This is a genomic window from Streptomyces sp. NPDC048483 (assembly GCF_040651455.1).
In the GTDB taxonomy this organism is placed as follows: Bacteria; Actinomycetota; Actinomycetes; order Streptomycetales; family Streptomycetaceae; genus Streptomyces.
The window spans coordinates 1-114,074 of the sequence record NZ_JBEZJZ010000007.1; the positions used below are offsets into that span (position 1 = coordinate 1).

The 114,074-nt window shown below is 69.0% G+C and carries 96 protein-coding genes, 20 pseudogenes and 1 riboswitch (1 of these 117 running past the window's edge); of the genes and pseudogenes, 62 read left to right on the plus strand and 54 right to left on the minus strand.

What is annotated here, in order from left to right; translation table 11 throughout:
* From AB0D04_RS05500 to bla, 12 genes and pseudogenes are all read right to left on the minus strand, one after another.
* Nucleotides 1-1,066: pseudogene (locus AB0D04_RS05500) on the minus strand (hypothetical protein); the annotation flags it as partial.
* Entirely contained in the window at nt 1,047-3,026 is a 1,980-nt protein-coding gene (locus AB0D04_RS05505) for an Hsp70 family protein (RefSeq protein WP_362699671.1), read from the minus strand. The gene AB0D04_RS05505 and the pseudogene AB0D04_RS05500, both read right to left, overlap by 20 nt.
* A gap of 16 nt (nt 3,027-3,042) precedes the next feature.
* On the minus strand, nt 3,043-3,444 hold the full coding sequence (locus AB0D04_RS05510; RefSeq protein ID WP_362699673.1) for a hypothetical protein: 402 nt from the start codon (nt 3,442-3,444) through the stop codon (nt 3,043-3,045).
* Between the two features lie 307 nt (nt 3,445-3,751).
* Entirely contained in the window at nt 3,752-3,994 is a 243-nt protein-coding gene (locus AB0D04_RS05515) for a hypothetical protein (RefSeq protein ID WP_362699675.1), read from the minus strand.
* A 102-nt stretch (nt 3,995-4,096) separates the two neighbouring features.
* Complete coding sequence (locus tag AB0D04_RS05520) at nt 4,097-4,717, minus strand: hypothetical protein (RefSeq protein WP_362699677.1); 621 nt, start codon at nt 4,715-4,717, stop codon at nt 4,097-4,099.
* 176 nt (nt 4,718-4,893) lie between these two features.
* The gene (locus AB0D04_RS05525) at nt 4,894-5,784 is read right to left on the minus strand and encodes a leishmanolysin-related zinc metalloendopeptidase (RefSeq protein WP_362699678.1); all 891 of its coding nucleotides are present in this window, start codon (nt 5,782-5,784) and stop codon (nt 4,894-4,896) included.
* 202 nt (nt 5,785-5,986) lie between these two features.
* The gene (locus AB0D04_RS05530) at nt 5,987-6,769 is read right to left on the minus strand and encodes a hypothetical protein (protein WP_362699680.1); all 783 of its coding nucleotides are present in this window, start codon (nt 6,767-6,769) and stop codon (nt 5,987-5,989) included.
* Between the two features lie 465 nt (nt 6,770-7,234).
* Entirely contained in the window at nt 7,235-7,597 is a 363-nt protein-coding gene (locus AB0D04_RS05535) for a hypothetical protein (protein ID WP_362699681.1), read from the minus strand.
* Between the two features lie 725 nt (nt 7,598-8,322).
* Nucleotides 8,323-8,607, minus strand: coding sequence for a hypothetical protein (locus tag AB0D04_RS05540; RefSeq protein ID WP_362699683.1), 285 nt, complete (start codon nt 8,605-8,607; stop codon nt 8,323-8,325).
* Nucleotides 8,608-9,307: 700 nt separating this feature from the next.
* Nucleotides 9,308-9,928 carry a PadR family transcriptional regulator gene (locus AB0D04_RS05545; RefSeq protein ID WP_362699685.1) on the minus strand — a complete coding sequence of 207 codons (621 nt, stop codon included), beginning with the start codon at nt 9,926-9,928 and terminating at the stop codon, nt 9,308-9,310.
* Between the two features lie 283 nt (nt 9,929-10,211).
* A pseudogene (locus AB0D04_RS05550) lies at nt 10,212-10,610 on the minus strand (serine hydrolase); the annotation flags it as partial.
* 191 nt (nt 10,611-10,801) lie between these two features.
* The gene (gene bla / locus AB0D04_RS05555) at nt 10,802-11,746 is read right to left on the minus strand and encodes a class A beta-lactamase (RefSeq protein ID WP_362699687.1); all 945 of its coding nucleotides are present in this window, start codon (nt 11,744-11,746) and stop codon (nt 10,802-10,804) included.
* A 139-nt stretch (nt 11,747-11,885) separates the two neighbouring features.
* On the opposite strand from bla, the gene AB0D04_RS05560 reads away from it, so the two are divergent.
* A complete protein-coding gene (locus AB0D04_RS05560; RefSeq protein ID WP_362699689.1) occupies nt 11,886-12,896 on the plus strand; it encodes a LysR family transcriptional regulator in 1,011 nt (336 codons plus the stop codon).
* A complete protein-coding gene (locus AB0D04_RS05565; protein ID WP_362699691.1) occupies nt 12,893-13,828 on the plus strand; it encodes a serine hydrolase in 936 nt (311 codons plus the stop codon). The genes AB0D04_RS05560 and AB0D04_RS05565 overlap by 4 nt, the downstream gene beginning before the upstream one ends.
* A gap of 55 nt (nt 13,829-13,883) precedes the next feature.
* On the opposite strand, the pseudogene AB0D04_RS05570 reads toward AB0D04_RS05565, so the two are convergent.
* Nucleotides 13,884-13,997 (minus strand): annotated as a pseudogene (locus tag AB0D04_RS05570) (integrase); the annotation flags it as partial.
* Between the two features lie 252 nt (nt 13,998-14,249).
* Between AB0D04_RS05570 and AB0D04_RS05575 the strand changes: the two are divergent.
* Nucleotides 14,250-15,671, plus strand: coding sequence for a DEAD/DEAH box helicase (locus tag AB0D04_RS05575; RefSeq protein ID WP_362699693.1), 1,422 nt, complete (start codon nt 14,250-14,252; stop codon nt 15,669-15,671).
* Between the two features lie 316 nt (nt 15,672-15,987).
* Here AB0D04_RS05575 and AB0D04_RS05580 read toward each other — a convergent pair whose 3' ends face one another.
* Together AB0D04_RS05580 and AB0D04_RS05585 are read right to left on the minus strand one after the other, a co-directional pair.
* Complete coding sequence (locus AB0D04_RS05580; RefSeq protein WP_362699694.1) at nt 15,988-16,620, minus strand: ABC transporter permease; 633 nt, start codon at nt 16,618-16,620, stop codon at nt 15,988-15,990.
* A gap of 52 nt (nt 16,621-16,672) precedes the next feature.
* A pseudogene (locus AB0D04_RS05585) lies at nt 16,673-16,852 on the minus strand (ABC transporter permease); the annotation flags it as partial.
* A gap of 325 nt (nt 16,853-17,177) precedes the next feature.
* Here AB0D04_RS05585 and AB0D04_RS05590 point away from each other — a divergent pair.
* Nucleotides 17,178-17,489 (plus strand): antibiotic biosynthesis monooxygenase, encoded by a 312-nt coding sequence (locus tag AB0D04_RS05590; protein WP_362699696.1) that lies wholly within the window; start codon nt 17,178-17,180, stop codon nt 17,487-17,489.
* Between the two features lie 503 nt (nt 17,490-17,992).
* Here AB0D04_RS05590 and AB0D04_RS05595 read toward each other — a convergent pair.
* The 4 genes from AB0D04_RS05595 to AB0D04_RS05610 form a co-directional block, all read right to left on the minus strand.
* Entirely contained in the window at nt 17,993-19,237 is a 1,245-nt protein-coding gene (locus AB0D04_RS05595) for an MFS transporter (protein ID WP_362699698.1), read from the minus strand.
* A 66-nt stretch (nt 19,238-19,303) separates the two neighbouring features.
* Nucleotides 19,304-19,909: a TetR/AcrR family transcriptional regulator gene (locus tag AB0D04_RS05600; protein ID WP_362699700.1), complete on the minus strand. Its 606-nt coding sequence runs from the start codon at nt 19,907-19,909 to the stop codon at nt 19,304-19,306.
* A gap of 211 nt (nt 19,910-20,120) precedes the next feature.
* Nucleotides 20,121-21,395, minus strand: a complete 1,275-nt coding sequence (locus tag AB0D04_RS05605; RefSeq protein WP_362699702.1) for an MFS transporter — start codon at nt 21,393-21,395, stop codon at nt 20,121-20,123.
* Nucleotides 21,392-22,879, minus strand: coding sequence for an FAD/NAD(P)-binding protein (locus tag AB0D04_RS05610; protein ID WP_362699704.1), 1,488 nt, complete (start codon nt 22,877-22,879; stop codon nt 21,392-21,394). Before AB0D04_RS05610 ends, AB0D04_RS05605 begins: the two co-directional genes overlap by 4 nt.
* Nucleotides 22,880-23,491: 612 nt before the next feature.
* A riboswitch (cobalamin riboswitch) is annotated at nt 23,492-23,656 on the minus strand.
* A gap of 211 nt (nt 23,657-23,867) precedes the next feature.
* On the opposite strand from AB0D04_RS05610, the pseudogene AB0D04_RS05615 reads away from it, so the two are divergent.
* The 8 genes and pseudogenes from AB0D04_RS05615 to AB0D04_RS05650 form a co-directional block, all read left to right on the plus strand.
* A pseudogene (locus AB0D04_RS05615) lies at nt 23,868-23,948 on the plus strand (cobalamin biosynthesis protein CbiM); the annotation flags it as partial.
* A 143-nt stretch (nt 23,949-24,091) separates the two neighbouring features.
* The gene (locus AB0D04_RS05620; protein ID WP_362699706.1) at nt 24,092-24,841 is read left to right on the plus strand and encodes a methyltransferase domain-containing protein; all 750 of its coding nucleotides are present in this window, start codon (nt 24,092-24,094) and stop codon (nt 24,839-24,841) included.
* Complete coding sequence (locus AB0D04_RS05625) at nt 24,838-25,983, plus strand: iron ABC transporter permease (RefSeq protein ID WP_362699708.1); 1,146 nt, start codon at nt 24,838-24,840, stop codon at nt 25,981-25,983. Before AB0D04_RS05620 ends, AB0D04_RS05625 begins: the two co-directional genes overlap by 4 nt.
* Before the next feature lie 6 nt (nt 25,984-25,989).
* The gene (locus AB0D04_RS05630) at nt 25,990-26,811 is read left to right on the plus strand and encodes an ABC transporter ATP-binding protein (RefSeq protein WP_362699908.1); all 822 of its coding nucleotides are present in this window, start codon (nt 25,990-25,992) and stop codon (nt 26,809-26,811) included.
* On the plus strand, nt 26,808-27,836 hold the full coding sequence (locus AB0D04_RS05635) for an ABC transporter substrate-binding protein (RefSeq protein ID WP_362699710.1): 1,029 nt from the start codon (nt 26,808-26,810) through the stop codon (nt 27,834-27,836). Before AB0D04_RS05630 ends, AB0D04_RS05635 begins: the two co-directional genes overlap by 4 nt.
* Nucleotides 27,837-27,838: 2 nt before the next feature.
* The gene (locus AB0D04_RS05640) at nt 27,839-29,029 is read left to right on the plus strand and encodes a pyridoxal-phosphate dependent enzyme (protein ID WP_362699712.1); all 1,191 of its coding nucleotides are present in this window, start codon (nt 27,839-27,841) and stop codon (nt 29,027-29,029) included.
* On the plus strand, nt 29,026-30,315 hold the full coding sequence (locus AB0D04_RS05645) for an ATP-grasp domain-containing protein (RefSeq protein ID WP_362699714.1): 1,290 nt from the start codon (nt 29,026-29,028) through the stop codon (nt 30,313-30,315). The genes AB0D04_RS05640 and AB0D04_RS05645 overlap by 4 nt, the downstream gene beginning before the upstream one ends.
* Nucleotides 30,312-31,628: an MFS transporter gene (locus AB0D04_RS05650; RefSeq protein WP_362699716.1), complete on the plus strand. Its 1,317-nt coding sequence runs from the start codon at nt 30,312-30,314 to the stop codon at nt 31,626-31,628. Before AB0D04_RS05645 ends, AB0D04_RS05650 begins: the two co-directional genes overlap by 4 nt.
* A gap of 183 nt (nt 31,629-31,811) precedes the next feature.
* Here AB0D04_RS05650 and AB0D04_RS05655 read toward each other — a convergent pair whose 3' ends face one another.
* The 4 genes and pseudogenes from AB0D04_RS05655 to AB0D04_RS05670 all read right to left on the minus strand — a co-directional run.
* On the minus strand, nt 31,812-32,414 hold the full coding sequence (locus tag AB0D04_RS05655; protein WP_362699717.1) for a sigma-70 family RNA polymerase sigma factor: 603 nt from the start codon (nt 32,412-32,414) through the stop codon (nt 31,812-31,814).
* A 194-nt stretch (nt 32,415-32,608) separates the two neighbouring features.
* Nucleotides 32,609-33,238 carry a hypothetical protein gene (locus AB0D04_RS05660; RefSeq protein WP_362699719.1) on the minus strand — a complete coding sequence of 210 codons (630 nt, stop codon included), beginning with the start codon at nt 33,236-33,238 and terminating at the stop codon, nt 32,609-32,611.
* 385 nt (nt 33,239-33,623) lie between these two features.
* Nucleotides 33,624-33,740, minus strand: coding sequence for a (2Fe-2S)-binding protein (locus AB0D04_RS05665; protein WP_362699910.1), 117 nt, complete (start codon nt 33,738-33,740; stop codon nt 33,624-33,626).
* 176 nt (nt 33,741-33,916) lie between these two features.
* Nucleotides 33,917-34,513, minus strand: a pseudogene (locus tag AB0D04_RS05670) (TerC family protein); the annotation flags it as partial.
* 305 nt (nt 34,514-34,818) lie between these two features.
* On the opposite strand from AB0D04_RS05670, the pseudogene AB0D04_RS05675 reads away from it, so the two are divergent.
* A pseudogene (locus AB0D04_RS05675) lies at nt 34,819-34,983 on the plus strand (AzlC family ABC transporter permease); the annotation flags it as partial.
* 110 nt (nt 34,984-35,093) lie between these two features.
* Here the strand turns inward: AB0D04_RS05675 and AB0D04_RS05680 are convergent.
* From AB0D04_RS05680 to AB0D04_RS05700, 5 genes are all read right to left on the minus strand, one after another.
* Nucleotides 35,094-35,771: a hypothetical protein gene (locus AB0D04_RS05680; protein ID WP_362699924.1), complete on the minus strand. Its 678-nt coding sequence runs from the start codon at nt 35,769-35,771 to the stop codon at nt 35,094-35,096.
* Between the two features lie 525 nt (nt 35,772-36,296).
* Nucleotides 36,297-37,166 (minus strand): geranyl diphosphate 2-C-methyltransferase, encoded by an 870-nt coding sequence (locus tag AB0D04_RS05685; protein ID WP_362699721.1) that lies wholly within the window; start codon nt 37,164-37,166, stop codon nt 36,297-36,299.
* A gap of 16 nt (nt 37,167-37,182) precedes the next feature.
* Nucleotides 37,183-38,430 (minus strand): family 2 encapsulin nanocompartment cargo protein terpene cyclase, encoded by a 1,248-nt coding sequence (locus tag AB0D04_RS05690; RefSeq protein ID WP_362699723.1) that lies wholly within the window; start codon nt 38,428-38,430, stop codon nt 37,183-37,185.
* A gap of 35 nt (nt 38,431-38,465) precedes the next feature.
* Nucleotides 38,466-39,905 (minus strand): family 2B encapsulin nanocompartment shell protein, encoded by a 1,440-nt coding sequence (locus AB0D04_RS05695; RefSeq protein WP_362699725.1) that lies wholly within the window; start codon nt 39,903-39,905, stop codon nt 38,466-38,468.
* Nucleotides 39,906-39,959: 54 nt separating this feature from the next.
* A complete protein-coding gene (locus AB0D04_RS05700) occupies nt 39,960-40,340 on the minus strand; it encodes an ATP-binding protein (RefSeq protein WP_362699727.1) in 381 nt (126 codons plus the stop codon).
* A 100-nt stretch (nt 40,341-40,440) separates the two neighbouring features.
* Between AB0D04_RS05700 and AB0D04_RS05705 the strand changes: the two genes are divergently transcribed.
* From AB0D04_RS05705 to AB0D04_RS05735, 7 genes are all read left to right on the plus strand, one after another.
* Complete coding sequence (locus AB0D04_RS05705; RefSeq protein ID WP_362699729.1) at nt 40,441-40,875, plus strand: hypothetical protein; 435 nt, start codon at nt 40,441-40,443, stop codon at nt 40,873-40,875.
* Nucleotides 40,876-41,255: 380 nt separating this feature from the next.
* Nucleotides 41,256-42,305, plus strand: coding sequence for a 3-oxoacyl-[acyl-carrier-protein] synthase III C-terminal domain-containing protein (locus AB0D04_RS05710; protein WP_362699731.1), 1,050 nt, complete (start codon nt 41,256-41,258; stop codon nt 42,303-42,305).
* Nucleotides 42,306-42,389: 84 nt separating this feature from the next.
* Complete coding sequence (locus AB0D04_RS05715) at nt 42,390-42,686, plus strand: acyl carrier protein (protein WP_362699732.1); 297 nt, start codon at nt 42,390-42,392, stop codon at nt 42,684-42,686.
* Complete coding sequence (locus tag AB0D04_RS05720; protein ID WP_362699734.1) at nt 42,686-43,909, plus strand: beta-ketoacyl-[acyl-carrier-protein] synthase family protein; 1,224 nt, start codon at nt 42,686-42,688, stop codon at nt 43,907-43,909. Before AB0D04_RS05715 ends, AB0D04_RS05720 begins: the two co-directional genes overlap by 1 nt.
* Nucleotides 43,910-44,336: 427 nt before the next feature.
* Nucleotides 44,337-47,003, plus strand: coding sequence for a LuxR C-terminal-related transcriptional regulator (locus tag AB0D04_RS05725; RefSeq protein WP_362699736.1), 2,667 nt, complete (start codon nt 44,337-44,339; stop codon nt 47,001-47,003).
* 162 nt (nt 47,004-47,165) lie between these two features.
* Nucleotides 47,166-47,924 carry a dioxygenase gene (locus AB0D04_RS05730; protein WP_362699738.1) on the plus strand — a complete coding sequence of 253 codons (759 nt, stop codon included), beginning with the start codon at nt 47,166-47,168 and terminating at the stop codon, nt 47,922-47,924.
* Nucleotides 47,925-48,082: 158 nt separating this feature from the next.
* Nucleotides 48,083-49,261 (plus strand): hypothetical protein, encoded by a 1,179-nt coding sequence (locus tag AB0D04_RS05735; RefSeq protein ID WP_362699740.1) that lies wholly within the window; start codon nt 48,083-48,085, stop codon nt 49,259-49,261.
* A 283-nt stretch (nt 49,262-49,544) separates the two neighbouring features.
* Here AB0D04_RS05735 and AB0D04_RS05740 read toward each other — a convergent pair whose 3' ends face one another.
* A complete protein-coding gene (locus AB0D04_RS05740; protein ID WP_362699742.1) occupies nt 49,545-50,084 on the minus strand; it encodes a hypothetical protein in 540 nt (179 codons plus the stop codon).
* Nucleotides 50,085-50,619: 535 nt separating this feature from the next.
* On the opposite strand from AB0D04_RS05740, the gene AB0D04_RS05745 reads away from it, so the two are divergent.
* The 9 genes from AB0D04_RS05745 to AB0D04_RS05785 all read left to right on the plus strand — a co-directional run bounded on the left by AB0D04_RS05745 (nt 50,620) and on the right by AB0D04_RS05785 (nt 58,893).
* Nucleotides 50,620-51,825, plus strand: coding sequence for an AAA family ATPase (locus tag AB0D04_RS05745; protein WP_362699744.1), 1,206 nt, complete (start codon nt 50,620-50,622; stop codon nt 51,823-51,825).
* Nucleotides 51,826-51,933: 108 nt separating this feature from the next.
* A complete protein-coding gene (locus tag AB0D04_RS05750; protein WP_362699746.1) occupies nt 51,934-52,806 on the plus strand; it encodes an aldo/keto reductase in 873 nt (290 codons plus the stop codon).
* Nucleotides 52,807-53,017: 211 nt separating this feature from the next.
* Entirely contained in the window at nt 53,018-53,296 is a 279-nt protein-coding gene (locus tag AB0D04_RS05755; RefSeq protein WP_362699748.1) for a helix-turn-helix domain-containing protein, read from the plus strand.
* Nucleotides 53,297-53,309: 13 nt separating this feature from the next.
* On the plus strand, nt 53,310-53,537 hold the full coding sequence (locus tag AB0D04_RS05760; protein ID WP_362699750.1) for a winged helix-turn-helix domain-containing protein: 228 nt from the start codon (nt 53,310-53,312) through the stop codon (nt 53,535-53,537).
* 17 nt (nt 53,538-53,554) lie between these two features.
* Nucleotides 53,555-54,007, plus strand: coding sequence for a transposase (locus tag AB0D04_RS05765; protein ID WP_362699752.1), 453 nt, complete (start codon nt 53,555-53,557; stop codon nt 54,005-54,007).
* Nucleotides 54,008-54,178: 171 nt separating this feature from the next.
* The gene (locus tag AB0D04_RS05770; RefSeq protein WP_362699754.1) at nt 54,179-54,313 is read left to right on the plus strand and encodes a hypothetical protein; all 135 of its coding nucleotides are present in this window, start codon (nt 54,179-54,181) and stop codon (nt 54,311-54,313) included.
* A gap of 51 nt (nt 54,314-54,364) precedes the next feature.
* On the plus strand, nt 54,365-54,784 hold the full coding sequence (locus AB0D04_RS05775; RefSeq protein WP_362699756.1) for an RDD family protein: 420 nt from the start codon (nt 54,365-54,367) through the stop codon (nt 54,782-54,784).
* A gap of 293 nt (nt 54,785-55,077) precedes the next feature.
* Entirely contained in the window at nt 55,078-55,482 is a 405-nt protein-coding gene (locus AB0D04_RS05780; protein ID WP_362699758.1) for a hypothetical protein, read from the plus strand.
* A 660-nt stretch (nt 55,483-56,142) separates the two neighbouring features.
* The gene (locus AB0D04_RS05785) at nt 56,143-58,893 is read left to right on the plus strand and encodes a LuxR family transcriptional regulator (RefSeq protein WP_362699760.1); all 2,751 of its coding nucleotides are present in this window, start codon (nt 56,143-56,145) and stop codon (nt 58,891-58,893) included.
* Between the two features lie 6 nt (nt 58,894-58,899).
* On the opposite strand, the pseudogene AB0D04_RS05790 reads toward AB0D04_RS05785, so the two are convergent.
* Nucleotides 58,900-59,488: pseudogene (locus AB0D04_RS05790) on the minus strand (transposase family protein).
* Nucleotides 59,489-59,779: 291 nt separating this feature from the next.
* On the opposite strand from AB0D04_RS05790, the gene AB0D04_RS05795 reads away from it, so the two are divergent.
* The 5 genes from AB0D04_RS05795 (at nt 59,780) to AB0D04_RS05815 (ending at nt 64,831) form a co-directional block, all read left to right on the plus strand.
* Complete coding sequence (locus AB0D04_RS05795) at nt 59,780-60,748, plus strand: hypothetical protein (protein WP_362699762.1); 969 nt, start codon at nt 59,780-59,782, stop codon at nt 60,746-60,748.
* The gene (locus tag AB0D04_RS05800) at nt 60,745-61,857 is read left to right on the plus strand and encodes an FAD-dependent oxidoreductase (protein ID WP_362699764.1); all 1,113 of its coding nucleotides are present in this window, start codon (nt 60,745-60,747) and stop codon (nt 61,855-61,857) included. Before AB0D04_RS05795 ends, AB0D04_RS05800 begins: the two co-directional genes overlap by 4 nt.
* Nucleotides 61,858-61,962: 105 nt before the next feature.
* On the plus strand, nt 61,963-62,289 hold the full coding sequence (locus tag AB0D04_RS05805; protein ID WP_362699766.1) for a hypothetical protein: 327 nt from the start codon (nt 61,963-61,965) through the stop codon (nt 62,287-62,289).
* Nucleotides 62,290-62,411: 122 nt separating this feature from the next.
* Nucleotides 62,412-63,470: an AMP-binding protein gene (locus AB0D04_RS05810; protein ID WP_362699768.1), complete on the plus strand. Its 1,059-nt coding sequence runs from the start codon at nt 62,412-62,414 to the stop codon at nt 63,468-63,470.
* Nucleotides 63,470-64,831, plus strand: coding sequence for an aldehyde dehydrogenase family protein (locus AB0D04_RS05815; RefSeq protein WP_362699770.1), 1,362 nt, complete (start codon nt 63,470-63,472; stop codon nt 64,829-64,831). The genes AB0D04_RS05810 and AB0D04_RS05815 overlap by 1 nt, the downstream gene beginning before the upstream one ends.
* Before the next feature lie 45 nt (nt 64,832-64,876).
* On the opposite strand, the pseudogene AB0D04_RS05820 reads toward AB0D04_RS05815, so the two are convergent.
* Both AB0D04_RS05820 and AB0D04_RS05825 read right to left on the minus strand, forming a co-directional pair.
* Nucleotides 64,877-65,503 (minus strand): annotated as a pseudogene (locus tag AB0D04_RS05820) (histidine phosphatase family protein); the annotation flags it as partial.
* A gap of 129 nt (nt 65,504-65,632) precedes the next feature.
* Nucleotides 65,633-66,517, minus strand: a complete 885-nt coding sequence (locus tag AB0D04_RS05825) for an LLM class F420-dependent oxidoreductase (protein ID WP_362699772.1) — start codon at nt 66,515-66,517, stop codon at nt 65,633-65,635.
* Between the two features lie 279 nt (nt 66,518-66,796).
* Between AB0D04_RS05825 and AB0D04_RS05830 the strand changes: the two are divergent.
* Nucleotides 66,797-66,942 (plus strand): annotated as a pseudogene (locus tag AB0D04_RS05830) (IS5/IS1182 family transposase); the annotation flags it as partial.
* Nucleotides 66,938-67,644, plus strand: a pseudogene (locus AB0D04_RS05835) (aldo/keto reductase); the annotation flags it as partial. The pseudogenes AB0D04_RS05830 and AB0D04_RS05835, both read left to right, overlap by 5 nt.
* A 183-nt stretch (nt 67,645-67,827) precedes the next feature.
* Here the strand turns inward: AB0D04_RS05835 and AB0D04_RS05840 are convergent.
* Entirely contained in the window at nt 67,828-69,930 is a 2,103-nt protein-coding gene (locus AB0D04_RS05840) for a SpoIIE family protein phosphatase (protein WP_362699774.1), read from the minus strand.
* A gap of 1,121 nt (nt 69,931-71,051) precedes the next feature.
* Between AB0D04_RS05840 and AB0D04_RS05845 the strand changes: the two genes are divergently transcribed.
* Together AB0D04_RS05845 and AB0D04_RS05850 are read left to right on the plus strand one after the other, a co-directional pair.
* The gene (locus AB0D04_RS05845; RefSeq protein WP_362699776.1) at nt 71,052-71,558 is read left to right on the plus strand and encodes a fumarylacetoacetate hydrolase family protein; all 507 of its coding nucleotides are present in this window, start codon (nt 71,052-71,054) and stop codon (nt 71,556-71,558) included.
* Nucleotides 71,519-72,025 (plus strand): annotated as a pseudogene (locus tag AB0D04_RS05850) (Rieske 2Fe-2S domain-containing protein); the annotation flags it as partial. The gene AB0D04_RS05845 and the pseudogene AB0D04_RS05850, both read left to right, overlap by 40 nt.
* A 2-nt stretch (nt 72,026-72,027) precedes the next feature.
* On the opposite strand, the pseudogene AB0D04_RS05855 reads toward AB0D04_RS05850, so the two are convergent.
* From AB0D04_RS05855 to AB0D04_RS05865, 3 genes and pseudogenes are all read right to left on the minus strand, one after another.
* Nucleotides 72,028-72,330, minus strand: a pseudogene (locus AB0D04_RS05855) (MarR family transcriptional regulator); the annotation flags it as partial.
* Between the two features lie 184 nt (nt 72,331-72,514).
* Nucleotides 72,515-73,738, minus strand: coding sequence for an MFS transporter (locus tag AB0D04_RS05860; protein ID WP_362699778.1), 1,224 nt, complete (start codon nt 73,736-73,738; stop codon nt 72,515-72,517).
* Nucleotides 73,739-73,822: 84 nt separating this feature from the next.
* Nucleotides 73,823-74,422 carry a malonic semialdehyde reductase gene (locus tag AB0D04_RS05865; RefSeq protein ID WP_362699780.1) on the minus strand — a complete coding sequence of 200 codons (600 nt, stop codon included), beginning with the start codon at nt 74,420-74,422 and terminating at the stop codon, nt 73,823-73,825.
* A gap of 125 nt (nt 74,423-74,547) precedes the next feature.
* Between AB0D04_RS05865 and AB0D04_RS05870 the strand changes: the two genes are divergently transcribed.
* Nucleotides 74,548-75,078 (plus strand): MarR family transcriptional regulator, encoded by a 531-nt coding sequence (locus AB0D04_RS05870; protein ID WP_362699782.1) that lies wholly within the window; start codon nt 74,548-74,550, stop codon nt 75,076-75,078.
* Nucleotides 75,079-75,174: 96 nt separating this feature from the next.
* On the opposite strand, the pseudogene AB0D04_RS05875 reads toward AB0D04_RS05870, so the two are convergent.
* Nucleotides 75,175-76,151 (minus strand): annotated as a pseudogene (locus tag AB0D04_RS05875) (aldo/keto reductase).
* A gap of 105 nt (nt 76,152-76,256) precedes the next feature.
* Between AB0D04_RS05875 and AB0D04_RS05880 the strand changes: the two are divergent.
* From AB0D04_RS05880 to AB0D04_RS05900, 5 genes and pseudogenes are all read left to right on the plus strand, one after another.
* Nucleotides 76,257-76,349, plus strand: a pseudogene (locus AB0D04_RS05880) (hypothetical protein); the annotation flags it as partial.
* Between the two features lie 35 nt (nt 76,350-76,384).
* Nucleotides 76,385-76,729 (plus strand): hypothetical protein, encoded by a 345-nt coding sequence (locus AB0D04_RS05885; RefSeq protein WP_362699784.1) that lies wholly within the window; start codon nt 76,385-76,387, stop codon nt 76,727-76,729.
* A 72-nt stretch (nt 76,730-76,801) separates the two neighbouring features.
* Nucleotides 76,802-76,936, plus strand: a pseudogene (locus AB0D04_RS05890) (threonine/serine dehydratase); the annotation flags it as partial.
* Nucleotides 76,937-77,100: 164 nt separating this feature from the next.
* Nucleotides 77,101-79,014 carry an ABC transporter ATP-binding protein gene (locus AB0D04_RS05895; protein WP_362699786.1) on the plus strand — a complete coding sequence of 638 codons (1,914 nt, stop codon included), beginning with the start codon at nt 77,101-77,103 and terminating at the stop codon, nt 79,012-79,014.
* A 178-nt stretch (nt 79,015-79,192) separates the two neighbouring features.
* Nucleotides 79,193-79,720: a CGNR zinc finger domain-containing protein gene (locus tag AB0D04_RS05900; RefSeq protein WP_362699788.1), complete on the plus strand. Its 528-nt coding sequence runs from the start codon at nt 79,193-79,195 to the stop codon at nt 79,718-79,720.
* A gap of 60 nt (nt 79,721-79,780) precedes the next feature.
* Here AB0D04_RS05900 and AB0D04_RS05905 read toward each other — a convergent pair.
* The 6 genes and pseudogenes from AB0D04_RS05905 to AB0D04_RS05930 form a co-directional block, all read right to left on the minus strand.
* Nucleotides 79,781-80,158: pseudogene (locus AB0D04_RS05905) on the minus strand (MOSC domain-containing protein); the annotation flags it as partial.
* Between the two features lie 41 nt (nt 80,159-80,199).
* The gene (locus tag AB0D04_RS05910; protein ID WP_362699790.1) at nt 80,200-80,697 is read right to left on the minus strand and encodes a DUF427 domain-containing protein; all 498 of its coding nucleotides are present in this window, start codon (nt 80,695-80,697) and stop codon (nt 80,200-80,202) included.
* 8 nt (nt 80,698-80,705) lie between these two features.
* Nucleotides 80,706-80,957 (minus strand): DUF427 domain-containing protein, encoded by a 252-nt coding sequence (locus tag AB0D04_RS05915; protein ID WP_362699792.1) that lies wholly within the window; start codon nt 80,955-80,957, stop codon nt 80,706-80,708.
* 221 nt (nt 80,958-81,178) lie between these two features.
* Nucleotides 81,179-81,643, minus strand: coding sequence for a hypothetical protein (locus AB0D04_RS05920; RefSeq protein ID WP_362699794.1), 465 nt, complete (start codon nt 81,641-81,643; stop codon nt 81,179-81,181).
* Nucleotides 81,644-81,835: 192 nt separating this feature from the next.
* A pseudogene (locus AB0D04_RS05925) lies at nt 81,836-82,012 on the minus strand (alpha/beta hydrolase); the annotation flags it as partial.
* A gap of 899 nt (nt 82,013-82,911) precedes the next feature.
* The gene (locus AB0D04_RS05930) at nt 82,912-83,244 is read right to left on the minus strand and encodes a hypothetical protein (protein WP_362699795.1); all 333 of its coding nucleotides are present in this window, start codon (nt 83,242-83,244) and stop codon (nt 82,912-82,914) included.
* A gap of 477 nt (nt 83,245-83,721) precedes the next feature.
* Here AB0D04_RS05930 and AB0D04_RS05935 point away from each other — a divergent pair, with 477 nt between their 5' ends.
* Both AB0D04_RS05935 and AB0D04_RS05940 read left to right on the plus strand, forming a co-directional pair.
* A complete protein-coding gene (locus AB0D04_RS05935) occupies nt 83,722-84,465 on the plus strand; it encodes a DUF2071 domain-containing protein (protein WP_362699797.1) in 744 nt (247 codons plus the stop codon).
* Between the two features lie 213 nt (nt 84,466-84,678).
* The gene (locus tag AB0D04_RS05940; RefSeq protein ID WP_362699912.1) at nt 84,679-85,404 is read left to right on the plus strand and encodes a DUF899 family protein; all 726 of its coding nucleotides are present in this window, start codon (nt 84,679-84,681) and stop codon (nt 85,402-85,404) included.
* A 463-nt stretch (nt 85,405-85,867) separates the two neighbouring features.
* On the opposite strand, the gene AB0D04_RS05945 is transcribed toward AB0D04_RS05940, so the two are convergent.
* Both AB0D04_RS05945 and AB0D04_RS05950 read right to left on the minus strand, forming a co-directional pair.
* Nucleotides 85,868-87,007 (minus strand): PP2C family protein-serine/threonine phosphatase, encoded by a 1,140-nt coding sequence (locus tag AB0D04_RS05945; protein ID WP_362699799.1) that lies wholly within the window; start codon nt 87,005-87,007, stop codon nt 85,868-85,870.
* 99 nt (nt 87,008-87,106) lie between these two features.
* Nucleotides 87,107-88,093: an NADP-dependent oxidoreductase gene (locus AB0D04_RS05950; RefSeq protein ID WP_362699801.1), complete on the minus strand. Its 987-nt coding sequence runs from the start codon at nt 88,091-88,093 to the stop codon at nt 87,107-87,109.
* A gap of 128 nt (nt 88,094-88,221) precedes the next feature.
* On the opposite strand from AB0D04_RS05950, the gene AB0D04_RS05955 reads away from it, so the two are divergent.
* Complete coding sequence (locus AB0D04_RS05955; RefSeq protein ID WP_362699803.1) at nt 88,222-89,193, plus strand: helix-turn-helix domain-containing protein; 972 nt, start codon at nt 88,222-88,224, stop codon at nt 89,191-89,193.
* Between the two features lie 323 nt (nt 89,194-89,516).
* On the opposite strand, the gene AB0D04_RS05960 is transcribed toward AB0D04_RS05955, so the two are convergent.
* Nucleotides 89,517-90,089, minus strand: a complete 573-nt coding sequence (locus tag AB0D04_RS05960) for a 2'-5' RNA ligase family protein (RefSeq protein WP_362699804.1) — start codon at nt 90,087-90,089, stop codon at nt 89,517-89,519.
* Between the two features lie 376 nt (nt 90,090-90,465).
* Between AB0D04_RS05960 and AB0D04_RS05965 the strand changes: the two are divergent.
* Both AB0D04_RS05965 and AB0D04_RS05970 read left to right on the plus strand, forming a co-directional pair.
* Nucleotides 90,466-90,720: pseudogene (locus AB0D04_RS05965) on the plus strand (hypothetical protein); the annotation flags it as partial.
* Nucleotides 90,721-90,785: 65 nt separating this feature from the next.
* Nucleotides 90,786-91,283 (plus strand): annotated as a pseudogene (locus tag AB0D04_RS05970) (GNAT family N-acetyltransferase); the annotation flags it as partial.
* Between the two features lie 691 nt (nt 91,284-91,974).
* Here the strand turns inward: AB0D04_RS05970 and AB0D04_RS05975 are convergent.
* Nucleotides 91,975-92,109, minus strand: a complete 135-nt coding sequence (locus tag AB0D04_RS05975) for a hypothetical protein (RefSeq protein WP_362699806.1) — start codon at nt 92,107-92,109, stop codon at nt 91,975-91,977.
* 81 nt (nt 92,110-92,190) lie between these two features.
* On the opposite strand from AB0D04_RS05975, the gene AB0D04_RS05980 reads away from it, so the two are divergent.
* Together AB0D04_RS05980 and AB0D04_RS05985 are read left to right on the plus strand one after the other, a co-directional pair.
* Nucleotides 92,191-93,288 (plus strand): PP2C family protein-serine/threonine phosphatase, encoded by a 1,098-nt coding sequence (locus tag AB0D04_RS05980; RefSeq protein WP_362699808.1) that lies wholly within the window; start codon nt 92,191-92,193, stop codon nt 93,286-93,288.
* Between the two features lie 389 nt (nt 93,289-93,677).
* Nucleotides 93,678-94,016, plus strand: a complete 339-nt coding sequence (locus AB0D04_RS05985) for a response regulator (protein ID WP_362699914.1) — start codon at nt 93,678-93,680, stop codon at nt 94,014-94,016.
* Here the strand turns inward: AB0D04_RS05985 and AB0D04_RS05990 are convergent.
* From AB0D04_RS05990 to rho, 3 genes are all read right to left on the minus strand, one after another.
* Nucleotides 93,913-94,233 carry a DUF4387 domain-containing protein gene (locus tag AB0D04_RS05990; protein WP_362699809.1) on the minus strand — a complete coding sequence of 107 codons (321 nt, stop codon included), beginning with the start codon at nt 94,231-94,233 and terminating at the stop codon, nt 93,913-93,915. The two genes, AB0D04_RS05985 and AB0D04_RS05990, sit on opposite strands and share 104 nt — an antisense overlap.
* Nucleotides 94,230-95,600: an acyclic terpene utilization AtuA family protein gene (locus tag AB0D04_RS05995; RefSeq protein ID WP_362699811.1), complete on the minus strand. Its 1,371-nt coding sequence runs from the start codon at nt 95,598-95,600 to the stop codon at nt 94,230-94,232. Before AB0D04_RS05995 ends, AB0D04_RS05990 begins: the two co-directional genes overlap by 4 nt.
* A gap of 225 nt (nt 95,601-95,825) precedes the next feature.
* Nucleotides 95,826-96,926 carry a transcription termination factor Rho gene (gene rho / locus AB0D04_RS06000; RefSeq protein WP_362699813.1) on the minus strand — a complete coding sequence of 367 codons (1,101 nt, stop codon included), beginning with the start codon at nt 96,924-96,926 and terminating at the stop codon, nt 95,826-95,828.
* A 483-nt stretch (nt 96,927-97,409) separates the two neighbouring features.
* On the opposite strand from rho, the gene AB0D04_RS06005 reads away from it, so the two are divergent.
* Together AB0D04_RS06005 and AB0D04_RS06010 are read left to right on the plus strand one after the other, a co-directional pair.
* Complete coding sequence (locus AB0D04_RS06005) at nt 97,410-98,153, plus strand: class I SAM-dependent methyltransferase (protein WP_362699815.1); 744 nt, start codon at nt 97,410-97,412, stop codon at nt 98,151-98,153.
* Between the two features lie 298 nt (nt 98,154-98,451).
* Nucleotides 98,452-98,985, plus strand: coding sequence for a nucleoside-triphosphatase (locus AB0D04_RS06010; RefSeq protein WP_362699817.1), 534 nt, complete (start codon nt 98,452-98,454; stop codon nt 98,983-98,985).
* A 310-nt stretch (nt 98,986-99,295) separates the two neighbouring features.
* Here the strand turns inward: AB0D04_RS06010 and AB0D04_RS06015 are convergent, their stop codons facing one another.
* On the minus strand, nt 99,296-100,324 hold the full coding sequence (locus tag AB0D04_RS06015) for an aminoglycoside phosphotransferase family protein (RefSeq protein WP_362699819.1): 1,029 nt from the start codon (nt 100,322-100,324) through the stop codon (nt 99,296-99,298).
* Between the two features lie 336 nt (nt 100,325-100,660).
* Between AB0D04_RS06015 and AB0D04_RS06020 the strand changes: the two genes are divergently transcribed.
* Entirely contained in the window at nt 100,661-101,659 is a 999-nt protein-coding gene (locus AB0D04_RS06020) for an endonuclease/exonuclease/phosphatase family protein (RefSeq protein ID WP_362699821.1), read from the plus strand.
* A gap of 164 nt (nt 101,660-101,823) precedes the next feature.
* On the opposite strand, the gene AB0D04_RS06025 is transcribed toward AB0D04_RS06020, so the two are convergent.
* Nucleotides 101,824-101,952, minus strand: coding sequence for an LPFR motif small protein (locus AB0D04_RS06025; protein WP_263398772.1), 129 nt, complete (start codon nt 101,950-101,952; stop codon nt 101,824-101,826).
* A gap of 74 nt (nt 101,953-102,026) precedes the next feature.
* Nucleotides 102,027-103,190 carry a LacI family DNA-binding transcriptional regulator gene (locus tag AB0D04_RS06030; protein ID WP_362699823.1) on the minus strand — a complete coding sequence of 388 codons (1,164 nt, stop codon included), beginning with the start codon at nt 103,188-103,190 and terminating at the stop codon, nt 102,027-102,029.
* Nucleotides 103,191-103,623: 433 nt separating this feature from the next.
* Here AB0D04_RS06030 and ugpC point away from each other — a divergent pair, with 433 nt between their 5' ends.
* From ugpC to AB0D04_RS06055, 5 genes are all read left to right on the plus strand, one after another.
* Nucleotides 103,624-104,724: a sn-glycerol-3-phosphate ABC transporter ATP-binding protein UgpC gene (gene ugpC / locus AB0D04_RS06035; protein ID WP_362699825.1), complete on the plus strand. Its 1,101-nt coding sequence runs from the start codon at nt 103,624-103,626 to the stop codon at nt 104,722-104,724.
* Nucleotides 104,725-104,764: 40 nt separating this feature from the next.
* Entirely contained in the window at nt 104,765-106,078 is a 1,314-nt protein-coding gene (locus AB0D04_RS06040; RefSeq protein WP_362699827.1) for an ABC transporter substrate-binding protein, read from the plus strand.
* 10 nt (nt 106,079-106,088) lie between these two features.
* Nucleotides 106,089-107,174, plus strand: a complete 1,086-nt coding sequence (locus tag AB0D04_RS06045; RefSeq protein ID WP_362699829.1) for a sugar ABC transporter permease — start codon at nt 106,089-106,091, stop codon at nt 107,172-107,174.
* The gene (locus AB0D04_RS06050) at nt 107,171-108,004 is read left to right on the plus strand and encodes a carbohydrate ABC transporter permease (RefSeq protein ID WP_362699831.1); all 834 of its coding nucleotides are present in this window, start codon (nt 107,171-107,173) and stop codon (nt 108,002-108,004) included. Before AB0D04_RS06045 ends, AB0D04_RS06050 begins: the two co-directional genes overlap by 4 nt.
* Nucleotides 108,005-108,077: 73 nt before the next feature.
* Nucleotides 108,078-109,718 carry a glycoside hydrolase family 13 protein gene (locus tag AB0D04_RS06055; RefSeq protein ID WP_362699833.1) on the plus strand — a complete coding sequence of 547 codons (1,641 nt, stop codon included), beginning with the start codon at nt 108,078-108,080 and terminating at the stop codon, nt 109,716-109,718.
* A 44-nt stretch (nt 109,719-109,762) separates the two neighbouring features.
* On the opposite strand, the gene AB0D04_RS06060 is transcribed toward AB0D04_RS06055, so the two are convergent.
* Entirely contained in the window at nt 109,763-110,638 is an 876-nt protein-coding gene (locus tag AB0D04_RS06060) for a LysR family transcriptional regulator (RefSeq protein ID WP_362699835.1), read from the minus strand.
* Between the two features lie 138 nt (nt 110,639-110,776).
* Between AB0D04_RS06060 and AB0D04_RS06065 the strand changes: the two genes are divergently transcribed.
* From AB0D04_RS06065 to AB0D04_RS06075, 3 genes are all read left to right on the plus strand, one after another.
* On the plus strand, nt 110,777-111,811 hold the full coding sequence (locus AB0D04_RS06065; protein ID WP_362699837.1) for an aldo/keto reductase: 1,035 nt from the start codon (nt 110,777-110,779) through the stop codon (nt 111,809-111,811).
* Nucleotides 111,812-112,127: 316 nt separating this feature from the next.
* Nucleotides 112,128-113,609: a cytochrome ubiquinol oxidase subunit I gene (locus AB0D04_RS06070; RefSeq protein WP_362699839.1), complete on the plus strand. Its 1,482-nt coding sequence runs from the start codon at nt 112,128-112,130 to the stop codon at nt 113,607-113,609.
* Nucleotides 113,606-114,074 carry the 5' portion of a cytochrome d ubiquinol oxidase subunit II gene (locus AB0D04_RS06075; RefSeq protein WP_362699841.1) on the plus strand. It continues 587 nt past the right edge of the window, so 469 of the gene's 1,056 nt are visible here — the first part of the coding sequence; it begins with the start codon at nt 113,606-113,608; its stop codon lies off the right edge, out of view. Before AB0D04_RS06070 ends, AB0D04_RS06075 begins: the two co-directional genes overlap by 4 nt.

The window sequence follows — 114,074 nt, forward strand, 5'->3', positions numbered from 1 at the left end:
CGATGATCGACAGCTGCGCCGCACAGGCCTCGGTGCGCTCCGGGTCCGCCTGCACCGCGCGCTCGAGCAGCGACAGTGCCTCCAGTGGCTCCTTCAGGTCCTGGTGGGCGATCTCGGCCGCGAGCAGCAGCAGTGCGTAGCCCGGCCGGTCGACCAGCGCCGCGTGGGCGAGCCCGACGGCCCTGCGCGGTTCGCCCGCGGCACGCAGGGAACGTACCGCCGTCACCGGGTCCATCGCGTGGCGCGCCGCGTCGAGGGCATCGGCCAGCAGGCGCGGATCCGCGTCACCGAGTCCTGCGGCCCGCAGACCGGTGAGGTTCGCCAGCTCCTCCAGGGCCGTCTGCACGGGCTTCACTCGCCGCATCCAGGACGGCAGCCGGCTGTCGCGCCGCTGCCGGCCGAACACGCCGGCGCAGGCCGACCGTTGCAGGAGCCGCTCCGGGTCGCCGTCCGGCGGCGTCTCGAAGCAGCGCAGCGCCGCGACTCCCAGGGCGTACACACCGGGGTCCCGGCCGCCGTGCGGCAGGCCGCGGGCTGCCTCGGGCGTGAGATGGGCCATCCGTTCCGGCGCGGCGAAGATCTCCCCCAGGGACGGCGGGCCCCAAGCCGGCAGCGGCAGCAGGAGCGGGCGGTGTCCGGCCAGCACGATGTCAGCGGGCAGAGGGACGAAGCCGGGGCCGATCCCCTCGCGCCAGCCCGGGAACGCCCGGAGCGCGGCGGCTACGGAGGCGACCCGGTGAGCCGGTTCGCGCTCGGTGAGGGCATCGGCGAGGCTGCGGCCCGCGTCGGTCTCGTAGCTGACGATCTGGAACCAGCGGTCGCCGAACTGCCGCTGCTCGCCGCGTTCCTCACGCACCACGGGAACGAGATCGGGGCGGCGCGGGCGGGTCTGCCAGGCCACCAGTTCGGCCCGCTGCTCTCCGCTGACCTCCTCGACCGGGATGAGTCGGTACCACCGGCGCCGGCGCGGAGCGCGGTAGAGCGAGCCCCACCAGCCCACCCCGGCGTACTCGGCCTGGAGCTCCTCCTCGATGACCCGCGTCGGGTCACCTACGGCTGTCGTCATATGCGTCCTCGAGCCGGTCGGCGAGCTCGTCCAGGGCGTCCTCGTTCGCACCGTCGCGCACGCCGTCCAGGAATGCGCGCAGAGCCTCGGTGAGTGCGGGCGGCGCCTGACCGTCCTGCGCCGCCCGCTGCGCCTTCTTGACCATGCGCCGGTACTCCGCCGGTACGTCGGGCGCCGGTCCCGGAACGGGTACCGGGGCGGGTACCGGGGCGGGTTCCGGAACGGCGGCCGGTTGCGGCACCGCAGCGGCCACCGGCGGGGGAACCGTGAACTGCGGCGATCCGTCACCCTGCGCGCCACCGGGCTTGGCCCCACCGGTGGCCCCGGCCGGCCGCACGGTCGTGTACAGCTTGACCAGTGCCGCGCGCCGCTCCGCCAGCTCGTCGAGCTTGCCGATGGTGGTGCTCTGGTCGAAGGTCGCCTGGTACTCGCGCCCGGTGTTGGTGTGGGTGACCTGCACCCCGAGCAGCCCGTTCACGTCGAGGGAGAACTCGACCTCGAACTGGTGATAGCCCTCCGGGCGGGGCTCGATGTCGTCGAGGTGGATCGTGCCGATCAGGGTGTTGTCGTAGACGTAGTCTCCCTCGCCCTGATAGATGGCGGCCTCGATGCGGTGGGCCTGCTCCGGGTTCGTGTACGTCTTCACCTGGCGGGCCGGGATCTTGGTGCCCCGCGGAATCAGCGCGTTGAACCGTGCCTGCTGGACTCCGACGCCCAGCGTGTGCTCGGTGATCAGGGTGACGGTGTAGTCCTGCTCGTCCGCGGACCGCTCGGCGTCCGGCCGGCTGGCGAGGTCGAAGGCGGGCGACGGTTCGAACCGGTTCGCCACGAGCGCCGCGCCCCGCGCGACCAGAGTGTCGGGGTTGGCGTCGCCGCGTACGAAGCCCTCGTCCTGGTCGAAGTAGTCGAGCAGAATCTGCTTGACCCGGGGGATGCGGGTGGAACCGCCCACGAGCAGCACGGCGTTGATGTGCTCGCGCTCCACCCCCTTGGCGGTCTTCGCGAAACGCAGGGCCTCGTCGACCTGCTGCAGGGAGCGGTCGAGGATGGGCTGGATCAGCTCTTCGAAGCGGGCTCGATCGAGTTCGAGGGGAGCCGCCGTGCCACCGAGGTCGATGGTGGTGGTGGAGCGCAGGGACAGTTCGCGCTTCGCGGCCTCCGCCGCCGCCTTGATCCGTAGCCGCTCGGTGTCCGCCGACAGCGTTTCGCCGAGTTGTCCGCGGATCCACTCGGCGACGGCGTCGTCGAAGTCACCGCCGCCCAGCCGCTGATCACCGGCGGTCGCGATGACCTCGATGTCGGTGTCCCGGGTCTCGATGATCGACACGTCGAACGTGCCGCCGCCCAGGTCGAAGACCAGGTAGATCTGCTTCTCGGACTCGGCCCGGTCGACCCCGTAGGCGATGGCCGCGGCGGTGGGCTCGGGGATGAGCTGGCGGGGGTAGAGGCCAGCGAGCAGTGCTGCTTCCTCGGTGGCCTTCTTCTGTCGTTCCATGAAGTACGCGGGCACGGTGACCACCGCGTCGTGGATCTCACCGCCCAGCGTCTGCTCGGCGATCCGTTTCATCCGCATCAGCACCAGCGCGCTGATCTCCTGCGGTCGCAGCCACTCGTTGCCGAGCCTGGCCCGCACGGGGTCGTCCACCGCATGGACGCCGGTGGCGCCGAAGTGCTGGAGGAGTTCCGAGGTGAACACGGCGCCCATCTCTCGCTTGATCTCCACCAACGCGTCGCCGGCGCCCGATCCGTCACTGATGGCGTCCTTGGCGTCGTGTCCGACGACCAGTGTGCCGGTAGCCGGGTCGATGCGTACGACCGAGGGAGTCGCGACGGCGGCGGCTCCCTCGAGTTCCGGGTCGGCGAGGATCACGGGGGCGAAGTCGTCGGGGTCGTAGGCGGCGACGGCCGAGTAGGTGGTACCGAGGTCGATGCCGACGACCCGGTGCAGCTCAGCTTCCATGGGGGATCCTCCGGGTTCACTCGTCGGCGAAGCCGTCGAGCAGGTGAGTGTGGGTGAAGTCGCCGGTGAAGTCCGTGCGGGTGGTGTCCATGGGGTGGTGTACGCACTCGCCGGCCGTGACCAGGAAGTTCTCGATCTCCCTGCGCAGCACGGCCAGTCCGGCGTCCCGTTCGTCGAGGACGGGCTCCCAGGTCGGTTCGAGTCGCAGCAGCGGAAGCGGCGGAAAGCGGGCATCGTGCGCGGCGCGGGCCTCGGCATTCTCCAAGTTGACGGCGTGCGCGGCGACGATCTCGTCCTCGCTCGCGCCGCGTGCCTGGAGCCGGGCGTCGTATCGGCCGGCCGCCGCGCGGATCTCCTGGGCCGTTGCCTCGGGTGGTACGCCGAGGCGTACGTACTCGGTCGATCTGGGCACGACCATCGGTAGAGCGAACAGCCCCCCACCGGTCATGTCGGCAGCCGGCATCACAAAGCCCCCGTTCCCCGTTCACAGACGCTACGCACCGAGGGATGAAGCTGAGGCATACCGTCCACCGGTGCGGCCTTCATTGACACGCCACGGTCGTGTGTGGCCGTCATGTGCCGTCGATTGTAGAGGCGCGTGGGGCAACTCGCCGCCCCTCCCGATCAGTTGGGGCAGCCCGCACCGACATGGCCGAAACCGGCCCCTCGGAGGAGGTAGGCAGCCTTGGCAGGCGCACCTCGCCTGAAGGAGCCGTCCCAGAGGACTACCAGGCGGGGCGCTCCGTGCGGCAGGCGGCGGTGGGCCGTTTCGGGATGATCACCGACAGCCGGCCCCTGAGGGCGAGGAACTCCCCGGCGAACAGGGAGCCTTGCGCCGCGGCCAGGCACAAGTGGCCCGCGAGGCCATCGCCGGCCAAACCCGACGGCAGTCCGCGGGGAGCCTCGCGTACGGGCCCGGTGGTCTCCACAGCCAGGGCCATATGGCCGGTGACGGCGATCGTGGTCACTCGAGATTCCTCCTCGGCACGCGCGGAGCGGCCTGACGGCCTGACGGTCTGACGGGCTGACGGGCTGACGGGCTGACGCCGTGGGCTTGTGGGCTCGTGGGCTCAAGCGCAGGTCAGGGATGTGGTTGTGGAGGGTGCCCTGCTTACGCGCTGCGGCCAGCGCGGCAGGCGCAGTTCTGCGATGAGGAGTTCCACCAGTCGGCGTGCGCTGTAGCGGGGATTATTGTCCGCGCCGATGCGGAGGTTCCCGACGCCGCCCAGAAATTCTGAGGGTGAGTTCTCCCCTGTTTTCTGGTTGTCGGCTCCCACCTTGGTGAGGGCGTTGAGGATCTCGTCTGCAGTCTTGGTCCAGGTGAAGGACCGTGGGTTCTCGATCCATGCGGCGATGTCGTCCTCCGGGGCCTTCACGGAGGTGTGGACGCCCCGACGGATGAGCTTGTCGGTCAACAGGCCGAAGCATCGCTCGACTTGGTTCATCCAGGAGGAGCCAATCCGGGTGCAGCGGACGTAAAAGCGAGGGTGCTTGCCCAGCCACGTCTTGATCTCGGCGATGTGGTGAGTGGCGTAGTTGTCACAGACGAGGTGGACGTCGAGCCCGGCGGGCACCGCCTTGTCGATCGCTACCAGGAACTTCTGGCGCTTGTCTTTGCCCGAGTAAAACGGGGTGTCGGCGGGGATTCGGTCGATGAACGACGCGGCAGACCACCACGGCCTCCCGAGCAAACATCGTTGACAGGACAGCCCTTGGGAGCTGTGGCCAGGACGTGGTGATCGCACCAGCGGCCTCGTCGTCTGCGGCGCCGCCGACTCACCTGTGGTCAACGGCTCGCAGAGCGCGGGTTTGTCGTGGGCGTTCGTGGAGTAGCCGAACGTCCAGCCTCCCCCATTGGTTAGGTGCGTCAGGGCCTCTCCGCCGGAATGCGGGTCGGAATCGTCGGGAGCACCACATACCGCGGCACCGAGGACGGGACGCGGCCCGAGCGTGCGATCGCGAGAAGATCCGGAAGCTCGAAGTCCTGTGCGGCCTCGAGGTCGACCGTGTACCCGAGGTCCCCCAGGCTCGCTACCGTCAGCCGACTCATGGGGTTGTCGTTCAGGGGGGTGCCGGGGCGGCCGCCGATGTTCGGCGACATCAGCTCGTTGGCGAACACGGTCTCGCGCCAGTGGCCGCCCGCGCTTCCGGAGCCGCCGACATTCGCAACAGGTACCGGGGTGGGGGATTCACCGATGAGCTTGCCGAACTCCTCCATGGCGCCGGGGCCGACGAACGTCGGATCGTGGCCGGGGAAGTCCTTCAGGATTCCGAAGCTGTCCCAGAGGGTTCCGATTCCCAGCACGTGCCCCATCTCATGCGTAATGACGTCGAGGAGCATGCCCTCCTCTTCCATCTGGGCCAGGTCGGCGCTGTCGAACCTCATGTGCCCCTTCACGGGGAGCCCTGCTCCGCTGGCCGCATCCTGCCTCCGGAACCGCGTCGGGCCGGCTGATCCGAGGATATTGGGGTTGTGGTTGACGCCGTCCATCGGCACGCCTTCGGCGTCGATCAAGAGGTCGTCGACCACGACCTCACCGGTGAGGTCGTGGATGACCGCGGTCTCCAGGTCTCCCACGATGACGTGCGCCCAGCGGTTCGCGGCCTTGGCGAAGATTTTCTTCTGGCTGTTCGTCAGGCCTCCGAGGAACCGCACCTCGATCTGGAACGGAGATGTGGTCGCGGCGAGCTCCGTGGCGCGGTCAGCGTTAGCGACAGCCCTGTACGTTTCGAATGTGTATTGGCTCTGTTCAGCCATGGCTACTCCTCCTAGCGAGTAGCTAGATTTATCCCTCAGTATTAGCCTAAACGCGTTTATGGTGATAGACCATGCAACCAAAATGCGGTTGAACGTTCATCGGGTCGGACGTCGGGGTGACCGCGCCCACGGGGCATGACAGCGCCCCAACGTCCGGGGACGCCGGGGCGTGTTCGCGGTAAGGGATCCCGGCGGGACCTCGTCAGAGCCCGAGGTTGCGGGCGAGGGCGGTCAGCACAGCCCGGGTCTTGGTCTCGCCGAATCGCGGCGGTTCGACGTCGCGCTTCCGCAGGGCCCGTTCGAGCAGCTTCTCGGCCTCGGCCGCTTCGGCCGTGCTCGTACGCACCGAGACCTCAAGGAAGCGCAGAGTCCTGGTGGTCCACTCCTCGATCGCCACGGGGCGGGGTAGAGCGTCCCACTCCTGCTTCCACTTGACGGCGTGCACCGGTCCGAGCGCCCGGAGATCTGCGAGGTCGCCCTTCTTCAGCCCGACGGCAGATTCCAGGAGGTCGCGGTGCGGCTTGATCAGGAGGTGGTCCAGCGCTCCGCGCCCGGGCCCGAGTGCCGACTCGGCGAGCTCCGCCTCGACCTTCCGGTCGCCCTGCAGCGAGGCGGACAGCACAGGCGTGAAGGCGGGGCCGGTGCGGTCCTCCTCAATGGTGAACTCCCAGTCCTCGTCCTCATCCTTGAGGCCCTTCTGCCAGTCGGGCGGCAGCGGAGGGCACGGTCGCAGCTTGACGGTCATGTCCGCCTTGCGCTTGGCCCCGTGATCCTCGGCGTCCAGACGCAGACGGATGATGACCCCGCGGTCGAGGAAGGGCAGTGAGAGCCCGTCGCTGCCCTCCTCCGGGCTGTCCCAGAAGTAAATGGTGCGGCTGCGGCCCTCGCCGCTCTTGAGTTCGAGCGCACGGGCTGCCTTCCGGGCTTCGTCCCCGGAAAAACTGATCTTGATTTCCGCGCCCGCGGCCGATGGAATCTGTGTCATGGTGCCGTTATTGCACAACGCGCAGCACCATGCATTCTGCATCACCTGCCTGGCCGAAGGGGGCGCTTCCCCTCCGAGCTAAATCCCGTAACGCAACGGCATTTCCCCTAAAGAGTCGCCTGCGTGGCCGGGGACAGCCACGCAAGCGACCGGGCCGAGTACGCGCCGACAAGGTGTACGACTCGCGCAAGAACAGCTCGACGTCGAAGAACTCGACAACGTGGTCGCAGTGCGCAGATCTCGGTGGCCGATCTGTTCCGTCACCCGACGGCGGCCGCGCTCGCCGCCCGGCTGCGGGCCTCGGCGGCGGGGGACACGGTGTCGCCGGCCGGAGTGGGACCGGGCCCGGATGTGTTGCCCACGCAGGAAGTCGGGCCGCACGGCGGCATGCGGGTCCGGGATCATTGTGCGGCACAAGCAGTGGCTCCGCCCCTTCCCGGGCGGGGCTTTCGCTTCGCCCTGCCGTCAGTGGGCGAAGGGTGGTTCGAAGCAGCCGGTTTCCAAGTACGGACCGTTGGCCTGCACCTGGTAGTTGGTCTTCTGTATGAAGGCGGTGACGCAGGCGTCCTTGTGGACGCGCAGGCCGATCCGGGCGCCTTCATGTGTGACGTAGTGGTCGCCTTCGAAGCGGGGTTCCATGCCGCGCACTTCGAGTATTCCGCCGAGTTGCTCGCCTTTGGGGCCGGTCCGCTGTTCTTTGTAGCCAAGGGCGATCATCGCCGAGCGTACGCTCTTGGGGTCCCATTTTCTCTGATTCCAGAGGCGTTTGAGTACGGGTTCGATGCGGTTGGCTGCCCGTTGGGCATCTTTCTCACTGGCGGGGGACATTTCGCGGGGTTGGCGGCCGGCGTTGTTTTCGTTGTGATGCGGAGCCCCGTCGTGGGCTCCGGGTTCCACGTAGGGGGACGCACCGGGTCCGGAGGGGCTGGAGCTGGAGGCGGAGGCGGAGGCGGAGGCGGAACTGGGTGTGGTGCTGGAGGATGATGTGTCCGGCTCGCCGGCTGCGACGCGCTGCTGGCCGCACGCTGTCAGGGGTATGGCGGCCGTCAGGAGGAGTGCGGCGGCGAGGTGTCTTCGTCGTTGAGGCGTTGATGTGGGCATGTAGATCACTCTGTCATGACGGGCACCATATGGACGCTGAGCGTCATTCATAGTGGTCAGACGGACCCGTCACACTCCGAGGTTGGGCCTTTCGCACTCCCGCGCCTCGTGTGGGCGACTTCGCGCCCTGCCGGAGTTGGTGGCCTCGTTGCCCAAGAGTTGCCGTTGAAGGGGAAGTACGCGCAGCCGGCCGAATACGCCGTGCAGTGGCTGTTGCCGGTCGGCGGGGTGAGTATGGGGGTGTGGCTGTCGCGGAGGGATCAGGCTACGGAGGATGCGCGGACTCAGTGGGCGCGCACGCGTATTGCCGGCGGTGCCCCGCGTGGTTCCTGCCGGAGGAGGCCGTGGCGATCTGACGCTGGCCATGCGGAAGCCCCACATTCCACGGGCGGGGCTTCCGTGCGCGCCCTTGTTCGCTTCTCGCGTCCCTTGCTGGATGGTGGCCTCCACTGTCACGCGGAGGCCACCACCTCCCCGGTCGTGACCTGGGGAGGGTGGGGAAGCAGTGACGCGAGGTTGTCCCTCACGAAGTCCGCGGCCCTCGAGATCGATTCTTCGGCGCCGGCCTGGTCCTGGAAGACGCTGGTCGACATCATTACTCCGCCCCCGGCGTCGATCCAGTAGTAGGCCACGAACCCGGGGACTTGCCGCATGAGCGGTACGAACCCCTCATTGACGAGGCGTCCCGTCTCGACTGGGTCGGTCACCCCTTCATACCGCCGGACTGCTGCGTACATGGCCGATCTCCTCTGGCGTTCCGGGTCGTGCTTTGCTGAGACGCCGTACCCCCGCGACGGCCGCCTGGCGTGCGGGGAGGCCGTCAATCACCTGAAGAGCCGCCTTTGGTGATCCGAACGGGCGCGTTCGTTGTACTGCCGGCGGTGCCTGGCCCGGTTCCTCCAGGAGGAGGCAAGCACGGCGCCGCCGCCGACGTACCGTCCTTCAACGGGTAGGCATCGACGACGGCCCGTACGCCGATACCGGGCTACGGAATTTCGGCAAGCCTCCCAGAGGGCCCGCCCTGTCACCCGGTCGCGCTCGGACATCGACGCGACGGCATCGTGGTGCGCGGCCGGAAGCCGACGCGCGTCACGGGAAGGCGGCAGGCGCCGAGGCCCAGAACGCTTCCGCCGTCAACCACCCTTTACCGCCAGCGAATTCGCAGCTCGTCAGCTCGGCAGGAGCCTGTCACAGGAGTCGCGAAGAATGGGTCTCGCAATGTGAGGTGCCCTTGGGTGAAGGGGCGCGTGGTGGCCCTTCCGTCGTTCTCCAGTCAGGGCAGTAGGTCGAGTTGAGTACGCGGAAGGTACGCACCCGTCGTTTACCGCTCTGGAGGGTTCGGTAGGGCACGGGCGGCATCGCGGTCGCGCGGAGAGCGTGGTCGCGCTTCCCGAACGGCCTCACCTCCGCCGGGATCCCGCATCCCGCTGGGCCCCGTCAGGTCACAGCTGCACCTGATTCGGACGCTTCCTGGAATGTCGTGAGCATCTCCGGTGACCAGGTCAGGCTGCCGTCCCGCAGATCGCTGATCACCCCTTGCAGCCAACGCTCCTCGGCGTCGAGGACGGCGAGCAGGTATTCGTTCTCGATCAGCGTGATGCGCGGCAGTCCGGCCGGGGCTTCGGCGGACTGGCGCTCCAGGTCGGCACGCTGGGCGGCGAGCCGCGCCGCCCGTTGCTCCAGGATCGGCGCCACCTCGTCCGGACTGAGCATGAGCATGTTCGACAGCGCCGCCGGGAACAAGGGGAACTCCGCCTTGGGTGCCGACAGCATCTGCTCCAGCCACTCGCGGGTGACCGCTCGGCCCTCATCGGTGACCTCATAGACGGTGCGCTCGGGGTACTGCTGGTCGCGCTCGGTCTGCCGGACGGCGATCAGCCCGCCGGCCTGCAGCCGCTCGATGGTGCGATACAGCCCGGCCCGCTGGCCGACGTTGACCACCTGCTCCTTGCCCCACTGCCTGAGCAGCCGCTGGATTCCGTAGGGGTGCAGCGGCCGGTGGTGCAGCAGCGTCAGAACGGTCAGGCCCAGCGGCGAGCTTTTCACGGAGGCGGACATACAGGCATCGTAGTCAAGCCGAAATTAGTTGCACTGCGACTAGTAGTCTTGCAACTATGGCTCAGCGCTCAAACGGCGCATCCACGTGACCCATGGGAGGGGATATGAGCAACGACGACGGCCGCGGCTCCGGAGTGCGGACGGCACTGGTCATCGGGGGTGGTGTGGCAGGCCCGGTTACGGCACTCGCCCTGCGCAAGGCAGGCATCACGGCAACGGTCTACGAGGCGTACCCCACCGCGGCGGATGGTGTGGGAGCCTGGCTGGGTCTGGCGCCCAACGGTCAGGCGGCGCTGGCGACGGTCGGTGCCGACACGGCGGTCAGGGCATCGCCGAGGACGAGCGTACGGAAGTTGGCGGCGATCGCCCGGGGGGGGGTGGTGTCGCGCAGGTCCTGTGGGCGGACGCGGTTCAGTTCGGGTTCGTAGTCGTCCATGCGGCTGACGGGATCCCCCAGTTCGCGCAGGTAGCCGGTCAGCTGCGCCGGACCGCCGAGGTCCCGCATCAGCAGGTTTCCGGCCGTGCCGTCGCTGTGGCGTATGGCGGCACCGCACAGTTGCCGGACGGTCATCCCGGTCGCGATGTGGTTCTCGGTGATCGGCGAGATGGAGTTGATGTCGGCGCGGCTGTAGGTGACGTGTTTGTCCAGGTGGCTGAGGGGGTTGCGGGGCAGCACTGCCGCGGCGGCGAGGGCCTTGAAGGTGGAGCAGAAGGCGAAGCGCTCGTCTGCGCGGTAGGCGAGCGCGGTGCGGCAGCCAGCAGAGCACGGCGAGAGGGACCGGGACGCTCACCGGGCATGCGGCAGTCACCGGCTCCCCCCGTCGCCCACCGGTTACCTCCCAAGCGGCGAACAGGCTGGAAAATCAAGGGAGTTCATTCTCCGGGTGCCAGGGCGCGGGCGAGCACCCGAGCCGCGTCGGCGATCAGTGCGTTGTCCACGGCCGCGTGCTGTGCGGGCTTGGACGACAGTACGACCAGGACGATCGGCGTCTTCCGGGTCGTCCAGGCGATGCCGACGTCGTGGGCGCTGGCGTAGTCGCCGGTACCGGTCTTGTCCGCGACGATCCAGTCGTCCGGCAGTCCGGCACGGAACCGTTCGCCGCTGGTGGTGTTGCCCTTCAGCCAGGTGATGAGGTGCCGTCGGCCTGCGTCGTCCAGGGCCCGGCCCAGCGTCAACCGCCGCAGGCTCCGGCCCATGGCCTGGGGTGTGGTCGTGTCACGCGGGTCGCCGGGGACGGCGGCGTTCAGGTCGGGCTCCCAGCGGTCGAGTCGGCTCACCGGGTCGCCGATCGACCGGAAGAAGCCGGTGAGGCCGCCGGGGCCGCCGATCTGCCGCAGCAGGAGGTTGCCCGCCGCGTTGTCGCTGTAGCGGATCGCGGCCGCGCACAGCTCGCCCACCGTCATGCCGGTGTCGACGTGCTGTTCGGTGACCGGCGAGTTGGGCAGGATGTCCCGGGCCGGGTAGTGGATCACCTTGTCCAGCGGCGCACAGCGCCTGTGGTCGCGCAGGACTGCCGCGGCGGCGAACGCCTTGAACGTCGAGCACATCGCGAACCGCTCCTGTGCCCGGTGGGCCACGATCCGGCCGCTGCGGACGTTGCGGGCGAACACGCCGAGGCGTGCGCCGTAGCGCCGCTCCAGGTCACGCAAGGCGGCCTCGGCGCCGCGCAGTCCCCCAGCATCGACGCCGCGCGGCCCGGGGATTGTGGCCGAGGCCGAGGCGTCCGGGGCCGCAACGGCCGGTATGAGTGCGGCGGTTGACAGGGCGAGGCCGGCCTTGAACACGCCGCGCCGCGGCAGAGGGGTGGCACTGGTCATGGGTGCACGTCTCCCAGGTGGTTCGGTTCGTCGTCGGTGTCTGTCGCGGGCCCTCGACGAGGACAGCGAAACAGCTGGAGGCCACCCATGTCCAAGAGTTACCATTGAAGGCTTCATAACTTATTGATATGAATGCTGGATGGACCTGCTCGCGCACCTCGAGGCGTTCGTCGCGGCCGTCGACGAGGCGAGCTTCTCGCGTGCGGCCGACCGGCTCGGCATCGCCCAGCCGCTGCTGAGCCGACGCATCAAGACCCTTGAGGAGCACTACAGCGGGCTGCTGTTCGACCGCACGCGGCGCCAGGTCACGACCACCGAGTTCGGCCTCCTCCTGCTGCCGTACGCCCAGGACGTACTGGACCGGGCACAGCGGCTGCGGCAGATCGCTGAGTCGGCCCACCGGTCGGCCGTACGTGCCGTGGCGGTGCCGGCGGACTGCGCTCCCGCCGCGCTGGCACGGATCATCCGCGCCGGTGCCGAGCACGGCACCCCGCTAGGAGTGCGCGAACTGCCGCCGGATGAGCGGGAGTCGGGCCTGGCGGACGGCTCCCTGACCTATACGTTGCTGCGCGTCGCCCCGGAGGACGCCACGCTCCACGTCCCCCTCGGCCTGGCTTGCGCGCCGCCCTCCGGCACGCCGGACGACGCGCCTGCCGTCCCGACGGCCCGGCTTCGGCCCCGCCCCCGCGCGGTCCACCTGGAGGACCTCAGGCCCCGTCGCGGCCGCGGCTCGCCGGGCGCGCGGCCGATCCTCACCACAAGGGAGGACCAGGTCCCCCACGCTCAGGACCGACTGAGTCGGGCGGCCGCCCGCTCCGGCCTGCCGGAAGGTCTCATCCGCCCGGCCGAAACGATCGCCGGCGCGCTCGCGGAGATGCTCGCCGACCGGGTGACGCTGCTGTGCTCCGAGCCGTTCGCGCGGCGGAACGGGGCGAGTTGGGCTCCGCTGGCCGACACCTCGCTGCACCGAGGATACGACGCCGGGGCGACACGACGCCGACCGGGCGTGGCGCATGTGCCGGACTGGCTGGCTGCCCTGTTGGCGTCCGCGGTCGGCGCCACGATGACCGCGGCGACCGCGTCGCGGATCACCGCACCGTCCGGGGCCGCGGGCCACGACGCCCCGTCCCGCCTGGCGGCCCACGGATGAGCCCGACCCCCACGAACCGGCCGGCTTACATCGCCGCCGACGGCGCCCTCCTCGACGTCGCCGAGACCATCGCCGCTGACTGGGCGGCTCTGGGCGTTGGCGGCGCGTTCCTCGCCCGCAACATCGACACCACCGAGCAACTCGGCTTCGACGTCGACGACGCGGTGCCACTCGCCTCGGTGGTCAAGGTCCCGCTGGCCCTGGTCGCCCTGGACCGGATCGCGAACGGGGCCCTCGACGCGGCACGCCCCGTAACCCTCGACCCGGCCGCCAGCAGCGTCGGCCCCACCGGACTGGCTGCCTTCCGCCACCCGGCCACAGTGGCCGTCGGCGACCTCATTTACCTGATGCTCTCGGTGAGCGACAACGCCAGCGGCGACGCGCTGTTCGGCCTCGTCCCCGTCAAGGAGGTTGACGCCCGCCTGCACGCCTGGGGCTGCACGGGCATACGGGTACGGCACAAACTCGACCACATGTACCGCTGCGCCGCCGGCGCCGCCGGCAACGACTTCTTCCTCGCCCAGGAGCTGGCCATCCGGGACGACGACACCGGACGGCACACCATCGAGACGCTCGATCCGGCACACGCCAACACCGGCACGGCCATCGCGCTCGTCGACCTGTTACAGCGGGTGTGGCGCGACAACATCGCGCATCCCGCCGCGACCGCCGAACTCCGCCGGCTGATGGGGCTGCAAGTCTTCACCCACCGCCTGGCCGGCGAACTGCGTGCCGACACCCTCCGGGTGAGCGGCAAGACCGGGACCTTCCTCCACCTACGGCACGAGATCGGTGTGGTGGAGGCCGAATCCGGCGACCGGGTGGCCATCGCCGCGCTCACCCGGTCCGACCGCCGGGCCAACCTCGCTCCGGACATCGACCTCGCCATCGGCACCGCCGCCCGGCATGCTTTCGAGGCCCTGCGGCAGTGAAATCCACCGCAGCGGCACACGCCCTGTGGACCGGCACAGCCGTCTCAGGCTCAAAGTCCGCAGGCACGATTCGGTAAGCAATCCCGAGACGGAGGACCGCGCACGGGTACTGGCCTCGCTTGGCAAGCGCATACCCTGCGGTACGGCCGAGAGACAGCGCGCGGTGGGCCCGAGCTTGACCAGCTGCGCCAGGCCGTGGTCACCGCCGCCGGGCCGGGCGATGCTCGCAGTCCGTGTCGCGTCACCGACCCAGGCGGAGCGATCAGCACCACAGCGCCGGGGCGAACTGTCACTTCGTGTTAGCCTCAAACGTTTGGACGGTCGTGACAGCCGGCGATTTCGTCCGTGTGGTTCCCCTAGTTCGTCGGCTGCTCATTCCTGCCGGGCCTTCCTCGGTACGTTCCCCTGCGGAAGGCTCTTCATGAACCACCCGGACCGCCTCGGCACCTCGCACGGCAACGGCGACCTCGCCCGGCCAGTAACCCTCGCCCCGACGGTGTCCGCGGTCCCCTCCTTCGCCGACCTGGAACTGCCGGCCGAGGTGCTGCGAACGCTCACCGAGCGCGGCGTGCGCGAGCCCTTCCCCATCCAGGCAGCGACGCTGCCCAGCGCCCTCGCAGGACGGGACGTCCTGGGTCGCGGGCGCACGGGATCGGGCAAGACCCTCGCCTTCGGCCTGCCGCTGCTCGTACGGACGGCCGGGCGGCGCGCGGAGTCGAAGCAGCCTCTCGCGCTCATCCTGGTGCCCACCCGGGAGCTGGCCCAGCAGGTCGCTGAGGCGCTCGCGCCGTACGCCGACGCGCTGCGGCTGCGGATGGCCACCGTCGTCGGCGGCATGTCGATCGGTCGGCAGGCCGCTGCGCTGCGCGACGGGGCCGAGGTCGTCGTCGCCACCCCCGGACGCCTGCACGACCTCATCGAGCGCAAGGCGTGCCGTCTGGGACGAGTGCGGATCACCGTCCTCGACGAGGCCGACCAGATGTGCGACATGGGCTTCCTGCCGCAGATCACCGAGGCGCTCGACCAGGTGCACCCCGACGGCCAGCGGATGCTGTTCTCGGCCACCCTGGACCGCGACGTCGACCAGCTGGTCAGCAGCTACCTCAACGACCCCGTCGTCCACTCGGTCGACCCGTCCGCGGGCGCGGTCACGACGATGGACCACCATGTGCTCGTCGTCCACGGCCCCGACCGGTACGCCGTCACGACGGAGATCGCCGCCCGCGACGGCCGCGTACTGCTGTTCCTGGACACCAAGCACGCGGTCGACCAGCTCACCCGGCATCTGCGGGCCAGCGGAGTGCACGCCGCGGCCCTGCACAGCGGCAAATCCCAACCGCAGCGCACGCGGACCCTTGCACAGTTCAAGAACGGCCAGATCACCGTCCTGGTGGCGACCAATGTCGCGGCCCGCGGCCTGCACGTCGACGACCTCGACCTCGTGGTCAACGTCGACCCGCCCACCGACCCCAAGGACTACCTGCACCGCGCGGGCCGGACTGCCCGGGCAGGTGAGTCCGGCAGCGTCGTCACGCTGGTGCTGTCGAACCAGCGCCGCGAGATGAGCCGGCTGATAGCCGAGGCCGGCATCGAGCCGACGATCACCAAGGTGCGCTCGGGTGAGGCGGAGCTGAGCCGGATCACCGGGGCCAAGGCCCCCTCCGGCACCCCGCTCGACGGTGGGCCCGCCGCGCCCCGGGCCAAGAACACCAACGCCCCCTTCCGCGGCCTGGGCACCAGCAAGGACGCCTCCCGCGGCACCGGCGGCAAGTCCCGCAAGGCCAACGAGGCCCGTAAGCTCGCCGAGGCCCGCAAGGCGGCCCGGGTGCGCCGCGGCGGCTGAGAGCCGCTGGATGAACGCCCTCGTGGTGCGCCCGGCCGCGAGGGGGTAGTCGCCGAGGCCGGAGTCGCGACGGACCATCAGCAACCAGGGCCGCGCTCCGTGGATCCCTCGGGCGAACAGATCACGCCCGATCTGGTCGGTCCCGAACAGGTGCTGGAGGCTGGGCGGTTGAAGCCTGGAAGCCGGAATCCCGATGGTGGGGTCGGCCGAGGTCAGGATCCAGGGGGCGAGAGCCGCGACCAGCACGACGCTCATGACCAGGATCGAGGCAAGGAGTCCCGGTCTCCGCCAGAGGGGCACGGCCGGCCGCCCTCGGTCAGCCACGACGTGCCGCCCATCCGTACGAGGTCGTGGTGAGCCGGCGATCGATCAGGTGGTGGAGCAGGTCCACCAGGAGGCTGCCGAGGACGAAGACGGTCGAGCCCAGCAGCACCACGCCTTGGACCACCGGCATGTCCTGGTAGTGGACCGCCGAGACGACGAGCCGTCCGACGCCAGGGCGGGAGAAGACCGTCTCCACCACCGTCGCGGAGGCGAGCGTGTTCCCCGCGAGGACTCCGGTGAGAGCCAGCGCGGGCAGGCTCGCCCGGGGCAGGGCGTGGTGCAGGTGGATCCGCACCGCGGTCACCCCTTTCGCGTGCGCGGTCCGTATGTACGGCTCGTCCAGTGCCTGCACCAGGCCCCGGGCCAGGACCTGGGCGAGCATTGCCGCACAGGGCAGGGCGAGGGTGAGGGCGGGCAGAAGCAGGCCGCGGACGCCGCCGTCCCCGATCGCCGGCAGGAGGCCCCACTGGAAGCAGACCACCTGCACCAGCACGAGTCCGACCCAGAACGGGGGCAGCGAGACCGCGACGGCGGGGGCCGCGAGCAGCACCTGCCGCAGCCAGGAACGCCGGGTGTACGTCGCCCAGAGCGCGGCCGCTCTGCACCGAGCGGCCCAGGTCACCATGGAGCACGCCGAGGAGTCCGTGTGCGTACTGTGCGGCGAGGGGCCGGTCGAAGCCGTACTCCCGGCGCAGTGCGGCGACGCGGTCCGGGTCGGGGGCGGCTTCGTTGCCACCCGCCGCCAGGATTTCGACGGGGTCGCCGGGGAGTACGTACAGGATGCCGAAGGAGGCGGTGTACGCGGCCCAGAGCACCAGCGGGGCGAGCAGGGCACGGCGGACGAGGTACCTGAGCACCGGCGCTGTCCGTCAGGACTTCCAGGCGTCGTGGAGCTGGAGGCGTGCGTCGGCGTTCAGGGTGACGTCATGGACCTTCCCCTCGACCCGCCTGACGTACTCGGATTGGTGGCACGGCGGAACCACAACAGATGGGCGAATCCGGCCCTTCGTGGAGTGCCCAGCCAAGTGAGGCCGGTGAGCGATCCTGAGGGGGAATTTCGGGGCTCTGACCGCGCCTTCGTGAGCTGGAGGTCGGCAAGAGCGATGAAAGATCGTTTATTCTCGCTGACTGCCCGATCCTTCGCGATACCGGCGACGGCTCAGCCCACCCCTGAGGAGCACGTTGTTCGACCTCATCGTCATCATCCGGGTTCCCGAAGGCTCCGATATCGCCCTAGTTGCCGACGCTCTGGCTCGTATGCGTCCCTTGTGTCTGGCAGAGAACGGCTGCGGCAGCTGGGAGGCCTACCAGTCACACGAGGAACCTGGCCGCTTCGTCCTGGTCGAGCGCTGGGCCAGTCGCGCCCACTGGGAGGCTCACGACGCGGGTGACGCCATCCGGAAGATCTACGTCCCGGAGATCATGCCGCGCATCGAGCGCGAAGTGCATCCAAGCTCGCGCGTTCACAGCAGGCATGATGGGGTAACCGCCTGAAGGTGTCACGCTGTTCGACCGACCTCGTTCGGACGCCCGTGTCCGGGCGCGCCCAGCCCTGGGCCAGGAGAACAACGCGGCGATGGGGCTACAAGGCGGGCTCGCCCAGGCCTCAGCCGGTAAGGGGCAAACGACCCAACTGCCGCCGTCTCGTCGGCCCTCTGCACCAGCAGGCCGATGACGATCACCTTCCCTGCGCCTCCCAGGGCAGACCCTCGACGCCGTCGAACGTGCCGCCGACAGAGCCACGGCCGAAGGCCGACGACCGGTAACGACCGGGCGGACTATTGTGCCGCCGTCAGGTTTCGCTTTCTCCAGCGGGCGGCCGCGGCACGAGACCGCGCCGCGCCGGGGCCTTTCAGTCCATGGCGGATCGCGTTTCCCGCGTGGATTCCGTACGCCACGTCCTTGATGAATCGCAGCATGCTGTGGAGCAGGCACCGCATGAGAAAGGCCTTCCTGGCAGCTCGGGACAGAACATGGACTCCGGTGCCGCGGTTCGGTCAGCCGCGGGTTCCCGCGCGCGGTGCGTCGGACGTGTCCGCGCCGGCCTCACCGACGGGTGTCACGGCGGCCGGACGGCCTGCGGCCCGTCCGGGCCGGGCCGGCAGCGTCAGGACGGCGATCCCGGCCGTGAGCAGGAACGCCGCGCTCAGGCTGTAGTGGTCGGCGAAGGACCCCAGGGCCGCCGGCCCGATGATGGTTCCGATGCCGAGGAAGAACACGGTCGCGCTGAAGCCGGTGGACGGCTGCTCGGGGAAGACCTGGTAGCTCCAGACCGCGAGCAGACCCGAGCAGGCCATGAACCCCGGCCCGTACAGCACCGCTGAGGCCCCGACGGCCGGGAGCGCGCCGGGCGCCACACCCAGCAGAGCGATGGCCGCGGCCATCGAGAGGAAGAGGCAGGCCTGGGCACGGCGCTGCCCCAGCCGCTCGATGAAGGGGCCGGTGAAGACCCCCGCGGTTCCCGCGAGACCCATGACGGTCCAGAAGACCGGGCCAGTGGGGTCGCCCTCCTTGAGGTCCTGGGAGACGGCGTCCACCGCAAAGGTCCAGTAGACCGCGCCGATCAGGCCGTACGACAGCGCCGTGACGTAGAGCGGAACGGCCTGGCGACGGGCGAACCACCGCAGGCCGAGACGCTGCTGGGGGGTCCGTGGAGACCGGTGGTGCGGTCCGCCCGGCAGGATGCGGGCGTTGTAGACGGTGACGGCGAGTGCGGCCAGGGCGAAGGCCGTCCACGCGTACTGCCATGAGGGGCCGTGCGCGATGATGGCGAGCGGGCCGGCGATGATCACGGCGAATGCCGTGCCGCTGGGAATCAGCGCCATGACCCGCTCCCGCTGACGGACGGGGACCATGCGGTCCACGGCGTCGGAGTAGGGCGCCCACGCGAACCCCGGGCTCAACCCGGCCATGACCAGCCCGGTGATCAGCATGCCCGTGCCCTGTGCGTAGGCGACCAGCAGCATGCCTGCCGCCGCGGAGAGCCCGCCGGCGACGACCAGCGGCCGCGGGCCGAACCTGGCCGAGAGGATGCCGACGAGCATCAGCGCGATCAGGTAACTGATGTACGTGGCACTGCCGATCACGCCCACCAGCGAGACCGATAAGTCGAACTGGCCGCGGATCTCGGGGAGGAAGAGACCGTATCCGTAGCGGGCGAACCCGAAGGTCACCCCCTGCGCCGCGACTCCCGCGATACCGACTTTCCACGCGACGGAAAGCCGCGGGCTGCGTTCTCTCATGTCATGGGGCCTTCCTCAAGTGGGTCCGCCGAGCCGGCCGGTCGTGGCGATGCGCCCACTGCCCGGTCATGCGCCACGGTCGCTCTTCGGCCAGGTGTCCAGGAGCCGGTCGACCGCCGAACGGGCCTTGGTGATGGCGTCCACCACGCTTCCCAGCGCTTCGGTGGTGCTCGCTCCCTCGTAGAGCATGAGCAGGACGTCGACCAGCTCGTCGGCGGCCAGGAAGCCCGCCTCGTCGACGAACCCCTCGAGGTCCGTACGCAATGCGGCCTTGTGCGACGTCACGACCGCACGCGCAGGATGATCGCGATGGGCCAGTTCGGCCGCGGCGTTGGCGAACGAGCAGCCGCGAAAGCCCGGCTCGGTGTGGCAGGTTGCCAGAGCCTCGAACACCGCGCGGATACGGTCCGTCGGATCCGGCCCCGCCGCGGCGACGGTGTTCTTCAACAGCACTCGCCAGCGGACGTCGCGCCCCTCCAGGTAGGCGACAATCAGCCCGTCCTTGCCTCCGAAGTGCTTGTAGAACGTCATCCGCGCGACGTCGGCCGCTTCGATGAGGGCGTCGACACCTGTGGCGTCCAGGCCCTGGGCGTAGAAGAGTTCGTCGGCCGCTGTCAGCATCCTGCTCCGGGCCGAGGGCCGGGGCGCTGGTTCGGAGGAGTGAGGGATCATGAGGGTGACTATACTGAACGTTCTATCTCCTTCATAGACGGAACGTTCTATCTGTCTGAGGCGGCGCGCGGCGGGAGTCCCGAGCGGACAGGGGCACGCAGGCCGGAGGGCGGAATGAGGGTGTCGGTCGGTCCTTGCCGGTACGCCGCCCCGGGGCGGGTAGCCCGTACGGGGCGGCGTCATTGATTGCCGAGCGTCGCCGCTGACGCGCCTACCGCTCGGCTGCCTGGGGCGAAGCCGTGCGACAGGGATCGCCAGAGCTGCGGGCCTGAGGTGTGTCCGGCCTGGCGGGCGATCCGACGGGACTCTTTTCCCTCCCGGAGCGACCCTTCTGTGCCGGGCGAACGACGGTGACCAACACGGCCAGCGCCGCAGCCGGGGCCAGCACCGCGAGGCTCAGTGCGGCAGATTCGGTCGGGTCCGTCCAGGACAGCACACCTGTATAGACGGCACCGCTGGTCATCTGCAGGAAGAAGAACAGGCCGGAGGCACTGCGGGCATGGGCTCCCACCGACCGCAGCATGCCGGCCTGGCAGACGGGGAAGGCGGCACCGATACCTGTCATCGCCACAGCCATGGGCACGACGAGAACAAGCGGTTCCTGCGGGTACAGGTACGCGCCCAAGGTCATTACCGCCGTCGCGGCCAGGGACACGAGCCCCGAGACGAGCAGTACCTGCTCCAACCTGTAGCGCTGATTCACTCTCCGGGCGATCCTGCTCCCCACGATGTATCCGGCGACCACGAGTGCGTAAAGGAGACTGAAGACCGTTGACGTGGTGCCGAGGCGCACCTGCAGGGTGTGGCTGGAGAACGTGATGAACGTGAAGTACACGCACCACGCGAGGCAGATCGCTGCTGTGAACCACCAATACTGGGGCCTAGCCAGGACCTGACGCAGCCCCGATCCGTTGCCGGCGGCCTGAGGTTCCGAGTGGGGCAGGGTGCGCCGGGCGACAAGGAAGGTACCGGCGCTCAGCAGGCCGAGCCCCAGCATGATCGGCCTCCATGACAGGTGGTCGACCAGCAGCCCGACGACGGGCGGCGTGATCGCGGGCGTGAGCGCGATGGCTGTGGAAAGCCCGGTGAGTGCCGGCAACCTCTGGCGTTCCGGAAGGGCTTCCTGCACGTAGACCCGGGCAAGCACCGTCCCTGCGCCGCCACCGAGTGCCTGCAGTACCCGGGCGGCGGTCAGTGTGAGGACATCGGGCGCGGCTGCCACCGCGACCGATGCCACGACGTGCAGTACCAAAGCAACGAGCTGCACCTTGCGTGGGCCTATTCGAGCGGCCAGCACCCCGGCCGCGGCCATGGCAATGGCGTACCCGGCCATGTACAGCACGAGACTGCGGTCGATGGCCGCGGGCGACGTCGCGAGGTCTGCGGCGATGTGCGGCACAGCGGGCACAAACGCCGCCAGCGACGCCTGCGGCACGACGACCAGCAAGATGAGACACGTGCGCAGGGCGGACCGGTCGGGGTTCACAGCAGCACTCCCGCGCGAGTGGGAAGACGGGAGGCGACCTGCTCCGCGACCCGGCCCGCCTGGGTAGCCGCGTACTCCATCGAACTGGTGTGGAAGTGCACACCGGACGAGAGGTCTCCGACGATGTGCAGCCGGGGGATCGACACCCCGCACGCATCGAGCACCTCGTTGGTGTCGGGGTCGACGTCCAGTCCGCCGAGCGGGTGCGGACGGGCGAATCCGCTCCGGGTGAGCGTCTCGACCAAGGTGCCGGGGCGAGCGGCGCTCACGTCGATGCCCCGTCCCGTCGCATTGACCACCACGTCGTACCGCCGCTCCTCCCCACCGCGGTAGAACGCCCGGAAATAGCGGCCTTCGGCGCGGACGTCGAGGATGCCGGCGCGGAACGAGAGTCTGTCGGAGTCGGCCAGCGTCAGCAGCCGCCGCGCATTGACGGGAGGCATCGGGCTTCGCAGGCAGGTGAAGACCCGGCGGTAGCGCTGCGTGAACGCCCTACCGCTTGTTGCGTCCAGGGCTCTCCAGAGCCGCGAGTACCAGGGAGTCAGCGCGACGATGCACCGTTGCACCGCAGCCGCGGGACCTGGTTCGCCGAGCCGGACGCGAAGCAGCTCAGCGCCGCCGGTCCGGGCCAGGAAGGGCCGAAGCGCTTCCCGCAGGGTCGTACCCCGGCGCGACAGCTCTCCGTTGAGAAGCCCCGCAAGTGCTTGGAGACTGATGGTCTCCCGCTGGGCGAACATGCGCCGGACATCCTCGACGAGTTCCTGAGCACAGTCACCCGCACCGAGATCGCAGCGCACATCCGGCAACGCACCGCCGCGCGAAGCAAGTGTGACGCGACCCCCGTCTGTTCGGCGCCCCAGTTCCAAGGCCACGTCGATCGCCGTCAATCCGGAGCCGAGTACCAGTACCTCGGAACCGCGCTGTACGGCATCCATGCTCTGCTGGACGGGATAGGGCTGGTGAAGGTAACCCGGTGCGCCGGACAGCTTGTACGCGTCCCGAGCGGGCAGCGATCCCAGGCAGAGGATCACGTCATCCACCCAGTGCGTGGCAGAACGCTCGGGCACCACCGCGCTGCGATCCGCAGTGGGCTGCACCTCACACACCGGCTCCCGGATGACCTCCACGGAACCGCCGAGGTTGCGCAGGTCACGGCATGCCGTAGCGAACACTTCCGTCAGATACCTGCCAAAACTCGATCGCGGCGCGAACAGCGTGCTTCCGGCATCGGTGCGGGCAGTGGCCGGCCCGTGCTGCCCGAGCCAACGCCGGAAGTGACCGCGGTCGACGTAGTCCACCGACATTGCGGAAACCGGCCGGTTGAGCAAGGCCCCCTCCGTGTCGTCCCGGTAGGCGAAGCCCGGCCCGCACGGCCCGTCCGGTTCGAACACCACGACGTCAGGAGCTTCCACGGCCGGCTCGGCCGAGATCTGCTTCACGAGGGCGACCAGGAATGCCGTACCCGAAGCGCCGCCACCGATCACGGCGATCCTCCGTCGCTGATGCGGGGCGCTCCCGGCTGGTGCAGGGCATGGCACTGCGGACGGTGCGGAATTCACGTTCTCTCCTTGGGGCACGTCAGGGCATGCCTGATCTCGGTGGCTCAACCTCGCGGAAGAACCAAGGGATTTCTTGAGGCAAGGGCCTCAATGCGTGGAGTAGCCAGAGCTGGCGAGCAGGGGTGCTTCGGTGCAGGCGTCGCGACGGTCGGCCCCAGCGCGCCCGGGCACGCTGGGCGGGAAAGTCAGCAGCCGCAAGGCAGTCGCGAGTGCTAAGGCCTCACTGCAGGAGTGCAGGACATACTGACGGATCGTCAGGAGAAGAAGAGATCCGCCGAGGACGCAGGCTGCAGGAGCCTGCCACGGTGTGTGCGGAAGACGGGGCTATGCCGCCACAGCGGCGGTGTGGGACCAGCGCTTCGGCCCTTGTCGGGACCAGGGGCAATCGGCCAGATGGTGGCCGTGGCGCTCCTTGCTCGCACAATTTCCCACCGGAAGACGGCGCAGCGCGGCCGGAGCAGCGGGGGCAAGCGTCAGCGGGGCGACGGACTCCGCCATAACAGGACCTCCTGAGGGAAACACGCGTCCCAAGTAGTTGGAGCTCGCAACGACGGCAGCGGGTCTGACTCACCCGGCGCCGACCGCCCCTACCGGGGACGGGTCGTGCTGGGCTTACAGTGGCGCGACCGTGCCGGGCTCTCACCGGCTTCCGCCATGCCGTCGTTATTTCGCCGTTACGGTACCGAGAACCGCTGGGCAAGCCAAGGGCGTACAGGCTGCACAGCAGCGTGCGGAAAACCACCTCCCGCTCCCCAAATCCCCGCAATCATGGGCCCATTGGCAGGTAATGAAAGGGGTTGCACGGCTGTACTGGTGATGATGATCTCACCGGCAGTGAGCGCGGCCCTGCGCGTGGCGCGCTTCGGCAACGGGCAGATCGACATGCGTCACCGGCGCTCCCCGAGGAGAGGTCTTCGGCGCGTTCGTCACCGGCCTGTCCACCTACTGCGTCACCAGCGTGCAGCCGGCACTCGCCTTCCTCAACCCGAGCAGCTGCCCCGCTCCCTTGCGAATGGTGAACTCGCCGGGAACTCAAGGGCCTTGGCAACCGACCCGTGTAGTGAAAGGCCCGCACTGACAAGGTCGCGACGCTGCGGCGTCCGACCTGACCCGGCCCTGGAGCGAGGTTGCAGCCGTATGCAGTGGTACGAGGACGATGGATTCTGGTCGGACTTCTCCGAGACGATGTTCTCCGAGCGCAGGCGCACGGAGACGGCGGGCGTCGTCGCCGGCTCGCCGCTGCTTGACTTCCCGGCCGGCAGCCGCGTGCTGGATCTGTGCTGCGGGCCCGGCCTGTATTTGCTGCCGCTGGCCCGTCGCGGCTACGTGGTGACGGGGGTGGACCTCAGTCCGGTCATGCTGAAGCGGGCCCGCGCGGCCTGCGAGGAGGCCGGAGTCGATGTCCGGCTGGTGCAGGCGGACATGCTGACGCACATCGAGCCGGGGTCGTACGACGTGGTGCTCAACGTCTTCACGTCATTCGGCTACTTCGACGATCCACGGGACAACGAGCGGGTGTTGCGCAACGCCCATGACTCGCTGGTGCCGGGCGGACAACTGCTCGTCGATGTGATGGGCAAGGAGGTCCTCGCGGGCTGGATCGGCCGTCCCCAGCTCGTCGAACTCGACGGCGGCGCGTACGTGATGCAGCGCGACACCGTCCTGGACAGCTGGACGCGGCTGCGCACCGACTGGACGCTGGTGCGCGACGGGGTGGCACGGGAGGCGTCGATCACCTCCTTCCTCTACAGCGCGGCCGAGTTGCGTGCGCTGTTCGAGGCAGTCGGCTTTACGGACGTGCGGTGTTACGGGGGCTTCGACGGTGCCCCGTACGACAACCATGCGCAGCGGCTGATCGTGCGGGGCACCCGCGAGGGGGATTCATGAGCGAGGCTGTTTCCGGAACGCCGTCCGCGATGCCGTCGGCAGTCGCAGGTCCCTCCGCCGCCCTCTCGCTGGAGGAGAAGAGCCAGGATCCGGAGGGCTGTCCCACAGGTCGCGGCAGGCTGCCGACCACGTTGGTGGTGCTCTCCGTGGTCCTGGTGGTCTCCGTCCTGGCCGGAGTCGCGCTGGGGCCCACCGTCGTACCGCTGGGTGACGTGGTGCGCTTCTTGTCCGCGGCCGTGACCGGCGGCAGCATCGGCGCGGACGAGGTGACCGGCTACTCCATCGTCTGGCATGTGCGTACCCCCAGGGTGTTGCTCGCCGTGGTGGTCGGAGCGGGGCTCTCGGTCGTCGGCGTCGCCGTCCAGGCGCTGGTGCGCAACGCCCTCGCGGACCCGTTCGTCCTGGGCATCTCGTCCGGTGCGTCCGTCGGGGCGACTGCGGTCGTGGTGTTCGGGGTCTTCGCGGGGCTGGGGGTCTACGCCCTTTCGGCCGCGGCGTTCCTCGGCGCCCTCGGTGCCACGGTGCTGGTGTATCTGGCCGCGCGGAGTCCGCTGGGGCTGACGCCGCTGCGGCTGGTCCTGACCGGGGTGGCGCTGGCGTACGGGTTCCAGGCGCTCATGAGCGTCCTGGTCTTCCTCTCTCCGAACGGGCAGGCCGCGCGGACGGTGCTGTTCTGGCTGCTGGGCAGTCTGGGGTCGGCGTCCTGGGAGTCGCTGCCGCCGGCGGCAGCGGCGGTCCTGGTCGCGATCGTGGTGCTGCTGCGTCAGAGCCGGTCGCTGGATGTGCTGTCGCTCGGGGACGAGACCGCCGCCAGCCTGGGCGTGGACGCGGAGGCGCTGCGGCGTGGGCTGTTCGTGCTCACCGCGGCCGTCACCGGGCTGATCGTCGCGGTCAGCGGCGCGATCGGCTTCGTCGGACTGGTCCTGCCCCACGTGGTGCGGATCTGGGTCGGCTCCACACACCGTCGGGTGCTCGCGGTCGCGCCGCTCGCCGGCGCCTGCTTCATGGTGTGGGTCGATCTGGTGGCGCGTACCGTCTTCGCGCCCGAGGAGCTGCCGCTCGGCGTGATCACCGCGCTGATCGGTGTGCCCGTCTTCCTCGTGCTGATGCGCCGCCGCGGCTATCTGTTCGGAGGCCGGTAGATGGACATGGTCCTCTCCCTGCGCGATCTGACGGTCGAGGCGGCCGGTCGTGCCCTGGTCGACCGGCTGAGCATCGACGTGGCCGCCGGCCGGATCGTGGGGCTCGTCGGCCCCAACGGCAGCGGCAAGTCGACCGCGCTGCGCTGCGTCTACCGGGCGCTGAAACCCACGTCGGGGGCAGTCCTGCTCGACGGCAGCGACCTGACGTCGTGGAAGCTGCGCGACAGCGCCCGGTCGGTCGCCGCCCTGACCCAGGAGAGCCACACCGAACTCGACTTCACCGTCGAGGAGGTGGTGGCGCTGGGCCGCGCCCCGCACGCACGGGGCAACCGTCCCCTGACCGCTCGCGAGCGTGCGCTGTGCCGGCAGGCGATGGAACGGCTGGACGTCGTGCATCTCACCGGCCGCAGCGTGCTGACCCTCTCCGGCGGGGAGCGCCAGCGCGTCCTCGTCGCGCGGGCGCTGGTCCAGGAACCCCGTGTCCTGGTCCTCGACGAGCCGACCAATCACTTGGACGTACGGCACCAGGTGGAGCTGCTGTCCTTCCTGGGCGGGTCCGGACTGACCGTGCTGACGGCCCTGCACGACCTCAACCTCGCGGCGCAGGTCTGTGACCGCATCGCCGTGCTCAGCTCCGGCTCTCTGGTCTCTTCCGGTGATCCGGCGGCGGTCCTGACTCCCGAGCTGGTCCGCAAGGTGTTCGGCGTCGACGCCACGGTCGTCTCCCACCCGCGGACCGGAACCCCCCAACTGCTCTACGACCTCTCCCCGGCACCCACCGGCATCCGCATACCTGGCGAAGCCTCATCGGAAGGACCGCACTCATGATCCGACGCATTCGACGGCCACTCCCCCGGGTGCTGCCCCGCGCCCTCGCCTGCGGGCTACTGGCGGCCGGGCTCCTGACGTCCAGCGGTTGCGGCGCCGAGATCGAGCCGGCGGCGAAGAGGAAAGCAGGTACCGTCACCGTCTCCAACTGCGGCCAGGACATCACCTACACCCGGCCGAAGCGTCCGGTGGCCTACGACGTCAGCGGCGCGGAGAAGATGTTCTCCCTCGGCCTGGCCGACCGGATGCGCGGCTACGTCATGAACACACTCGGGGACCCCTCCATCAAGGGCTCGCCCTGGCGCAAGGACTACGCCAAGGTCGAGCGCCTCGGCACCGAGCGCATCACCCGGGAGATCGTCGTCGACGCCAAGGCCGACTGGGTGCTGGCCGGTTGGAACTCCGGCTTCAGCGAAGAGCGCGGCATCACGCCCGCCCTGCTGAAGAAGGTCGGTGTCGCCGGCTATCTGCACACCGAGACCTGCTGGGACTACGGCGACAAGAGCGTCGACGTGACACCGCTGGAAGCCCTCTACACCGACCTCGAGAACCTCGGCCGGATCTTCGGCGTGGAGCAGCGGGCCGACAAGCTCGTCGCCGATCTCAAGGACCGTACCGCCGCGCTGAAGAAGACCTGGCCCGGCAAGGGCGCCCCGGCCAAGGTGTTCGTCTACGACTCGGGCACCGACCAGCCGTTCACCGCGGGCCGCCACGCCGCACCCAACGACATCATCACCGCCGCCGGAGGAACCAACATCTTCCACGATCTCGACAAGGGCTGGACGACGGTGGGCTGGGAACCAGTGGTCAAGGCAAACCCCGAAGTGATCGTGATCGTCGACTACGCCGACCAGCCTGCCAAGGGCAAGATCGCCTACCTCAAGTCGCTGCCCAGCATGAAGTCGGTACCGGCCGTGAAGAACAACCGCTTCTTCGTCATCTCCTACGGCGACGCCGTCAGCGGCCCGCGCAACGTCACCGGCGCCGAGAACCTGGGCCGCTACCTGCGCTCGGTCGGGCGGTGACGGTGAGCTCGACGCGTACCGCCCTCGCCCCCGCCCTGGTCCACGAGCACATCACCGACGCGATCAAGGCACCCGACCTGCTGCGGCTGTCCGACAACGTCGTGCTCGCCCGCTTCGAGACCCTGAAGGTCTACGCCGCCCTCGGCGCGGTCCGCACCCTGCTGGAGCGCGGGATCGTCCGACCGGGTCAGACCCTCCTCGACAGCTCCAGCGGCATCTACGCACTGGCCCTGGCCATGGCGTGTCACCGCTACGGTCTGGGCTGCCACATCGTCGCCTCCACCACCGTCGACGCGACGATGCGCGCCCAACTGGAAGTCCTCGGCGCCGCCGTGGACCAGATGCCGCCTTCGCAGGATCTGCGGCTCGACCAGGAACGCCGGGTCCACCGGGTCCGTCAATTGCTGACCGAGCGGCCCGGCATGCACTGGATGCGCCAGTACCACGACGCCGTCCACTACACCGGCTACCGCGAGTTCGCCGACCTGGTCGACCGCGCGCTGCCCGATGCACCGTTGACCGTGGTGGGTGCCGTGGGCACCGGCTCCTCCACCGGCGGCCTCGTCCGCCCGCTGCGCGGGCGCGGCCGGACCGTACGCCTGCTGGGGATACAGCCTTTCGGCAGCGTGACCTTCGGCAGCGAGGACTTCAGCGACCCCGAGGCGATCATCGCCGGAATCGGCAGCGCGATCCCGTTCGACAACGTCCGCCACGACCTGTACGACACGCTCCACTGGATCGACTTCCGCCACGCCATGGCCGGTGCCGTCGGCCTGCTGCGCGAACACGCCGTGTTCGCCGGTCTGTCCACCGGTGCCGCCCACCTCGTCGCGGGGTGGGAGGCCGCCCGCCACCCGGACCATATGCACCTGGTCATCGGCGCCGACACCGGCCACCGTTACACCGAACGCGTCTTCGCCCGCCACCATGAAGCCCTCGACCCGCGCACCCTCAAGCCACACCAGATCACCACCCTCGCCGGCCTCGCTCCGCCCTGGTCGGTGCTGGAGTGGAAACGTCGGCGCTTCGACGTACGCCGGGCCGCCGTGCCCACACAGGCCGTGGCATCCCCACCGGCACCAGCGGCCACACACACGCCGACGTCACACTCGCCGACGTCCTCGTCGGCGCAAGAGCCCCCGCAAGCACCGGCACCGCTCGCCGCACCGGCCGAGGAGGACCTGGCATCGTGACCATCGCCGCCCTGGAAGCACTCACCTTCGGACTGGGACGCCTGGCGGAGGCGGCCGGAAACGCCGGGCACCGGCTGTGCCTGCTCACCGGCGACCGGTCCGTCTACCGCCACGAACTCACCCACCTCGCACCCGAAGCACTCGACATCGTCGACGTCGACACAACCGACGAGTCCGCCTGCGCCGCCGCCCTGACCGCCCTGCCCGACCTGCCCGACCTGCAAGGAATCGTCAACTCGACCGACACCTGGAGCATCCCGGGCGCCGATCTCGCCGCCGAACTCGGCCTCCCCGGACCGGACCCCACCGCGGTCCGCCTGCTGCGGGACAAGAGCCGGGTGCGCAACCTCCTCCACGAGCACGATCTGAGCCGTGGCCGAGCCCTCACCATCCCGGCCGATCCCTCCGCGGCCGCCGAGGTCCTCCGCGAGATCGGTCTGCCCGCGATCCTGAAGGACTCCGCGGGCACCTCCTCCCGCAACGTCTGGCCGGTGCGCGACGAGCGGCAACTGCACACCGCCCTCTCGCAGGCGGCCCAACGCCCCTTCACCGGGCGGCTGTTCGCCGAGCCGCTGTTTTCCGGCCCTGTCTACAGCGCGGAAACCCTCAGTTGGAAAGGCGACGCGAAGCTCCTGGGCGTCCTCAGCCGCCAGATGTCTCCCGAGCCCTCCGTCCGCGAAGAAGCCGCGGCCTTCCCCGTCGCCCTCCCCGACACCGAACTCGACCTGATCCAGCATTGGGTGGGACGCGTACTGAAGAGCGCGGGCCACGACACCGGCTTCGCGCATGTGGAGTTCGTCCTCACCACCGAGGGCCCTGAGCTGGTGGAGATCAACCGCCGTATCGGCGGCGCGCTCGTGGGCGAGGCCCTGTGCCGCTTTCTGGGCACCAACGTCTACGACGCCATGGTCGACACGGCTCTGGGCCGCCGCCCCGCACTGCTGGAGACCCTTGCCGCTGCCGACTCCGCCCCGGGTTCCGGCCCCGGTCGCCGTCCCGCCACGGGGTCCCGTCCCGGTCCCGCCACCGGCTTCGTGCTCGTCTACCCCGACCGCCCCGGAACGCTCACCGGCTGGACGGGACTGGACGGTCTGTCCGCCTTCCCCGGCTCGCCCGAGTGGTACCCCACAGCCGCCCCGGGGCAGCGGGTGGAGCACCTGGGCGATCAGCGCAGTTGCACCGGGATCGTGCTGGCCGAAGCCGCGACCGCCGAGTTGGCCCTGCACCGGGCGCTCAGCGCAGCCGGAAGCATACGTCCGGCCATCACGGCCGATGGCCAGGGATGACACCATCACGCCGCACATCGCCCAGCCACCGTCCGCCCTCCCGTCTCACACGGCTCGCCCACCTCACCGGACCGCAGTGCGTCCTGCTGGCCGGATCGTTCCTCATCCCCCTGGGCAGCTTCGCCGTACTGCCCTTCATGTCGGTCCTGCTGCACGAGCGACTGGGCATGGGGCTCGGCACCGTCGGCGTGGTGCTCGCCGCCGCGTCATTCGTGCAGTTCTCCGGCAGCGCCATAGGGGCCGCGGTCGCCGAGCGCATCGGGCTGCAGCGCACCATGCTGCTCGCGCTCGTCATCCGGACGGCGGGCTTCGCCGGCTTCCTTCCGGGACTCGGCCATCCGGCCGCGGCCGTCACCGCGCTCTTCCTCGTCTCCTGCGGCGCGGCGCTCTATCTACCCGCCAACAAGGCGTACTTGGTGCATCGCGTCGAGGACGAACGGCGCCCGCTGCTGCTGTCCGCGAGCAGCTCCGCCCTCAACGCCGGCATCGCGCTGGGCCCGATCGCGGCCGCGCCCTTCGTGCTCAGCGCCTCGGCGGGACTCTTCACCGCGGTGACCGTACTGTTCGCTGCCATCACCGCGGGGCACGCCCTGCTGCCCGTGGAAAACCCCGAACGCCGGCCGGAAGAGCCAGGAGACGGTGACGGCACCGGACAACCGCCCCCACACGGGGAAGGCCGGGACCAGGCAGGTGAAAGCGGAGTCACCGCACGTGCCGGACCGCCGCTCCTGCCGTTCGCGATCACCGTGCTGAGCATGTACGTCTTCATGTTCTTCCAGCACTACCTCTCGGTCTACGCCGTGCCCCGGACCTCGACCGTGTTCTACGGCCTGGTCCTGGCCCTTTACGCCGTGCTCCTCGTGGTCGCGCAGCCACTGCTGTCCGACTGGATCGCCCGTCTGCCCTACACCCGCGTCCTGCGCCTGGGCTTTGCCGCGCTGGCCGCCGGCATGGGCACCCTCGCCGTCGGCCACCCCGCGACCATCCTGGCCGGAGCCCTGCTCATCTGTCTGGGCGAGCTCATCCTCTTCCTCAAGAACGACCTCGAAGCCCTGGCCCAGTCCCCCCGCACACCCGCCGTCATCTTCGGCCGTCAGCGGCTGGCAGCCGGAATCGGCGCGTTCGCCAGCGGCATCGCGGGCGGAGAGGGCTACGAACTGGCCGAGCAGTCCGGTCATCCCGGCCTCTTCTGGACAGCCGTCGCCGTGCAGTGCGCACTGCTGCCTCCGCTGCTGGTCCACATCCTGCGCCGCCGACTCTCCTGCCCCACGGCGGCCGGCTCGGACCCCCCGGCCGCGACACGGACGCACTGAGCCTGCGCCGTCGCTGTCAGCCGACAACACCTCAGCAACCCACGCCTCCCCCACCCGCTCACGATCTGACATCTCGCGCCGCGGCTCGGGGCCGCTTCTGGTGACCGGATTATTGAAGTGCGCCGGAAAACCGGAAGCGGCCCTTGAGCGCCTCCCCGCAAGGTGACGGTCAGCCCGCCAGGGTCAGCGGCTCCGCGCAGCCTCGGCCGCGCGCAGCAGGGCAGTCATGTCCTCACGGGCGCGGGCCACCCGGGAGCGGACCGTGCCGATCGGGCAGCCCACCGCCGTGGCGGCTTCCGCATAGGGCAGGCCGAGCACCTGGGTCAGGATGAACGCCTCACGGCGCGCGGCGTCCAGCGCTTCCAGCAGGTCGAGCAGTGCCACTCCTTCCTCGAAGCCGGGGAGGCCGCTCGGCTGCGCTCCCTCGGCTGCTGTCTGCCAGTCCGCGGTGTGGGTGATCCGCGGCCGGCTGGCCGCCGACCGATGGCGGTCGACGACGACCCGGCGGGCGATCGACAACAGCCAAATCCGTGCGCTGGAACGCGCCGCGAAGCGGGGCAGGCTGGTCAGCGCCCGCAGGTACGTCTCCTGAGCCAGGTCGTCGGCACCCTCCACGTCGCCGCTCAGGTGCGCCACGAACCGCCACACATCCCGGCGCGTGGCCTGTATGAACCGCTCGCTCGCCGCACGGTCACCGCTGCGGGCCGCCAGCGCCCACTCGGTCACCTGTGTGTCGTTCCGCGCGGCGGACGGGCCGCGCGGGTTCCGTATCAGGGCAGGAGTCATCGCCAAGGGTCCTTCGCATGAGTGCGGGCCGGGCAGGCACAGCACCGGCCCGCAGGTGGGCGGTCCTCCGGGCACCCCGCGCACACACGGGTGGGGGTGGTGGAACGACGGAGAACCTCAGGCCGAAGAGCCGGCGTGCGGACATCCGCGCACACCGGTACCCCGCCCATCGACCCGTGTGCGGGGACGAGCGGTCAGCAGCAGACCTGACGTACCGGCGGCCCCCTGCGAAGGACGGCGTACCGCAGCGGCCGAGCGCGCAGCCGCCGAACGGGGCGGAATGCGGCCACGGAGCGTACGGGGGAGGCCGGGCCGGCGTAGGCGAGCGACCGCCGGGCGCGCCGCAGCGGCGCGAAGAGGGAGGCGGCCAGCGACCGGCCGAGGCGGAACACCGCCGCCTCACCGCGCCACAGCCACAACCCGCAGACCAGAGCGGCCAGGCCGTGTGCGAGCCCCATGCCGAGGGACCAGGAGTGTCCGGTGGCCACCATGCCCATGGAGCGGGACATCCCCGCCATGCCGCCGGTGCCACCCTGCGCGGCCATCGGTGTCGATGATGCGGGTGTCGTCAGCGACTGCGACAGGCTGAACGCCGTGTGCAGCGCGAACTGTGCAGCCATGGTGGAGCCGGTTACCACGAGCGCGCCGCGCTCCCGCCCGGTCAGCCACCACGCGCCCACCGTGGTCGCGGCGAACGCGTACGCCACCGCCCCAACGGGCAAGGTCTCCCCGGACATCAGCGCGTGCCCCAGAGCCGTCGCCACCACACACACCGCCGCGAAGACCGCAGCGCGTGCGAGGCGGAAACCGGGCCCAGTGATCACGGCCGTCATCGTGCCAGCCGCCCCGCGCCGAGGGGACCCGGACGGTACTGTTCCGAATCTTTTGTCACCTCGGGGCGAACACACGTCACCAGCACCCTCACAGCTGCCGACGCGACCTGCGCCTACATCACCGGCCGTCCTGAACGTCCACCGACACCATCACGCGTGACGCAGGTCACACCCTCGTGCCGCGGTGACGGCTACAGGAGCGCCGCTGCCCCTCCGCGGCGCCCTGACGGTCCGCTCGGCTTCCTCCTGGTGGACATCGCCGTGGGCCTGGCCCGGCGGGTCCGGGCCGCGTAGCGGAAGAGGTACGGCACGCCCGGCTGTTCCGTCTCTCGGCGGCCCGGTCCGCGGTCATGACTGGGGGCGGGCTCGGGGCCGGTCATGCGTGAGTCTTCTGGCGGTTGAGGACACAGTCGCCGCATGTGCCCATGCCCGGAACGCGGTAATAGAGGCAGCAGTTGCGGCGGCGGTACGCGAGGGGACTGACGGTGAGCACGCCCGCGCTCGCGAGCGGCTCCCGTTCCAGCAGGGCAGTGGTGAGCGGAACGGGCGAATGCGGGGCGTCGGGGACGTGAGCCAGCAGCGTCTGCAGAGCGCCGACGAGTGCCGATGCCGCGTTGCCCCGCAAGGCGTGCGGGGCACCCCGGCGATGTGCCGCACGGCGTCGCCCCCGGCCACGACGGCGAGCAGGGGCGTGGCAACGCGTTTGCCCGCCTCTTTGACGAAGAAGTGCGCTCCCGCGTACTCGTCCCGGACCGGCATGATCTTGCGGAGCAGGCGCACGGCGATGCTCTTGGCCGGGTCGAAGCTGTCGTCCTCCTCGCGCAGGATCTTGTACGTGCTGTAGAAGAGGATCGCGGCGAAGACGAAGAGCACAGCGGTGAAGCGGCTGACCACCGCGACGCCGGCGGCGAGGAAGACGCCGCGGAAGACGAGTGCGCCCAGCACCCCGAAGAAGAGCACCCGGTGCTGATAGGCGCGGGGCACCCGGAAGTATCCGAAGATCAGCGCGAAGACAAAGAGGTTGTCGACGGACAGGCTCTTCTCCAGCAGCCACGCGGTGGTGTACTCCACGCCGGCGTTGGTGCCAACGACCAGAAAGACAACGGCGCCGAAGGTAATCGCCAGGCCCATCCATGCCGCACTCCAGGCGGCAGCCTCCTTGAAGCCGATGACGTGAGCCTGCCGGTGGGCCAGCAGGTCGACCGTGAGCGACACCACCACGGTGGCGGCGAACGCCAGCCACAGCCACAGCGGCACCTCATGCATGGCCGGCCTCGCAAGGACGGGTGACAGATGCTGTCCTTCGAGTCTGCGGCATACGACAGCCGCTGTCCTGCGCGCACCCCGGACTCGCCCCCCCATTTCGCGACCGCAACAGGTGTGGCCCGTTCGCTGGATCGAGCGTGGTCGGCAACGGCGACGCGGATGAAGTAGTCAGGGCGGCCGTACATGCGGCGGAACTCGATCACCTCCTCGTAGGAGGCCACGGTCTTTCGAACTCGGCGACGGTCTTGCGGTCGTTGGCGTAGATCTCGACGTCGACGAGGGCCGCGCTCGCGGATTCCGCCTCCGTGGAGCTGGGCTTCCTCCCGCTCGGGCTCGCCTTCGGAGCGCTCGTCGTCCAGTCCGGCCTGGATTGGTGGTGGGCGGGCCTGTCGGCCGCGCTCATCCACGGCGGATCGTTCGAGTTTCTGCTCATCGGCATGGTCGCCGTCGTCGCCCCGCTGGCGTCCATCGCCGTGACCGCCTTCATGGTCAACGTCCGGCACGTCTTCTACGCGCTGTCCCGCCATCGAGGGGGCCTGCGCGCCCGACCGGCCGTGAGCCGTCCGCCGGGGGACTCGTGCTACGTGACCTTCGCGGTGACGGTCCGGATGAACTTCGGGGCCACCTTGTCGCGCCAGACGAACGGTGCCGCGTCAAACTGGCCCTCAAAGGTCGTGGTGGTGTGCCCGCCAACCGTGAACATCAACGGGCCCTTGCGGCACGTCCAACTGCCGTTGCCGTCAAACAGCCCCTGGATGACACAGAGATCGGCACCGTACATTTTCATGGTGGCGCCCAGCGCGAACTCCCTGTAGTAACCGGCTATCAGCTTGGGATCGGCCACAGCGTCCACACGGATCCAGAAGTGGGTGGCGCTGTACTTCTCGCCCGGCAACCGCATTACGTAGTCGCACTGGCCGAAATCGGATCTGTTGCTCTTCTTCCACGAGGAATCCGCAGCGAAGTCCTTGATCGAGGGCACGTAGACCCGGTTGTACTCCTGCTGGAGGTCCTCGGCGTCCGGAAGGATCGCCTTGACGTCCTCCTCGTCCACCAGCGTGCAGGCGTTCGGCCATTCGTTCGCGGCCAGAATCCTGCCGTCCTTCAGCAGGGGCAGGCGGACGTCCCCATTTCGGGGTGCGGCTTTGCCGATGGAGCTCTCACCGCTGGCATCGACGATCCGGAGCGTCGCCAGAACGGTGGTGGCAATCAGCAGGGCAGCGGCCAGGGTGAGCCAAGCGATACGGTTTTTCTTCACAGTGGCCGATCCTGCCCAATGAGCCGGGCCCAAACTTCACTTGGAGTGATCGGGTCGATCACCTCACGGTGGGCCGGGCCACCGGCCGCCCCGCTTCGGCGTCCGGTCCGGAAGTAATGGCTCGATGCGCACACACTGCGCGTCAGTCGACGGCGTACCCGAACCAGCGACAGGCTGATCCAAACGAAACGGCCCAGCCGCCGAAACCATCCCGGCCCCACCCTGCCGGCGGTCTCCGGACTGCCCGCACCCCATGGCTCGCCGCCCCCGTCCGATCCGGCGAAGATAGCGCCCGGACCCGATGAGCCCCTCTACCGTCCCCTCCATGCTGTTCGTCTGCGTGCAGACTGCCGGCCGCTCCCAGATGGGCGGGGAGGCGGTCCAGGTCCACTCGGCAGGCCCACGTCGACGACCCCTCAGTACGGGACCACCAGCCGGCAGCCCCTTCTGTCTGGACCTTTCAACGGAGTGCTGCGGGACGCATACCGGTGTCTCCGGGGCCCGTCCCGCAAGCGATCGGCGGGATCAGATCCGGTCGGCGGCAATCAGCAGGTACTGGAAGCTGCCGTTCTTGTACGCGGTCAGGAACGCGTCCTCGATGCCGGTGACCAGGGAGGACTTGGCGCGCAGCTCCCAGTACGGGATGGTCGCCGCGGTGAGGTCCACCACGCTGACCGGCACGAGCCGGTTGTTCGCCATCTCCCTGAAATAGGCGGAGCGGGGGTGGATATCGCAGATGTAGTGGGCGTTGATCATCGACACCTCGCGGGAGGGCAGCCCGTACGTGTCGTTGTAGCAACCGGTGATGGTGACGTATCGGCCGCCGCGTGCGAGGAGGCGGGCGTATTCGGCGAACAGTGCCGACAGGTCGACGTACATCGTGGACTCGTTGTTCCAGATGCCGCGGAACGAGCCGGTCCCGAAGCCGGTGTCGAGCATGTTCTTGAGATGGAAGCGCACCTTGTCGTCCACGCCGCGCTTCTTGGCCTGCTCGGTGGCGAAGGCCACCTGGGTCTCGGAGATGGAGATCCCGTCGACGTGGCAGTTGAACCGCTTGTTGGCGACCAGGCTGCCGCCGCCTCGGCCGCAGCCGGAGTCCAGAAGGCGGTCATTGGGGGCGACGGCACCGAGGTGGTCGGCGAGGAAGTCGGCCTGGGCGCACTCCAGGCGGTGCAGTTCGGCGATGATGCGTTCGTCGCGGGTGTTCTGGGGGCCCTGCAGGACCGACCAGTCGACGTCGCCGATGCCGTAGTGGTGATGGTAAAAGCCGTCGACCTCGCCCAGCCGAAGGTTGACGGGGTTCTTCTCGCGGTTCCAGTAGTCGGCCACCGACTCCTGGTAGGGGCTGATGGCCGGAGCTGATGCCGCGCTGCTGCGGTCCGCTGTGGTGGTCATGCGGTTGCCTTCTCTCTCACCAGTAGTTGGGCAGGGAGTAGCGGTAGGTGTTGGTGTGGTGCCATTCGTGGTTGCCGGCGACCCAGGAGGCGAGACCGGTGGTGTAACGGGCCAGGACCGGGTCCTCGGAGGCGAGGGCGGCGGATTCGTCCTCGAAGGCGTGCATGATCTCGTTGTGGATGTCGACGGCCTTCAGGTAGGCGTTCTTGAGGCCGCGGCGCTCCTCGGCGGCGATCACCACGGGGAGGTTCAGGTGGTGCTCGTCGATGGCCATCTCCTTGGTGAAGGAGTACAGGTCGTTGACGAGCGTGGTGGCGTTGCAGGCCAGCGCGGTGACGCGCTGGACTTCAGGGCGGGAGTAGAGCGGCTCGGGCAGCTCGTAGCCGTCCACGGCGTCCACGATGGACAGACAGGGGCGGAAGTTGTTGAACTGACGCATCACCAGGTACTGCCACACCGGCGGGGTGGTGCGAGTCTGCGCCCAGGCACCCTCGGCGAGATACCCCAGGTGCAGGCGCGCCATGTCGTGGACGAACCGGGTGACCTGACTGGGCGTGGCGATGTCCCGGAAGGCCCGGATCGCATCGGCGTAGGAGCGCAGCGAAGCGTCCGCGCCCAGCCCCTCGAGCCACTGCTGCTGGTAGCCGTCCGCGGTGTGCAGGGGGTCCAAGGCGCTCTGCGCGATGATGAGCCGGCCGCCCAGGCCGAGGGGGGACCCGCCGTAGTCCTCGCAGTAGCAGTCGTCGACGACATTCTCCGCGACCAGCAGTTTGCCCGCGACGACGAGGCGCTCCAGGTCGGCCGCCGCCGGGTGTTGCAGGACGACCGCACGGCCGACCTGGAATCCGGCGAAGTCCCCCGCCCATTCGGGGGGAAAGAGGGTGAGTTCCCGGGCCCAGGCTTCGAGCCGCCGGTCCACCTCGGCGACCTTGGCCGGGTCGGCCGGCACGGCGGGCGGGCAGTAAAGGCCCGGAATCGGGTCACCGGCGCGAGGCTGGGCCGCGGGTGCGGGAGCGGGCCGGCCGTGGCCTGCGGGCGGCGGCGGGAGGAGGGCCCTTGCCGCTGACGTGCCCAAGCCGGTCGGGCCGCCGGGAAGCCACACCGCCCGCTTCGCCGACTGTGTGGGCCGCTCGACCGCCGGTTCCAGCGGCGAGGCGAACAGATCCTGCTTGCCGGGACGTGCCGGATCGGACAACAAGGCGCCCACCAGGCCCGCCACCTCATGGGTGGCCGGGGCGGCGGACATCAGGGACAGCAAGGACACCGTCTCAGCCCTCCTTCACTCGCCGGACCGGGTGCTCAGTCACGCGGCCGTACCTCGACGTTCTCCAGCAGGCCGACCGCGTCCGGGACGAGTACGGCAGCGGAGTAGTAGGTGCTGACGAGGTAGGAGATGATGGCCTTGTCGTCGATGCCCATGAAGCGCGCGTTGAGGCCGGGCTCGACCTCGTCGGGCAGGCCGGTCTGGTGCAGACCGATGACGCCCTCGTTGTCCTCTCCGGTGCGCATGGCGATGATCGACGAGGTCTGGTGTTCCGAGATCGGGATCTTGCCGCAGGGCAGGATCGGCACGCCTCGCCAGGCGGGAATGTGGTGGCCCTCGACATCGACGCTGCCGAAGTAGATGCCCCGCTTGTTGCACTCCTTGCCGAAGGCGGCGATGGCGCGCGGGTGGGCGAAGAGGTACTTGGTCCCACGGCGCATGCTGATCAGGTCGTCGAAATCGTCCGGGGTGGGCGGGCCGGAGTGCGCCGGGATGCGCTGGTCGAAGTCGGTGTTGTGGAGCAGCCCGAAGTCCGGGTTGGTGACCAGTTCCTTCTCCTGACGCTCGCGCAGCGCCTCGATGGTCAGCCGCAACTGCTGCTGCGTCTGGTTCATCGGCTGGTTGTAGAGATCGGCGACCCGGCTGTGCACCTTCAGCACCGTCTGCGCCACGCTCAACTCATACTCACGCGGCTTGAGTTCGTAGTCCACGAACGTGGTCGGCAGGGTCGGTTCGCCCTCATGGCTGGAGAGGAACTCGATCTCGGCCTCACCGGACTTGTTCGTCCGCTTGTGCCCATTGGCGCTGAGCTGCTGGATGTGCAACCGGAGCGCCTCGCACTGGCCGGCGACCGTCTTGTACGCGCTGTGCGGCAGTGCCAGCACCGTCGTCGCGGTCACCGCACGGGCCGTGAAATCCCACTTGCCGTCTGCCCCCGCGAGCACCTTGCCGCCGAAGCTGTCGCCGTCCGACAGCCGGCCCACGATGGCCTCGCCCTCGTACTTCGCGGGCTTGACCTGTTCCACCTTGCCGTGCGCGACCAGGAAGACGTGATCGGCCTTCCGGCCCTGCTGCACGATGACCTGACCGGGGTCGTATTCCTTCTGGACGAACTTGTCGGCCAGCGCACCCAACGCCGTGTGGTCGTCGAACCCGCGCAGCAACGGCAGTTCGGCCAGCTCCGCGGGGACGACACGAACCTTGGAGCCGTTCTTGTCGAACGTCACCTTCCCGTCCCCGACCGTGAACGACAGACGTCGGTTCACTCTGTAGGCACCGCCGGGGACGTCGACCCACGGCAGCTTTCGCAGCAGCCACCGCGAGCTGATCCCCTGCATCTGGGGTTCGGACTTGGTGGTCGTCGCAAGGTTCCGTGCCGCCGCGGTGCTGAGGCTGAGCTGCTCCTGTTCCTGCGCTTGTTCCTGTGCTTGCCCCTGTGCCTTCGTGGCCTTTGACGGGCGCGTCTCGACAGCCATCGACTACCTCTCTCAACGCATGAGACGATCCGCCCGGCTGCAACAAGGCAGGCTTCAGCCAAGAGACCAGGCGCGATCACTTTCCGCATACATAGGTAACGCATAGTGATGCATAGATGTGGCAGGCGCGCCTGCCATGCGAATATGCACCGGACGCGCCCGGTCCACCCGGTCGAGCAGGCTCGCACGCTCACCCATGCCGCTCAACCCGTGGCGCCCCGAGCCCGGTTCGGCGGGCCTTGGCCCCGGCCCCGGCCCGTCGTCCACGACACGCAACCGCACTCGGGACGGGCCGAACTCGAGCCGTACAGAGACCTTGGCACCCTGCGCGTGACGGCGGGCGTTGGTCAGGGCCTCCTGCACGATCCGGTACACGGTCAGTTCGAACGACGGCGGCAGGACGGCGGAGCGCGTCCCCTCGGTGTGCAAGTCCACCTCGCCGCCCCGGAGCGGTGCGCGTCCAGCAGCGCGGCGAGGGAGTCGAGCGTCGGCTGCGGCCCGACCGGCGCCGACTCCTCGCCGAGGCGGGTCAGGGGTGGCCGCGGGACTCGCCCTGGGCGCGGCGGCGCTGAAGTGGACCGCCTGGCCGCCGCTGCCCGTGGGGCCGGCCCTGCTCGCGGTCACCGCCGGGCGCCGGGCCACGGTGCGCGCAGCCGTCACGGCCTTGACGCCGACGGCTCTCGCCGTTCTCCCGGTCGCCCTCGCCGACCCGCGGACCTTCACCGAGCACCTCTTCCGCTTCCCGCTCGGCGAGGGCGGGACCGGCTCCCCGGCGGCCAGCCCGTTGCCCCGTCATCGACATGTCCCCGGCGGCGTCGTCCTCGCAGTCGCGGCGCTGGCGGTGAGCGCGGTCGTGGTGGCCGTTTCGCTCGTCACCCGTCCGCCGCGCACCACCGTCGCCGCGGCGGACCGGCTGTCCCCCTTGCCTATGCCGCCGCCGCAGCAGCCCGGGATGCGGCCGTCCGCTTGACCCACCGCGGGGGTTTGCACGGGCTCAGCCGCTTCCTCGTGGACGTGCTGGCCCGCCCCCACTGGTTCGACCTCACCGCAGCCCGCCGCGATCTGGGCTTCACTTCCCCGATCAGCGTCGCCGACGGCATCACGGAACTGGAGCAGCTGCGCAGTTCATACGGGACCGGTGTCCGGCCGTCACCACACCGCCCGCACGGCGTCGGCCGGCCCTGCGCACCGATACCGTCACCGGCCGACCCCGCCCTCTTCCCGGGGCCACACTCGTGCGGTGACGACGTCCGCACTGCAGTACGCCTTTCGGGTGGTCTGCGGCTTCGGCTGCCGGGCGGCGGCGCGTGGCCCGGACACCGCAGGTCACCACCGCTACGTTGCGGTGACGTGACAATCATCCGAGCGTGCCTGATGGGCGTAGCTGCCCACCTGCCGGAAACGTGGATTTCCACTGCGGAACGTGAGGCACAGATCGCCGCCGCCAGCACCGGCTTCACCCCTCCGGTCGGGCTGCTGACCCAGCTGACCGGCGTGGAGGGAGTACACCTGATCGGAGATGACCAACAGGCGTCCGATCTCGCTGTGAGCTCCGCGAGAAAGCTCCTGGCCGACCAAGGCACCACGGCCTCGGACATCGACCTCATGATCTTCGCGGCAGCCAGCCAGGACATGGCCGAACCGGCCACCTCCCACATCGTCGCCGCCAAACTCGGGCTCCAATGCCCGGTCTTCGATGTGAAGAACGCCTGCAACAGCGTCCTCAACGCCATCGAGATCACCCAGGCCCTGATCGCCTCCGGGCAGTACCGCACCGTGCTGATCACCTGTGGTGAAGCGCTCTCCGCCTACACCCGGCTGTGCATCCCCAACGCCAGGGCTTTCGCGCAGTGCCTGCCCTCCTACGGGTTCTCCGACGCCGGCTGCGCCCTGCTGTGGACGGCAGAAGCGGCCACCGAGGCGGGCTCCGGACGCGGTGTGCTCGCCAGCCGCTTCGCCGCCGACTCCGCAGTCTGGGCCTCAGCCACCGTGCGCACCGGCGGGACCAGAGCTGCGGTGGCTCGACCTGAGACGGAGGACGACGACGCGGCGTATTTCCGCATGGACGGCACGCACATGCGGGAGAGCGTCCGCACTCTGGCCCGCACCCAGCTTCTCCCTCTGCTGGACGACCTTGATCTGGCCTTCGAGGACTTCGCCTTCATCGGCGTGCACCAAGTAGCCCTGGCCGACCTCGACTACCTGTGCGGCCCCGAGATCGGCGTCCCCCGCGACAAGCTGGTGATCACCCTTCCTCGGCACGGCAACGTCGCCTCGGCTTCCCTGCCACTGCAGCTCTCCTACGCAGTGGAGAGCGGGATGGCGCACCCCGGCGACCTCGTCATCCTCGTCGGCCTCGCCGCCGGCAGCAGTGCAGGCGCGATGGTGATCCGGCTCTGACCCCTCTCACCACCCCGTCGGCCGCCCGGTGGCCTCCCAGAGCACACCGGGGTCACCTGGCCCCAACAACCTTTAGGAGCACGCGTGCCCTCCCTGTACGAACCCGTCAAGGCCACCCTGACCCGCCACTTCAACATTCCCGACGACACCATCCACCCCGCAACCACCCTGGAAGACCTGGGAATGGACTCCCTCGCCATGGTGGAGCTGATGTGCGTACTACAGGACGACCTGGGACTGCGCGCCCCCGACCTGGACACACTGAAAGGCAGCCGGACCACCCTCGCCGAGGCCGTGACCGCCCTTGAACAGGCCCAAGACCACCCGGCCTCCACACCGGCCGCCGACAAGCACCCCGTGGCGGAGACGGCAGCCCGGTGATGAGCACCCATGAGGTCGCCATCACCGGCATCGGACTGCTGACCCCGGCCGGGGCCGACACCGAAACCACCTGGCAAGGAGTGTGCGACGGCGTCCCCACCGCCGGCATCGACCCAGCACTGGGTGACGTACCCGTCCCGCTGACCTGCCGCGTCCCCGACTTCGACGCCGCCGCATTACTCGGCCCCGATGTGTGGCGCATGGACCGCTTCTCCCACCTCGCCCTGGCCGCCGCCCGCCAAGCGGTCGCCGACGCTCAACTCGACACCACCTCCTGGGACGGCGCCCGTGTCGCCGTGATCGTCGGAGTAGGCGCTGACAGCAAGGACACCAGCGTCGCCGGCACCCGCAAACTCATTGACCGCACCTACGCGTCGATCTCGCCCCTGACCGTCCCCCGGTCAACCGCCAACGCCGCCGCTGCCGAAATCTGCATGGCCCTCAACGCGTACGGCCCCAGCATGGCGGTGACCACCGCCTGCGCCTCCGGTGCCACCGCCCTCGGCGTGGCCAAGGACCTCCTTGCCGCCGGACGCTGCGACATCGTCCTGGCCGGCGGCACCGAAGCACCATGCCACCCCCTCACGTCACTCGCCTTCTCTCAAATGGGAGCGCTCTCCACGCGTCTGCACGACCCAGCGGGCGCAAGCCGCCCCTTCGACGCCGACCGCGACGGCTTCGTCCTCGCCGAAGGCGCCGGCATCCTCGTCCTGGAACGCGCCACGGACGCCCGCGCCCGCCGTGCCACCGCCTATGCCTACCTCAGCGGGTACGGCTGCTCCACCGACGGCTACCACTACGCCGCCGCCCACCCAGAGGGGGTCGGCATCGAACGAGCCCTGAACGCGGCCCTCGCCGACGCCGGTCTGCAGGCCACCGACATCGGCCACATCAACGCCCACGGCACCGCCACCCCGATGAACGACCGCATCGAAAGCGCCACCATCCAGCGCTACTTCCGGGGCCGCTCGCCCATCGTCAACTCAACCAAGGGCGTCACCGGCCACACGCTCGGTGCGGCAGGAGCCATCGAGGCGGCACTCACCGCGCTGACGCTGCGACACCAGTCCATCCCACCCACCGCCAACCTCGACCGCATCGACACCGACATCGACCTCGATGTCGTCGACAAAACCGCCCGCCCCTGCCGCATCGACGCCGCCGCCAGTAACTCCTTCGGCTTCGGCGGCCACAACACCGTACTGATTCTGCGGCGAGCCTGACTGCGAGCGAGAGCACCGCCCAGATTCCTGCTTTCGCGGTACGGCGAACCCGGCCGCCCGAGCGGCAGCCCAGCGCGCCCGCCGGCCATGACCGACGAGCAGATCCGTCACGCCCGCGACCTGCTCACCAGGCGCTCCGGTCGTCGGGGCGATGGCGAGCGGCATGCGGGGGGGGGGACGCGTCCGGCGCCGTCGGTGGCCTCGCTCTCGTCTGCGCGGACCGGATCGACCCGTTGCTCCTGCATAAGCCCTCCTACCTGGGCGTAGACCGTGCGGTGGCGCGGCCGTATGCCGTGCTGCGTGATGTGTAGCCGTAGCTCTGCGGCAATCCCGGGACCGGCCCCCTGGGCCGTGGTGACCGGGCATCGTCGTCCGGGTGGCTGAGTGGGCGGTGTCCTGAGGGAGGACCGTGGGGCAGGATGCTTGCGTGGTGGACTCGCGGGCGTGTGAGGCATGTGGTGCGCCGCTTCCGGGACGCTCGCGGCCGGAGCGGCCGGACGGCAGCGGGACGGGCGGCCGGCCGGCGCGGTACTGCTCCGGTGCGTGCCGCCAGCGCGCCTTCCGGGAGCGTGCCGCTGCGGCATCCCGTACGGCGCCGCCCGCGGAACTGTCGGGCCACGGTCTGCCGGTCTCGCTCGATGCGTTCATCGGGCGGGAGCGGGAAGTCCTGCGATTACGTACGCTGCTGCGATCGTCGCGGCTGCTGACGCTGACCGGCCCCGGCGGCGTGGGCAAGACGCGGCTGGCCGTCGAGCTCGCGGGCGCGGTGCGCGGCGGACGAACGGGCCGGGCCCAGTTGGTGGAGTTGGACGGGCTGCACGACGGTGAACTGCTGCCGCAGACCGTCGCCGCCGCACTCGGAGTGCGGGAGCGCGCCGGTCGGGCCGGGATCGAGGCGCTGGTCCATGCGCTGGACAAGCGCAGCACGCTGATCGTTCTCGACAACTGCGAGCATCTGGCCGCGCCCTGTGCGCAGTTGGTCGCGGCACTCCTGGCCCGCTGCCCCGGCCTGCGGATTCTCGCCACCAGCCGAGAGCCGCTCCGGGTACCCGGCGAGGTGGTCTTCCGCGTCGGCGTATTGTCGCTGCCGCCGGCCGCGGAGTATGCGGACGGGGACTGTCTGGAGGACGGCAGCCTTGCCGCGCTCGTCGGCTCGGAAGCGGTGAGGCTCTTTCTGGAACGTGCCCGCACCTCCGACGCGACGTCCGACGGGCCGACGCCCGGCGACATCCGTACCGTGGCCGAGATCTGCCGACGGCTGGACGGACTGCCACTCGCCATCGAACTCGCGGCGGGCCGGACGGGGTCGCTCCCGCCGGCCGGGATCTTGCAGGGACTGGACGATCAGCTCTCCCTTCTGACCGAGGGCAACAGGACGGGACCGAGGCGCCATCGCGAACTCGGGGCCACCATCGACTGGAGTCATCGCCTGCTGGATCCACTGGAGAGGACGGTGTTCCGGCGACTGTCCGTGCTCGGGGGCGGGTTCGACGCGGACAGTGCCACGGCGATCTGTGCGGATGATGTGGAGCGTTCGGATTGCGGCGTGGCCACCGGCCGCGCCGAGGAAGACGGCTGCGCTGAGGAAGACGGCCGCGACGACGGGCGGTGCCGCGTACGGCGGGAACAGGTGCTGCCCGTGCTGTGCGCCCTGGAATCGAAGTCCCTGATCATACGGGTGCGCGGGGACGCGCCGGATACGGCAAGGTTTCGGCAGCTCGCGGCGATCCGGGCGTACGGAATGGACCGACTCACCGAGTCCGGGGAGCTGCCGGATGTCTGGGACCGGGCTCTTGACTGGCTGTCCCGGCAAGCGGCCGAGAACGCCGCCCTGGTGTTCCCCGACGGCGCAGAGCTGGCGCTGGCCCACGAGCAGGAGAATCTCGCGGCCGCCGTGACCCGTGCCGCCGCAGAGCGGACCGACCCCCACCACACCGTGCTCGCGCTCGCCCTGGCCCGACTGCACTACCAGCAGGAGCAGTTGACGGCCGCCCGCACGCTGCTGACCGGTGCGCTGACGCGGTCGGCCGCGTACGGCTCCCAGGAGCACGGTGCGGCGCTCGCACTGGCCGCACGTGCTGCCTGCCAGCAGGCCGACCGGTCGGCGGCCCGCGCCTTCGCCGAGGAAGCAGTCGCCGTCGAACGCACCGGCCGACAACCGGACTCCGGTCAGCCACACCCCGGCCCACCGCAACCCGGCCGGCTGGCCAACGCCCTGGACGCCCTGGCGGCAGCGCACCTGTGCCGGGGCGCCTATCACGAGGCCGTCGCCGTCTTCACCGAGTGCCTGGACGTGGTCCGTACGCTGGACCGCCCGCTGGACATCGCCGTCTGCCGGCACCACCTCGCCTGGGCGCTGCTCCAGACGGGGAACACCGTGCGGGCGGCCGAGCTGATGGAGCAGTGCCTGCCCCTCCTGGAATCCAGTGCTCCGCCGGGACAGGCGGCGGCCGCTCTGCACACCGCGGGCGCGATCCGTGTGGCGCAGCGGGACTGGCACGCCGCCGAGAGGACGTTTGCCGCGGTGCTGGTGAGGGTGCCGGACGGTGAGAGCTTTCACGCGCTGTACCCGGTGGAAGGCCTCGCCATCGTGGCGGCCGAACGCGGCGATTGCGAGCGGGCGTTGCAGCTGTACGCGGCGGCCGCCGCGGCGCGGCGACGCATCGACACCGAACCGGAGGCGAGCTGGCGGGGGAAGGTGGAGGCCGCGGTGGCACGGGCCCGGAGGCGACTCCCCCCGACGCGGGCCGACGCGGCGATGGCGGGCGGACGCCGACTGCGTGGGGAACGGCTGCTGTCGTACGCCGTCCGCGGCAACGTCTCACCCGGAGACCCCGTGAACGACGGTGCGCGCGACGCCACCGCACTGGATGCCCGTTCAGGTGAACTCCCGCTCACCCAACGGGAGTCGGCGGTGGCCCGGCTGGTCGCGGAGGGCATGACCAACCGGCAGATCGCCGCCCATCTGGGCCTGTCCAAGAGCACGGTGGCCAGCCATCTCGACCGTGTCCGGGACAAGTTGGGCGTCCGAACCCGTACCCAGATCGCGGTCCGGGTCACCGGACGAGGCGGAGGCCCTGCAGGGCGGTCGTAGAGCCCAACGCCAGGCGCACCTCTAGGGGTTTCGTCACGCCCGCACACGGCCGGTCATTCGACGGATGTGCGGAGGCGAAGCGTCCACGGAGGCTGGGCGGCAGCCGGAGAGCGCTCCCCTCGCCCTCCTTCTCCCCAACCCACCTCCCGCAAAGGAAATGCGATGCGATACGCCGACGAAGCGGCCCCGGGCGATGCCCTTTCCGATCCTCACACCTCACGCCGTTCCTTCCTCAGGTCGACCTCCGCCGGGGTGACGTCGGTGGCGCTCGGCGCGAGCGTGGCCGCCTCCGCCGGCAGCCCTCCTGCGCACGCAGCCGATACGGATGCGTCGGACCCGGCGGCCCGGCGTGGCACACGTCCGCTCGCTGTCACCCCCGCCTGCTCGGGTCAGGAAACACCGGCATCCATCGAGGGCCCACTGTTCAAGCCCCGCTCCCCCGCGCGCAGCGATCTGATCACGCCGGCGATCCGCGGCGTACGGCTCGACCTCAGCGGCGTCGTGTACGACACGGCCTGCAAGCCACTGCCCGAAACGCTCATCGAGTTCTGGCAGTGCGATCAGAACGGCGATTACGACACCTCGGGCTTCTCCCTGCGGGGCCACCAGTACACCGACAGCCGGGGCGCCTACCGACTCCGCACCATCATCCCCCGGGATTACTGGGGCCGTTGGGGCCAGCGAGCCCCGCACATCCACACCCAGGTCCAGGCGTCCGGCGGCCCCGTGCTCATCACCCAGCTGTACTTCCCCGACGACACCCAGGCATACGGCAGGGACTTCACCGCCCTCAACGCCGCCGACCGGCTCCTCAACCGCGCCTGCACGATCCGCCTCACCGGCCCGGAGAACGACCGCTACGCGGGCACCTTCGACTTCGTCATCACCACCACGGTCCAGGCAGCCCCACGCACGGTCTAAGCAGCCCCACGGCATATCCGACGAGGTGGCCCAACGGGCCGCCGACGTGAGCCGGCTCGCCCTCCGGCACATTCCTCATCCGCCCCGTCAAACCGGCTCTGTCCGTCCCCCACCACCCACTCCCCCCACCCACCGTAGCCACCAGACAAGGAATCCCTATGCCCTCGCGCATCTCCTCCTCCCCGCGGCGATCGGCCCGGCTACCCCTCCTGGCGGCCCTCGCCATCACCCTGGTGACCGGAAGCCTGGCCCTGGCCGGCCAGAGCGGTGACCCGACCACGCCGGCCACCCCCACCGCAGCCACCCACCCCGCGCCCTCCCTCGACTCCACCCGGCAATCGGAGCAATGGCAGGCAACCCCCGTGCCCGTCGGGAAGGGCGATCTGACCGCCGTCGCCGCGCTGAGCCATACACAGGCCTGGGCCGTGGGCTACCGGCTCAACAGCGCCACCTCGCTCAAGGCGATCGCCCTTCGCTGGGACGGTAAGACCTGGACCCAGGAGTCCACCCTCCCCGACAACAGCTTTCCGCAGGCGCTCGCCGTCCGCTCGGCCGGCGACATCTGGGCGGTGGGCAGCGCATCGGCCCACTGGGACGGCACCAAGTGGACGGCCTACCCACTGGACAACGACCCCGCCGGCCACGTCGTCCCCGACGCCGTCACCACGACGTCCGATGGGAAGGCCTGGACCGTGGGCCGGGCCATGGGCCGATCGATCAAGGACGGCGTCCCGGCCATCCAGTCCTGGGACGGCAAGGCCTGGCACCGGCAGTCCCTGCCCGATGTCGGCAAGGGTGAACTCAGCGGCATCACGGCGGTCGCGCCCAACGACATCTGGGCCGTGGGAGCCGCCTACGCCGCCGACGAGAACGCGAAGCAGTCCGCGCTGCTGCTGCACTTCGACGGCAAGAACTGGCAACGCATGACCGCCCCCGGCCCTGGCACCACGCACAACTGGCTCGGCGCCGTCACCGCCCTCTCCGCGAACGACATCTGGGCGGTGGGCGGCAGCACCACCACCGGCGGCACGGAGCGGCCGCTCGCCGTGCACTGGGACGGCAGTGCCTGGTCCACGGCCACGACACCGGACGTGGCCGACGGCCGCCTGCGCGCCGTCGGCGAAACGGGCGACGGCGACCTGTGGACCCTGGGCGGCAAGGGCGCGGCCCCCGTCGCCCTGCGCTGGAACGCCCAGCACAGCCAGTGGGAGAAATCCACCGCCCCAGATCTCGTCGTACGCAGCTTCACCACCGTCCCCCACAGCGCCGACCTCTGGGCCACCGGCATCGCCCGAGATGGAGACCTCATTCCGACGATCACCCACCTCAAGGGCTGACTCCGGTTACGGGGTGCGCCACGCTGCACCGCCGTGGGCGGCGCCACAACACCACCCACGCCAAGATCGTTCCCCAAGCCCGCATCGATGGAGACCTGATAGCCGTGACCGCTCAGCAGCGGCACAGCCCGATCGGCGAGCAGAGGGAGGGCCACGCCGGTCAGGTCGCCGGATGCGGTGATGCCGCTGGTGGGCCGGTGAACGAGGGTGAGGTGAGACATGACGGCATCCGAAAGGAAGAGGCGGAAGGGGGGCGCGTCGTCGCGAGGCCGGGACGCTCCGGTCAGTGGCGCGCGGCATGGGCCGGGCTGCGACGGTGGCGTCCGTGCGGTCGGACAGTGCCCGGAACGGCGATACGGCGGCGGGCGCAGCTCAGCACCATCAAGCAGGCGACGGCGCCGGCCGTGGGGAGCGCGGCGGCTGTGGACGGGTGCGCGGCGAGCACTCCCGCGAGGGCGGTTGCCGCGGCTTGACCGGTGCCGACCGCGGCGATCAGCCAGGCGTACGCCACGGTGAGGGTGCCGGCGGGCGCGGGGGCGTCCACCGTCAGGAAGGCACTGGTGATCAGCGCGGTGAGGAAGAGGCCCGGCAGTGCGGTGAGCGAGGTCGCCGCAAGAGGGCCGGGGTTCGCGGTGAGCGGCAGCCAGGTGACGGCGAACAACGTTGCTGCGGAGAGGAATTGATGGGTCAGGCTGCCGGGCCGGCGGCGTCTGCCGTACAGGACGCCGCCCAGGAGGCTGCCGGTGGACAGGGCGGCGGGGAACAGCCCGGACAGCAGGGCCATGCCGTGGCGGTCGGCCATGGCGACGGCCCACACGTTCATCGCGCCCAGGGCGACGCCGACGCCGGCGACGGCGAGGAACAGCAGCCGCAGTCCGCCTGGTGCAGCGGGCCGAAGAACCGCTGGTGCGCGAGTGCGCAGGGCGCCACGCCCTGGATGGGGCGGCGCTCAGCACCATGGCCGCGCCGAGCAGGCCGAGCACCGCGGCGAGCGTCATGGCGGCGCCGGGACCGCACATGGTGAAGCGCCTATGCATCTGCCCGTGGGCGGAGAAGCACCTACTGAGCAGCCCCGTGCACCCGTAGCACCTCGCAGTCGCTGCGACCAACCTGAGCCGCTCGACCTGGCTCAGTGGCGTGAAGCGATCAGTCGCACCTCCGTCCGTGCGGGCGACTCAACGTGACGGTAGGCACTCTGTGTTACTAGTCGGTTTGCCCGTACACCTTGTGGATCACATGACAAGGTGTATAAAGGGCTGTCGTATGTGACACATAGTGCAGGTGGCTGCTGTTGGGGGGACGCGGCAGTCGCGAATTGCGGGGGCGCATTAGTGAGTCAGCAAACGCCAGCAGCCGGCATGCACTTGCGGCAACTCGGTATCACGAACTTCCGGTCCCGCTACGACGTGGACGTTGAATTCCAACCCGACATCACGCTGCTGGTGGGGGAGAACAACTCGGGTAAGTCCGATGTCATCGAGGCCCTGCGGCCGGCTACCACGCCCCTGAACCGCCGTTCCACGCGCTGGTTTGATGAGGCCGATCTGATACACGGCCGTGAGACACAAGAGCCGCAGTTCAAAGTGACCTACGACGGCTTGACGCAGGTGCAGCGCGCGCATTACATCGCTTCGCTCGACGTCGGGAATCAGCGCGCTACCTACACCACGATGTACAGGCGTGACGCTGCACGGCAGCAGATGCGGCCGAGCGTGACGGCCGGGCCCGTGGAGGGGCCGGACTCAGAGCCCGAGAAGCGTGATCAGATCGCACATGTCTACCTGACGCCACTGCGGGACGCGCAGCGGGAGCTGGACTCGTCAGACGGCAACCGGCTGCTGCGGATTATCCGCTACCTCACCACAGAGGATGAACAAGAAGACTTCCGCCGGGCCGCCAACGCTTCTCTCAGAGAGGTCAAAGGACACGGTGTTCTGACGTCGACCACCACCGAGATTCAAGGACACTTGGGCCAGTTAACCGAGTCTGTGCGCGGCCAGACGGTAGAGGTCGCGTTCGCCGAGTACGAGCTGCACCGGTTGGCCCGCAGTCTGCGGATCAAGATGGCCGAGGCGGGCATCCCGCCGACCGATCTGACCGAGTCGGGTCTGGGCTACGCCAACTTGCTCTTCATCGCCACCGTCATCCTGGAGCTGCGCAAGGCGCAGGACAGCTTGTTCGCGGCGGCCTGCCCGGGCGCCGGTAAAACCCGGGCAATGGTCGCCCGCTTCCTGAAGCGGACTGCTGAGGAGAATCGGCGCGGTGTCGCCCTGATCTCCTTCACGAACGCCGCTGTGGAGGAGGCACGGCGCCACTTCGGGTACCAGACGGATACTCTGCGTGCGCCGCACTTTGTCGGCGCCTTTGACACCATTATCCACCGCTTCCTCGTCACTCCGCTGTACGTTAAGGCGTTCAACCAGAAGCCCAACTACGAGCCGGACGGCCGGGCTCATCCAGATCTGAGCCGTCAAACCAAACGGCATCACGGCATTCGGCCTACCACCAGCCGCACGTTCACCCATGCCTCCCGCGCCCCCGCCCGGCGACGCAGAACCACGTAGCAGGGCACGGAGTAGCGCAGCAGGCGGACTTCGGGATTCCCAGCCTGACTGTCCCGTGGTGTCGGCGTGCAGTCACTACACAGTTCCCAAGTGAAAGAGATGGGTCATATGAGCCACCGGAACACTTCCCGCCTCGCAGACGCCTCCGGCACCTTTGCTCTCGGCGGAGACCTGACCGTAAACCGTCTCGGCTACGGCGCCATGCAACTCACCGGCCCCGGCATATGGGGCGAGCCCAAGGACCCGGCCGAAGCGGTACGGGTGCTGCGCCACGCCGTCGAGCTGGGCATCAACTTCATCGACACGGCCGACTCCTACGGCCCGTTCGTCAGCGAGCGGCTCATCCGCGAGGCTCTGCATCCCTACTCCGACGACCTGGTCATCGCCACCAAGGGCGGGGTGACCCGTTCCGGGCCTGATGACTGGCGCCCCGTAGGCCGACCCGAGTACCTGCGCCAGCAGACCGAGCTGAGCCTGCGCCACCTCGGCGTCGAGCGCATCGACCTCTACCAGCTGCACCGCATCGATGAGAAGGTGCCGCTCGCCGACCAGCTGGGCGAGCTCGTCCTGCTCCAGCAGGAAGGCAAGATCCGCCACATCGGTGTCTCCGAAGTGACCATCCAACAGCTCAAGGAGGCCCGCACGTTTGCGGACATCGCCTCCGTACAGAACCTCTACAACCTCGCCAACCGCAGCGCCGAAGACGTCCTTGAGTACGCCGAGCGCGAGAACATTGCCTTCATCCCATGGTTCCCCATGGCCACCGGCGAGCTCGCCCGCTCCGGCGGCCCGCTCGACGTTGCCGCCAAACAGCATGGTGCCAGCCCCTCCCAGCTCGCCCTCGCCTGGCTGCTGCACCGCTCCCCGGTCATGCTCCCCATCCCCGGCACCTCCCAGACCGCCCACCTGGAGGAAAACACCCAGGCCGCCCGCATCACCCTCACCGACGACGAGTACGACGCCCTGGCCTCCGCAGTCTGACCCGCCAGCAAGACCTCAGTGGTTCGCGATGGGGGTGCCTGGACCGTGCCTTTGTCGACGGTCACGCAATTCCCCAAAGGTTGCGCCTTTGGCTTCACGTAATTCCTCACCCATGACAGGCCCGCGGTCTGGTGTGCGGGTCAGACGGCTCAGCGGTCTTGGTGAACTGCGATGCATTTCGGGTATCTGACGTGGCAGGAGGGGGGTTGCCATGGCGATGCTGCTTCGGGTGGGGCTGTCACCGGAGCAGAGCGTCGAGCTTCGGCGGCGGCTTGGGGAGCGGGATCTGTCGGCGAATGAGCGGATGTGGCTGGAGTGTGTGCGCTTGTCGGCGCGGGGCTACACGGTGCCCGAGATGGCATCGATCGTCGAGAAGCACGAGGTCACGGTGCGCAAGGCACTGCACCGGTTCACGGACGGGGGCTTCGCCGCGTTAGCGGATGTGCCGCGTCCGGGCCGTCCGCCGCGTTGGAGGCGCCAGGAATTTTGACGCGCTGGAGGCGATGCTGGACGAGGCCGCCGCCGAGGGACGGACGTGGACGTTACCTGCACTGGCCGAATGGCTGCGTCGCGAGCGCGAGGTGGACATCGATTCGTCGTGGCTGTCGGTGCTGCTGCACCGGGATGGTTTCCGCTGGAAACGCACCCGCGACAGCCTTCGTCACAAGGCCGACCCGGCCCTCCAGGCCGCCGCGTGGGAGCGGCTGGAGGGCCTACGGCTGTACGGCTGAGGGCCAAAGCCGCGGCGATGGTCCTGGACTTCGTCTGCACACAGATCGCCGGCCTGTCCGGCGGCGTCAGCCGTCTCCACGCCCCACCGCCCACCTGGCAGCGATCCAGACCGTGCACGATCGTCATGGACAACGCCCAGATCCACCACGCCAAGGTCCTCAAAGGGCGACGTGACGAACTCGCGGCCATCGGAGTCCACCTGTTCTACCTCCCTCCCAGATCCCCTGAGTTGAACCGCATCGAGCGTGTCTGGCGCTCGGTGAAGTACGAGGACATGCCAGTCCGTGCCTACACCACTACCAACGCCTTGCGCACCGCCGTAGACCGAGCGATGACGCGGCGAGCCGCTGAACTGACACCCACCACAAGCGACTCGCTCAAGCCCGCTGAGCTGCATCCACGCGTGAAGCCCGACCTCGCCACTACACGCCTCTGCCCAGCAATTCGAACGTCGGAGGGAGAACGCTGATCGAAAGCGAGATCGTGATCGTGGACGACGACGGCACGGAGGAACCATTCGGCCCTTCAACGTGGTTCGAGTGACACCACGGGCCTTCCGCTTCAGGGGGCAGCCTGGTTGTTAGCGAACCCAGACGACTGGCTGACGTCCCGAATCGAGGGCGTGGAAGGATCCTTACCTATGTCAGCCCAAGACTTGCCACAGCAGCAGTCCCCGCAGTACCCGCAGTACAGCCAGCAGCCGTATCAGCAGGCTCCGCAGTCCCAGGGACAGTACGGGTACCAGCCGATGTATCAGCAGCCGCCTGCCCCCTAGCAGTACCAGCCAACCCCGGCCCAGGCACCGGCCGCAAGCCTGTCCGAAGCCGTGGGCGGGTTGCGTCGCACGTGTGCGAACGTGATCGACGGCGTGCTGTCCATGGCCGGCGGATACCTCGGGTTTCTCCTCGCCGGCGACCCTCGGCAGGGCGTATTCACCGCGCTCGGCGTGGGCTTCGGGTTCTCTTTCGTCAACCAGGTCCTCCTGACCCGCGTCGTCGGCGCGAGCCTCGGCAAGCTCATCACCCGAACCCGCGTGATCCTTATCACGGATGGTGGCCGCCCCCGTCTGCCTCGGCTGTTCCGCCGCTGGCTGGCCGGAATGCTCTTCACGGTGTACTCGGATGCGGTCGCGCATTTCCAAAATCTGAATCGCGGCTACCGGCCGGATTCCACGGGGCCGGATATGCCCAAGGACTTCTGCGGCATCCGTCTGGTGCATTCCGGCGGCCCGCAGGCCGCCGGCTGACGCAGGCGAGGCCCTCGGCCGCTCCAGAGGCGGCCCGATCACTAAGCTTCACCTGAGCGCGTCGGCGGCATCCCCCACCAGATTCGCCCTGCCAAGCCCCTGCCATGGCGATGCCCGAAGTTGACGCAACTTCACCAAGACCGCTTAGGCGTACCGGCAAGTCCTGCAGCAGCCACCCGTACGCGGAACCGACCGCCCCGTGACATCTCCCAAAAGTCTTTTGCCACGGCTGTCACACGCACCGGTATTCCCACACCTGTAGCAAGTGACAGCACCACCGACGCAGGGAGGCAATGATGATTACCGAACCCCGAGCTCGACGTATTGATCGGGACATCTTCCACGGAGAAGAGGAACCGCAGCACACCTTCCCGGCAGTTCTACGCCGGTGGGCCACGGGCGAGCCCTACCGGCTGGCCAGCGAAGAGTGCCGCGAAGACACCCTGATCCCCACTGCGGTCGAGGCCCAGGCCACCGGCGAGGCACTGCTGCTCGATGCTCTGTTTTCCGAGTGCGGTCTCCACCGGCCGACGCTGACCGACGGTCCGTTCGGGATCATCATGGTGCCCCCCGGTCCCACGGGATCCTGGTCCGTGTGGCGCCGCGACAGCTCGCCTGCTGGGCAGCAACAGTCCTGCGCACTGTCTCCATGGGAGCGACTCCGCTTTGGTCTGCCGAAGAACACGGCATCGCGTTGACCATCGCAGGCGCCCACGTAGTCCTCGTCGCCACGACAAAGACCGCATCCGCCTCCTGGCTGACTCCGAGGTGAGAAGTCCGATGGTCGAACTGCTCATTGCCGACCACCGCGGGAGGCCGTACCTGTACGACGCCACGGGCGGCGCCCCCTCGGCGGTCCCGTTGCGGCAATTGCTTGCTGTCCCACTTGAGTTGTGGCCGTCGGCTCCGGCCTACCGGTCGCCGGCCGCACCCGATGTGTGAGGGGCGATTGGCCCTCTCATGAGTGAGGCGGGTGACGGTCTCGCGTTTCTGGTCCAGGACTTCTCCGAAGCGCTGTGCACGGTGGCAGGAGTACCTGCCGTGCCGCTGCCCCTCCGGGCGGCCCGGGCCGCACTATCGGTTGCCGAGGAGGTGCTGGCCGAGCCGCGCTTCGACTCGCTCTTCGATGGTGGGGGATGGGCAGCCAACCGTCGCCGTGACCTGGACATCGCCTGGGTCGCCCCATACGCACGAGGCGCCCCTAATAGGGTGTTGTTTGGCCTTTTTTCTTGATGGGCAAGCCAGGCAGAGGGATCTTGACTGATCACTGGGGGGTGGGGATACGTTAAAGATCAGTCCTGGTTCTTAAAGCCCAGGCAAAGTTGACTAGGTGGCTCTGTGGCGGAGGGGGATATTCAGTGATCTTGGTTGAACGGCATACTGAGCTGCAAATCCTGAAGCGGATGCTGGACGAGTGCATGCTGACCGGTCGAAAGGTTGCCCTGATCGCGGGCCCGGGCGGCGTTGGGAAAACGACACTCCTGACGGGCTTCTCTGGATACGCCAAGGCTGTTGGCGCACTGGTACTGAGCGCATCCGGAGCCCGTTCTGAGCAAACCCACGGTTTGGGTGTGCTGAGGCAGATATTCCGTTCTTTTGAGTTGGGCGCCGAGGAAAAAGAGCGTCTTGAGTTCACCCTGGCTTCACAAGAGGTAGAATGCCGGGATTCTCTGTTGAGTACTTGCGCGATGGATGAGTTAACGGACATTCTCCTTGAAGCTGCCGACGGCCGCCCTTTGGTGCTGGCCTTGGATGATATGCAGTATGCGGATTCCGCTAGCCTGCAGGCGCTCCTCCTGATGCTGCGTCGACTTGCATCGAGACCTGTCATCGCTGTATTCGCCGAGTGGCGGATATCCAACTCCAAGCGCCCAGGGGTCTTGTTCGAGTGCATCAAGCAGCCATACTTTTATTACTTGAATTTGGGCCCGCTCTCTCTTGGTGGCGTGACCGATTGGCTGCGGCAGCAACGCCTTGGCGAGGCGCGTGCGGAGCGACTTGCCCCTTCTTTCCTGGCAGCGACAGGAGGTAACCCACTGCTCCTGCAAGCGCTGTGCCAAGATCATTTCCCCGGGTGCGCCGAGCCTGATTCCGAAGACGTCGAGTGGGTTCCCGCGGAGGATGGGGTTTCCGTAGGGGCTCACTTCCAGGTCGCTATTGAGGCCTGCCTGCACCGCTGGGACCCTCAACTGCTTGAAGTGGCTCGTGGCTTGGCCGCTCTCGGTGGACCGGCATCCGCTGCCGTACTGGTGCGGCTGCTGGGGAGTGAACGCCGGACAGTGGTAGAGACGTTGAGCGCTCTCACCGACACAGGACTGCTTCGTTCCGGGTGGTTCTGTCATTCCGCTGTCCAAGCAGCTGCGTTGAGCGGGCTCGATGGGGACACACTCGCCGCGCTGTACGAGCGCACCGCCCTGCTGCTTCACCATGACGGCGCGGTGCCGTCGAAGGTTGCCGAACGCCTTGTCGCCGCCGGAGGTACCCCGCAGAAGTGGTCCGTGGGCGTCCTCCGTGACGCGGCCCGGCAGGCCATGAGGGAGGGGGATCCGAGCCGCGCGGCCGAGTTCCTCGAGGTTGCCCGTGGAGCCTGTAGTGATGCCCAGGAGCGGGCCGAGGTCTTAGGGGCCCTGGCACGGGTCCTGTGGCTGGTCAAACCGTCAGCGGTGACCTCGTTACTGGTGCCGCTGCGCTCGGCACTCGAAGACGGGAGTCTGGGCGACCGCGGCATTGTGATGCTCAGTAGCTCCCTCGCCTGGCAAGGCGAGGCAGAAGAGGCGGCGATGGTGCTTGAGCGTATGGACACGCAACAGTACGAGTTCGATCTGATCGGCACTGCCGAGTTGAAGCTCGTACGTCAGTGGCTTCGCTGGGTGTCGCCTCTCAAGGGGAAAGGCCGTGCCGAGGGAATAGCGTGGGCGGATTGTGCCGGGGAGGAGGCGGTCGAGGGCGAGTCGTGGAGCGACCTCGTAAAGAGCGCCGAACAGGTCCTGCAGAGCTGCAGACTTGCCGACGCCTTACCGGTCGCCGTGCTGTCTGCTCTGCTCACACTGGCCTACGACAACAGACTGGACGACGCCCAGCGCTGGTGCGCAATGCTCAGGCCGGAGGCAGAAGCACATCGGGCCGTGGCCTGGGTGGCCCTACTTGCGGCTGTCGAGGGGATGGTGGCGCTACGCAGGGGTGACCTGGTTGATGCCGAGCGGCATACTCGCCGAGCCTTGACCGTGATGCCTCCACACAACTGGGGTGCGGCTGTCGGTCTGCCGCTGTCCTGTCTCGTCTACGCCACCACGGCCATGGGGAAAACAAGCGAAGCGGAGGTGATCATAAAAGAGGCACTTCCTGAGGCTCATCAGAATGCATTCTGGTTGCATTTCTTGCACGCTCGCGGTCGTTTTTACATCGCAATCAACCGGCCGTACGCTGCGCTGGCGGATCTTCAAGAATGCGGCACCCTTCTCGTGAATTCTCACCTCGACTGTCCCAATTTCATCCCATGGCGGAGTGACCTGGCCGAGGCGTGGTTGCTTCTCCAGGACCCGCTCAGCGCCAGAGCGGCCCTCGAGGAGCAGTTGTTGCTGGCGAACATCGAGGACAAGCGCGTGCACGGTTGCTCCCTGCGCATCATGGCCGCCACGTTGGACCTTCCAGACCGAGCTTCCATGCTGAGGGACGCGGTGACGGTTCTCTTCAAATCCGGGGATCAGCTTGAGTTGGCCATAGCGCTCGCTGATGTGAGTGACGTCGAACTGGAATACGGCCGGTTCGCCGAATTCAGGCTCAGCGCACATCAAGCGAAGCAGATGGCTAAGCTATGTGGTGCCGAACCGCTCTACTGGCGGCTGCAGATAACCGGTGACCCGGAGAAACAGGACGATGCTCCGAAAACTCAGAAGAACACCCCTGGCTTCACCGTGCTCAGCGAGGCCGAGCGCAAGGTCGCGGCACTGGCGGCGCAGGGGCGGAGCAACCGCGAGATAAGCCGAACGCTCTTCATCACCGTGAGCACGGTGGAGCAGCATCTCACCAAGGTCTACCGAAAACTCCGAGTGAGCAGTCGCTTCGGCCTGCCGGCGGAGCTTTACCTGGTGGGCTCGGCGGACCACTGAGCTTTTTCAGCGGTTCTGCTCCAGGGTGAGGACGGCCTTGGCGATTGGCGTCATTCGATTCGGGCTGCTGCGGGATCTGCGGAAGATGCTCCAGGTCTTGAGCCGTGCTATGCCGCGTTCGACAGGTGCCCGCGCCCCGGCCAGGGCTCGGTTGACGGTGCGCTGGGTCGCAGACAGCTCTCCGCCGGGCGGTCGCTCCTTCCCGGCCGGGCCGGTGACGACCTGCACGTTCACGCCGTGGCGGCCGTGCTTGGCGGAGTAGTCGGCTGTGCTGTCGCCGACGCGGTCGCACTCCGCCAGGGTGCCGTCGAGCAGTCCGGATCGCTCGCGCGCAGGACTTTCAGCAGGCCCGGGCCTGTTCGGCAAGCAGGCCAATGACGGTGCTGGTGTAGGCGTGAGCAGTGCCCACGGAGATACCGAAACCACCGGCTGTCAGTGCGAGGGTGTCGTGCTTGCGCAGGTACACCAGGGCCACCAGCGCACGCTGGTGCGGAGGGAGCTTGCAGCGGCGGTCACCCTCGCGGGTGGCGATGAGCATGGTGACCCACTCGACCAGGGCGTGCGGCAGGTCGAGTGCGGCGGGACAGGGAACCAACGAGGCTCCTGCGCCGACGGGTTGAGACGTCGAACACCTCCCTCAACGGCACGGGAGCCTCGTGCGTTGCGGGCACCTGCGCCGTCACCCGATCAGTGGCCACTCTGAAAACGCTCACTGCGCCGTGCGGGCCATCAAGCCTGGCCAGAGCCGGTCGCGGGCGGCGCGCTGGGGTAGGACGACCGCCACGATAGGGGTGTGATTAGGGGTGGGGCCGTCCTTGATCGCCGGTACGTTGAGGCTCGATCGCAGGGAGTTTCCCTACAGGTCAACTGAACGAAGGGGAAAATCTTGACTGAAACGTTTTCCGGTCGGCATCTCGAGATCGCCTGGCCCGACCTGGGTATCACCGTGACCGCGGAACTCGACGGTCGCAACACTGAACTTGCCGACGCGCTGTGGGAGGCGTTGCCCTACCAGAGTCTGCAGGGACACGCGCTGGTGGCGGGACAGCATCTATATCACGCGGCACCGATACCGTCGCTGCTGCATCTGTCCGCGTCGACTCGGATCGCAGATCGACGCGAGGCACCCGATGGGACCGTATTCTGCTCCGCGCTACAGCATTTAGGCATCAAGTACGGCACGTTGACCGAACCGATGCCGGCATCCCCGGTGGGCCAGATCCGGCAGGAGGATATACCCGCGCTACTGGAGGCCGGGCAGGCGATCTGGGATTCGGTCTATTCGACGAAGAAGCCGATCCTGGCGGAGGTCCGCAAGGCGGGAACCGAAGGCGGCCACCGTATTCCGCAGTTAACTGCCGCAGATCCCGACGCGAGCCGTCTCATCCACGACGTGTACACCGCGACCGATCGGGCTTGGCTGTCCGGACCACAGGAGCTCACCGATCTCCACGCGGGGGTGATCCCTTCCGGGGCAGGGAGTTTTGAGACGGTGTTGCCCACTCTGTTGTTCGTCAACGGTGAGACCCGCCCGCTGGGGTATGCCACCTACGGTGGTCTGGTCCGGGCCACGGTCCAGGGCATGCCGATGGATTCATTGCGTCACATGGCGCGCCTGCTGGTCGGTATTCCGGCCGAGTTTCTGGGCTACTGCGGCCTGGAGCAGCTTTGGAGTTTCACCCAGCGCTTCCTGACCTGCCTCGACCAGCTCGATCGCGACGATTTCCTGAGTGTGGTGAGCCAGCTGGCCCTCTACGTCAACTGCTTGGGCGGTTGGAATCTGCACTTGTTCCCGTGGGAGGCCGGAGATCACCTGCGCCAACTGCGCCTCAATGAATCGGTCCGCCAGTCGTGAGCCAACTCCCCGAACGCACGGACGCCGTCGTCATCGGCGGGGGCGTCATCGGCAACTCAATAGCGTGCCAGCTCGCCGAGGCAGGCGTCAGTACCGTCCTGCTGGAGCGTGGCGCGCTCGGATCGGGATCGTCCGGGACCACTGCGGGCGTTGTGCGTACCTACTTTCCCGGCAACGCTCTCATCAGCAGCCTTGCCGTCCGGAGTTTGGCGGCTTACCACGCCTTCACCGAACGGACCGGAATCGACCTCGGCTTGAAGCGTATCGGCTTACTCGTGCTGTTCACCGACGAACACCAGGTGCAGGACTTCCGACACACTCAAGCTGCCCAGCAGGCAGCTGGAGTGGATGTCGAACTCGTGACCGCTGCTGAAGCAGCGCGGCTCAACCCGCTGGTCGACGAGCGAACCATCCTGGCGGCAGCCTGGTCGCCCGAGGCCTACGCCTGCGATCCCGCCGCGATCGTGCGCGGCTATGCCACAGCCGCCCAGCAGGCCGGCGCCATCCTGCGCACGGAAACACCCGTCACCGGCATCGACCCAGATGGGCGGGTCCACACGCCTGCGGGCAGCATCCGCGCCGACACCATCGTCTGCGCGGCAGGCCCCGGGGCGGGAACGGTCGCCGCCATGGCCGACGTGCGCCTTCCGGTGACCACATACCCCGTCGAAATGCTCCTGACCGACACCCCCGGTAGTGCCCCGCGCGACGCTCTGCCGATGACCATGCACCCGTCCAGCCTGCGGATTCGAAGCTGGGGAGACCGCATCCTCGTCGGGATGGGCCGCCCCGCTCCGGATGAAACCCGACAGACCTGGCTACAACGGGTGTCACACCACCTCGGCGCGACCTTCCCGGCCCTCGCCGGCAACGGCCTCGCGAACGGGTGGAGCGGAGACCTCGATGTCAGTCCGGACGGGATGGCTTTCATCGGCCGCGATCGCTCCCGCCCGTTCCTCTACGCGGCTGGATTCTCCGGTCAGGGACTGTGCCAAGCACCTGCCGCCGGAGAGATCATCCGAGACCTCGTGCTCGACAAGAAATCCTGGACCGACACGGCCGGCCTCTCCACCGCCCGCTGCCTCAGTGGTTCGACCGAGGCCGGGTAGGAAAGAAAGGAAATTCAGGGCATCGTCGCGGCGCCGGGTGAGCCGGTCCACCAGGCGGCGGGCGAAGGTTTCCCTTCCGCCCGGTGGCGGGTCGGGGTTCGCGGAGTGTCCGCAGCGGATCGCTTGGTCGAACGCTTCCTCCAGGGTGGCGATCGTGTCGGCGGTGAAGTGAGTGCGGCCCGCGTCGCGGTCATGCGCGAGGTGCCGCTTGAACTCCGCGTTCTGCAACTCGAGATCACCGATCCGGGCCTCGAGCCGATCGATCGTGCGGGCCTGTTTCGCGACCAGACGCGCGAGATCGTCGAGCAGGATGACCAGGACGGGAAGGCGGTGGCACGTGCCGGGACGACGGCGTCGGCGCAGCCGACGGCCCTGCAGCGAACCACCGATGCCTGCCCTTCAGGGGCAATAGGCCCTGCACGATTGTGTTAACTCGTGGAAGCAACGGAGTCGACGAGGACTTGGTGAAGACTGAATCCTTGTGTTGCGAATTATTTTCGTCATCGATATAGCGGTCGCCGGGCATTTGTTCAATTCTTTCGAGAGGAAAATCCATGGTCGAGCACACTGGCGGAGAGTTCGTTCGGGAGATGATGCGGTGGCACTTCAGTCCGGAGACCGGGTCATCGTTCTGGCTGAAACGGGCCGAGACCCTCGGCTTTGATCCGCTGACCGATGTACGGGATTTCGACGATCTCGGCTTGTTTCCCAATGTGGTGGACGAGCTGCGCGATGTCGGCGTCCGTGAGCTGATTCCCCGTGGCTACGGTGACGAGCACGGGGCGTCCGTCTACGAAAGCGGCGGTACCACAGGGCAGCCCAAGCGAGTGATGTACTCCGCGGAGTGGCATCGGCGCAGCGTCGAATGGTTCAGTGAGCGACTGGATTCTCACGGCGTACCTCGAAATGTCGACTGGCTCAGTGCGGTTCCCACCGGGCCGCACAATGTCGGAGCAATGGCGGTCGACGCCGCAATGGCTCGGGGTGGGCTGAACTTCAGCATCGATCTGGACCCGCGATGGGTGAAGAAGCTGATCGCGCAGGGCCGGACGGACATGGCCAGCGCCTACACCGATCATCTCATCGAACAGGTCGGCTACATTCTGGCCAGCCAGGATGTGGGCGTCCTCTTCGCCACCCCGCCGATGCTGGAGCGCCTCGCCCAGCACGACGATCTGGTCGAGTTGGTGAACCGGAAGGTCCGCGCGATCATCTGGGGCGGTACACATCTGGACGCTGACACCCGAGATCTGCTGCGCGACGAGGTGTTCGGAAGCGCCAAGTTGGTCGGCGGGTACGGCGGCACGATGATGCTGGGGACATCGGTGGAGCGACCCGGCCTCAATGACGACGAGCCATGCGTGTTCGACTCCTTCGCTCCGTACACCACGTTCCGGGTGATCGACCCCGACACCGGCAGGGTTGTTCCGTACGGCGAGCGCGGGCAGATAGTTGTGCATCACATGAGCCGAAGTGCCTTGCTGGTCAACAACATCGAGCGGGACTACGCGACCCGGATCGCACCGGTGGACAGCGGCTTCGGTGATTCGGTCGCAGACGTCGCACCTGTGGCGTCCTTCGGCGATAAGGCCGTGGTCGAGGGCGTGTACTGATGTTGTCCCTGGACGTTCTCGGCCCCGGCGGCCCCTATCGGTCCCGGCGCCAGGAGACCATTCGAGATCTTGCCGGAAACCCGGTCGCGACACTGAGTCTCGCACCCTCGCTCTACATCACCCGCGCGATGAAGGCCCTGCGCCGAGCGCCGGCGCTACCCGTCGACACACGGCTCGCGGCGCTCGCACAGGCGGGCCGGGCTTTCGCCACGCAGACGGTCGCGGGAGTGACGGCGCAGGAATATCAGCACACCGTCAGCGCGGTCACCGGGATACCGATCACGGTGGTGCGCAATGCCACCGACGATATTGCGCGGGCCGCCGAGCGGATCCACCACAGCGTGGAGAACGCGCGGCCGGCCGGTGCGGTCGGCTCGTGGCGCGATCCGCGGGCCCGGGGCGGTGCGGCAGTGTGGACCCGGCGCGGTGAGGTATTCGCCGTCCATGCGGCGGGCAATCACCCTGCGGTGCACCAGGGTTGGTTCGATGCCCTCGCGCTCGGCTATCGCGTTGCCGTGCGTCCCTCCCGTCGTGAGCCGTTCACCCCACATCGGCTGGTCACTGCCCTGCGCGAGGCCGGTTTCGGCGACGAGGGAATCGTGTTGCTGCCCACCGACCACAACGTGGCCGACGACATCCTCCGGCACGCCGACTTCGGAATGGTGTACGGCGGTGCGGATGTCGTGGGCAAATATGCGGGCGATCCACGCATTCTGCCGCAGGGCCCCGGGCGCTCCAAGATACTCATCACCGCCGAAACCGAGTGGGAGCCGATCGTCGACACCATCGTGGAGTCGATCAGCAGTGGTGGGGGCGTCGGTTGCGTCAACGCCACCGGCGTACTGGTCGAGGGCGACCCCGCCCCCGTGGCCGCGGCGATCGCCGAGCGCCTCGCCGCGCTGCCCAGCCTGCCCGCGACGGACGAACGCGCAGTCCTGCCCGTGATGCCCGTCGGTCCCGCCCGTCGGTGGGACAAGTATCTGCGGCAGCGGGCAGCGGGCACCAAGGCGTGGCTCGGCGGTGACGGTATCGCCGACGATCTCGGCGATGGTTCCGCGGTGCTCCGGCCGGCGGTGCACCAGCTCGACAGCCCGTTCGCCGAACAGCTCGGGATGGAGCTGGGCTTCCCCTGTGCGTGGATTGCACCGTGGGACCGCGACGCCGGAATCCGGCCGCTGCGCGACACCCTCGTCCTCACTGCCGTCACCACCGACGCGGACCTGATCGACGAATTGGTGGCCGAGCCGACCATCGCCAACGTCTACGTCGGTGACCATCCGACACCGTGGATGGAGCACGGACTGCCGCACGACGGCTACCTCGCTGAATTCCTCATGCGCACCAAGACGATTCGACGCTGACCGACGAGGGTGCCGTGCCGGGCAGCGCCCCATTGGCTGCCGAGGTCAGTGGTGGTCCGCCAGGTGCGAGGTGTCGTTCAGCAATTGCACCGACGCATTCCCATCCCCGCCATAGGCCACGGCCGACAGCGAGGCCGCCGACAGCTCCATCCGGAACAGCGACGCGGGCGGCGCGCCCAGCGCCAGCCGAACCAGCGTCCGCAGCACCCCGACATGCGAGACGACCAACACCGTCTGCCCCTCGTACCGCGCCAGGAGCCGGTCCCGTGAGCGCGCGGCCCGGCGCGCAACCGCGGTGAATTTCTCCCCGGTTCCGCCCGGCACCGCCGCCGGAGAGGCGAGCCACGCTGCCATCTCGGCCGGGTAGCGCTCGCGCACCTCGGCGAACGTAAGTCCCTCCCAGGCACCGAAATCCGCCTCGGTGAGCCCTTCGTCGACTCGGACTTCCAGGCCCAGCCGTCGTGCCGCTGTCTCGGCCGTCTGCTGGGCTCGGCGCAGCGGTGAGGACACCACCGCCTGCACCGCGCCGCGTGCCACGAGCATCCTCCCGGCGGCCTCGGCCTGCCGCCGCCCGGCCTCCGACAACACCGGATCGGAGCCGCCGCTGCCAGACAACCGCTTCTCCGGTGTCAATGCCGTCTCACCGTGGCGTAGCAGCAAAAGGGTCGTGGGGGTGCGCTGGCCGGCGAGCGCGAGATTCACGTCGGCCGTTCCACGGCTGGTTCTGGAGCCGATGTGAATCGGGTCGCCCCTTTCGATCGCAGCCCCCGTCGTCGGCGGCATTGTGGCGAAGTGTGTAGTTCAGCGGAGCGCGGCGATGACCGGCGCGAAGTTCTCCATGTTGTATTCCATGACCGTGAAGTAGGTGAAGCCGTAGCGTTCGCGGCGTTCCTTGAGTTGTTGCGCCATCTCCGTTGGGGTTCCGATCAACACAGAAGGCAACTCCTCGGGGCTGTGCGCGGCGTCGGTCGGCAGCAGAGGCTCGAACCTGTCAGGTACCGCGGCGCGTTCGGCGGGCGGAATCACCTGCTGCACCATGATATTCAGCTCCACAGCGTCGGCACGGTCACCGAGTAGGCCGCGCACGTAAGCGACCCGTTCTTCCGTCTGCGCGATTCCGGCCACATGGAGTACATCACCGGTGGTGTTGGCCCAACCTCCGGTGAAGGCGATGATGTCGGCGTGCGCGGCGGCCAGCCGCAGCAGCCGGTCGCCCCAGCCCCCAATCAGCAGCGGTGGCCCGGATGGTTGGGCTGGACGCGGCTGATATTTTGTGTCCGAAAACAGACGACGCAACGTGGTGACAGTCTGTTCCAGCTGTTCGACCCGCTTTCCGCCGCTGGGGAACGGTATCTCCGCGGTGTCGAACTCGGCCTTCACGTAGCCTGCGCCGAGCCCGAGTTCCATACGCCCGTCGATGAATTGGTCGGTGCTCGCCACGTCACGCGCGAGAAGGACGGGGTTGTAGAACGGTGTGTTCAACACGAACGTACTCAGCCGTACCCGTTCGGTCGTTTCGGCTGCGAGCACCATTGCTGGAAACGGCGCGGAGAACTCCAGGTGATCGGCCACTCCGACTACATCGAAACCGAGTTCCTCGGCTCTGCGGCACTTCGCGCTCCACTCGCGTCGCGAACCGGGAACGAACATGTTGACACCGAAGCGGAAGGGGCGCTGTAAAGACATTATGACTGTATATCACTTGATGATTCTCCCGTCATCCCGCTGGGTGGGACGACATCATCTCCATCAGCTATCCATCAGTTATCCATTGAGGTCTTCTCGCAACGTCATAGTTGCGGTGCGTGCCCGCGTGCGGGGTGGTCGAGGTGGTGACCCGGCGTCAAATATGCGTGAAGCCCCTGGTGGGAACGGGTCTGCAAAGATCATGTCCCAGCCGAGAGGCGTGTGCCGTCCAGTATCACCTACACCGCTGTCCTCGATGTCCGCAGGGGACCGCCGAGCATCGTGCGATGCTGCTGCGCGACCACCGCAGGCGGCTCGGCACCCGCAAGGGCACCCGCGCCCTGGGCGTCTTCAAGCAGGCCGTGCTGGTGCTGCGCTGGTTCGTCGACGGCACCCGGCTCGTCCAACTCGCCGGGGACAAGCGCCGCGTTCTCCTTCTCGCCGCTGTGCTCCGCCAACGAGCTGGTCAACCGAGCCCTGCCGCCTACCCGGACGACCTTGTCAGCACCACCAAGGTCGGCCCAGGACGCGACCCGTCGGGCGAGTGGCTGCCCCCAGCGACACCTGAGCAGTTGCGCGGACAGGTCGAGGAGAACCTGCGCCGGCTCGGCCGTGACCACCTGGACGTGGTGAACCTGCGCATCGTCGGGACCGATTCGCTCGCCGAGCGGTTCGGCGCACTGACCGAGCTACGCGACGCCGGACTCATCCGCCACCTCGGTATCTCCAACGTCACCCCCGCCCACCTCGCCGAGGCCCAGGCCATCGCTCCGGTGGTGTGCGTGCAGAACCAGTACGGGATCGGCGTGCGTCCCGACCATGACGTGCTCGTCCGCACCTGCGGCGAACAGGGCGTCGCCTTCGCGCCGTTCTACGCGAGCGCCGCCACCGGGCGCGACGCCGGGGCGACCGACGGCGACCACCCCGAGATCCTGGCCGTCGCCCAAGCGCCTGCGGCCGGCCCCGCCCAGGTCCGGATCGCCTGGACGCTGCATCGCGGCCCGCACGTACTGACCATCCCCGGCACCGGCGACCCGGACCACCTGGCATCCAACGTGTCCGGGGCCCTGCGCCTCTCGGAGGACGAGCCTGCCCTCCTGGACTCCGTTCACCGCCACAGTCTCTGAGCGTCGTCAGGATCCCCTGCGCGGCCTGCCGACACGCCGCACCTTCCGTGGCCGGGTGATGCCCTGTTGTGCCTATTCGCCCATCCGGGGAGCGTGAGGGGAGCGCGCGAGGGGAGGCGCCACCTGGACCGACACCTGCCCCACCTGCCACCACCCCCCCCCATGGCAGCCCTACGACACCACCTAACAAGGCCTGGGACGGCAGCGGTCCGGCGGGCACTCCTCGGCCCGGATGGCGAGCAGGGCCACGTCGTCGTGTTCCCAGGGGGTGCGCAGTGTGTACAGGAGCACGTCGCAGGTCTCCTCCAGGGATCGCTCGGGTCCGGTGAGGAACGCGAGGAGGGCGTCGAGGCGTTGGTCGATGGGCTGGTTGCGGGTTTCGACCAGGCCGTCGGTGTAGAGGACCAGTTCATCACCTGGCTGCAGGGCGAATGTGGTGGTGTGGAAGGGGACGTCACCGACGCCGAGGGGGGCGCCGGTGGGCAGGTCGAGCAGTTCGGCGTCCTGGCCGGGGCGGACCAGGGCGGGCGGCAGATGTCCGGCATTGGCGATGCGACACCGGTGATCGTGGGGATCGTAGACGGCGTAGATGCAGGTGGTGATGGTCTGCCCCATGCGGTCGAAGAGGTTGTCGAGATGGTGCAGCACGTGGGCGGGTTCGAGGTCGAGTTCGGCAAAGGCACGTGTCGCGGTGCGCAGTTGGCCCATGGTGGCGGCGGCGTTGATGCCGCTGCCCATGACATCGCCCACGACGAGCGCGGTCTTGTCGTCGGCGAGCGGGATGACGTCGAACCAGTCGCCACCGATCTCGCTGGCGATGGAGGCCGGACGGTAGCGGGAAGCGATCTCCAGTCCCGGCTGCGGCTCCGGGTGCTCGGGAAGGAGGCTGCGCTGGAGGGTGAGAGCGGCGTGGCGTTGGCTTTCATACAAGCGGGCGTTGTCGATGCACAGGGCCGCCCGCGCCACGAGTTCACCGGCCAGAATCTCGTCGTCGTGGTTGAACGGCTGTTGAATGCGTGTGCGTTTGAGGTCGAGGGCGCCGATCACCCTGCCGCGGGCGATCAGCGGCACCGCCAGGTAGGAATGGAGCCCGGACCGGGCCAGGAGGTCGGCAGTCTCCCGGCAGCGGGCGATCCGCGGCAGGTCGCCGCCGCCCACCTGCGGCACGAGGACGGCGCGGCCGGTGCGTACGCACTGGGTGACCAGCTGGTCAGCGTCGTGACGAGTGAGTTCGCCCGGCGGATCGGCGGCAGTGGCCGGCTCCGTCGCCGATGCGGCTGAGACCGCCAGGGTCCGGAAGAGGGCCGGGCCGGTGGGTGAGATGACGGGCGTGGAGTGGGTCAGGACGCCGTCGAGCACGTGGACCGTGGCCACGTCGGCCAGCGTCGGCACGGAAATCTCGGCGAGTTCCCGCGCGGTCTGATCAACGTCCAGTGTGGTGCCGATCCGCAGGGAGGCTTCGGCCACCAGCGCCAGACTGCGCCGGGCCCGGGTCACCTCGACCGTGGCGCGGTACCGTTCGGTGACGTCCACCACGGAGACGGCCACGCCCAGGACGGTCCCGTTCGACGCCTCCAAGCGGTAGAAGGACACCGACCACGCATGCTCCTCCGGGCCGGCGGCGGTGTGTCCAACGGACTGTTGGTCAACGATCGGGGTGCCGGTGGCCAGGACCTGCCGCATCGCGGACTCGATGGCCTCGACGTCCAAATACGGAAGGGCTTCTCGGACGCGTCGGCCCAGATGCTCGGCAGCGGGCAGGCCGTTGATGCGCTCCAGCGCCGGGTTGACGCTCACGTACCGCAGATCGGTGTCCAGGACCGCCAGCCCGATCGGGGACTGGGCCACCAGGCGGGTGGACAGCGCCAGGTCCCGCTCCACCTGCCGCAGCGTCGCCTGGCCGGTCGCCAGCCCCAGGGCGTACAGGTTCTTGTGCCGGTCTTCCAGACGCATGTTGCGGAACTCGAACAGCTTCGTACTGCCGTCCTTGAGCCGCACGGGAAACACCCCCGCCCAGCTTCCCTCGCCCGCCATGACCTGGGCAAAAGGATGAATCACCAGTTCCACATGTTCTTCGTTCACCAGCAGCCGTCCCGCGAACTGCCCGAGAGCCTCGCTGGCCTGGTACCCGAAAAGCTCTTCGGCCTGCGGACTCCACAAGACGATGCGCCCTTCACCGTCGAGCACGACGGCGGCGACGCTGAGCACGTCCAGCAGGCCGCCCGGCGCGAACGCCACCTCGCGTTGCTGACCGTCTCCGGCGGGGGAGGTCTCGGCTGCGCTCATTGCCGCTCCTTCCGAGCCCCTCGGTCACAGCTCGTCACGGGCTGATCGAGAGCCCCGCCTCCCGTGCCTGAAAGGGCCGGCCCGAAGAGCGACGGAGCATCTTTGGCGGATCATCCCATTGGTCCCGGGGCCCCCGCGGGCTGGACGGGCAGAGCGGAAACCGGCCGGTTTCCGGCGGGTACGACGGCCTTCGGCCTCGTGCCCAGTCCGCCGCGGGGAATCCTGGGACGGCTTTCCCACAGGCTAATCTCTTTTCAGGAGGCCACGGGCGACATCGGCCCGAACCGCCCTCCGATTCCTTGGTGCCCTCTCCCAGAGTTCGTTCTTCCTTCACGTCGGAGCGCTGCCGGTATGGGTGCTGGGGTTCGGCGAGGTGGATGGGGCCCTGCGGCGGCCCCTTCGTCGCTGTCGTGCACGCCGACTTTGTACCCGCTCAGCCGCTGGGACGGGTGCCCGGCTCGCCGCTGTCACACAACGCCAGGCCACTGGCCGTTTCCCCGCTCGGCAACGGCCGCCTTGTCCGCAGGCAACACGAGCGTGGGCTTCAGACCTTCGCTGTGAGTTCGCCCTTGCCCAGGCCGGCGACGCCGCAAAGGGGGCTGCAGAAGTGCTCGGCCCTCGTCCCGCTCACGGCAAATCCTGGGGCCCTCAGCGCAAGTCGTCATGCTGATGTGCCACCCGGCCCATGGGCATCCGGCCTCGGCGTGCGGCCCTGCGTACGCGGCCGGCGTGACCTCAGCACCTCTCTGCGCTGTCGCCCCAAACGGAGGGCCAGGCTTTGGCTCCGCAGACCGAGAGCCGCGGCGGGTGCAGGGGTTGACTCGAGTGCGTGGCCGGCGGATGCCGGTCACACGGTCCGGGCGGTCGAGCACTGACCCGCGCTCTGACTGTGATCGTCACGGCCGGACCGGCCCCACCCTGAGCGACGTGCGAGGTGCTGATGGACGACCTGATGGGTGCCTGGGCCCTTGAGGGCTTCTCGGTCACACGTGCAGGAATGACCACCCACCCCCTCGGCAATCTGACGCCGCTCGGCCGAGTGTCGGCGCTCCGAGTAGCGGAAGGCCGTCCGGGCTGCTCACCGATGTCTTGATCTCTTTTCGATGTGGAGGTGGTGCGCCATGCGCACAGCCAATGTCAAGGGCCGTCTGGTGCTCGTATGCGATGACGGTGTGGTGGACGTGCAGAAGGCCGGCGACGGACTGTTCCCGTCCGACCCGCAGGCCGTCTTCGACTGCTGGCCGGAGTTCTGCGCCTGGGCGGCCTCACAGGGCGGAGCCGGTCACGAGCGTGTCCCGTTCGACGAGCGGGACCTGGGCGCTCCCGTCCCGCGTCCCCGGCAGGTCTTCGCCGTCGCCTTGAACTACTCCGACCATGTGGCCGAGTCGGCCGCCACTGTCCCCGCTCAGCCGGCTGTCTTCACCAAGTTCCCCGCGTCCCTTACCGAGCCCTACGGCACGATTGAGCTGCCCAGTGCGCTCGTGGACTGGGAGGTGGAGCTGGTCGTGGCGATCGGCCGGGAAGCACACCAGGTTGCTGCCGCGGATGCGTGGCAGTACGTGGCAGGCCTGACGCTCGGCCAGGACCTCCCTCCCGCTTCGTCGCACCCGGCGCGATGCGCAAGGTGACGGCGCTCGGCGAACAGTGGCTGCTGTTCCGCCGCTCCGACGGAGCCCTGTCGATGCTCGCCGACCGCTGCCCCCACCGCGGCGCCCCGCTGTCCCTGGGCAAACACCTCGGGGACCGGGTCGCCTGCTGGTATCACGGCGTCGAAGTCGAGACCGACGGCACCGTCTCGTCCGTGCCCGGCCTGCCCGGTTGCAACCTCGAAGGCAAGAAGCTCGTCACCTCGCTGCCGGTCCGTGAGGTCGCCGGCGCGATCCTCGCCTACTTCGGCGACGAGCAGCACCCGGAACCGGTCGAACTGACCGTCCCCGACCCCCTCGATGACCCCGAGGTCGAGCCGGTCCTGTGCTACGCCGAGTGGGACGTCCCGTGGCGGTATGCCAGGGAAAACCTTCTCGACCCCATGCACGGCGCGTTTCTGCACCACGAGTCCCACACCATGTACGACGGGGACAGCACGGCCAAGTTCCCCAGCCGGTCGATCCGCAGCGTGACACCGGCGGAGGACACCAGCCCCGAGTCGGCGAGCTGGCCCGCGGTCAGCCGGTACGGGGCCCCGGACCGGCGCAGCGCGGTCAGCACGTCGAACCCGGCCACCGAGAGGCCATGGCGTTCGATGGACGCCGTGAGGCGGGTGCTGTAGCGCAGGAACGAGCGGTGCAGCCGGGCCAGGACCTCCAGCGGAGCCGTGTCCAGCTCGGGTCGCTCCCGTGCCCAGTCCTCGACGACCATCGCGACGGCATCCCGATCTCCCGTCGCCCTGCGCTCCGTCATCCCGTCCCCTTACACGACCCGCAGAACCGTGCTGCCGCAGCTCAAGCCCGGCATCCACGTCCCTCACCCCTGAAAATTCCACCCCTGAGGCGACCGCCCGCCATGGAGCGCCCCGGTCCTGGCGGAGACCCGGCCGGCCGGGACCGCGCCGGCTGCGGCGGCGCGAAGGGTGCCCTGCACCGTTTCAGGTCAGGACGAGAAGCGTGGCGAGGGCCGGGCCGAGTGCTCCGCCGAGTTGGTAGCAGAGGACGAAAAGGCCGATCGCGGCCGGCCGTTGGGCGGCCTGGGCGTGCTGGGCCGCATGCACGGACAAGACGGCGTTGCTGCCGGTGGCAACGAACACGGCCGCCGCCGCGGCGATGAGCAGCGCGGGCCCCCAGGAGGCGAAAACGGCGGCGAGGGGTGCGGCCGTGCCGAGGACGATGAGGACGGTGAGGACCTTTCGGTGCCCCAGACGCGCTGCCGCGGCGGCGAGGAGCCAGGAGAGCGCGGAGCCGGTGAGGAGCGCGGCCAGCTGGCCCGTTCCGATGGCCTCGGTGCTCCAGTCCGTCCGCCGCCGCACGAGCTCGGGGAGGGCGAACAGCAGGATGAAATAGGAGGTGGAAAACGCGCAGGCGAGCAGGGCGGAGCTGACGAATGCGCGTGAGCGCAGCACGGCGGCGGGAGCGAAACCGTCCGGACGGCGCCGGACGTGGAGGGCCAGCGGGAGGGCCACAGCCGCGGCGACCAGCGCGCCCATGCACGGAGCCATGGGAATCAGTACCAGGGCGGAGACCAGTGCCGCGACCAGCCCGGCCCCGACTTCGTCGAACGGCGCGGCGTGCGTGGTGCGTTCCGGACCGGGACTCGTGGTGTGGCGCCAGACGGCCGGCACCGCGAGGAGGCCAAGGGCGGAAAGGGCGAGCGAGGCACGCCAGTTGACCATGCTCGCGAGAACGGAGCCGAGGAGTGGCCCGACGGCGCCCAGTACGCCGAACCCGGCGGTGATCGCCCCCATACGACGGGTCGAGCCGGCGAGGTTCATCGCCACGGCGACCAGCCCTGCACCGCCCGCTGCCTGTACGGCTCTGCCGAGGAGTGTCAACGGGAACCACGGCGCGACCGCGACGAGCGCGGTACCGGCCAGCGCGGCGACCGCGCTCGTGAGGAGGGCCGCCCGCAGGCCACGGTGCCGGACGAGGGCCGCGAACAGGGGCGTCCCGACGGTCATGGCCCAGGCGAAGGCGGTGACCGTCCAGGTCGCCTGGGCGGTGGAGACACCCAGGGAACGGGCCATGTCGGGAAGGATGAGGACGGGTGCATTGGCTCCGGTGGCGATGGGCGCGGCCAGGAGCGCCAGCCACAGAGCCGATGGCCGGCGGGGTGGCGCCGGAGCGGTGAGACGAGGTGCGGAGACTGCGGTGGACACGAAGACCCCCGGTTCGGTCGTGCAGGTAGCGGTGGACGGTGAGGCAAGCGATGCGGGTTTGCTCGGGCGGTGAGGTCCCCGGGCTCAGACGGTGGTGACGACCTCGTCGTAGGCCAGACGCGGTGAGCGGGGGTACCAGGCGTCCTCGCCGGGCTTGCCGATGTTGACGACCATGAGCGGGGTGTGGTCGTCGTCGAGGAACTCGTTCCGGACGCCGGCGAAGTCGAGGCCGGTCATCGGGCCGGCGGCCAGGCCGGCGGCGCGGATGCCCACGATGAAGTAGGCGGCCTGGAGAGCGGCGTTCAGCAGGGCGGACTGCTCGCGGACCGGGCGCTCGGCGAAGAACATGTCCTTGGCCTGCGGGAAGTGCGGCAGCAGGGAGGGGAGTTCCTCGTGGAACTCGTTGTCCGCTGCCAGGATCGCGACCAGCGGGGCAGCGGCGGTCTTGGCCTGGTTGCCCTCGGCCATGTGCTTGACCAGACGCTCGCGGCCCTCGGGGGAACGGACCAGGACGACGCGCAGCGGCGACTGGTTGTAGGCGGTCGGACCGAACCTGACCAGGTCGTAGATCGCCTGAACCTGCTCATCCGTCACCGGCTCGCCGGTGAACGTGTTGGCGGTGCGGGCCTCACGGAAGAGGAGGTCCTGGGCGGCGGCGTCAAGGGCAAGGAAGTGCGTGGACATGGGAACTCCATCCGTTCAAGGTTGAGAATTTCAACGTTGAGATAAAATCATCGCGACTAGTTTAACGTCAAGTGATTCAACGTTGAGATACTCTGTGGGGGCTCGACGTACGGAGGAGGCAGGTCATGAACGAAGCGAATGGCGGGGCGGACACCGATGCCGTGGACGGCATCGTTGAGCAATGGACGAAGGAACGCCCCGACCTGACCGACGCGCTGTGGCCCGTGCAGGTGCTCGGCCGGCTCCAGCGTCTCGGGGTCGCGCTGGAGAAGGAGTTCCGAGCCTTCGCGGCCGAACGAGGCCTGGAACTGGGCGAGATCGACGTCCTGACCACCCTGCAACGCTCAGGACCGCCGTACGAGCTGACTGCCGGAGCCTTCCGCAAGGCGGCCATGGTCACCTCCGGAGCGATCACGAACCGCATCGACCGGATGGAGGCCAAGGGCCTGGTCGAGCGGGTCCGGGGCACCGAGGACCGGCGCTCGGTGAAGATTCGTCTCACCGAGCGGGGCCACGAGATCACTCGCGCCTACATGGCCGACCACCTCACCAATGAGGCCCGCCTGCTCGAGTCCTTCGACCGGGAAGACTGCGAGGACCTGGCGCGAAAACTGCGCCTCCTGCTGATCTCCCTCGGCGATACCACCATCGAGTAACACCACCCGCACCGAGTCGGGTGGACCGTCGACGAGGACATCGCCTGGGCACGAACACCTGCGACGAAGACCGGGACGGCCCGGCAACCGGCCCGGTCACACGTCGACCTGCGCCGGCCGGGCCGCGTCGTATCGCTCGCCCGCCACCGCGCCGCGCGGCACGGCCTCGCCAAGAGCTGCCAGCTCACCAGCGGTCAGCGTGACGTCCGCCGCCGCAGCGTTCTCCTCCAGGTAGCGCACCCGCTTGGTACCGGGAACGGCTGTCACGTCCGGCCCCTGGGCCAGCAGCCAGGCGAGGGCGAGCTGCGCGGGCGTGCTGCCCTTGGCCTGTGCCAGCGCCCGTACGCGCTCGACGAGGGCGAGGTTCAGGGCCAGGTTCTCGCCCTGGAACCGGGGAGCGGTGCGGCGGAAGTCCCGCTCGCCGTACGCCTGCGGGCCGAGGGCCCCGGTCAGCAGTCCGCGCCCGATGGGGCTGCACGCGACGAGGCCAATGCCCAGCTCGCGCATCGTCGGCAGGTGTGCGTCCTCGATGTCCCGGGTGAACAGCGAGTACTCGTACTGACCGGCGGTGATCGGGTGCACGGCGTGGGCCCGCCGGATCGTCGCGGGGGACGCCTCGGAGATGCCGAGGTGGCGCACCTTGCCGGCGGCGACCAGCTCGGCCATCGCACCCCAGGTCTCCTCGACGGGACGGCCGGGTCGATGCGGTGCTGGTAGTAGAGGTCGATGTGGTCGGCCCCCAGCCGTCGGAGCGATGCCTCGCACGCGGCCCGGACGTACTCCGGCCGTCCGTTGACACCGACCGGGGTGCCGTCGGGGTGCCGCTCGAAGCCGAACTTCGTGGCGAGGACGACCTCGTCCCGCCGGCCCGCGATCGCCTTGCCGACCAGTTCCTCGTTGGTGAAGGGGCCGTACGCGTCGGCCGTGTCGAGGAAGGTCACGCCCACGTCGAGGGCCCGCCGGATCGTGGCAAGCGACCCGGCTTCGTCACCGGGGGCGTAGTAGTCACTCATCCCCATACAGCCGAGGCCGAGGGCGGAGACGCGGAGGGAGGCGAGGGTGCGTGCATGCATGGTGAACTCCCGTGAAAAGTAAGAGGAATGAGGGGCCGGTGATCGCCCGATCTCCCGACGTCCCGACGTCCTCGATTCTGGTCCCCGCCGGAGGCCGTTGGCGAGATCGACGCTGCGCTCTCCCGCGGCCTCCCGCACCGGCCGGGCCTCGCGCGCCTCACACTCGTACGGGAGCGCCTCGCCGTCATCGTCGCCGTCGGCCACCGGCTCGCTGGGCGGACGGAGCTGTCACTGTGGGAGCTGCGGGGCGACACACTGCGGGCCATACACTGCGGGCCATCAGGCGCGACATCGCACCCGCCTTCCACGATGCGGTCCTCGCCGCGCTCCACGGTGCCGGCGAACACTTCCCGGTCGAGGAGGAGCCGGTACCAGGCTTCAGGCACCTCGTCCTGGACCACCGCACCTTCGCCGTCGTCCCACAGGCCCTGACCCGCCATCTCCCGCCCGGCACCGTCGCCCTGCGCGTGAGCGACGACCTGCCCAGCTTCGACCTCGAACTCGTCCGGCGCGACGACGCGCCTGCCCCGCCCCTACCCCTGCTGGTACGAGCGGCACGGACGCTGGCGGCCCAGTGACCCGATGCGAGGCGGCTCCGCATCTGGAGCCCGCCAGATGGGCATGTCACCGGACACCGTGGAGCTGGGCCCGGCGGCGGCCTGTTCGCCGGTGTCTCAGCGGCAGCTGCCCGGCACAACGTCCGCGTCGTCGCTGTCGAACCGGCACGCTGCCGGGTCCTGAACGCCGCCATCGAGGCCGGGGACCTGATCGATGTCGACGTGGACGGTGGCCGCCGATTCGCTCGGGCCCGGCGCGCTTCCGCAACGGCCCTGGCTGCCTTGCGCATCGCTTTCAGGGCCTCCCGTAAACCCCGTGCGCATTCCGCTAGCGCGCCGCTACTATCCGTTGCTTCCCTCTTCCGCCATCCTGCCGCCACAGGAGTACGCCTATGCCCGAAGACACCAGCAGCGATACCGAACCCGGCGAGAAAACACAGACCACCGTCCCCTCACAAGCCGCGCCGCCGGCGGAAGAACTCGGCTTCCGGCGCCTCGGCATCAAGACAGACTTCGGGAACGTCACCACGTTAGCCATGGCCAAACGGCTGCCGCGGCTCATGCGGCAGGCCATGGCCTTGGGATGGCGCACCCACAAGAAGTCCGTGACCGGAATGATCGTGTGCGATGTCGCCGCCGGAGCCATGGACGCCTTCGGGCTGCTGGCAACGACCAGCGTCATCACCTCACTGATCACCGCGGGCGATATGGCCGCCCGCCTCCGCGAAACCGCGCCGGCCCTGCTCCTGCTGATCATCGCCGTCGGGCTGCGGACGCTGTGCCGGCTTACCGCGAACTGGCTCGCCGACCGCATCGCGCCACTGGTGGCCCGCGAAGCCGAAATCGACCTGCTGACCGCCGGCACAAAGGCGGAGCTGGTCGCCTACGACCACCCTGGCTACAACGAACGCTGGGACGCGGCCGACCGCGGCGCCGACGTGTCCCGCGACATCGTTTTCGAGGCCCGGCAGGCCATCTCGGCGATCATGTCGTTCCTCGGCGCGACGACCGTCATCACCGTCATGCACCCGCTGCTTCTGCCGCTGCTGTCCCTGGGGGCGCTGCCCCGTGCGGTTTCCGCGATCCGTGCCGCGCGCGTTCAGTACCTCGAGTCCCGCCACACCGTGAACGAGCGGCGCCTGCTGTCGCTGCTGCGCTCGAGGATCATCGACAAACGGTACGCCGACCAGATCCGGTCCGGCACGATGTTCCGGTTCCTCTTCGGCCGATACCGCACCACCTCGGCCAAGGTGCAGCAGCGCATGCAGACGGCGGCTTGGCGCTCCGCGCTCATCAACCTTGGCGGCGCTGTCATCTCCGGTCTGTCCTCCGGGATCATCTGGGGCGCCCTCGCGTTGCTGCTGGCCTCGGGGCAGATCTCCGTCGCCAAAGCCGGGACCGTGGTCCTGGCCATGCGGACCGTGTCGACTGCCATGTCGTCCCTCATCTCCGCCTGGGCGCGCCTGTTCCGCACCGGCATGTACATGGACGACTGGTCATCGTTCCTCGAGGAGGCCGGAGGGCACCAGATGCGGCGCGGTCAGAAGGCCCCGCCGTCGAGGCCGCGGGTGTTCACCGCTGAGGACATCGTCTTCACCTACCCGGGTGCCCAGGCCCCGGCTGTCAACGGCGTGTGCCTGTCGGTCGGTCGCGGGGAGATCGTTGCCCTGGTCGGTGAGAACGGATCGGGGAAAACCACCCTCGCCAAGCTCATCACCGGCCTCTACCTCCCGGAAAAGGGCTCCATCACCTGGGACGGCATCGCCGTGGACGACATCGACCCCGAGGAGCTGTGGCGTCAGGTCGCCCACGTCCCCCAGGAATACGCCCAGTGGCCGCTTACGGCCCGCGAGAACATCAACCTCGGCCAGCCCCGCGCAGACGATCCGCAGGCCCTCCACAAGGCCATGGCAGCCTCCGGCGCCGACCAGGTCATCGGGGAACTCCGCTCCGGCCTGGACACCCTCCTGGCATCCCAGTGGTGGGGCGGGCAGGAACTCTCAGGCGGTCAATGGCAACGTGTTGCCCTGGCCCGCGCCTTCTACCGGCAGGCTGATCTCCTCGTCATGGACGAGCCCACCGCAGCCCTCGATGCCCGGTCCGAACACGGCGTGTTCGCCGGCCTCCGCGCCCTGGCCCGGACCCGCGGGGTCCTTCTGATCACGCACCGCCTCACCAACGTGGCCTCCGCCGACCGCATCATCGTCCTCGACCACGGCCAGATCGTCGAACAGGGCAGCTACCGGCAGCTGCTCGAAGCCAACGGGCTGTTCGCCGAACTTCACCGCCTTCAACACGACCGCTGAGGAGACCAGTTGAGCGCATGGGGGCGGCTGGCCACGAGGACGAGCGGGGACAGATCGCGCTCTTGCAGCACACCCTCCCGATCCGCGGCCAGATCCTGTCCCTGCCCGGCGGAAGTCTTTGGTGGTGAGCATTTCGACCCCCTTGGGTTAACCTATAAGGGTGGCTTTGGAGGTTAGAGTGAAGGTTGCGTCGCCGACGGACACGGAACTGCTGCTGGACCTGCTGAACACCACGCCGGTCGTCGATGGCCACCCGCGCGACGACATCGGCGACATCGACGTCGGACAGCGGTGGCTTGCCGCTCACGGCGAGCCGAGCTCGGCCGAGGAGTGGCGCACCGCGCGGGAGGTGCGTTCGACGCTTCAGGCCGTAGTCCGCGGGGAGCGGCCCCCGGGCTCCGTGGCGCCGTTCGTAGCTGGTGTCAGCTGCCGGCCGACGGTCGAAGGCGCCGGCATCGCCTGGAGTCTGGACCTGCCCGAAGGGCGATCCGCCGCCGCCAGGGCTGTGCTGGCGTGGGGTGCTCTCAGCGCGTCCAGCCCTGGCAGGCTGCGGCCGTGCGCCAACCCCGAGTGCCGGCTGTTCCTGCTCGACCACAGCAAACCGAACACCGCCCGGTGGTGCGCGATGGCCACGTGCGGCAACCGCATGAAGGCGCGGCGGCACTATGAGCGAACCCGGGATGCTTCGTCACGGCGACAGCAGTGAGAGGACCAGAAGCTGCTGTCGGCCCGTTGTCTCTCCCAGCGGCCCGCCAGGCGTGCCGCCCAGGCCGCGGCGTGCACAGGTGACCCGGGGCTGGGTGACCTCGAACTCGGCCTCGCCGATGCGGTAGCGGTCGCCGATGCACACCTCGTCGTCGGTCAGGCCGTCGACGGTGAGGTTCTCCCCGAACTGGCCGTACTCGAAGTCGTCGCGTCCGAAGTGCTGTTGCCAGTACCGGTAGGACTGGATCTGGTAGACGAGTACCGCCCGCTGCTCACCGCCATGGCCCTGCGTGTCACCCTGGCCGTCGCCGTCGATGTTGAGCCGGCGCACCATCGCGGGGCCGGGCACAGGGTGTTTCCACACGCCGGTGTAGACGGTCCTGCCCTGCCAGGACACGTTGCGCGGCAGGCCGACGTTCACCGACAGCACGAGGGGCAGCTGCGCTTTCCCCTCTGCGGCGATGGCCTCTCTGACGGAGATCATGAATGCGGTCCCGGAAACGCCTCGTCGAGCGTGAGGTCACGGTCGACGCCGTGCGGGACCACGCCCTGCCCGGGCTCCAGACGCAGCCGGGTGCCGTCGAGCTGTACCTCGGCCTTGTCCGGTTCGAACGACACCAGCCCGGAGATACGGCGGACCTCGGTCCAGGCGTCCTCGTACGACCATGCCGCGCGACGGGCTCCGGCGATGTCGTAGTAGCTGGCCAAGCCCTTGTACGGGCAGAACGTTTGGCCCTCGGCGGCCGTGAGCGCGGACTCGTCGACATCGGCACGCGGGACGTACGAGCGGGGCGCGAACCCGGACTCGTACAGCACCAGCGGGCGGGTGGTGTCGGCAATGATCCCGTCACCGCCGCGGACGACGAGGTGGCGGCTGGTCCGGCGGATGTCGATGCGGTGATGGCTGTCGGCGGCGTGACCGACGATCCGCTCGTCTTCTTCGCAGAAGGCGTCCATCGCCCGCCACGCGAACGCCACGCGCCCCTTCAGCTCGCAGGCGTAGCCGGGCAGTTCCGTGTGCCGCCAGGCCGCGCGCGGTGTGCTGCGCTCGCCGTCCGGGCGGTGTACCAGGTCGTCGGTCTGAGGTCACGGTGCCGGGTGGTGTGCTCGGTGGGCTGCAGAACGCCGTCGGTGATGTCGCTGAGGGGGAAGTAGGCCACGGGGCAGCGGCCCGGCTCGTGCAGCACGCCGACGTCTTCGCTGTCGGCGATCCAGGCGCCGCCGAAGCGAACCCGCATGCGCCGACGCAGCGGCTCGGCGAACGGCATCCGCTCGGGCAGCGGACCGGGGACCAGGAACCGGCCGACCGCGCACGGGGCAATCGGTCCTTGCTGCCCGGAAAGGCCATCGTTTTGGTCCTTCCGGCGACGCCCGGACACGTGTCGGCCCGGGCGGGAATGTCAGGTCAGCGGCTCGCTGCCGTCGACGTGCAGCGTCACGCCGGCCAGGAAGGCGCTGGTCATGGCCAACGGGCCGGCGTCGGCGATGTCGTCGGCGGTACCGATGCGCCGGGACGGACCCCGGGCGCCCATATCGGCGAAGTAGTCCGCTTTGCCATGCTCTCACCAAGAGCATCCCGGGCACCGGCGTACGGCACACCCGGAGAGGTGGCGCTGACCCGGCTCGGGGCCAGTTCCAGGGCGAGCGAGCGGGCCAGGACGTAGGCGGCGCCGTTGGCGAGGGCCACGGCCAGGGTCCCGACCGCGGTCTTCGCCGCGGCGACACCGGGGAACAGAGGGAACGACCCGCCGGGGCTGATGCACAGCGCCAGGTGCTCGGCCGGCATGAGCGGGCTGATCGCCTTGGTGCCGAACGAGCGGCGGACGCCATCCCGGTCCAGGTGGGCAATGCGACCGCACGCCTGTGCCGAGGCGGTGGACACACCATGGTCGACGGCGCCGAGCCGCTCGCGAAGGGCAGCCATGGATGTCTTGCCGGTGAGGTCGGCGGTTTCGGCGGTACGGCGGGCTCGCCGGCGTAGGCGGCGGCGAGCTCGTTGTGGCCCCCCCTGCGGCGATGACCTGCGCTCCGGCGTCTCGGGCGGCGGCAGTGGACGCGCGGGCGATCCCGCCGCCCCGCCCGACGACGAGCGCGGTCCGGTGTTTCGCTGTTCCGGTCAGGAGAGTGTCCGGTCGAGGAATTGGCGGACGGTGCCCGCGGCCGCATCAAGGTGGCTTTCGAGCAGGAAGTGGCCGCCGTCGAGCAGGCAGATCTCAGCGCCGGGAGCGTCGTCGGCGAAGGCGAGCGCGCCCTTGGGGCGGAAGATTTCATCGTTGCGGCCCCAGACATGCATGGGGGTTATGGCAGGGTGTGCCCGCGCTGCCTGCTGGACGAGGCGCGGCCACGTCCATGGCCCGCGGCAGCGGGCTGAGCCCGCACTGCTTCGGCAAGCTGATCACTCCCCTGCGCCGCGAGGGCGCGCCGACCAGGCGCGGCGGAACAGGCGCGGCGGAACAGGACCGGCGCCCGGTAAGCGCAACGACTGGCGTCCGCCACGCCATGCTCGGCATCGCCCGCCTGGCCGCTTCACATCGTTGTGCGACCAGAAGGATGCGTAATGCACCCGGAAGTCATTGCGCACAAGTACCGCGCGCAGACCGGATAATTATTGGGTATACGCCTCGGCAAGACCGGGGCCGCGCTGTCGACTCAATGACCGCATGAGGAAACCCGGTTCCACGGAACGAGAGCGCTCATCGCATCACTGCCGATACCGGACCGGGCAAGGTGATGCGGAATTTCCCTCGATGACACCTGCCATCCCCAACGGCAGTGACTCAGAATGCCGCATCGGGCCACACACCGACACGGCCAAGGAAAGACGGGAGACAGGCATGCGCGCACGCGGGGCGCAAAGCCTCACCGTAACTCTGCAACTCGTGAGGCCAGCCCGCGCGAAGGGGGACCGGCCTCGACGTTATCCAGTAGGGCCGCTGGCCTCAGAAACGACCTCCTCGGCCGAATCCGCCTCCACGCCCAAAGCCGCGACCAAAGCCGCGTCCGTATCCACGACCAAAGCCGCGTCCGCGTCCGTAGCCACGTCCCCGTCCGTAGCCGCGTCCGCCCCAGTAACCATCCCAATCGTCGCAGTCATTCCGCCGACTGAGAGGTAGTACCGTTCGGAAGCTCATGTCCGCCTCCTCGAATCCCTTGAATGGTGGCCCAGCCACTCCAGTTGGACCGCTCTCCACGCTACGCCGTAGCATGAACCGAAACAAACGGCAAAGGCTGAAAGTTCATGTAATTTTTCACATCGGGATGGAACGTAAAGTGGCCACAGGTTGCTCTCTGGAATTTCCAGATCCCTTTCAGGCCAAACGAATTCAGCACAATCACCCGCCCCGCGCCGCTTCGGCGAGCGGCCGTAAAAGCCGGTAGCGGTCGGCGACCAGCCGTTGTGTGCCGGTCATAGTTCAGCCCGATGCGTGCACAGGCACCCAGGGGCGAGGTTGGTCTCCCTTGCTGGTCATACAACTGGTTTTGTGTAGTGCCAAGTTGATACGGAACGATGCGGGCGCCGGCCATGTGTGGCTCCTACCGACTTCACGGTGGCTGGGGCGCGGGTGGTGAGGCGCAGCCTGGTTCGCGGCTCGCGCCCTCCGCGCCCCGGCCCGGTATCGGGAACGGCCACCAGGGTGGCTGGTGTCCGGAGCCCAGAGGCGCGGGTGAAGTCTGTGCTGGTGAGCGTGGGCAAGGTGGCGCTGAGGTAGGGATACGTGCCCGCCGTCAGCGCGTCGCGCAGGTCTTCCGGGTCCGCAGCAGTGACAGCGGATCGTGCGACGGGGCAGCACCAACTCGGTGCGCTACCGGCGGCAAGTGCTTCCGGCGGCAAGCGCTTCCGTACGAGCGCGGTCGAAGGCCGTGCGCTGGACCACCACTGGCCGCAGCGCAAGGAGATGGGTGGCCGATCGGTGATCCCGGCCTGTTGCGGGGCCCGAGCTCCTGGACCTCCCCCAAAGGGCCGCCCCGCACCGCAGGTCCCCTGTCTGTCATCCTCGGGCTGTGCAGAAGCCCACTCCTGTCACTTCCGACGCGCCCGCCACGATACCCACGCCGCTTCTCACCCAGCAGTGGCTCGACCTCGCCTTCGTCCACTGGGCGGTAGAACCGGAGGCGGTGGCGGGCCTGTTGCCGCACGGGACCGTCCCCGACACCCACGGCGGCGTCACCTACGTCGGGCTCATCACCTTCCGCATGCACAAGGTCGGCTGGTTCCGGCTGCCCGGCGTTCCGTACTTCGGATCCTTCCCGGAGACCAACGTCCGCCTGTACTCGGTGGACGCGCACGGCCGCCGCGGTGTCGTCTTCCGGTCGATGGACGCCTCACGCCTGATCCCGGTAGCGCTGGGACGGATCGGTTTCCGACTGCCGTACCTGTGGTCCCGCATGGCCGTGCGGACCGCCGGCGACACCGTCACCTACACCAGCTCCCGCCGCTGGCCGGGCCCCCGCGGCGCGTACAGCCGTCTCACGATACGAAGGGGCGAACGGATCGACGGGCCGACCGAGTGGGAACACTTCCTCACCGCCCGCTGGGGCATGCACAACCCCTTCCCTGACGGAGCCGCATACCTGCCCAACCCCCACCCACGCTGGCCCCTGTACCGCGCCGAGTTGATCCACTGCGAGGAGAACCTGATCACAGCGGCCGGCCTGCCTGCACCGAACGCCGCCCCGGTGAGCGTCCTGTACTCCCCCGGCGTCCCGGTCCGCCTCGGCCGCCCCATGCGCCGGCCGACCGCCTGACCTCCCGCTTCCAGTCGCTCAAGGGCGAGCTCGGCCGTTGCTGAAACGGATCTCGTTGGCACCATCGGGGTGTCCTGAACACGCCACAGAGGCCGGTGTGTCGGCGCGGGCCCGAGAAAGTGTCGACTCGCCGGGCAATGGGCGTCCTTGCAGCCCGTGCATTCATCCCGCACGCTGCACGCGGTCAATGCGGTGGAAGGAAGCGTGAGCAGCATGGTCTTTCCGGGAGAGTCGGCGGACTATCGCGCGGCCCGCAACCGGCTCCTTGAGCAGGAGATCGAGTTGCGTCGCGTCACCGAGGCGGTGGCGGCAGCCAGGCGTGAGCTGCCCCCAGGCGGGCCGGTGCCGGAGGACTACGTCTTCCAAGGCCAAGGCACTGACGGCGCCCCTGCCGAGGTGAGGCTTTCGGAACTGTTCGCATCGGGCAATGACTCGCTGGTCATCTACAGCTACATGTTCCCGCGCCACCCCGGCGACAAGCGACCGGGGCCCAAGAGCGGTCGTACAGCGCAGCTGAAGCCGGAGGAGGGTCCGTGTCCCTCCTGCACGGCGTTGCTCGATCAGCTCGACGGTGCGGTTGAGCACGTTACCCGGCGCGTGAACTTCGCGGTCGTCGCCAGGGCCCCGCTCCCGCGGCTCCTCACGTTCGCCGAAGAGCGGGGCTGGCGGCGACTGCGGCTGCTGTCCTCGGCCGGCAACACCTACAGCCGCGACTACCTCGGTGAGACGGCCGAGGGATCAGCGATGCCGATGCTGAATGTCTTCCGGCGCGAGGGCGGGGAGGTCCGCCACTTCTGGGGCTCAGAGATGCTCTACGCACCCACCGATTCCGGCCAGGGCCCACGGCACGTGGGCACCCTCGAGCCGCTCTGGAACATCTTCGACCTCACCCTCGAAGGACGCGGCGACGACTGGCACGAGCAGTTGAGCTACTCATGACGCCGCGCGGGAGTGAGGACCGCAGGAGGCGGTTGCATCAGCCCCGTCCTCGCGGCCCTGCTGCGCAAGACCAGCAGCGTCGCCGTCGTCAACAACTCGGTATTTTGGTCAGCAACACCGCTCACGTGCCCGGCACCCGCGGCCGTCCTGCACGTGGCCCCACTCGAAGACCGCCGCGTGCAGGGTGAGCCGGATACCTCGCCGGGCAGCCGGTGGTGACCCCGAACCAGGTGCCGCCGACTCCCTGTCCGTTGACGGCGCACTCGCCGTCACAGTTCGACGCGGACGGCCACCGGCGTCGTGGCGGGGCCGCCCGGTGTGTTCGCCCGGTCGCCGGTCTTGGGCCGGGCATTGTTCTGCCGCGCGGTGCCGCTCCGGAAGCCCGCCTCGGACTGTCCCGACTGTCGGACGCCCTGACTCTCGCCGGGACGTTCCGCTGGGGAAGCGGATACTCCGTATCGCTTCACGCCCCTGCGGCCGGGAGGCGTTCGACGGCGACCATTGCGGCGTCGTCGCCCAGGTATCCGCCGGAGTGGGCCATCAGATCTCCGCACAGGTATCGCAGGAGGGGCTGGGGTCTGTCACCGTCGCTCTTGTCCAGCCAGGAGGTGATCCGCTCGGCCAAGGGGTAGAACGCGCCGGACGTGTCGCGCGCCTCGATGACACCGTCGGTGTACAGCAAGACGACGTCGCCGTCCTCGAAGGGGAAGGACTCCACGGCGAAGTCGGACCGAACGAATTCGGTGAGCCCCAGAGGAAGCGCGGGCTGGCTCGCTTCCAGCGGCTTGACCCGCCCGTCCCTCAGCAGCAGAGGAGGGGGATGTCCGCAGTTGACCAGACAGAGGACTGACTCGGTGTCAGGGACGTCCAGGACCGCCGCGGTGATGAAGCTCTCTCCCTCGTCGGCGCGCCTCTGACGCTCGGTTCCTGGGTCGGTCAGCTCGGAGGAGACCGCTCCCTCCAGGTGGGCGACCAGGACCGGCAACTCGGCCTGCCGGTGCGCGGCGGCCCGGAAGGCGCCGAGGACGAGGGCGGCGTCCCCGATGGCCTCCACTCCTTTTCCCCGCACGTCTCCGATGATGATCCACGTCCCCTGGGCGGTACGGGCGACGGCGTACAGATCGCCGCCGATCTGCGCCTCAGCCTCGGCGGCGAGATAGACCGACGCGATGCGCAGCGGGCCGACGCGCTCCGGCAGGGGCCGCAGTAGCACTCCCTGGGTCGCCTCCGCCACCGACCTGAGTTGGGTCAGTTCACGCTCGTGCCGCTCACGGCGGTACGCGAAGAACGTCACGAACGCTGAGATCAGGATCAGAGCGGTGATCTGGAAGGAGTGGTTGAGATCCGTCAGGCTGGTCCGCAACACGGCGACGACCGCCTGGGCGAGTACTGCCACCACGCCGATGAATGCCGTCATACGCGGGCTGCCGAACGATGCCGTGATGGCGGGAGCGGCGACCAGGAACGGGCCGAGGTGGACGTCGGGCGGAGCCAGGATGTCCACCACCGTGACGATCAGGATGAGCAGAAGCGGTACCGCCACCAGAGCATGGCTCGCCCGCCACGGCCGGCGATGCGCCCCACGGAGTCGCCGAAGGTCCATGGCCCCTGCATACACCAGGCGGGACCTGGCCTTCCCGACGCCATGCCAGCCGCCGCCTGTTCCTGACCGAACAACGGACCTCGCCTAAAGCCCCATGCCTCAGGGCTGCTCGGGGTCAGGGGTGAGCGTCAGGACGATCTTTCCGGTGGTGCGGCCGGTTTCGCCCAATGCGTGTGCCTGAGCGGCCTGTTCGAGGGGAAACACCGCGTCGACGATCACCCGCAGGCGGCCGTCCTCGACCAGGGCGCTGATCTCGCGCAGCCCCTGCTGGTCGGGTTCGACGAGCATGAACACCGCTCGTACCCCCGCTTCCTCGGCCTGCCGGACGGGGAAGGTGTCGTCCAGCGGCAGCAGGGAGAGGAGGATGCCGCCCTGGCGCAGGGTGCGCAGGGAGCGTGTCCAGTTGGGTCCGCCGATGCCGTCGAGGGCGACATCGACGTCGCGGACGGTGTCGGCGACGTCCTGGGTGCGGTAGTCGATGAGCTCGTCGGCGCCGAGCGTGCGCAGCAGGTCGTGCTTGGCGGCGCTGGCGGTGGCGATGACGTACGCGCCGCGGGCCTTGGCGATCTGCACGGCCAGGTGACCGACACCGCCGGCCGCGGCATGGATCAGCACGCGCTGCCCCGGCTGGACCTGAGCGGTGTCGACCAGGGCCTGCCAGGCGGTGAGCGAGGCCAGCGGCAGAGCTCCGGCCTGGATGGGGTCGAGGCCGCGTGGGCGCGGGGCGAAATGACGGGCCGGTGCAGTGACGTACTCGGCATACGCGCCTGCCGGGTGCGGGAAGCGGGGCATCCCGAACACCTCATCGCCGGGCTGGAAGATCGTCACGCCGGGGCCGACGGCCGCGACGACTCCGGCCACGTCGAAGCCGAGCGTGAACGGAGGCGTCGCTCCGGTGGCGAACACGCCGCGCTCACGGGTCTTCCAGTCGGCGGGGTTGACGCCCGCCGCGTGCACGCGGACCAGGATCTCGCCCCGCCCCGGCTCCGGTCGCTCGGTCTCGACGACCTTGAGGACATCGGGGGCTCCGGCCCTGTCCTGGGATACGGCGCGCATGGTCGAAGGGGCGGTGATGGGCTGGGTCATGAAGGGCTTCCTTCTCCGGGGAGATGCAGTGGGGTCTTGTGCCGCTGGTCTCGGGCACGGCACAAGACTGGCTGGTCGGCAACGCCCCTGGTGGTGGTGTGATGGCCATGTCCTGAAAGGATCTGGCCATGCATCGTGTTGGCGTTCTGGCCCTGGACGGCGTCGTCCCCTTCGAGCTCGGCATCCCCGCCCGTATCTTCAACGCCGCCCGCGACAGCGACGGCAACCCGCTCTACTCCGTGACCACGTGCAGCCTGGACGGCGGGCCCGTGTGTGCCGATGGCGACTACGGCCTCGCCGTCTCGCACGACGCCACCCTGCTGGCCACCGTCGACACCGTCGTCGTCCCGCCCTCCCACCGACTGGGACCGATCCGGGAAGAAGGCCGCCTGCCCGGCCCGCTGCGTGATGCCCTGGCCGCCATCCGGCCGGGAACGAGGGTCGTCGCGATCTGCACCGGCACCTACGTCCTTGCCGCTGCCGGCCTCCTCGACGGCCGTCCCGCCACCACGCACTGGCGCGAAGCCGACCGGCTGCAGCGGATGTTCACCAGCACCCGCATCGACCCCGACGTCCTCTACGTCGATGACGGCGATGTCCTCACCTCCGCCGGAGTCGCCTCGGGCATCGACCTGTGTCTGCACCTCGTCCGCCGCGACCACGGCAGTCACATCGCCAACGAGGTCGCCCGCTCCTGCGTCGTACCGCCATGGCGCGACGGCGGCCAGGCGCAGTACATCCAGCGCCCCGTGCCCGATCCGTCCGCCGGCAGCACCGCGGCCACCCGGGCATGGGCCATGCAGCACCTGACCGAACCACTCACCCTGTCCGACCTCGCCGATCACGCCAACATGAGCGTGCGCACCTTCAGCCGCCGCTTCCGCGACGAAGCCGGCACCACGCCCGGGCAGTGGCTCACCCGGCAACGCGTCGACCTCGCACGCCACTTCCTCGAGACCACCGATTGGCCGATCGACCTCGTCGCCCACCGGGCCGGATTCGGCACAGGTGCCTCCCTGCGCCACCACCTCCACACCGCCATCGGTGTCAGCCCCCAGGCGTACCGCCGCACCTTCCGCCCTCAGCAGGCCGCTGCCTGACCGGAGACCGCACGACCCGACGATGCTCCCGAACCCGGTGGACATGCTCGGCGTCGGATTGTTGCCGGGCCTGAGCCTGTATCGCCTCGATGGTCTTCTGGGCGCCTGTGCCGGCGCCGCGCAGGCGTACCCAGCCGACCCGCCGCGCTTCTTGGTGGTGGCGGCGAAGCAGGTGAGCCGGTTGTCGTCGACATCGGTGAAGCGCAACTGGTCTCCGGGGCGGGCGGTTGTGGGGTTGTCAGCCGCAGGTCGCTCGGCCGGCCGGCCAGCAGGCGTCCCGCGATCTCAAGCACTGGAGTTCGGCGCGACAGCGACCAGGACCGTCAAACGCTCTCATGCTCCAGCAGTCGGCGGACCTCGCCCGTGCCCAGCGTGATCACGGCCCGGGGCCGCATGGGTCCCTCGCCGCGCCGGGACAGCAGGACCACCTCCTCGACCACGGCCGACAGTGCGCCGAGCCGGCCGGCGCACTCGGCGGCCAGGGGCCGCGGATCCTGAGTGCGGCCGAGGGACAGATGCGGGGTGAAGCGACCGCCACGCCCGCGGCAGAGCGGGAACCGCGACCCCAACGCCCGGTGCAGACCGGCCCACGGCCCCAGGCCCGCCGCGGCCGGATCGAGCCACACGGTCGCGTAATGCCGGTGCCGGAAGTACCGCACGCCGACCAGACGCGCCGCGAACGGCGCACTCTCCGCCGCCCCGGCGGAGAGCAGCGGCACACCCCGTGCGAACTCCTCCTCCGGTACGAAACCGAACAGCAGATTCACATGCGGCGGCCACCGCCGCACCTGCGGATCATGCTCCCAGCGGATCTCCTGAATCGCCGGCCACAGCCCCTGCGGCGGCAGCCACGCCACCGCGGTCCGGGCCGTCGGCGCCGCCTCGAGTACGTCCACCGGCTCGGCCCCACCGAAAACCGGATTCCAGCCCACACTCGCATTGTCCGAGCCGCGCCTGAATCGCACGAGCCGGCGTGCCCCGCACCGGCAGGCTGGACCGGCCATTCCGGTGGGTGGCGCGGAGGGCCTGCTGTCGCGAAAAGCCTCCGACGTGCGATCTCCCGCCCGGCAGAGGCTCTCCCCGTGCCGCAGTCGGCGGTGTCTGCCGACGTGCCGTCCTGGGGCGTTTCGGAGGCGGAGGGAAACCGGTCGAAAGCAGTGGTGCCGACGACCGGTTCCGTGGCGGAGTCCGCGGCGCACGCCTGTGAGGTGGCGCGTACCTTCTGGTGTGTGTCGGTCTCAGGCATGGGCAGGGGATCCTCCTGCCAGCGGGGTGGGCTTGCTGATCAGCGCGCTGTCGTTCACGGGGTCTGCTTCGTCGAGGGCGGTCAGGAAACGCGGTACGCACGGGTCGATCAGGACCTGGACCGGACAGATCGATCGATCGGTCGGTCGGTCGGTCGGTCGACGTAAGGATTTCCGCGCCATCGCCGAGACCACCCGCCAACTCGCCGGCGTCACGATCAAGACCCTTCGCCATTACCCCCGGCTCGGCCTGGTTGACGAACCGCGCCGCGACGGTTCCGGCTATCGCCGCTACGGGTCGTCCGACCTGCTGCGGTGGGTCCAGGTCCGGACGCAGCGCCGACGCTCAGCAAGCGGATCCGTCTGTACCGTCTCGGCACGCTCACCCCACCGGGGCCGCGCCCAGAGGGCCGGGGTCGAGTCGTGGGCGAGCAGGACCATGAGCAACTCGTCTGCTGGTGCGGCGAGTTCCTCGACGCGGTCGGAGAAGTCCCCGCCGTGGACGCCGGCTCCTGGGCCGACTCGCGCTTCGCCGACAAGCACTTCACGTTCTGGGAGACCCCGGACGGCACTCCCGTCTCCATGGCGGGCTCGACGTCGATGGTCAGCGGCATGATCCGGGTGGACCCCGTCTACACCCCGGCTCATCTCCGGGGTCGTGGCTACGCGGGCGCGGTGACGGTCGAGGTGAGCAGGGCCGCGCTGGCCGCAGGCGCGACGGAGGTCGTGCTGTTCGCGGACCCTGCCAACCCCACCAGCAACGCCCTTTACCAGCGAATCGGATACGTCCCGGTCACCGACTTCGCCGCGTACAACTTCTCATGTGCCGTGCCGGAACTCAGCTAGGAACTCTGGAGGGATCCGCGATGGGCACAGCGAACACCTCTGTGCCCATCGGGGAATGCGCGGCCGACACCTCGCTGAACGTCATCAACAAACGTGCGGCGTAGAACACCAGCAGTCCGTTGGCGCGAGAGTGGCCACGCTGCCAATGACGCCCGAGGGTCAGATGCCGAGGTCAGGGGCAATGATGGCGGCGGCGGTCGCGGACTGCAGGTAGGTGGTGGTGGAGAGGGAAGCGGGGGCTGATGACGGGGGTGGTCCAAGGCGACCCGTCGAAGTGCCGGCCGAGTTGGGATGGGACGGCCACAGGGTCGCCGGGGTCGGCGATGTTGACCCATCGGAGGTTGGCGACCTCGTTGATGACGCGCTGCTGTTCAAGCCCCCACAGCATCGTGTTAGTGCCTGAGAGCCGGCCGCGCCGCTCGATCTCGGAGCCGCGCCCGCCGTCGTGGTAAGGGTGCGCGTACTGCCCCCACCCTGGTCGTCGAGGTGGACGGGCTGTCCCGCATTCTTGATCATGTACTGGCATCCGGGCTGAACCGGCACCATCGCTCCCTCGTCTTGTAGGGGACCTCCCTGCCAGAAGGCGGCGCCGGGCGAATGACTGCCTGGCACCGCCGGGGCGGCGGCGCGGGCCACGGCGGCCCGCACCAGGCCAGGACGGTACGCGTGACAAACCTGCCAGGGCGCACGTTCAGCGTTCGGCCCCCTCGTCGTCGTCATCGAGCTCGACCGCGTCCGGATCACGCAAGGGCCGGAGCGTGCCACTCGCCGGGGTGGCGGCGGTGAAGGCGTAGCGGCCCCGGGAAAGCTCAGCCCCGCTGACCATCCGGGTGCACAGTCCGGGGCAGGTGGCCGACTCGAATCCGCCACAGCGCTATGTCCACTTTGCATAGATATTCTGTGAAGCGTGATCGAGTCTGGACGGCCGCGCCACCGTCGTCGCCACGGACGGGGGCTGCTTGTGCTGCTGTCGCCGGTCATCCTGACCGTCGTCATCGCCGCCTTGGCGTACGCCACTCCGCCGGAAGTGGCCTTCAGCCGCCTCCTGCCCGCGGCGCCGGCCCTCGCCGCCGCTATGTGGCCGGTGCTCCCCACCATCCTGCTGGGGACGGCCTCCTTTCTTCTGATGATCGGCCTCGGCATCGTGTTTCCCGGCCTGGGGACGTGGTGGACGGCTGCGGGGATCATCGCGGTCACCGTGGCGGCCGCGTACGGAAGCCATGTCCGGCTCCAGCGGGAGCGGACCCTCTTTCAGGTGCGGCTCGTCGCCGACGCGGCGCAGCAGGTGGTGCTGAGTCCGATGCCGCGCCGCTTCGGGGACGTCGAGATCGAGTCGCTGTATCTCGCGGCCGCGGCGGAGGCCCGGATCGGCGGGGACTTCTACGAGGTGGTCGACACGCGGTACGGGGTCAGGCTGCTCATCGGTGATGTGCGGGGCAAGGGCCTGCCGGCGGTGGGGGCGGCCGCGGCGATCGTCAACGCCTTCCGGGAGGCGGCCTACGGCGAGGCCGACCTGGTCAGCGTCGTGCGCCGACTGGAGGCCAGCAGCACCCGTTACAACGCCGCCTTCCCCCCTGAGGGGCCGATGGAGCGCTTCGCCACCGCCCTGCTCGTCGAGATCCCGCACGGGGGCGGGCGTATCGAGATCCTCAACTGCGGGCACCCCCCGCCGCTGCTCCTGAACCGCGGGGAACTCCGTGTCCTCGAGCCCACCCTTCCCTCGCCGCTGCTCAACCTCGCGGAGCTGATGGGCGATCACTACACCATCGACACCTTCGGCTTCGCCCCCGGCGACCTGCTGCTTCTCTATACGGACGGGGTCGCCGAGGCCCGCGCCCGCGACGGCGAGTTCTTCCCGCTGGCAGCCTGGATGCGCCGACAGCCCCCGGCGCCGCCCCGCGAGCTGCTCGCGGCTCTTCACCGCGACCTCCTCCACTACAGCAGAGGGCGCCTTGACGACGACATCGCCGCCCTCGCCGTGCGCCTGTGTGAACCTTCGGAGTAAGCGTAAACGGCGGATAGGTGGCCATCCGTGCCCGTTGGGTTTGTACGAGGTCATCGGCGATCGAGTGGCGCACGCCTACGACTAGAGCACTTGTTCGGATTTCTGGGCAAGGGACACGCACCGTTGCTGTAGCCGGCAGCCCGCATAGGCGCCACACACGATTCGACCGCATCGCGGGACACCATCGAAAGATCCCGGGCTGGATTCTTGCGCTCTGAGAAGGCGCGGGAAGCGACCATTCGGCAGATGAGCGCGGCTTCCCTCTGCACCAAAGTGGACGCCTCGAGAGGCGTCAGCCCCTCCACCTCGGGCGTCATGTGGCGCCGACACTGGTCGTCGAGGACGCGCGGTCGCTCGCCGACGTAGTCGCCGAGGGATTGCGGGATCAGGTGATGGCCGTCGACATCGCGTACGACGGTCTGGACGCCGCCGCCAAGCGAGACCAGAACGCGTACGACGTGGTGGTCCTCGACCGCGACCTGACCGGCATCCACGGCGACGCGCTCTGCCAGATGATCACCGAGCGGCACGATCGCGTGATGGTGCTGATGCTGACCGCGGCCGGGGCGCCGGGCGACCGGGTCAGCGGTCTCACCCTCGGAGCCGAGGACTGCCTCGCCGTCCTCATGGGGTCGGCAGACGCATCGCCAGCAAGGGGCCGTGCTGCTGCGCCCCATAGACATCACATTCACCGACGTTCCCGGAGACGAGAGGGCGGCGCAGGTTGATCTTCACGGCCTTCGCCGGATCGTAGAAGATCGGCTCGCTGACGTCGTCGACGGGCACCTGGTAGAGCTCCGCCACCAGGGCCCGGTGGATGGACCGCTGCCGCTTGACGAGGTCGTACTGCTCCTGGGCCGTGAAGATGATGTCGAGGGTGAGTTCGTACGGTCCGGAGTTCTTGCTGCGGATGACGTCGGCGAGTTCGGTCAACGGAGCGGTCACGAGTGGTCTCCGGGGTAGTCGAGGTACGTGATCGGGAACAGCGCGAGCGGATCGTCGGCCGTCATGAGGTGGTAGACGCTCCACTCGTAGACGGCGCCGGCGTGGAAGTCGGACGGGGAATAGGGAAACGCCAGATTGCCGGCCGTGGACAGGCGCCCGGGGTAGCCGAAGTGCAGCATCGTGGAGCGGGCGAAGCCGCAGAGGGTGTCGGCAAGGTCCTGGCTGCCGGCGACGGCCTCGATGACGATGCCGACTTCGTGGCCTTGTGGCCGGGGCGAGGGCTCGAGCGAGCCCATGCAGCCGTCGGCCCCGTAGACGCGCACGAGCAGGTCGTAGCTGCCAGGTGCGATATCGGGGAAGTTGTCCGACACGCGGTCCCGTACGCCCTGGACGATCGTGTCGATCTCACGGATGAAGAACGGGTCCCGGGCGCCGGCCACCGACACGGTACGGTACCCGCGCAGCCGGGCGCCTTCGAGCTTGACCGCGAAGGGCTGAGCGATGTGGCGGGAGCCGGAGACGCGCACGCGGCGCTCGTCCTCCGGCGTGAAGACACAGTCGCTGAGGTCCAGGTATCCGCCGGGTCCGGGCAGCCGGCAGGGGTCGCTCTTCTCGTAGAGCGTGTGCGCGGCCACCGATGTGGGGGTGCACCGTCGAGCCGGGTTCAAGGGCTCGAGGACGAAGTGGTCTTGGCGCAGCGTGCCGAGCATGCAGTCGCTGCCGCTGCCGGGCACCGCGGCGATTGCGGCGCATTCCAGGATCTTGCTCATATGCAGGGCCAGTCCCTCGTCGAAGCCGTGCAGCAGCGGCATCGCGGCGAACACCGCCGGATCGTAGGCGCGCCCGGCAAGGACTACATCGGCGCCGCCGCGCAGCGCGGCCACGAGTGGTGCCGTGCCCATCTGCGCCACCAGGTGCCTACTGGCGTGGACATCCTCGGCGGTGAGCTGCGGGCCGTGCGGAACCGCGCTGATCCGGCCGTCCCGCAAGGCCTGGAGGACGGTGCCGTGGTCGATGTCGGCGGGGATCACGGCCGCGCGCAGGCGCAGGGCCTGCTCGGTGGCGATCTCGTCGACGATGTCGCGGAGCCACGTCAGGTGCGGGGCGGCCCCGGCACCACCCGCGGACCCGATGACCACAGGGATGCCCAGGCTCTGCCCGGCGTGGATCATCCGCTCCAGATCGCGCTTGACCGCCGTACGGTCGGTGAACGATTCTCCCGCGCCCAGGTAGTACGGGCCGGGGTCGGTGGAGCCGGCATCGGCGGCGATGACGTGGGGTCGGTGGGCCAGACCGGCTTCGAACGACGCGTCGGGGAATCCGTAGCCCAGGATCGCCGTGGCGGACAGCACGCGAATCTCGTCCATCGCGCCTCCTGAAGAGGGTGGTCGGTGGCTGCGGCGCCCTGGGGCCCACAGCTCGGTAGGAACACATGCGCCGTTGGCACGGCCGGCGAACAGTACGTTGTCGCCGAATCCGTTGCCGAGGCGATGAACAGTAGGTGACCAGGAGAATGTAACCAGCAGTATGTAACCTGCCCGAGGAGGGTCATGCGCCAGGTCCGCCAATGGCCGGTGTTCGTGTGGGGGCGATCATGGACCTGGGGCGATGTGCCGCAACTGCTGCAGGAATGTCGCGTTGTCCGGCGTCCGCCGGACCTGGTCGAGCAGAGCTCCCGTGTTCAGCCGTTCGTCACCGGTCCGCAGGGCGCGTCGCAGTTGGCGGGTGGCCGTCAACTCCGCTGTCGAGAGCATCAGTTCCTCGCGGCGGGTGCCGGAGGCGATGATGTCGACCGCTGGGTAGATCCGTCGTTCCGCCAGCGTGCGATCCAGACGGAGTTCCATGTTTCCGGTGCTCTTCAATTCCTCGAAGAAGTAGTCGTCGGCACGGGACCCGGTCCCCACCAGGGCCGTGGCGAGAATGGTCAGCGAACCGCCCTCCTCTGTGCGACGCGCCGCCCCGAAGAGCCGCTTGGGGCCGTGGAGCGCGGCGGCATCGACGCCTCCGCTCAGCGTTCGGCCGCCGGACGCGGCGGCATTGTTGTGCGCCCGGCACAGCCGGGTGAGGGAATCGAAGAGGATCACGACGTCCTGCCCGTGCTCGACGAGCCGTTTGGCGCGTTCCACCGACAGGTCGGCGAGCGCGATGTGCTCTTCCGCCGACCGGTCGAAGGTTGACGCGAGCACCTCTGCGCGCACGGAGCGACGCATCGCGGTGACTTCCTCCGGTCGTTCGTCGATCAGTACCACCATCAGCCGGCATTCGGGGTGCTGGTCGGAGACGGCGGCGGCAAGTTGTTGCAGCAGCACTGTCTTTCCCGTCTTGGGCGGCGCGACGATCAGCCCGCGCTGCCCCTTGCCGACCGGCGCGACGAGGTCGACGATGCGCGCGGTGAGCCCGCCCGCCGCACTTTCGAAGCGCATACGGTCTCGCGGATGCAGCGGCGTGAGGTCACGGAAATGCGGCCGGCCGCGCAACGTCTCCGGCAGGCGGCCATCGACCGACTCGACCTCGGTGAGCGACCGCTGCCTGCCGCACGCACCCACGACGAAATCGCCTTTGCGGAGGCCGATTTGACGGATCAAAGCCGAGGGCACCCGGACGTCATCGGGTGAGGAGACATACCCCTTCCCCCGAAGAAAGCCGAGTCCTGACCTTTCGTCGACGATGTCCAGAGTCCCGGCCGCCGGCACGGGGGGTCGTGCGGCGGTCGGCTCAGCAGGACGGACAGAAGTGCCGTCGGCAGCAACGGCGTTGGTGGCGCTGACGGACTGGGAAATAGACGCAAACGTACTGGTCATGGGCGTGAGTGCCCTTTCGGGACGTTGGTGTATGGACTGACCTGGAGGAAGGCCCGGTGTGGGAAGGCGGAGCGGTGAGATCACGCCCCGCGCCCGGCAGGCCGTCAGATAGGCCCGCAACCGGAAAGGAGGTGTTACAGAATCGCTTGGCTGCGAGTGTCGAAACAGTCGGCACTGTGTTGGGTCGCCGTTCGAGAAGGACGGCTATGCAGCAGCGACATGAGAGGGAAGACGGAACCGGCACCGGATTTTGGTGCGCTCAGGTTCGTTCCTCTCGCAATATAACACTGCGCGCGGCCGATCCAGTGAAGAACAGATCGGAGTCGATCCGTCCTGTGCCGCAGTACGGATCGGAACGGTCCTATGCTGAGGGAGATGTTCGCACCCCAGGGCCCTACATTGCGTGAGCTCGCCGTTCAGGCGCTGTCCTCCGTCGAGCGCGGCTATGACCTGCTCGCCCCCACATTCGACCGGACTCCGTTCCGGACCCCGGAGTCGGTACTGACTCCCGTCTCCCGAGTGCTGCACGAGCTCGGGCCGTTCGGCAGTGGCCTCGACCTGTGCTGCGGCACCGGCGCCGGCATGGACGTGCTGCGGCAGGTGTGCCGGGAGCGGGTCACCGGTGTCGACATCAGCGCGGGCATGCTCGCCGAGGGGCGTGCCCGTGAACGGAGCACACCCACTGCACCGCGCGTGGAGTGGCTGCGCGCGGATGCGCGGTCCCTCCCGTTCGGGCCGGTCTTCGATCTCGTGGTGAGCTTCGGCGCGTTCGGGCATTTTCTGCCCCGCGAGCGGCCGGGGCTGTTCGCGCAGGTTCGCTCCGCGCTGCGCCCCGGCGGCCGGTTCGTCTTCCCGATCGTTGCGCCGGCCCGGCCGGGATCGCCCGGCTACTGGGCCTTGCTGGCCTTCGACGCGGCAATGCGGGTGCGCAACGCGCTGTGGCACCCGGAATTCGTCATGTACTACCGGACGTTCCGCCTCACCGATGTACACGCAGAATTGACTCGGGCCGGATTCGACGTACAACTGCACGCGCTTCCGGAGCTCGGCCGACGCCCCGACGGCAGTCCTCGGTGCCGGTTGGTGGTGGCCACCTGGGGCGGACGCGGCCCTAGGTGACAGCTTCCGGTGAGGGGGAAGTGCAGCTTCCATGAGCCCAAGCTCGGCACGGCATACCTCGGAGACTTCCCTCAGGTCTCCAACTCCCGTTGTCGCTACGGAACTTCGGATTCCGCACCGTCGCTGTGCTGGGCGGACACTACACAGCACACGGGTGGCGGCATGAGTACCACCAGCAAGTCTCCGTACAGCGCGCGGCGGCAGAGCCAGCACCAAGGCAGGCAGAACACCCAATTGGCCGAGTGCGCCGACCAGCACGCCGGGAACCTCGTACGACACACCCGACATGGAGCACACGATGCCGACGAGAATCCTGCTTGAGGGACGCCCCGGCGCGGGCAAAACGACCGTTGTCCGGCGGCTGGCCGCGCTGCTGCGCACCCGTAGGGCCGTCGGCTTCACTACGGAGGAGATCCGGCAAGGCGGCACCCGGACCGGATTCGCGCTGGAAACACTGGAGGGCGGTCTGCGCGCCGTCCTCGCCCACGTCGACCTCCCGGGTCCACCGCGGGTGGGCCGGTACGGCGTCGACCTGGGCGTCATGGAGCGGCTCGCCCTGCCGGCGCTCAGGTCAGCAGCAGCGGGTCCCGATCCTGTGGAGCTCGTGCTGATCGACGAGCTCGGGCGTATGGAGCTGGCATGCACCGCGTTCCAGGACGTCATCCGGTGCCTGTTCACGTCCGGCATCGACATCGTCGCCACCGTCCACGCGAAGAGTGACCCGTTCACCGACGCCCTCAAGCGGCGCACCGACATCGAACTCGTGCAGGTGAACCGGGCGAACCGTGATGCCCTCCCCGAGGATCTGGCACTGCGGCTCGAGAGGCCATGACGACCTTCGCCTGAGCACGGCAGCCGAGGGCACCGGAGCGTTCGTGCAGCTTCCCGAGCCCTCAAGCACATCGCCGTCAAGCTCTCCAAGACCCGCAAGCGGGTGACGTTGCCCTGGAATCGGGGCTTCACCCCAGAGCACGGATCGCCGCGCGTGGCGGGTACTGCTGCTGCCGCTCCGCGGATTGCCGGCGCGAGGGAGCGCGTCTCTGGGGACCTACAGACATGCTGACGGGCAGGCCGCGGCGGGTGCTGTGAAATAGCCCAACTCGGCAACGAGACCCGCAAGTTCTTCGACCGGGAAGGTTCCCCTATGGCCGTTGTAGGGGCAGTGGTTGAAGCGCGGGCCATCGGGTGAGCATGTCCTGTCGGATGACCGTGGCGAGTTGCCCCAGGCCCTTGAGCGCACCGCCGTCAGCGGTCATCTGGCTGACGATTCCGAGACGGTGGACGAGTCGCTGCCGGGCCGTTGCCGTGCCCCACTTCCAGTCCCGGTTCGGGATCTTGGCCAGGTGGTCGGCGGTTCCGCGGTAGGCCCGCTGGACCAGGGCGTCGCCTCGTAGCAGCCAGCCGGCACATGCGTCGGCGAGATCGTCTTGGACCTCGGTGCCCGTCGCGTTGAGCCATGCCGCTCGATAGGCCGCCTCTGCTGCGTGCAGCACAGGCTGAGGTGGGGCGGTGACGCACCAGCAGGTCGGGAAACCGATGCGCAGGTAGGCAAGCTCCACGAGCCCGTTGCCCAGCGCGGCCTGTTCGAAGTCGACGAACCGGACGCCACGGCTGGTGTGCACGTCGTTGCCGGGGCAGGGGTCGCCGTGCAGCAGGGCATGGCCCGGTGTGCCGAGCAGACGGTTCACGAGGCCGTCCAGCTCGGTTCGCACTCCGGACGGCACCGCGACGCCGAGCGTCCTGGCAAGCCCGAGGAAGGAATCGATGTCGTCCTGGGTCGGGCCGGACCAGGTGGGGAGTACGCCTGCATCGTCGGCGCTGGTGGCCGCGTGGAGTCGGGCCAGCGCCGACGCATAGTCGACCATCCAGTCCTCGCGGAGCTGCTGGTGATCCAGGTGCTCCAGGACCAGGACCCGTTCCCCTGGATCGGTGCCGAGGAGCATCGGCACCACGGGCGGGTCAACCCGGGACGCAAGCTTCAGCGCTGCCACCTCACGCGCATACCTCTCGGCGGCCTCCGGAGCGTCGATGAGCTGCTTGACCACCACTGGTGTGCCGGACAGCTCGGCCCGCCATACCCGTGAGCGCGGGCTGCTGCTCAGTCGGCGACCGCGACCAGGTGCGCCGAGCTCGGCTCGCAGTGTCTCCCCGAATGGCAGTCTTGACCACATGGCCTTCATCCTTGCACGTGCGTGAACACGGCTGATTGTGAAGCGAGTTGGACTTCAGGGTTGGCTCGAATGTCGGCTGGATGCGGGAGCACGGACGTGCCTTCCCGACTGCTCCAGCAAGTCCAGGACGCGGCCGATGCCGCGGGCGAGATCGGCTGGGACATCAGAGCGAAACGGCGTGGCGGAGCCTTTAGGCCCCGGTGGAGGTGGTGCACCAGAGTGAGCGGCAGCGGGAGCGCCCGGCAGTCGGCGGAACGCAGAGCGCGCCTCACCTACACCATCAGTAACAGCTGCTTACGCTGCGCACCCTGGCCATGACGAGCCCTGGGGACATCTATGACGCAGATCCGGATTGCCACCTTCAACCTGGAGAACTTCGACGAGACCGCTGCGGGTGCGCGCCCGTCGCTGGCTGAACGCATCACGCTGATGAAGCCGCAGATCACAAGGCTGCGGGCGGATATCGCCTGCTTCCAGGAAGTCCACGGGCAGGAGCGCCCCGGGCAGCCGCGTGCCCTGCTCGCACTGAAGGAGCTACTCACCGGCACCAACCTCGACGGCGCGCCCATGGTCAGCACCAAGCCCGAGACCGACGCGGTCTTCGACATGCGCAACCTGGTCATCGCCACCCACCTGCCGGTCATCAAGCACCAGCAGCTGAAGAACGACCTGGTCGCCGAGCCCCGCTACCAGCGGCTCACCGCCACACCCCCCGACGCGGGACCGGTGTCGATCGGTGTCGAGCGGCCCATCCTGCACGCGCAGATCGACATCGACCACGCAGAACCCGGCAGGCTGCTGCACGTCATCACCGTGCACCTGAAATCCAAGCTGCCCACCGATATCCCCGGCCAGGTGATCGACTCCCAGAAGGGTATCTGGCGCACCGCCGACAGCCGGGCCGAAGGCAGCTTCCTGTCGTCCATGAAACGCATGAGCCAGGCCCTGGAAGTCAGACGCCTCGTCGACCAGATCCTCGACGACGATCCGGACGCGCGCATCATCGTCACCGGTGACTTCAACGCCGAGCCCGAAGAAGTCCCGGTACTGGCAATCTGCGGCAACGTCGAGGACACCAACAACGGCGACCTCGCCTCCCGGGTCCTGGTCCCCGTCGAGCACACCATCCCCAACGAGGCCCGCTACACCCTCTTCCACCACGGCCGCGGGGAGATGATCGACCACATGCTGGTCACCCGCAACCTCCTCGCCCACTACCGCGGCTCAGAGATCCACAACGAGATCCTCCACGACGACTCCATCGCCTTCGCCACCGATATCAAGTACCCCGAGTCCGACCACGCGCCCGTCGTCGCCACCTTCGACTTCGCCTGACCCCGGAGCGCCCCGCCCATCACGTCCAGAGGTCCGGCCGGGCACGGTCTCCAGGACGCGGAAAACCCCGGCTGGACGGGGGACCAGCCGGGGCGTCCGAGAGGTTGCCCTACTCCGTAGGGCAACCCTGAGGGGTGGCTGAGAGGGCGACTCGCCTCGAGCTCTCAGTGGTGACCGTGCGCGGTGTCCGAAGCGCCGCCGAAGAGCCGGGCGACTGCTCGGAACGGCAGGGTGACGACGGTGGCGATGGCCCCGCCGATGGCACGGAGCACATCTGCGATCGCCTTCAACATGGGCGTCCTCCTCCGTCCTGCTTCCCGGCGCGTGGCCGGGGTGCGATGGGATGGGATTGCCGCTGCAGGGCCGTTCACTCTGCACGTGCCCGGAGGCCGGGCGGGAAAACATCCGGCCCCGACGGCTGCTCCCCCACCTCTTCTGTGTCACCCGGCTCGCGACGGCTACTCCCGTGCCTCGCCTGTGGCAGAGACACCTGCGCATGCGCGGAGCGTACGGGCGCCGGCGCCGTGCTGCCGCGCGGGATCAGCCGGGTGGGGAGCACGACGTGCCGCTCCTGGTCCGCCTCCGGCTCGTTGATGAGGGCGAGGGCCAGATCGGCTGCGGCGCGCCCGATGTCCGAAGGGGATTGGGCCATCGTCGTCAGGTCCGACCACTTGGCCATCTGATGGTCGTCGAAGCCCACTACGGACATCCGCTCGGGCACGTCGACATTGCTCTGGCGCAGCGTCCACATCACGGAGACGGCGACCTCGTCCTGTTCCGCGAAGATCGCGGTGGGTGGTTCGCGCAGGCTGAGCAACTGACCGATCGCCTCCATCGTGCCGCGCTTGTCGCCGGGAAGGGTGTCGACCACCAGGTCGTCGTCCAGGGCGATACCCGCCTCGGCCAGCGCCTGCTGATAGCCGGTCAGCCGCTCGTGGGAGCTGAAGGTGAAGCCGCTGGCGCCGATCGTCTTGACGAAGGCGATCCGGCGGTGTCCGAGATTGAGCAGATGCTGGGTGACCTGGTGCGCGCCCCTCTCGTCGTCGACGTACACGCTGGGCCGGCCTTCGGCGTGCTGGCTGATGTAGATCACCGGCATGTTGAGGTCGTCCAGGCGCGCGCTCTCCTCCTCGGAGAGGTCGAAGGAGAAGACCAGCAGCGCGTCGGCGTTCCGCCGGGCCGGGAGGCGCTCGAAGAAGGTGGACCGCTCGTCCATGTCGGGGGTGACGTAGACCAGCAATTCCAGGCCGGACTCGCGCAGCACCGGGCCGAGGCTGGACAGTGCCGAGCCGATGAACCAGGAGTTGAGGGTCGGCACGAGGGCCGCGACCACACCGGTCTTGCCGGTGACCAGGCTGGAGGCATGGCGCGAGACGACGAAGTTCATCTCGCGGGCGGCCCGCTCAACCCGGGCGCGTACGTCGGGAGAGACGGTCGAGAGCCCGCGGAGCGTGCGGGAGACGGTGGAGGCGGAGACCCCGGCGCGTTCGGCGACGTCGGCCAGGGTCGGGTGCCGCTGAGCTGGTGGCATGACGGGACGGTAGCACCATGCGGCCGCACCGGGAACCTTCTGAGACAGCGCTGTCACGAGCACCGTCTGACAACGCTGTCCCACTGCAATTCCGGGGTCTAACTGCGAAAAGGCGCCCTGAAAGATGCACAATACAGACGCAATCGCGGCAGGTTACCGGCACGTAACGCGTTGACTTCGCCTTCACTCGCTCTTAGCTTGCAAGCGTTGTTACGGAGCGATTGGCGTTACCCGCTGCGAATGGATCTCCGTGCCGCTGACATTGGGTGTACCCCCCATTGGCGGCGAGACAGCGCAGTCATCATCTCCATCACGCGTGTTTCCCTGGGCCGCGGCGCGGCCTACGGCCCCTCGGGCCGCACCACGGCGCCGCACATCGGCCCCCGTTCTCCGCTTGCACCGTCCGGCACCCCCTGCCGGTGAAGGGACCCGCATGACCACTGTCGGTTTCGAGAAAGTGACCCGTCGCTATCCGGGTGGCGATCGCCCAGCGGTCGACGCCCTCCATCTGGACATCGCCGACGGCGAATTCCTGGTCCTGGTCGGACCCTCGGGGTGTGGCAAGTCCACCAGCCTGCGGATGCTGGCGGGCCTGGAGGACGTGGACGACGGCGTGATCCGCATCGGCGGGCGGGATGTGACGCACCTGCCGCCGAAGGACCGGGACATCGCCATGGTGTTCCAGAACTACGCCCTGTACCCGCACATGAGCGTCGGCGACAACATGGGATTCGCCCTGAAGATCGCCGGGGCCGGCAAGACCGAGATACGCCGCCGCGTACAGGAAGCCGCCAAAATCCTGGACCTGGAGCCGTATCTGGAGCGAAAGCCCAAGGCACTCTCCGGAGGTCAGCGGCAGCGCGTCGCCATGGGCCGCGCCATCGTCCGCGAGCCGCAGGTCTTCCTGATGGACGAACCGCTGTCCAACCTGGACGCCAAGCTGCGTGTCCAGACCCGTACCCAGATCGCCGCGCTGCAGCGCCGGCTCGCGGTCACGACCGTCTACGTCACCCATGACCAGGTCGAGGCCATGACGATGGGTGACCGGGTCGCCGTGCTCAAGGACGGGCTGCTCCAGCAGTGCGCCGCCCCACGCACCCTCTACGCGGAGCCGGCGAACGTGTTCGTGGCCTCCTTCATCGGCTCCCCGACGATGAACCTCCAGGAAGTACCCATCGGGGGCGGCGTCGCGCGGATCGGTGGCGCGGCCATCCCGCTGAGCCGCCGGGTCCTGGCCGCGGCGGCGGACGAGGGCAGCGAGAAGCTCGTGCTGGGCTTCCGACCCGAGGCGCTGGAGCCCGTCGGCGCCGGTGAGCACGGCCTGAGCATGACCGTGACCATGGTGGAGGAACTCGGCTCCGAGGCCTACGCCTACGGCGACCTCAACGGCCACGAAGGAGCCCCGGCCGCCATCATCGCCCGCGTCGATCCGCGCACCCCGCCCGCCAAGGGCGAGCGGGTCACTCTGCGCATCCGCCCCGGCGGGGAGTACTTCTTCTCCGCCAAGTCCGGTCAGCGGCTTCCCACCGAGTGATCTGCGGAGCCCCATCCACTCCGCACCAGCAGGAGAGACAGTGAAGAGCAGGACCAGAAGAGCAACACAGTGCTCGGGCGCGGTGCTCGCAGGGCTCGCCGCCGTCGCCGCGTGCGGCACCCCCGGTCGCGTCACGTCCGCCGGCACGTCAGGACCCACCGCCTTCGAGGGGCGCGGCCCCATTACCTACGTCGCGGGCAAGGACAGCAGCGGCAGTGTCCAGATGGTGATCGACCGCTGGAACAAGCTGCACCCGAAGGAGAAGGTCACCTTCGTCCAGCTGCCGACCGACCCCGACGCGCAACGTCAGCAGATGATCCAGAATGCGCAGACGAAGTCCGATGCCTATACGGTGCTGTCGCTCGACGCCGTGTGGACCTCGGAATTCGCGGCGCACAGGTGGGTCGACCGACTGCCGGAGGACCGGTTTCCGCTGCGGCAGATGCTGAAGCCGATCGTGGAGACCGGCAAGTACCGCGGCGGCGTGTACGCGCTCCCGGCGAGTTCGGACGGCGGCATGCTCTATTACCGAACCGACCTTCTGAAGAAAGCCGGCATCGCCGAACCGCCGGCCACCTGGGCCGAGATGAAGGCGGACTGCGCCAAGGTGAAGAAGCTGCCGGAGGCGCGCGGCATGTCGTGTTACACCGGGCAGTTCCAGAAGTACGAGGGGCTGACGGTCAACTTCGCCGAGGCCGTGAACTCCGCGGGCGGTGTTGTCACCGACGCGACGGGCAGGCCGCACGTGAACTCCCCGGCAGCGAAGCGGGGCTTGGACTTCCTGGTCGGCTCGCTCAAGGACGGCACGATCCCGAAGGACGGCGTCACCTACCAGGAGGAGGACGGCCGCCGGGCCTTCCAGGCCGGGAAGCTGATCTTCGAACGGCAGTGGGCGTACATGTATCCGCTGGCGGAAATGAAGGACGGCTCCAGCAAGGTCGCGGGGAAGTTCGATGTCGCGCCGCTGCCCGGCCTCAACGGGCCCGGGTCCTCCAGTCTGGGCGGCCACAACCTTGCCCTGTCGGCCTCCGCCGAGAACAAGGCCACGGCGATCGACTTCATGAACTTCTTCGCCGGCCAGAAGATCCAGCGGCTCACGCTGTCCCGCGCACCGGCCGCGCCGACGTACGCGGCGCTGTACAAGGACCCGGAGCTGATCAAGAAGTATCCGTACCTTCCCACCCTCAAGCAGTCGATCCTGCACGCCGTGCCCCGGCCCCGCGTCTTCCAGTACGGCGATGTGACCGCGGCGATCCAACGGGAGTCCTACGCCGCCATGACCGGCAGCAAGAGCAGCGAGCAGGCCCTGGAGGACCTTCAGAAGGCCCTCCGGCAGCAGCCGGCGGCGGAGTAAGGAGACCGTCATGACGAAGACGCACAACCCACCCGAGGCCGAAGAGGACAGCCAGGACGACGCAGCGGGGCGTGCCCCCGGTGCTCCGGGCGACGGGGCACGTGACGGTTCGTCGGCTCAGCCGCCGGTACCGTCCAGAGGCCGGCGCCGACGCCCCCGGGCGACATCCGGCTCGGGACGGCTCGCGGCCCTGCTGATCTCCCCGACGCTGCTGGTGCTGGCGATCGTGGTGCTCTACCCGACGGTCGTGGCCCTCAAGGACTCGCTGTTCGGGACGCCGGGCCTCGACCCCAAGACCGGCTTCGTCCGGGAGAGCGACCCCTTCGTGGGCATGGAGAACTTCACGGCGATCTTCGGAGAAGCCGGCGAGCGGTTCTGGAACGCCTTCTGGAACACGACGTTTCTCACCTTCACCACGGTCCTGCTGGAGACGGTGATCGGCGTGGCCATGGCGCTGATCATGCACCGCGCGTTCCAGGGCCGGGCCCTCGTACGGGCCAGCATCCTGGTGCCGTGGGCCATCCCCACCGCCGTCACCGGTCTGCTGTGGCGCTGGATCTTCAACGCCGACGGCGTGGCCAACGCCCTCATCGGCCGGCAGGTGCTGTGGACGACCGAGGGCTTCCACGCCAAGGTCGCGGTCATGATCGCCGACGTGTGGAAGACGGCACCGTTCATCGGCCTGCTCGTGCTGGCCGGCCTCCAGGTGATCTCCAAGGAGGTGTACGAGGCGGCCCGGATCGACGGCGCGGGTCCGCTGCGCCAGTTCTGGAACATCACCCTGCCGTTGGTGAAGCCCGCCCTGCTGGTCGCCGTGCTCTTCCGGACACTCGACGCGCTGCGCATGTTCGACCTGCCGTACATCCTCATCGGCGCGCAGAAGACCTCGGTGGAGACGCTGTCCATGCTGGCCCAGGACCAGGCGTCGAACGTACGGTTCGGGCCGGCCGCGGCGTATGCGGTGATCCTCTTCGTGTACGTCTTTCTCATCGCGCTGGCCTTTGTCCGGCTGCTCGGCGCCAATGTCGTCGGAGACGACCGCGCCGCCAAGCGCCGCCGGCTGCTGCCGCGCCGTCGCACGGAGGTGGCGGCATGAAGCTCTCCCTGAACTGGCGCAAGTGGCTGCTGTACGCGGGTGTCGCCGGGGTCGTGGCCTACTGCCTCGCACCGTTCTACTGGATGCTGGTGTCGAGCCTGCGGCGGACGTCCGACATCTTCGAGAACTCGCCGTTCCCCACCCGGATCTCCTTCGAGAACTACCTCGCGGTCCTCGACCCGTCCCAGGGGTTCAGCCGGGCGCTGTTCAACAGCATCGTCGTGGCCGGCATCACCACCGTCCTGGCGCTGATTCTGGCCACCTTCACCGCGTATGCGATGGCACGGCTGGAGTTCCGGCTCAAGCGGCTGGTGCTCACCCTGATCATCGCCACCTCGATGTTCCCCGTGGTGTCGATCGTGGTGCCGCTGCTGAAGATGTTCGTCGACTTCGGCTGGATCAACACCTACCAGGCGATGATCGTGCCGAGTATGTCCTTCACGCTGCCGCTGGCCGTCTGGAACCTCACCGCGTTCTTCCGGCAGATGCCGGACGAACTGGAGCAGGCCGCCATGGTGGACGGCTGCACCCGTGGCCAGGCGTTCCGCAAGATCATCATCCCGCTCGCCGCGCCGGGCATGTTCACCACGGCGATCATCACGTTCATCGCCGCCTGGAACGAGTTCCTGATCGCCCTGACGATGACGAACAAGCCGGAGATACAGACCGCGCCGGTGGCGATCTCCAAGTTCTCCGGCGCCTCACAGTTCGAGACGCCCTTCGGCAGTCAGATGGCGGCAGGCGTTCTCGTCACCATCCCGCTCGTGATCGTGGTGCTGCTCTTCCAGCGCCGGATCGTCGCCGGGCTCACCGCGGGTGCGGCCAAGTAACGCCACAACCACCCGACTTGCCTTACCCAGATACCCCTTACCCCTTCATCACGCTTCGAGGAGTACCCAGCTCATGTCCAGCACCGCCCCGTGGTGGCGCAGCGCCGTCATCTACCAGGTCTACATCCGCAGCTTCGCCGACGGGAACGGCGACGGAGTCGGTGACATCGCCGGCATCCGCTCCCGCCTGCCGTACCTGAAGTCGCTCGGTATCGACGCCATTTGGATCAACCCCTGGTACAAGTCGCCGATGGCCGACCACGGTTACGACGTGGCGGACTTCCGTGAGATCGACCCGCAGTTCGGCACGATGGCCGAGGCCGAGGCGCTCATCGAGGAAGCACATCGGCACGGCATCCGCGTCATCCCCGACATCGTGCCCAACCACGTCTCCGACCAGCACAAGTGGTTCCAGGCCGCGCTGGCTGCCGGGCCCGGCAGCCCGGAGCGGGAGCGTTTCGTCTTCCGGCCCGGCCGGGGCCCGGACGGCGCCGAACCGCCGAACGACTGGATGTCCTGCTTCGGCGGTCCGGCCTGGACCCGGCTGTCCGACGGACAGTGGTACCTGCATCTCTTCGCGCCCGAGCAGCCGGACCTCAACTGGGAACACCCGGACGTACGGGCGGAGTTCGAGGACATTCTGCGGTTCTGGTTCAGCCGCGGCGTGGACGGGTTCCGTATCGATGTGGCGCACGGCCTGGTCAAGCACCCCGAGCTGCCCGACCTGCCGCCGCGCAGCGACCCGGACGCCCCCGCTCCCGCGGAGCGGGTGCCGCACCCGCACTGGGACCGCGACGAGGTGCACGAGATCTACCGTGCCTGGCGCCGGGTCGCCGACGAGTTCCCCGGCGACCGATCGTTCGTCGCCGAAGCCTGGGCCGACGGTCCCGGGCGGCTGGCCAACTACGTCCGGCAGGACCGGCTGCACACCGCGTTCAACTTCGACTTCCTGATGACCAGTTGGGATGCCCAGCAGCTGCGCGAGGTGATCGACAGCTCGCTCACCACGCTCGGCTCGGTCGGCGCACCGGCCACCTGGGTGCTCTCCAATCACGATGTCACCCGCCACCCGAGCCGCTTCGGCCGCAAGGTGGTCAAGAAGTGGGTGGCCAACGAGCTCTACCGCCCCGAAGGACCGCTGGACTTCGAACTGGGCACCCGGCGGGCCCGCGCGGCCGCCCTGCTGATGCTCGCCCTCCCCGGCGGCGCCTACGTCTACCAGGGCGAGGAGCTGGGGCTGCCGGAGGTCGAGGACCTGCCCGACGAGGTACTGCAGGACCCCTGCTGGGAGCGCTCCGGCCACACCGACCGCGGCCGTGACGGCTGCCGTGTGCCCATCCCGTGGTCCGGGCAGGAGGCGCCGTTCGGCTTCAGTCCCGACGGGGCGACCGGCGAGCCGTGGCTGCCGCAGCCGGCGCTGTGGAAGGACCACAGCGTCGAGGCGCAGACCGGTGACGCCACCTCCATGCTGGAGCTCTACCGCCGGGCGCTGCACCTGCGCCGCGGCCTGCCCGCCCTCGGTGAGGGCGACATGACCTGGCTGGACGCCCCGGCCGGCGTGCTGGCGTTCACCCGTGAGCCGGGTTTCGTCTGCGTCGTCAACCTCTCGGCCGAGCCGTACCCGTTGCCGGAGCACACGTCGGTGCTGCTGGCCAGCGGACCGGTCGAGGACGGTCTGCTGCCCCAGGACCACGCGGTGTGGCTCGCGCGATAGCGCACGGCTGCCGGGCCCGGAATTCTCCGGGCCCGGCAGGCGGGTCAGTGGTCCAGGTAGGAGAGCAGCTCCTGGGCGGCCGGGCCCGGCCGGTCGCCCGCCGGCAGGGCCACGGACACCTCCCAGGTCTGTTCCTCCGCACCCGTCAGCGGCAGCGCGCACAGGGTCGCCGCCTCGGGCTTGCGGGCGATGGGCCGGGGGACGACGGCGATGCCCAGCCCGTGGCGTACGAGGTCGATCAGCGTGTGGACGTCGTAGACCTCCAGGGCGACATGCCGGTCCGTACGGCCGGCGGCGAAGGCCCGGTCGGTGAGGCGGCGGGCACCCCAGTCGGGATGGAAGTCGACGAACGTCTCCCCCAGCAGCTCGGTCCACGCCGCCTGCCTGCCGCCCGCGAGGCGGTGATCGGGGTGGCAGAGCAGGACCATGGGCTCACGGCGGACGGGCAGCAGACGCACCCCGTCGGGCGCCGGGCCGGGCAGCGACACGAAGGCCAGGTCCAGGCGCCCACCGGCGATGTCGTCGACCAGCACGACCGAGCCGGCCTGGCGCAGGTGTACCTCGACGTCCGGGTGTTGCGCGCGGAACCGTGCGAGCAGCGCCGCGACGTCGACGGTCACGCACTGCTCGACACCGACCGAGAGGCTGCCGCGCAGCAGCCCCTGGACGGCCGCCACGGCTTCCTTGGCGGCCCGGGCGCCCGCGAGCGTGCGGGTCGCCTCCTGGAGCAACGCCTTTCCCGCGCCGGTGAGTTCGACGCTTCGGGTGGTGCGGACGAAGAGCGGGGCGCCCAGCTCCCGTTCCAGGGCCCGCACCGACGCGGAGAGCCCCGACTGGGAGACCAGCATCCGCTGCGCCGCCCTGGTGAAGTGACGCTCCTCCGCGACGGCGACGAAGTATTCGAGCTGGCGTAGTTCCACGATTGAGAAGCCTAGCTGCTGAATCCGTCCGGTTTCTTCTATTGGACGGATGACGTTCGTCCGCGACAGTCTGAGAGCCCCCGCGGACCGGCCGGCCCTCGGGATCCCGATGCGCAGTGCTGACAAGGAGAAACGACGGTGGAGTACCGCACTTTGGGCCGGAGCGGATGCAGTGTCTCGACGCTCGCGCTCGGCACGATGACCTTCGGCAACGAGACCGATGAGAAGGGTGCGCACGCGCAGCTCGACCGGTTCGTCGAGGCGGGCGGCACCTTCATCGACACCGCCGATGTGTACAGCGCGGGTGCATCCGAGAAGATCGTCGGGCGGTGGCTGGCGAGTGCCCCGGCCGACGTACGCGACCAGGTCGTCATCGCATCCAAAGGCCGCTTCCCGATGGGCGGGGGCCCCAACGACGTCGGCCTGTCGCGCCGGCACCTCGGCCGTGCGCTGGACGCCTCGCTGCGCAGGCTCGGCGTCGAGACGATCGACCTCTACCAGGTCCACTCCTGGGACCCGCTCACGCCCATCGAGGAGACCCTGGGTTTCCTCGACGACGCCGTGCGCCGAGGCAAGATCCATTACGTCGGGCTGTCCAACTTCACCGGCTGGCAGATCCAGAAGACCGTGGACGTCGCCGACTTCCGCGGGCTGGCCCGGCCGGTGACGCTCCAGCCGCAGTACAGCCTGCTGTCCCGCGAGATCGAGTGGGAGATCACCGCGGCCTGTGCCTCCGAGGGACTCGGGCTGCTGCCGTGGAGCCCGCTCGGCGGCGGCTGGCTGACGGGCAAGTACCGGCGCGACGAGCGGCCGACCGGGGCGACCCGGCTCGGCGAGGACCCCGAGCGCGGCGTCGAGGCGTACGACCGGCGCGGGCGCATCGAACGCACCTGGGCCGTGGTGGACGAGGTACGGACGCTGGCCGGGGAGCGCGGCGTCTCGATGGCACAGATCGCCCTGTCCTGGGTGGCCGACCGGCCCACCGTGACCTCGGTGATCCTTGGCGCGCGCACGACCGAGCAGCTGGCGGACAATCTCGCCGCGGCCGAGCTGCACCTGTCCCAGGAGGAGCGGACCCGGCTGGACAAGGTCAGTGACCCGGGTGCGGCGGACTACCCGTACGGCGGCCCCGGCCAGGATCAGCGCAGCCGCAAGATCACGGGCGGTCGCTGATCTGCGCGGTGCACGGCAGAGGTTGCGCGGCGGCCGGGGATCTTCCCGGCCGTAGACCTCCGACGACGGCGCGCCGCCGGACATCCGACTGGGCCGACCGAGCGAAGATCATCGGCTCAACGGCGCAACGTGAGGCCGCGTGGGTGCTGCTCCGCGGCCGCCGGTGATTCTCTGACGAGCCGGGCGCGACCGGCGCCGAGTCCCGCAGCACCGGGCCCGGCACCGAGGAGGCAGGCAGTCGTGGGCTCCACCGCCGGCGCGGCACGAGGCGCGATCTGAACGTCCCGAGCGGCAACAGCATGGAGGCACGCACACCATGGTCCCCCTGCTGACGGACGCCCCGGCCCAGCTCCTCCCGGCCAGGGAGCTGATGGCGTTCACCCTGGCCACCCACATCATTCTGGTGCCGTTCGGGGTGGCATTGCCGCTGATCACCCTGGTGATGCACCACCGCGGTCTGCGGCGGAACGACGCCGTGGCCCTGCTCCTCGCACGACGCTGGTCGGCGGTCATGGCGGTCCAGTTTGCGGTCGGAGTCGTCACCGGCACCGTGCTCTCCTTCGAGTTCGGGCTGCTCTGGCCGGGGCTGATGGGCAAGTGGGGCGGGGTCTTCGGCATCGGATTCGGCGTCGAGGCATGGGCGTTCTTCCTTGAAGCGGTCCTCATCGCCATCTACCTCTACGGCTGGCGACGGCTGAAGCCCCGCACCCACTTTCTGCTCGGCCTGCCGCTGCCGGCCGCCGCCCTGCTCGGCGCGTTCGGAATCCTGGCGGCCAACTCATGGATGAACACGCCCCAGGGGTTCCGGCTCGATGCCGACGGCAGGCCCACAGACGTTCACATCTGGTCGGCGATCTTCACCCCGATGTTCGGGCCGCAGTACTGGCACTTCGTCGTGGCGATGCTGATCACTGCGGGCTACACGGTGGCCGGCGTCTACGCCGTCGGCCGGCTGCGCGGCCGCCGCGACCGCTACCACCGGCTCGGCTTCACCACCCCCTTCACCCTTGCCGCGGTGTTCACGCCGGTGCAGTTCCTGCTGGGGGACTCGATCGCCCGGTCGGTCTTCCACAAGCAGCCGGTGAAGTTCGCCGCGACGGAGCTCGTCTGGCGGACCGACAGCCATGTACCCGAGTACATCTTCGGCCGTCTGCACCCGGACGGAACCCTCTCCGGCGGCATCAAGATCCCCCAATTCGACTCGATCCTCGCCGGGTTCACCCCGGGGACCAAAGTGACCGGACTGACCTCCGTCCCGGCGGACAACCGGCCGACGGCCGCGCAGGCCACCCTCGCCCACTGGGCCTTCGACCTCATGGTCGTGATCGGCTCCCTGCTGGCGCTGCTCGCCCTCTGGTACGGCTGGTGTTGGCTGCGCAGGCGCCGACTGCCCACCTCGCCGTGGTTCTTCCGCGCCGCGGCATGCGCGGGCGTCGGCTCTGTCGTCGCCGTCGAATGCGGGTGGATCACCGCCGAAGTGGGGCGGCAGCCCTGGATCGTCTACCAGCACATGCGGGTCTCCGAAGCGGTGACAGCCACCCGCTCCACCAGTCTCTGGATCATGCTGGGCCTGGTGATCGTGGTCTACGCGTTCATCTTTGGATCGCTGCTCGCCGTGCTGCTCAAGATGCGTACGGGCTGGCGGCTCGCCGACGAACGCCGGGCGACGGAGGAACCGCGGGAGGAACCGGAGACCGACACCCCCTACGGGCCCCGCTCCCGGGTTCCGGCCGGCGACCCACCGTCCTCCCGTGCCACCGGGACCGGGACCGGGACGGACGAAGAGAGCCGGCCGTGATCGCCGATGTCATCGCCGTGGTGCTGCTGCTCGCCGTGGCGGCCTACGCCTGCGCCGGAGGCACCGACTACGGAGCCGGGTTCTGGGATCTGACGGCCGGTGGCGCGGAGCGCGGAGCGCGTCCCCGATGGCTGATCGACCACGCCATGGCACCCGTATGGGAGGTCAACAACGTCTGGCTCATCTTCGTCCTCGTCATCATGTGGACGGGCTTTCCCACCCTGTTCCAGACCGTGTTCTCCGCGATGTGGCTGCCGCTGGCTTTGGCCGCCATCGGTCTGGTGCTGCGCGGTGCCGGCTTCGCCCTGCGCAAGCCCCTCCGCCGGATCGCCGGGCGACGCCTCTACGGTGCCGCCTTCGCCTTCTCCTCGCTGCTCAGCCCGTTCTTCCTCGGGGCGGCCGTCGGCGGTGTGGCCTCGGGCCGGGCGGTACCGGGCACCGAGGCCTCGGCCCATGCCTGGTCCC

Bases quoted from the DNA above. Each gene is read 5' to 3' on its own strand.
- AB0D04_RS05940 (WP_362699912.1), top strand. From the start codon at position 84,679: ATGGTCTTTCCGGGAGAGTCGGCGGACTATCGCGCGGCCCGCAACCGG.
- AB0D04_RS05530 (WP_362699680.1), bottom strand. From the start codon at position 6,769: ATGACACAGATTCCATCGGCCGCGGGCGCGGAAATCAAGATCAGTTTT.
- AB0D04_RS05955 (WP_362699803.1), top strand. From the start codon at position 88,222: ATGCATCGTGTTGGCGTTCTGGCCCTGGACGGCGTCGTCCCCTTCGAG.
- AB0D04_RS05865 (WP_362699780.1), bottom strand. From the start codon at position 74,422: ATGTCCACGCACTTCCTTGCCCTTGACGCCGCCGCCCAGGACCTCCTC.
- AB0D04_RS06005 (WP_362699815.1), top strand. From the start codon at position 97,410: ATGTTCGCACCCCAGGGCCCTACATTGCGTGAGCTCGCCGTTCAGGCG.
- AB0D04_RS06020 (WP_362699821.1), top strand. From the start codon at position 100,661: ATGACGCAGATCCGGATTGCCACCTTCAACCTGGAGAACTTCGACGAG.
- AB0D04_RS05575 (WP_362699693.1), top strand. From the start codon at position 14,250: ATGAACCACCCGGACCGCCTCGGCACCTCGCACGGCAACGGCGACCTC.
- AB0D04_RS05815 (WP_362699770.1), top strand. From the start codon at position 63,470: ATGTTGTCCCTGGACGTTCTCGGCCCCGGCGGCCCCTATCGGTCCCGG.
- AB0D04_RS05780 (WP_362699758.1), top strand. From the start codon at position 55,078: ATGATGATTACCGAACCCCGAGCTCGACGTATTGATCGGGACATCTTC.
- AB0D04_RS06010 (WP_362699817.1), top strand. From the start codon at position 98,452: ATGCCGACGAGAATCCTGCTTGAGGGACGCCCCGGCGCGGGCAAAACG.
- AB0D04_RS05525 (WP_362699678.1), bottom strand. From the start codon at position 5,784: ATGGCTGAACAGAGCCAATACACATTCGAAACGTACAGGGCTGTCGCT.
- AB0D04_RS05580 (WP_362699694.1), bottom strand. From the start codon at position 16,620: ATGGTGACCTGGGCCGCTCGGTGCAGAGCGGCCGCGCTCTGGGCGACG.
- AB0D04_RS06015 (WP_362699819.1), bottom strand. From the start codon at position 100,324: ATGTGGTCAAGACTGCCATTCGGGGAGACACTGCGAGCCGAGCTCGGC.
- AB0D04_RS05920 (WP_362699794.1), bottom strand. From the start codon at position 81,643: ATGGCTGCCCTTCGCGAGCGGCTCGGCGCCGTCGACCATGGTGTGTCC.
- AB0D04_RS05755 (WP_362699748.1), top strand. From the start codon at position 53,018: ATGGCGATGCTGCTTCGGGTGGGGCTGTCACCGGAGCAGAGCGTCGAG.
- AB0D04_RS05870 (WP_362699782.1), top strand. From the start codon at position 74,548: ATGAACGAAGCGAATGGCGGGGCGGACACCGATGCCGTGGACGGCATC.
- AB0D04_RS05840 (WP_362699774.1), bottom strand. From the start codon at position 69,930: ATGAGCGCAGCCGAGACCTCCCCCGCCGGAGACGGTCAGCAACGCGAG.
- AB0D04_RS05810 (WP_362699768.1), top strand. From the start codon at position 62,412: ATGGTCGAGCACACTGGCGGAGAGTTCGTTCGGGAGATGATGCGGTGG.
- AB0D04_RS05565 (WP_362699691.1), top strand. From the start codon at position 12,893: ATGAGCCCGACCCCCACGAACCGGCCGGCTTACATCGCCGCCGACGGC.
- AB0D04_RS05930 (WP_362699795.1), bottom strand. From the start codon at position 83,244: ATGGCCGGCGCCCGCATCGTTCCGTATCAACTTGGCACTACACAAAAC.
- AB0D04_RS05635 (WP_362699710.1), top strand. From the start codon at position 26,808: ATGATCCGACGCATTCGACGGCCACTCCCCCGGGTGCTGCCCCGCGCC.
- AB0D04_RS05685 (WP_362699721.1), bottom strand. From the start codon at position 37,166: ATGACCACCACAGCGGACCGCAGCAGCGCGGCATCAGCTCCGGCCATC.
- AB0D04_RS05505 (WP_362699671.1), bottom strand. From the start codon at position 3,026: ATGGAAGCTGAGCTGCACCGGGTCGTCGGCATCGACCTCGGTACCACC.
- AB0D04_RS06070 (WP_362699839.1), top strand. From the start codon at position 112,128: ATGGTCCCCCTGCTGACGGACGCCCCGGCCCAGCTCCTCCCGGCCAGG.
- AB0D04_RS05975 (WP_362699806.1), bottom strand. From the start codon at position 92,109: ATGGTCAGCGGGGCTGAGCTTTCCCGGGGCCGCTACGCCTTCACCGCC.
- AB0D04_RS05560 (WP_362699689.1), top strand. From the start codon at position 11,886: ATGGACCTGCTCGCGCACCTCGAGGCGTTCGTCGCGGCCGTCGACGAG.
- AB0D04_RS05745 (WP_362699744.1), top strand. From the start codon at position 50,620: ATGCACTTGCGGCAACTCGGTATCACGAACTTCCGGTCCCGCTACGAC.
- AB0D04_RS06030 (WP_362699823.1), bottom strand. From the start codon at position 103,190: ATGCCACCAGCTCAGCGGCACCCGACCCTGGCCGACGTCGCCGAACGC.
- AB0D04_RS05765 (WP_362699752.1), top strand. From the start codon at position 53,555: ATGGTCCTGGACTTCGTCTGCACACAGATCGCCGGCCTGTCCGGCGGC.
- AB0D04_RS05950 (WP_362699801.1), bottom strand. From the start codon at position 88,093: ATGACCCAGCCCATCACCGCCCCTTCGACCATGCGCGCCGTATCCCAG.
- AB0D04_RS06055 (WP_362699833.1), top strand. From the start codon at position 108,078: ATGTCCAGCACCGCCCCGTGGTGGCGCAGCGCCGTCATCTACCAGGTC.
- AB0D04_RS06045 (WP_362699829.1), top strand. From the start codon at position 106,089: ATGACGAAGACGCACAACCCACCCGAGGCCGAAGAGGACAGCCAGGAC.
- AB0D04_RS05995 (WP_362699811.1), bottom strand. From the start codon at position 95,600: ATGGACGAGATTCGCGTGCTGTCCGCCACGGCGATCCTGGGCTACGGA.
- AB0D04_RS05750 (WP_362699746.1), top strand. From the start codon at position 51,934: ATGAGCCACCGGAACACTTCCCGCCTCGCAGACGCCTCCGGCACCTTT.
- AB0D04_RS05655 (WP_362699717.1), bottom strand. From the start codon at position 32,414: ATGACTCCTGCCCTGATACGGAACCCGCGCGGCCCGTCCGCCGCGCGG.
- AB0D04_RS05770 (WP_362699754.1), top strand. From the start codon at position 54,179: ATGTCAGCCCAAGACTTGCCACAGCAGCAGTCCCCGCAGTACCCGCAG.
- AB0D04_RS05720 (WP_362699734.1), top strand. From the start codon at position 42,686: ATGAGCACCCATGAGGTCGCCATCACCGGCATCGGACTGCTGACCCCG.
- AB0D04_RS05945 (WP_362699799.1), bottom strand. From the start codon at position 87,007: ATGGACCTTCGGCGACTCCGTGGGGCGCATCGCCGGCCGTGGCGGGCG.
- AB0D04_RS05740 (WP_362699742.1), bottom strand. From the start codon at position 50,084: ATGAACGTGTGGGCCGTCGCCATGGCCGACCGCCACGGCATGGCCCTG.
- AB0D04_RS05735 (WP_362699740.1), top strand. From the start codon at position 48,083: ATGCCCTCGCGCATCTCCTCCTCCCCGCGGCGATCGGCCCGGCTACCC.
- AB0D04_RS05625 (WP_362699708.1), top strand. From the start codon at position 24,838: ATGAGCGAGGCTGTTTCCGGAACGCCGTCCGCGATGCCGTCGGCAGTC.
- AB0D04_RS05595 (WP_362699698.1), bottom strand. From the start codon at position 19,237: ATGAGAGAACGCAGCCCGCGGCTTTCCGTCGCGTGGAAAGTCGGTATC.
- AB0D04_RS05760 (WP_362699750.1), top strand. From the start codon at position 53,310: ATGCTGGACGAGGCCGCCGCCGAGGGACGGACGTGGACGTTACCTGCA.
- AB0D04_RS05545 (WP_362699685.1), bottom strand. From the start codon at position 9,928: ATGTCCGCCTCCGTGAAAAGCTCGCCGCTGGGCCTGACCGTTCTGACG.
- AB0D04_RS05510 (WP_362699673.1), bottom strand. From the start codon at position 3,444: ATGGTCGTGCCCAGATCGACCGAGTACGTACGCCTCGGCGTACCACCC.
- AB0D04_RS05630 (WP_362699908.1), top strand. From the start codon at position 25,990: ATGGTCCTCTCCCTGCGCGATCTGACGGTCGAGGCGGCCGGTCGTGCC.
- AB0D04_RS05600 (WP_362699700.1), bottom strand. From the start codon at position 19,909: ATGATCCCTCACTCCTCCGAACCAGCGCCCCGGCCCTCGGCCCGGAGC.
- ugpC (WP_362699825.1), top strand. From the start codon at position 103,624: ATGACCACTGTCGGTTTCGAGAAAGTGACCCGTCGCTATCCGGGTGGC.
- AB0D04_RS05730 (WP_362699738.1), top strand. From the start codon at position 47,166: ATGCGATACGCCGACGAAGCGGCCCCGGGCGATGCCCTTTCCGATCCT.
- AB0D04_RS06050 (WP_362699831.1), top strand. From the start codon at position 107,171: ATGAAGCTCTCCCTGAACTGGCGCAAGTGGCTGCTGTACGCGGGTGTC.
- AB0D04_RS05915 (WP_362699792.1), bottom strand. From the start codon at position 80,957: ATGCGGGTTCGCTTCGGCGGCGCCTGGATCGCCGACAGCGAAGACGTC.
- AB0D04_RS05535 (WP_362699681.1), bottom strand. From the start codon at position 7,597: ATGTCCCCCGCCAGTGAGAAAGATGCCCAACGGGCAGCCAACCGCATC.
- AB0D04_RS05650 (WP_362699716.1), top strand. From the start codon at position 30,312: ATGACACCATCACGCCGCACATCGCCCAGCCACCGTCCGCCCTCCCGT.
- AB0D04_RS05620 (WP_362699706.1), top strand. From the start codon at position 24,092: ATGCAGTGGTACGAGGACGATGGATTCTGGTCGGACTTCTCCGAGACG.
- AB0D04_RS05825 (WP_362699772.1), bottom strand. From the start codon at position 66,517: ATGTCTTTACAGCGCCCCTTCCGCTTCGGTGTCAACATGTTCGTTCCC.
- AB0D04_RS05845 (WP_362699776.1), top strand. From the start codon at position 71,052: ATGCGCACAGCCAATGTCAAGGGCCGTCTGGTGCTCGTATGCGATGAC.
- AB0D04_RS05895 (WP_362699786.1), top strand. From the start codon at position 77,101: ATGCCCGAAGACACCAGCAGCGATACCGAACCCGGCGAGAAAACACAG.
- AB0D04_RS05540 (WP_362699683.1), bottom strand. From the start codon at position 8,607: ATGTACGCAGCAGTCCGGCGGTATGAAGGGGTGACCGACCCAGTCGAG.
- AB0D04_RS05695 (WP_362699725.1), bottom strand. From the start codon at position 39,905: ATGGCTGTCGAGACGCGCCCGTCAAAGGCCACGAAGGCACAGGGGCAA.
- bla (WP_362699687.1), bottom strand. From the start codon at position 11,746: ATGACCAGTGCCACCCCTCTGCCGCGGCGCGGCGTGTTCAAGGCCGGC.
- AB0D04_RS06025 (WP_263398772.1), bottom strand. From the start codon at position 101,952: ATGTTGAAGGCGATCGCAGATGTGCTCCGTGCCATCGGCGGGGCCATC.